This window comes from Roseateles sp. P1_C1_2 (assembly GCF_056406535.1).
Window position 1 is genome coordinate 1 of record NZ_JBFUAB010000003.1, and the last position, 111,568, is coordinate 111,568.

The following is a 111,568-nucleotide window of genomic DNA, read 5'->3' on the forward strand; positions in this document are numbered from 1 at the left end:
CCCGTCCCTGCGCCCGTCCCTGCGCCCGTCCCTGCGCCCGTCCCTGCGCCGACGCTGGCCCAGGTCGGCGACCGACTGTTCGAGGAGACCAGTCTGTCGGCCAGCGGCAAGCTCGCTTGCGCCAGTTGCCACGTCGAAGCCCGCGGCCATGCCGACGCCGCTGGCACTTTCCTGCCAATGGGCGGCGCCGATGGCAGCCACCAGGGCCTGCGCAGTTCCCCCAGCGCGCGTTATCTCGACCAGGCCGGCGCCTTTGGCTTCGACGCCCAGGGCCGGCCGCGCGGCGGCCTGTTCTGGGACGGCCGCGCCAACAGCCGCGTCGAACAGGCCCGCGGCCCGCTCTTCAATGCGGACGAGATGGCCAACGCCGACGTCGCCACGCTGGCGAGCAAGTTGCGCGCCCTGCCCTATGCCGCCGACCTGCGCGCCGCGGCCAACCTGCCGGCGGCGGCCACCGACGACCAGCTCGTCGACGCCGCCGTCACGGCCATCGCCCGCCACCAGGCCGACGACGCCAGCTTCCACCCCTTCACCAGCAAGTTCGACGCCGTACAGGACGGCCGCGCCAGCTTCACCGCCCAGGAGCAGCGCGGCCTCAACCTCTTCAACGACCCACAGCGCGGCAACTGCGCCAGCTGCCATGACAGCCGCCCCGCTCAAATCCAGCCAGGCCTGAACCGCGCCCTCTTCACCAACTTCAGCTATCACGCCCTCGGCGTGCCACGCAACCAGAGCCAGGCCACGGCCGACCCGGCTTTCTTCGACCTTGGCCTGTGCGGCCCGCAGCGCGGCGACCTCACCGGCCGGCGCGACCTCTGCGGCATGTTCCGCACGCCGACGCTGCGCAACGTCGCTTTGACGGGACCGTACTTCCACAACGCCCGCTTCGCCACGCTCGAAGACGTCGTCGCCTTCTACGCCACCCGCGACATCGATCCCGCGCGCTGGTACCCCACCATCAACGGCCAGGTCCAGCTCTACAACGACCTGCCGGCCGTCTACCGCACCAATGTGCAGCAAGGCGCACCGTTCCGCCGCGCGGGCCAGCCGCCGGCGCTCACGGCCCAGGATGTGAGCGACGTCGTCGCCTTCCTGCGCACGCTCAGCGACGGCTTCACGACAGCACCGGCCGCGCAGTAGCGGGGCTCCGTTCCGCAGAAGAAACTGCTAGAGTTAAGGAGAAGTAACTTGGTTACTTCTCCTATAGCAATTTCTTCTCGGACGACCCGCCATGCCTCCACGAGCCGCCTCCGCCCGCACCGAAGCCGACAAGAACGAACCCCTGGTGGCCGACATCCGGCTGCTCGGGCGCATCCTCGGCGACGTCATCCGCGAGCAGGAGGGCCGCGAGGCCTATGAGCTGGTCGAGCGTATCCGCCAGCTGGCCGTGGCCTATCGTCACAAGCACGACAAGGAGGCTGGCAAGCGCTTCGACAAGCTGCTCAAGGGCCTGTCGGGCGAGCAGGCCGTCAGCGTCATCCGCGCCTTCAGCTATTTCTCGCACTTGGCCAACATCGCCGAGGACCGCCACCACATCCGCCGCCGCGACGTGCATGAGCGCGCCGGCAGCCTGCAGCCCGGCTCGCTGGCCTACTGCCTGGAGCATCTGCACGAGGCCGGCATCCGCCCGACCGAGATCGCCGAGGTGCTCAAGCGCGGCTTCATCTCGCCGGTGCTGACGGCCCACCCGACCGAAGTGCAGCGCAAGAGCATCCTGGATGCCGAGCGCGCCGTAGCCGGCCTGCTGGAAGCGCGCGACCGTGCAGGCACGGAGCGCGAGCTGCGCGACACCGAGAGCCTGCTGCGCGCCCGCATCACCCAGCTCTGGCAGACGCGCATGCTGCGCTACTCCAAGCTGACGGTGGCCGACGAGATCGAGAACGCGCTGTCCTACTACCAGTCGACCTTCCTGCGCCAGATTCCCAAGCTCTATGCCGAGCTCGAGGAGCATCTGCCCGGCGAACAGCTGCCGAGCTTCCTGCGCATGGGCCACTGGATAGGCGGCGACCGCGATGGCAACCCCAATGTCGGCGCCGCGACGCTGAAGCGCGCCATGCAGCGCCAGGGCGAGGTGGCCCTGCGCCACTACCTGACCGAACTGCATGAGCTGGGTGCCGAGCTGTCCATCTCGCTGCGCCTGACCGGCGTGTCGCCGCAGATGCAGGCCCTGGCCGAGCGCAGCCCCGACCAGAACGCCCACCGCATGGACGAGCCCTACCGGCGTGCGCTGACCGGCATGTATGCCCGCCTGGCGGCCACCCTGCACACGCTGACCGGCACCGAGGCGCTGCGCCATGCCGTCGCGCCCCAGGACCCCTACCGTTCGCCCGAAGAGCTGCTGGCCGACCTGCGCACCATCGAGGCCTCGCTGAAGACCCACCATGCCGAGGCGCTGATCGCGCCGCGCCTGGCACCGCTGATGCGCGCCGTGCAGGTTTTCGGCTTCCACCTCGCGACGATGGACCTGCGCCAGAGCAGCGACCAGCACGAGGCGGTGCTGGCCGAGCTGCTGGCCACGGCCCGCATCGAGAACGACTACTCAGCTCTCGACGAGGCCGCCAAGCGCGAGCTGCTGCTGAAGCTGCTGAACGACGCCCGTCCGCTGCGCGTCATCGGCGCCAGCTACACCGACAAGGCCCAGTTCGAGCTCGCCACCTTCGAGGCCGCCCGCGAGGCCCTGGCCCGCTTCGGCCGCGAGGCGCTGCGCCACTACATCATTTCGCACACCGAGTCGGTCAGCGACCTGCTGGAAGTGGCCCTGCTGCTGAAGGAGACCGGCCTGCTGCGCGGCACGCTGGACGGCTATGCGAGCAGCGACCTCATCATCGTGCCGCTGTTCGAGACCATCGGCGACCTGCGCGTGGCGCCGGACATCATGCGCGAGTTCTACGCCCTGCCCGGCGTGCGCGGCCTGGTGGACCGCTCGGGCGGCGAGCAGGACATCATGCTGGGCTACTCGGACAGCAACAAGGACGGCGGCATGTTCACCTCGTCCTGGGAGCTCTACCGCGCCGAGATCGCGCTGGTCGAGCTGTTCGACGAATTGAAGCGCGTCGGCCCCATCACGCTGCGCCTCTTCCACGGCCGCGGCGGCACCGTCGGCCGTGGCGGCGGCCCGAGCTACCAGGCCATCCTGGCCCAGCCCCCCGGCACCGTGAACGGCCAGATCCGCCTGACCGAACAGGGCGAAGTCATCGCCTCCAAATACGCCCACCCGGAGATCGGCCGGCGCAACCTGGAGACGCTGGTGGCGGCCACGCTGGAGGCCACGCTGCTGCACCCGACGCAGAGCGCCCCCAAGGGCTTTCTGCAGGCGGCCCAGGCGCTGTCTGACGCGAGCTTCGCGGCCTACCGCGGCCTGGTCTACGGCACGCCCGGCTTTGCCGACTACTTCTTCGCCTCCACGCCCATCCGCGAGATCGCCGAGCTCAACATCGGCTCGCGCCCGGCCTCGCGCAAGGCCACGCGCGCCATCGAGGACCTGCGCGCCATCCCCTGGGGCTTCTCCTGGGGCCAGGCCCGCGTGGCCCTGCCGGGCTGGTGTGGCTTCGGCTCCGGCGTCGAGGCCTTCCTCGGCGAAGAGCCGGGCCAGCGCGCCAAGAACCTGGCCCTGCTCAAGCGCATGCTGAAGGGCTGGCCCTTCTTCCGCGCCGTGCTGTCCAACCTCGACATGGTGCTGGCCAAGGCCGACCTGGCACTGGCCGAGCGCTATGTCGAGCTGGTGGAGGACAAGAAGCTGGGCAAGCGCATCTTCGCGGCCATCCGCGAGGAGTTCGAGCGCACCCAGGCGGCACTCAGCCTCATCACCGGCGACGACAAGCGGCTGGCGGCCAACCCGTCGCTGGCGCGCTCCATCGAGCACCGCTTCCCCTACATCGACCCGCTCAACCACCTGCAGGTCGAGCTGATGCGCCGCTACCGCCGCACGCTGGCGGACGACCCGGCCATGGAGCGCGTGCAGCGCGGCATCCACCTGTCCATCAACGGCATCGCCGCGGGCCTGCGCAATACCGGTTAAAGCGCACGCCCTGACCCCATCGCCCGGGTTCCCCCGGCTGCCGCAGCGGCTGCGGTAGCGCAAACAATTGCAGCATGGGGTTCAAGTGGCGTTCCGAGTACAGCCTGCTGCTGCTGTTGCTGCTCAGCGTGGCGGCGATCCGGTTCTCAGACGCGCTGCTGCAGCAGGTGAGGGTCATCACGCCGGACGCGCCCGTGCGCGTGGAGCCGATGTCCGACCAGCGCAATGGCGGCAACACGGAGGTCAGCCGTGGCCCTGGCAAGGGCGGCTTCGAGCTGCTGTGCACGCTGCATGAGCGCTTCCGCTATCCCTATTGCGGCCTGGCGCTGCGCTTCGACCCCCAGCTCGTCAAGGGCGTCGACCTCAGCGAGGTGCGCCGCATGCGCCTGTGGCTGGACTACGAAGGCCCCGCCAGCACGGTCAAGATCCAGTTGCGCAATGCCAGCCCGGCCTATGGCATCCCGCAGAACCTGGAAGACGCCGCCAAGTACAACCACATCGAGGTCAACGCCGCTTCCATCCAGGGCGGCGTGGTCGAGCTGGACCTGCGCAACTTCGTCGTCGCCAACTGGTGGATGCAGCAGTACCACATCGCACCGCATCTGGGCCGGCCCGAGTTCGACAACGTCATCACGCTGGAGGTGACGACCGGCACCGAAGCACCGATGGGCGACTACCGCTTCGTGCTCAGACGCGTCGAGTACGACGTGCAATCCCTGTCCACCGAGCACTGGTACCTCGTCATCATGAGCATCTGGCTGGGCCTGGCCCTGCTCTATCTGCTGATACGGCTGGTGCGCCTGCAGACGCGCAGCGAAGAGCTGGTGCAGATCGCCACGACCGACGCGCTGACCGGCGCCTTCAACCGCAAGGGGCTGGAGGAGGTGCTGCAGCAGGCCGTGGCCGACTGGCGGGAGCATCACCACCCGCTGGGCCTGGTGCTCATCGACATCGACCACTTCAAGGCCGTCAATGACACCCGTGGCCATCAGGCCGGCGACCGTGTGCTCAGCCGCCTGGCCGAACTCGTGCGCACCCATGTGCGCGGCCAGGACCTGCTGGGCCGCTGGGGCGGCGAGGAATTCCTGCTGGTCTGCCGCGACACCGGCCTGAACCAGGCCCTGGCCATCGCCGAGAAGCTGCGCGCGCTGGTGGCCGAGCAGGACTTCGGGGACGGCCTGAACATCACCGCCAGCTTCGGCGTCGCGGCCATGAACAGCGAGCGCCCGCTGGACCAGCTCTTCGCCGCCGCGGACGCCGCCCTCTACCGCGCCAAGGCCGAGGGCCGCAACCGCGTCATCGCGGAGGGACCCTCGCCCGACTGAGGCGCTAGCGCTGGTAGGCCGCCAGCGTGTCGCCTACGACGCGCACCGTGTCACCGGCGCGGAAGGGCGGCGGGTCGGCATAGACCACCGTGCGCTGCTGGCCGTCGTTCATGCGCACCAGCACCTCGTACTGCGTGCGCTCGTTGTGGCGCTTCTGGATCTCGCGGCCCAGCAAGGCACCGCCCACAGCGCCGGCCACGCCAGCCGCGGTGCGGCCATCGCCCTTGCCGAACTGGCTGCCCACGACCGCGCCCAGCACGCCGCCGGCCACGGTGCCGAGCACGCGGCCGTCACCGTCGACCTGCACGGCATTCACGGACTGCACGGTGGCGCAGTCATAGCAGGCCACGTCGGCGCGGCGGGACGGCACATTCAGGCCCGCATAGGCATTGGGCACGCTGCTGCGCACGGTGCGGTCACCCAGGCGCAACTGGGCGGTCAGGGGGCGCTCGGTATCCACCCAGGCGCCACGCGGCAGCACATAGGTCCCGGCATATTCACCGGGGCGCACTTCCTCGAGGATGATGTTGCGCACCTCGCTGCCCTGCAGCAGCACCGAGGCCTGGCCGCCGGGCGTGCCGCGCACCGTGTAGCGCAGCGCCTCGACGCGGCCGCGCTCGCGCACGACGCCGGCCGACTGGATCTCCGGCAGCACGGCCGCCTGCCCGGGCGCTGCCCAACCAACCTGCAGGGCCTCGCCCAGCAGGGCCGTCGCGACACGGTTGTCGCGGCGCAGATTGGCATGCACGCGGGCGTCCGGCCCGATGCGGTCCGAGCGGCTGATGATGTAGCTGCCCTGGTAGCGGCCCGCGCTGGTCTCGTCCAGCCGCACCGTGCGCCGGCTGCCGTCGATCTGCAGCAGTACCGCCGCCCCCGGCGTGCCCCAGACGGTGAAGTTCAGCTCCGCACCCGGCTCCAGGCGATCCACCTGTTCGACGTCGAAACTGGTGACACGCAGCGGTGCGTAGGCCGTGCGGTTGCTGCGCTGCTGCGCCTCGGCGGGTGCGGCCCAGAACGGCGAACCGGCCACCAGCGCACAGGCCAGAGCCGTGGCCGAGATTTGCATCGAGTGCTTCATGCGGCGCTCCTGAATATGAATGAATCCTCAGCCTAGGGGGGCGGAGCATGTTGAAGCGTCGGTTTGCGGCCCGGTCGCTGGTAGGTCGCGGCCTACAGGTCACCCTCATCTGGGTGGCCGCGTGAATCTTCCCCGCCTCGCAGTTGCCCGCACCGCAATGATCCGGCCCGACAGACCGCAGCCCAGCCTGAAACGATTGAAACAAACAGGAGGTGCGCTGCAGTCCGCTTGAAACGCAGGCCCCGGAGGATGGCCGGCACACACCCGAAAGACGCCCATGCCCCACACCGCCACCCCCGTCGTCTGCCTGCACTCCAGCGCCGCCAGCGGCCGCCAATGGCGCCGCCTGGCGGCCGACGGTGGCGACAGCTGGCAATGGCACACCCCCGACCTCTATGGCCACGGCGGCCGTCCCGACTGGCCCGAGCTGATGCCCAGCCAGCTGTCCGTTGAAGCCAACGGCGTGCTGGCCGGCCTGCCCTTCAACGCCTCAGAAGGCTTCCACCTCGTCGGCCACAGCTACGGCGGTGCCGTCGCGCTGCAGATGGCTTTGCAACAACCGCAGCGCGTGCTGTCGCTGACGCTGTACGAACCCGTCGCCTTCGGCGTGCTTCCGGCGCTGGGGCCCAACGAGCCGGAATGGGAAGAGATCCGCGAAGTCGCTGCGGCACTGGGCGACGCCCTGGATCACGGCAACGACTTCGGCGCCGCGCGCGGCTTCTGCGCCTACTGGCAGGGCCGGGACGTCTGGCCGGAGATGGATTTCGCGCAGCACATGCGCCTGGCCGAGGCCATGCCCACCGTGCGCCGCCACTTCGAGGCCCTGTTCGCCGCGCAATGGAGCGACAGCCTGCTGGACCTGCTGCGCATGCCGGTGCAGTTGATCTGCGGCACGGCCACCCGCGCCAGTGCCCGCCGCGTCGCCCAGAGCCTGTCGGTGCGGCTGCCGCTGGTGAAGCTGCAGATGCTGGAAGGCGCGGGGCACATGGCGCCGATCGCGGAGGCAGGGCGGGTCAATGCGCTGGTGCTGGACAGCCTGGCCGCGATGCAGCAGGTGCCTTCGGCCTGACTCAGCGCGGCGCGACGGCCCGAAGGGCCTGCTGGAGCTCATTGCCCTGCATCTGCTTCACCGACCAGTCCGCCGTGCGCGCCAGGCCGGCGCAGTCGAGGCTGGCGACATGCAGGGCGTCGTCGGCCAAGCGCCGCAGACCGTCGTTCAACTGCTGCCGGGTGTAGGGCCGTTGCTCCGCGGGCAGGCCGACGCGGTCCGCCACGGCGACAGCCATCATGCCGTCCAACACACTGTCGGCGTGCTTGAACTGCCACAGCGCCAGACTCTCGCAGCGCGCCCGACGCGCCGGTTCCTTGACGGCTTCGACGCTGCAGTAGCGAAAGCTCGGGCCGGACATGTCCAGGAACGCCGCCTCGCGGCCGATGACCTCCACGGTGGCCAGGCCCAGGCCGACCGCATCATCGACGCTGGCATGAGCGCCCACCACCACCGGCGCCAGGGTGCGGGTCGAGCTGCGCTTGTGCCGCTGCAGCACCTGCTCCAGCGCCTGCGCCGCCGCCGCGTCATCGCGCCGGTTCGCTGCCTCGGCCATCAACTGCAACCAGGGCCTGGCGTCTTCCGGATCGAGACGCGCCCAGGCCTGGACCGTCAGACCGCGGCAACTGGGCGCCTCGGACGTCTTGCCGCAGCCCTGCAGCGCCAGGCGATAGGCCGCCGCGTCCGTGGTGCGTTGGGCGATCAGCGCACCGCCCTCCGGATCGTCCATCAGCAGCCGGGCCGCCACCTGCTCCCTGTCCGACCCCGCGGCCAGCCGCGCGGACAGCTGGCTCTTGGCCGCGTCCTTGCGGCGATCCAGCAGGTAGAGCTTTGCCATCAACTGGCCCCGCTCGATCAGGTTCGGGTTTTCGACCTGCTGCCGGGTCACCCGCCCGACGCCGCAGATGTCGATCGCCTCGTCCGCCCGCCCGGCCTGCAGCGCACCTGACGCAGCAGCCGATGCAGCCTGGGCCAACACGAGTTTTTCCGTGCCACTGGCCGCCTGCGAAGCCGCACTGGCCTGCGGCGCGGAGACCGGCACCGCCGCCGGCTGTTCCGGCTGATCTCCCGGCGCGCGCAGCACAAACGCGCCCACGGCCACCAGCAGCAAACTCAAGCCCACCCAGCGCCAGCCTTTGCTCAAGGCGGCGTCCTCATCGCAGCGGCTCGCGACCGCAGATCCAGCTCCCAGAAGCGCAGATCGGCGGTCTCCTCCAGCATGCGCACGCGCTCGGCGTCGCTGAGCGCTGCGCTTTCGCCCGAACGGGTCAGCGCGATGGCCTCGCAGAGGCGCGCCCGCGTTGGCCGCGCCTTCACCCCGGCCCGCAGCACCGGCTGCAGCTCCTGCAACCGCGGTCCCCAGACGGCGCGGCGCTGCGGCAGCAAATCACGAGCGGGTCGGGCAAGGACCAGGGCGACCAGCCTTTCGGTGGCGCCACCGTCGGCCCAGAGCAGTTCCGCCACGGCCTCGCAGCGCTCGGCCGTGGTGGTGTCAGTCACACCACGGCAACTGCCGGCCAGCGCACGGAGATTGAGCACACCCCAGGGCTGGCGCAGCTCCAGCCCGCTCGGCGGCAATTCGCTCAGCAGCGCCGCGGCCTCCTGCTGGTAGTTGCGCGAATAGCGCACATGCCTGGCGATTTCATCCAGCAGATAGCGCCCGTCCGCCACTCCCTTGGCCGGCAGGGTCAGCCAGGCCAGCAGGTTTTCCGGCTCCAGCCGCGACCACTGCGAGGCTTCGATATTGCGGCAGCCCGGCTGCAGGCAGGGCATGTGCAGGGCCATCACCGTCAGCATCGGGTCGGTGGAGGAGCGGGCGCGGTCCTGCAGGCGGGCACGCGCCGCGCTGGCCTGTGCGGTCCCCGCGGCAGCGAGCAGATAGTCGGCCAGGGCCAGGGAGCGCTCGTCGCGGCGCGCCTGCAAGAGGGCGACTGCGGCCGGCGCGGGCTTGGCCTGCGCCTGGGCGGGCAGCTGCGCGCAGCGTTCAGCCAGCTGGGCGCCGCTGCTGGCCGCCGCCAGCACCACGCCCAGTGGCCACCAGCGCAGCAGCCGCAGCGCGCCTCGCATCAACTCTTCTGCCCCGCCAAGGCTTCCCGCACGGCCGCCACCTGGCGGCGCGACACGGCCAGCCATTCGTCGACATGGACGATGCGCACCGCCCAGCTGTCGGCCACCTCGGCGGACTCGGCCCCGTCCAGCTCGCCGAAGGAGGTCGGYGCGTGGCGTTCGAGTTCGCGCACGGCCCAGCGGGCCACCAGCGCATTGCGGTGCACGCGCAGGAAGCGCTCGCCGAAGCGTTGTTCAAGGTCGGACAGGGCCCCGTCCATCACATGGCTATCGCTCGCGGTGCGAAGCGTCAGGTATTTCAGCTCGGCCTTGAAATACAGCACCTCCGCGATCGGCACGCGCAGCAGGCGGCCCCGGTCGGTCAGCGTGACGAAGTCGGCCGTGTCGGGCGCGCTGGGTGTCTCCAGGGGTTGCTGGGCCTGGGCCGCACCGCGCTCGGCCATGCGCTGGGCGGCACGGGCCAGGGCCGCCTGCAGGCGCTCGCGGCGCACGGGCTTGGTCAGGTAGTCGAGGGCGTCGAGTTCGAAGGCGCGCAGCGCATGCACAGCGTGTGCCGTCACGAAGATGATCAGTGGCGCCGGCAGGCCGGGCTGGTCGGCCTGGCGCTGGGCCAGGCTGTCGGCGAGCTGCAGGCCGTCGGCGCCGGGCATCTGCACGTCCAGCAGCACGATGTCGCAGCCGTGATCGCGCAGCCAGGTCGCCGCCTGGGAGCCGGTGGCGGCCTCGGCGACGACCTCGCAGCGCGGCTCCGGGATGGCATCGACCAGGCCACGCAGACGCAGCCGGGCCAGGGGTTCGTCGTCGACGAGAAGGACGCGCAGGGCTGTGGTCATAGGGGCACGAGGATATGCAGCGCGAACCGCTTCTCGCTGGATTCGATGTCGAAGCGCGCCGCGACGTCGTGCATCAGCTTCAGACGCTGGCGCACATTGCGCAGGGCCAGACCATGGCCGGCGACGCGGGCCGGCGCACCGACGGTGTTGACGATGCGGATCTCCACCTCGGCGCCGCGGCGCAGCGTGCTGACCTCCAGCTCGCCGCCCTCGTCATTGGGCTCGACGCCATGGCGCACGGCGTTCTCGACCAGCGGCTGCAGCAGCAGCGGCGGCACGCGGACATCGTTCGCCTCGGGGTCCAGATGCCAGACGATGCGCAGGCGCTTGCCGAAGCGGATCTGCTCGATGGCCAGATAGCGGCGCGCCAGCTCGACCTCCTCGGCCAGCGTGACCGAGGCGCTGGCATCGGCCAGGGCGACGCGAAAGAGCTCGGCCAGGTCCTCCAGCACGCTTTCGGCGCGCGCCGGGTCGATCTGCACCAGGGCGATGGCACTGTTCAGGGTGTTGAACAGGAAGTGGGGGCGGATGCGCGACTGCAGTTCGACGAGCTGGGCCAGGGCGTCCGCCGGGCGCTGGGTGTGCTCGCGCAGCTTGAGCCAGGCCAGCAGCAGGGCCGCACCGCTGGCACCGCAGGCGGCAACGCTGGCAATGCGCCAGGTGGTGGCCGGTTCCTCGCTCGTCAGGCTCAGCAGGCCAAAGCCCGCCAGCGCGCTGACAACACCCAGCAGCATCAGCGACACCCACTGCACCGGCTCGGGCAGGCGCGGCCACAGGCGCTTGGCCGCGCAGACGATGAGCAGCCAGGACAGCACGGCGAACATGGTCACCACCGTCCCGTTGGCCGTCAGCGTCAGCCACTGCGTGGCGTCGCGCGCGACGACGGCCACGCCAAGGGCCAGCAGCAGCTGCACGCCGAGCACGGCGCGCAGCACGAGGCCGACATGACAGACGTCAAAGGCGCGCGTCGGGTCCAGCAGCGGCGCCTTGTTGAGTTCGGGCAGTTCCGGCAGTTCAGTGGCCGCGAAGCCCAGCCACTGGCTGAGCTGCATGGACTCGTGCCAGACGCTGTGGTGCGCTGGTGCGCGGCGCTTGAAGAAGGGCATGGCGTTATGAATTAGACGCTTCAAACTGCGGGCCGAGCGCCGGGCCGCTCCCTAGCCGGCCCGCCTTGGGCGATGTGCTTGCGGCTCAATGCCGCAAGCATCGTCGTCCCCTCGGGGGACCGGCCAAGGTACTCCTTGGACGAGGGGCTCGATAATCCCGGGCTGCGCGTGCATTTTGCGCGCTGATTTCCACCGCCGGCCCCATGTCAGACAACCAACTCGCCAACAAATCCCAAGCCTGGTCCGCTCTCTTCTCCGAACCGATGAGCGACCTGGTCAAGCGCTACACGGCCAGCGTCGGCTTCGACCAGCGCCTGTGGCGCGCCGACATCACGGGCAGCCTGGCCCATGCCGAGATGCTGACCGCCCAGGGCATCCTGAGCACCGAGGACCACGGCGCCATCGAACGCGGCCTGAACGAGATCGCCGCCGAGATCGAGGCCGGCCAGTTCGAATGGAAGCTGGACCTGGAGGATGTGCACCTCAACATCGAGGCCCGCCTGACCGAGCGCGTCGGCATCGCCGGCAAGCGCCTGCACACCGGCCGCAGCCGCAACGACCAGGTCGCCACCGACGTGCGCCTGTGGCTGCGCGGCGAGATCGACGAGATCGTCGGGCTGCTGGTCGCCCTGCAGCGCGTCATGGTCGAGAAGGCCGGCGCGCATGCCGACGTCATCCTGCCGGGCTTCACCCACCTGCAGGTGGCCCAGCCGGTCAGCTTCGGCCACCACCTGCTGGCCTATGTCGAGATGTTCGCCCGCGATGCCGAGCGCATGGCCGACACCCGCAGCCGCGTCAACCGCCTGCCGCTGGGCGCCGCGGCCCTGGCCGGCACCAGCTACCCGCTGGACCGCGAACGCGTGGCCAGGACCCTGGGCATGGAAGGCGTATGCCAGAACAGCCTGGACGCCGTCAGCGACCGCGATTTCGCCATCGAGTTCACGGCGGCGGCTTCGCTGGTGATGCTGCACATCTCGCGGCTGTCCGAGGAACTGATCCTGTGGATGAGCCAGAACTTCGGCTTCATCGCCCTGCCCGATGCCTTCTGCACCGGCTCGTCGATCATGCCGCAGAAGAAGAACCCCGACGTGCCCGAACTGGCGCGCGGTAAGACCGGCCGTGTCGTCGGCCATCTCGTCGGCCTCGTCACGCTGATGAAGGGCCAGCCGCTGGCCTACAACAAGGACAACCAGGAGGACAAGGAGCCCTTGTTCGACACGGTCGACACCTTGAAGGACACGCTGCGCATCTTTGCCGACATGCTGGCCGGCCTGACGGCCAAGCCCGAAGCCATGCGCGCCGCGGCGCTGAAGGGCCATGCCACGGCGACCGACCTGGCCGACTACCTCGTCAAGAAGGGCGTGGCTTTCCGCGATGCCCACGAGGTCGTGGCCCATGCGGTGAAGACGGCAACGGCCAAGGGCGTGGACCTGGCCGCGCTGACGCTCGACGAGCTGAAGGCCTTCGATGCCCGCATCGAGGCCGATGTGTTCGACGTGCTGTCGCTGGAAGGCTCGCTGAACGCGCGCAATGTGCTGGGTGGCACGGCGCCGGCCCAGGTGCGCGCCCAGGTCGCCCGCCATCGGACGCGCTTGGCATGAGCACGCTGGCATGGAGCGACAAGCTGGTGCTGAACCAGCCGACGCTGGACACGACCCACGAAGAGTTCGTCGGACTGCTGAATGACTTCGGCGCGGCCTTGGACGGCGGCGTGGACGCCCTGCCCGCCTACCAGGCGCTGCTCGCCCACACCGAAGCCCATTTCGCGATGGAAGAGGACTGGATGGCGCGCTGCGGCTTCGAGGCGCAGAACTGCCACGCCAGCCAGCACGCCATGGTGCTGAACGTGATGCGCGAAGCGCTACGCTACGCCAACGAGCTCAACGACCGCGAGCCGCTGAACATCCTGCGCACCGAGCTGGCGGGCTGGTTCCCCCAGCACGCCGAGATGATGGACGCGGCCCTGGTCTTCACGATGGAGCAGCGCGGCTTCGACCCGGTGACGGGTGAATGCCGTGAGACGGCGACTGAAGCCGCCGCGAGCCACAGCTGTGGCTCGGGCGGTGGCTGCGCCTGATTACTTCTTCAGGTAGTCGAAGAAAGCCTGCGAGTTGGACTCGCGGCCCAGGAAGTCCTTGACCAGCTCAGGCGCGGGCTTCTGCGCGCCCTGGCCCAGCACGAGGTCGCGATAGCGCTTGCCGACGTCCGGGCTCAGCTTGTCGGCCGAAAACGCGGTGCGCAGGTCCATGGCGACGACGAGGCTCCACAGATAGCCGTAGTAGCCCGCGCCATAGCCGCCGGCGATGTGGGCGAAGCCAGCCGGGAACATCGTGCCGGGCACATGGCCCAGCGGCGTGGCGCCTTCCATCTTGGCCCACAGCGGCATCGGCTCGGGCCTAGGCTGCTGGTGCAGCGTGATGTCATAGCTGGCATACAGATGCTGGCGGCCGAACTGGCCACCCTTGCCGTAATGCTTGGCGGCCTGGGCCTGGTCCACCATCGCGTCCGGCACCGGCTTGCACGTCGGGCAGACCTCCTGCATCAGCTTGAGCACCTTCTTGTCATAGACCCAGTCCTCCAGCATCTGCGACGGTGCCTCGACGAAGTCGTGCATGACCGACGTACCGGCGGTGGCCGCATAGCGGGTGTTGGACAGGTCCACGTGCACCGCATGGCCCAACTCGTGCAGCAGGGTCTCGACCTCGTCCAGCGTCAGGCCGTTGCGGTCGAAGTTGACGACCAGGGCCGCCACCGGCGTGCGGTGAATGCGCGTGGCGCTTCCGCGCAGCGGCCAGACCGCGGCGTGGTTGTACTTGCCGTCGCGCGGATAGAGGTCCACATACAGCTGCGAGATGGGCTTGCCGCTGGCGGCATCGCTGACGACATAGGTCTGGGCTTCGTCATGCCAGAGCTTGTTGGCGATGCGCGTGTACTTCACGCCCATCAACTTCTCGATGATGTGCATCGAGAATTCCAGGCTGGCCTGGGGCGGGAAGTAGGGGCGGAAGGCGTTCTGGTCGACGCTGAACTTCTGCAGCTTGACGCRCTCGCTGTAGAAGGTGGCGTCCCAGCGCTCGACCTTGGTCTGCTCCAGCGGCGTGCCGAGATGCTTGGCCTTGTCGGCGCGCAGCTCCTGCAACTCGGTGGCCTCGCGCGCATTGACGGCACCGGTCACCGAGTCAAGGAAGCGGGTCGCGGTCGCACCGTCCTTGGCCATCTGGCGGCGCAGGTTGAAGTCGACATAGTTGTCGAAGCCGAAAAGCTTGGCGTATTCGCCTCGCAGCGTGACGATCTGGGCCAGCAGGTCGAGGTTGGACTGGCCGCCCTCGTTGGTCTTGGCCAGCCACATGCGCTGGCGCGCCTCGCCGCTCTCGGCGCTGCGCATGACGGGCACATAGCTCGGGTAGTCCACGCCGAGCAGGATGCGGCCCTGGTCGTCGCGCTTGGCCTTTTCCCACACGCTGGCGGGCACGCCCTTGAGCTCGGCCTCGGTGAAGGCCACGCGGGTACCGGCGTCGCGGATGGTCTTGTTGAACTGCTGGTCGAGCTCGGTCAGCTTGTCCAGGATCTGCTTGGCACGCTCACGCTTGGCCGCGGGCAGTGCCACGCCGCTGTCCTCGAACTGGCCCGAGGCCAGGCGCACCAGCTCGGCGTCGATGCCGTCCTTCTTGGGCGCCTTCTGCAAAGCGCGGTAGACCTTCTCGTTCTGGCCCAGGCTGGAGCCGAAATCGGCCCAGCGCAGCGAGCAGGCCTGGGCGGCGTCGCGCACGGCCTTGGTTGGGTGCACGTTGAGGACGAAGTCATTGGGGCCCTGATTGTCCTCGAGGTAGACGGTCAGGTCGTCATAGGCCGCCAGCCAGCCGGCATCGACCTTGCGCTTCTCAAGCTGCGCCACGCGCTGCTTGGCGCCCTTGAGGCCGGTGTCGCAGCGGTTCTGCACGTCGGCAACGCTGCCAAAGGTCGGGAAATTAGGGGCCGGCAGCTTGGGTTGAGCGTGCGCGGTGGCGATCAGCGCCAATGCGGCGAGCGTGGTCAGGACGGGTTTCATCGCGTCTCCTTGTGGGAAGGGCGCGATTCTCTTTGCCTGCGCGGCCTCAGCCGTTGGGCACTCCCCTATTTCTGGAGCAGGGTTTTTACCTGTGCGAGCGCCGTGGGGTCGTCCAAGGTCGTCAGGTCGCCCGGGTCCCGCCCTTCGGCGACAGCCTGCAGCGCGCGGCGCAGCAGCTTGCCGGAGCGGGTCTTGGGCAACAGCGTCACGAAGTGCACGCGCGCCGGCCGCGCCACCGCACCCAGTTGGCTGTCGACATGCTTCATGACCTCGCCTTCCAGGGCCAGCGTTGCCTGGCCCGGGTCGCGCAGCACGGCAAAGGCGATGGCGACCTGGCCCTTGAGCTGATCGGCCACGCCGACGACGGCGACCTCGGCGATCGCCGCATGGCCGGAGATGCATTCCTCTATTTCTCGAGTGCCCAGCCTGTGGCCAGCGACGTTGATGACGTCGTCGGTGCGGCCGAGGATGAAGGTGTAGCCGTCGGCGTCGCGTGTGGCCCAGTCGAAGGTCGAATAGACCTGCTGATCCGGCACGCTGCCCCAGTAGGTGTTGACGAAGCGTTCGTCATCGCGCCAGACCGTCTGCAAAGTACCCGGCGGCAGCGGGTGCGCGATGGCGAGAACACCCTTCTGGTCAGGGCCCTCCAACGTCGCGCCCGTGGCCTCGTCCAGCAGCTTGACGTCATAGCCATACATGGCCACGCCGGGCGATCCCAGCCGCGTCGGCACGGCCTCGACACCCGGGATGTGGTGGGCCACGGTCAGCAGCGGCCAGCCGGTCTCGGTCTGCCAGTAGTTGTCGATGATGGGCACGCCCAAGGCCTCGGCAATCCAACTTGCGGTGGGTTCGTCCAGCGGTTCGCCGGCGAGGAAGAGCGCGCGCAAGGACGACAGGTCGTGGCGCTTCAACAGCGCAGCGTCATGTTTCTTCAGCACGCGCACCGCCGTGGGGGCGCTGAACATCACCGTCACCTGGTACTTCTCGACCAGGCTCCACAGCACGGCGGCGTCCGGGTTGACCGGCGTGCCCTCGTACATCAGCGTCGCCATGCCGTGGATGAGCGGGCCATAGACGATATAGCTGTGACCCACGACCCAACCGATGTCGCTGGTGGAGAAATAGGTCTCGCCGGGCTTGCCGCCGAAGATCCAGTCCATGCTGGCCGCCAGCGCCACCGCATAGCCGCCGACGTCGCGCTGCACGCCCTTCGGTCTTCCCGTCGTACCGCTGGTGTACAGCGTGTAGCTCGGCGTGTTGGACTCCAGCCAGGCGCAGGGCACGCGCTCGCCCCAGTGCTGACGGCGCAGTTCGGCGTAGTCCAGGTCACGCCCCGCCATGCGCTCGAAGGGCACGAGGCCGCGGTCCACCATCAGCACGCTGGCTGGCTTGTGCGCGGACAACTGGATCGCTTCGTCCAGCAGCGGCTTGTAGGCGATGCGCTTGCCGGCGCGGCTGCCGGCATCGGCGCTGACGATGAGCTTCGGCGTCGCGTCCTCGATGCGGCTGGCCAGGCTCACCGACGCAAAGCCACCGAAGACGACCGAGTGGATGGCACCGATGCGCGCGCAGGCCAGCATCGCGAACGCGGCCTCGGGAATCATGGGCATATAGATCAGCACGCGGTCGCCCTGCCCCACGCCTTGCGCCACCAGCATCGCGGCCATCGCCTCTACTTCCACCTGCAACTCGGCAAAGCTGAAGACCAGTTCCTGCCCCACCTCGGTGGACACCCAGATTAGCGCGCGGTCCTCGGGCCGCGTGGCCGCGTGGCGGTCCACCGCGTTGTGGCAGAGGTTGGTCGTGCCACCGACGAACCAGCGAGCGAAAGGCGGCTTGCTCGCATCGCAGATCTGCTGCGGCGGCGTCTGCCAATCGATGCGCTTGGCCTGCTCGCCCCAGAAAGCGTCTCTCTCGGTCAGCGAGCGTTGGTGGAATTCGGCATAGGACTTGGTCATGGGCTGAGTGTGAATCCGCAGCACTGACGACAATCTGACCTTTCGCAACACCTTGGCGTGACGAATTTCAGGGTTTTTACGGGGTTCGTCGTCGGCCAAGCCGGGGTTTGCCCTGAAAATCGCCCGCTTTACGTCCGCTTCGATTGACGGTGCCGGGGTGCCCCCCTAACCTCCGCGCCGCTGTCCCACTCCGCTATCGCGACCGCCTGCGGTCCGCCCCGGTTTCTCTCTCGCGAATGCCCCTGGTTTTCTCCACCGCTCTGCTGAGTCGCATTGCTGCCGCTGGCCTGCTGGTCATCGGTTGCGCTGCCGCGCATGCGCAGGGCGTGGCCCAGGCCGCGACGTTGACGCCGCCGCCGGGCACCATGACGGGCGCCTATGGCCAGAGTCTGCAACAGCAGCAGGCCGCGGCGGACAAGGCCACCGCACAACCGGCAGCCGCCACCAAGCCCGCCACGGCCCAAGACGCCGTCAGCCGCTTCCTCAGCGAACGCGGCCTGCTGGCCAGCGCCGAACATGGCGGGTCATCTCGCTTGCTGGCCAGCGTGCGCGACACCGCGTCGGACCTCGTGCTGTCGGCAATGAACTTCCTCGGCGTGCGCTACACGCGGGGCGGCAATTCGGTCGAGAACGGTTTTGACTGCAGCGGCTTCACCCGCCACATCTTCGAGATGAGCGTGGGCCTGGTGCTGCCGCGGCGTGCCGACGAGCAGGCCAAGGACAGCAGCCTGCTGCCCATAGTCCAGAGCGAACTCAAGCCCGGCGACCTGGTGTTCTTCAACACGATGAAGCGCACCTTCAGCCACGTGGGCATCTACGTCGGCGAAGGCAAGTTCATCCATGCCCCCCGCACCGGCAGCGCCGTGCGCGTGGAGGACATGCGCGACTCCTACTGGGCCAAGCGCTTCACGGGCGCGCGCCGCGCGGACCTGAAGGCCGCGGCGGCCGAAGGACCGGTCACGCGCTGATTCAGGCGTTCTCGCGCCAGGACTGCGCGAGCAGCTCCTTGACCCAGGCCGGCCTGGCCTTCGCGAGCAGCAGCTTCACGCCACAGCGTTTGGCGCCCCAGAACAGCGGCGCGACGACACCGGCCTCGCGCGCAATCCACGCATCCCGCGCCGCCTCGTCCTTGATGAAGACGCGCAGCTCGGCACCGTCGGGCGCCATCGTCGCGAAGATCCTGCCCTTGGCGCCAGGCAGCCGGAAGGACGTCAGCTCGTGATGCGGCTTCTCGACCGCGCCTGGCAGGCCCAAGGCAAGTGCTCGGGCCTGATCAGCGTTCATCCGGCGATGCGTTTGGCAACCAGCGTCAGGATCTCGTAGCTCGCGCAAAGCTCGTCGCGCTGGTTGGTCACGGCCACGTCCCAGCCGATGACGCCCTGGGCGGGCTGGTCGTCACGCGGCGGACGGTCGATCTTGCGCTTGGCGGTCAGGCGCGCCTGGATGGTGTCGCCAATGGCCACCGGCGTGACGAAGCGCAGGTTCTCCAGGCCGTAGTTGGCCAGCACCGGGCCCGGTGCCGGGCTGACGAAGAGGCCCGCCGCCGCCGACAGCACGAAGTAGCCATGGGCGATGCGCTTGCCGAAGGGCGATTCCTTGGCCGCGACCTCGTCGAAGTGCATATAGAAGTAGTCGCCCGACAGGCCGCCAAAGGCCACGATGTCGGCCTCGCCCACCGTGCGGCGGTGCGTCAGCAGGCTCATGCCGACTTCGACGTCCTCGAAGTAGCGACGGAAGGGGTGGATGTCGCTCTCGGTGACGGTGCCACCGCGCTGGTACTCGCCGGTGACGGCGCTCATCATCGTCGGCGAGCCCTGCACCGCGCAGCGCTGCAGATAGTGCTTCACCGCGCGCAAGCCGCCCAGTTCCTCACCGCCGCCCGCGCGGCCGGGGCCGCCATGCTTGAGCTTCGGAAGAGGCGAGCCGTGGCCGGTGTTCTCCAGCGCGGCTTCGCGGTCCAGCACCAGCATGCGGCCATGCCAGGCTGCAAAGGTCGGCACGGCTTGCGCAGCAAGCGCGGGCGTCTTGGTGCAGATGGTGCCGACGAGACTGCCACGGCCCATCGTTGCCAGGTGCAGGGCCTCCTCGAAGTCACCATAGGGCAGCAGCGTCGTCACCGGGCCAAAGGCTTCGAGGTGATGGGCGTCGCTCGATGACGAGTCGCGCGCCAGCAGCAGTGTCGGCGCGAAGAAGGCGCCTTCGCCGACGCCCTCGCCCTTGGGCGCAAAGCCGTCACGCGCGCTCAGCAGCAGTTCGCAGTTCTGGGCCAGTTGGGCCACGCGTTCGCTGACGTCGGCCTGCTGGGCCTTGCTCGCCAGCGCCCCCATGCGCACGCCTTCGACGGCGGGGTCACCCACCACCGTCTTGGACAGGCGCGCCTTCAGCGCCGTCGCGACGGCATCGACGAGCTTCGCAGGCACGATGGTGCGGCGGATGGCCGTGCACTTCTGGCCGGCCTTGGCCGTCATCTCGCGCGCCACCTCCTTGATGAAGAGGTCGAACTCCGGGTCATCCGGTGTCACATCGGGCGCGAGGATGGCGCAGTTCAGGCTGTCGGCCTCGGCGTTGAAGGGGATGCTCTTCTTCAGCAGATTGGGGTGGGCCTTCAGCATCAGCGCTGTGTCGGCGCTGCCGGTGAAGGTGACCACGTCGGCTTCATCGAGGCGCTCGAACAGGTCGCCCGTGCCGCCAATGATGAGCTGCAGCGCGCCGACCGGAACCAGGCCCGACTCGACGATGAGGCGCACGCAGGCCTCGGCGACATAGCTGGTCGCCGTCGCGGGCTTCTGCAGGCAGGGCATGCCGGCCAGGAAGCTGGGCGCGAACTTCTCCAACATGCCCCACATCGGGAAGTTGAAGGCATTGATGTGCAGGGCCACACCTCGCTTCGGGACCATCACATGGCTGCCGATGAAGTGGTTGTTGGGGCCCAGGCGCATGGGCGGGCCCTCGTGCAGCACATTGCTGCTCGGCAGGTCCTTGCCGCCGATGGAGGCGTAGGCGAACAAGGTACCGATGCCGCCTTCGATGTCGATCCAGGAGTCGCTGCGCGTCGCGCCCGTGTGGGCGCTGATCGCGTAGAGCTCTTCCTTGCGCTCCATCAGATAGGCGGCCAGCGCCTTCAGCACGCGGGCGCGGTCCTGGAAGTGGGTGCGCAGCAGCGACGGCAGCGCCGTGCCGCGCGCGAAGGCCATGGCTTCGGCGAAGTCCAGGCCCTCTTCATGCGTGTGAGCGACGACGCGACCATTGATCGCGCTCGTCAGCGGCTTGGCGGCCTTGGCGCCGACCCAGCGCCCGGCGATGTAACTCTGCAGCGTGCTCACTTCAGCAGCACCCATTGGCCGTCCTTGATCTGGACCATCACGCGGGCGCGCTGGTCCAGGCCCAGGTGGTCACCCGAGGACATGTTATAGACGCCATGCGCGCCGGCCAGGTTCTTGACGTTCTCCAGCGCATCGCGCAGGGCTGCGCGGAAGGCGGGCGTGCCCGGCTGGGCCTTCTTCAGTGCCTCCGGGGCAGCGGCAGCGAGCAGCAGGCCGGCATCCCAGGCGTGGCCGCCGAAGGTCGACACCGAGCCCTTGCCGTTGGCTGCTTCGTACTTGGCGATGTAGTCCTGCGCGCTCTTCTTCACCGGGTGGTCGGCCGGTAGCTGGGCCGCGACCAGCACCGGGCCGGCCGGCAGCAGCGTGCCTTCCACGTCCTTGCCGCCGACGCGCAGGAAGTCGTTGTTGGCGATGCCGTGGGTCTGGTAGATCTTGCCGGCGTAGCCACGCTCCTTCAGCGCCTTCTGCGGCAGCGCGGCGGGCGTGCCCGAACCGGCGATGAGGATGGCGTCGGGCTTGGCCGCGACGAGCTTGAGCACCTGGCCGGTGACGGAGGTGTCCGTGCGGTTGTAGCGTTCGCTGGCGACGATGTTGAGCTTCTTGGTTGCGGCGATCTTGTTGAACTCGCCCCACCAGCCCTCGCCATAGGCGTCGGCAAAGCCGATGAAGCCGGCCGTCTTGATGCCGTTGTCCACCATGTGGGTCACGATGGCCAGGGCCATCATGATGTCGTTCTGCGGCGTCTTGAAGACCCAGCGCTTCTTGGCGTCCAGCGGCTCGACGATGCGGGCCGAGGCGGCCATGGAGATCATGGGCGTGCCGGCTTCCGACACCGCGTCGATCATTGCCAGCGAGTTGGGCGTGACGGTGGAGCCGATGACGATGTCGACCTTGCTGTCGGTGATGAGCTTGCGCGTGTTGGCGACGGCCGTCGTCGTGTCGGAGGCGTCGTCCAGCACGATGTAGTTGACCTTCTGGCGGCCAATCGTCTGCGGCATCAGCGCGAAGGTGTTCTTCTCCGGAATCCCGAGCGAAGCGGCCGGGCCGGTGGCCGACAGTGTGACGCCGACATTGATGTCGGCCTGGGCCGCCAGGCTCAGCGTGGCGGCCAGGGCCAGGGCGAGTTGCTTGAATGGCTTCATGGGGTCGTCTCCTCGGGATGTCATCGGGGTTATGGGATGAAAGCGGGCTGGCGCAGTTGCACGGCGCCCAGACCGCCAAAGAACAGATCGCTGACCAGGGCCGCGAGCGCCTCGTGCGACAACTCGCCGTCGGGACGCAGCCACGTGAAAGTCCAGTTGATCATGCCAAAAAGCAGCATGGTCAGCGGCTTGTGCAGATTGGCCTCGCGCAACTCCGGCCGCACCAGGCTGACAGCCGCCGCAAATTCGCTCACGACGCGGCGCTCCACGTCCAGCAGGCGCTCGCGCTCGGCATCGGCCAGGAACTTGATCTCGCTGGTCAGCACGCGATGCTGGGCCTGGGCATCGGCATAGGAGCGCGTGAAGCGCTCGATGAGGGCGCGCAGTTGCGCATCGGGCGGCAATTGCTGGGCCTTGATCTCCTCGACCAGGGCCAGCAGCGCATGCACATGGTTGTCGCAGATCTGCGCGAGCAGCTCCTGCTTGTCCTGGAAGTAGTGGTACAGCGTCGGCTTGGCCACGCCACAGGCCTCGGCGACCTGGTTCATGGACGTGGCGCTGAAGCCCTGCTCGGCAAACAGGCGGGCGGCGGCGGCGAGGATGTCCTCGCGCTGGGCTTCAAAACCGGGGGCTCTTTTTCTGGCCATCAGCGTTCGTCGAAAGAGATCACGACCCGCTCCGTCAAGGGATGGGCCTGGCAGCTGAGGATGAAGCCCGCGGCAACCTCGGCCTTGTCCAGCGCGAAGTTCTTGTCCATGCGCACCTCGCCCTCGATGAGCTTGCAGCGGCAGGTAGAGCAGACGCCACTCTTGCAGGAGAAGGGCACGTCCATGCCTTCGCGCGCGGCGGCGTCGAGCAGGCTGGGGTCGGTGGAGTGGAACTCTATTTCTCGAGACAGGCCGTCGCGGATGACGGTGACGCGGGCCTGGGGCGCATCGCCCGGCTTGACCTCGTGGGGCACGGGTTTGCCGGACAGCGTCTCCGGCGTGCCGAAGCGCTCGATGTGAATGCGCTCGGCCGGGATGCCCGAGCCGAGCAGCGCGGCCTCGGCCTGGTCATTCATCTCGAACGGGCCGCAGATGAAGACCTCGTCCACGCTGCCCGCCGGCACCGGGCCAGCCAGGAAGGCGCTGAGCTTGCCGGCATCGAGTCGACCGCCGTACAGCGGCGCGTCGACCACCTCGCGGCTGAAGACCAGGTGCAGCGACAGCCGCGTCATGAAGCGGTTCTTCAGGTCTTCGAGTTCTTCCTTGAACATCGTCGACGCGGTGCGGCGGTTCGAATAGATCAGCGTCGCGCGGGCCGTCGGCTCGCGCTCCAGCAGCGCGGTCAGGATGGCGATGATGGGCGTGATGCCCGAGCCGCCGGCGATGAAAAGCACATGGCGGCTTTCGCCGGCTTGGGACAGCACGAAGCGGCCCTGCGGCGGATAGGACTCGATGACGTCGCCGGCCTTGAGCTGCTCATGCACCCAGGTCGAGAAGGCGCCGCCATCGACGCGGCGGATGCCGACCTGCAGGCGGCGATCCGAGCAGATGGAATAGCTGCGACGCAGCTCCTGGCCGCCGACGCTGGCGCGCAGTGTCAGGTACTGGCCGGGCTCGAAACCGAAGCCGTCGGCGGGCGCCTCGAAGCCGACGACCATGGCGTCATCGGTGTCGCGCTCGACGGAGGTCACGCGCAGGGGGTGGAAGTGGAGTGCCATCTCAGATCGGCTTGAAGTATTCGAAAGGTTCCAGGCACTCGATGCAGCGCCACGTGGACTTGCAGGCGGTGGAGCCGAAGCGGGAGAGTTGTTCGGTGCGGCCGCTGTCGCAACGCGGGCAGCGCAGCCGCGGCACGATGCGGATCGCCTGCTCGCCACTGCACTGTGGGGGCACGATGCCGTACTGCTGCAGCTTCTCGCGGCCCTCGGGCGTGATCCAGTCGGTGCTCCAGGCCGGCGCACGCTGCATCGTCACGGTCACGTCGCCGAACTCGGCAAGCGCCGCACGCACGTCGTCGGCGATCAGCTCGGTGGCCGGGCAACCGCTGTAGGTCGGCGTCAGCACCACCTCGACGCCCGACGCCGTCTCGCGCAGCTCGCGCACGATGCCCAGCTCCACCAGGCTGACCGCCGGGATCTCCGGGTCGGGCACGGCATTGAGCTTGGCGCGCGCGGCGGTGAGATTCATCACCAGACTCCGCCGGGGTAGCTGCGCTGCAAGTGCTGCATCGTCCCCAGCATGTGGCCCATGTGCTCGCTGTGGATGCCGTCGATGCCGCGCGGCTGCATCGCGCTTTCGCGCGGCAGCGTCAGCGTGGCTTCCGCCATCAGCGTGGCCCAGCGGGCGCGCCATCCGGGCTCCAGCTCGTTCCATGCGGGGCCGACGCCATCGACGCCATCAGCCGCGAACAGCTCGTTGAAATAGGGCCACAGCACGTTGAGCGCGGCCTGCATGCGCGCCTGCGACTCGACCGTGCCGTCGCCCAGGCGCACGACCCAGTCGCCGGAGTGCTGGCGGTGGTAGCGCACTTCCTTGATCGACTTGGCAGCGATGCCCGCCAGCTCGGTGTCGAGGCTGGTCTGCAGGCGCTCGTACAGCAGCTCCAGCCAGATCGCCACGGCCGTGTTGCGCAGCACGGTCAGCGCGAAGTCGCGCCCGCCGCCGCCATCGCTCGGGCTGGCCGCCGCATTGGGCAGTTCGACGAGGATGATGTTGCGGTAGTCGCGCTCCTCGCGCAGGAAGGCGAGCTGGTCTTCATCGCGGCCGGCGCCTTCGAGCTGACCGGCGTAGGTCAGCAGCGCACGCGCCTGGCCCAGCAAGTCCAGCGCGATATTGGGCAGGGCCAGGTCTTCCTCCAGCACCGGCGCGTGGCCGGCCCATTCGGACAGGCGCTGGCTGTGGATGAGGCAGGTGTCCGCCAAGCGGAGCACGTAGGTGAGCTTGGCGTCCATCACATGTGGTTCAGTTCGTCCGGCAGTTCATAGAACGTCGGATGGCGGTAGACCTTGTCGTCGGCCGGGTCGAACAGGCTGCCCTTCTCGGTCGGGTCGCTGGCGACGATCTGCTCGGAGCGCACGACCCAGATGCTGGTGCCTTCCTGGCGGCGCGTGTAGACGTCGCGCGCCATCTGGATGGCCATGGCCGAGTCGGGCGCATGCAGGCTGCCGCAATGCTTGTGGTCCAGGCCCGCCTTGTTGCGGACAAACACTTCCCATAGCGGCCATTCGTTTTTCGGATTGCTCATCACGCTGCCTCTTGTTTAACGGCTTGCTTGCGGGCATGCGCCAGTGCGGCGTCGCGCACCCAGGCGCCGTCGTCCCAGGCCTTGTTGCGGGCGGCCAGGCGCTCGCGGTTGCAGGGGCCTTCGCCGCCGACGACGCGCCAGAACTCGGCCCAGTCGATCTCGCCGAAGTCATACGCGTCGCGTTCGGCATTCCACTTCAGCGCCGGGTCCGGCACGGTCACGCCGAGGATGTCGGCCTGCGGAATCGTCGCGTCGACGAACTTCTGGCGCAGCTGGTCGTTGGTGACGCGCTTGATGCCCCAGCGCATGCTCTGCTCGGAGTTGGGCGAGTCCTTGTCCGCCGGGCCGAACATCATCAGCGACGGCCACCACCAGCGGTTCACAGCGTCCTGCACCATGGCCTTCTGGGCCGCGGTGCCGTGGGTCATCATGGTGAGCAGGCTTTCATAGCCCTGGCGCTGATGGAAGCTCTCCTCGCGGCAGACACGGATCATGGCCCGCGCATAGGGCGCATAGGAGCAGCGGCAAAGCGGCACCTGGTTCATGATGGCCGCGCCGTCCACCAGCCAGCCGATGACGCCGATATCGGCCCAGGTCAGCGTGGGGTAGTTGAAGATGGAGCTGTACTTGGCCTTGCCGGACAGCAGGGCCTCGGTCATCTCGTCGCGGCTGGTGCCCAGGGTCTCGGCGGCGGCGTAGAGATAGAGGCCGTGGCCGCCCTCGTCCTGCACCTTGGCGAGCAGGATGGCCTTGCGCTTGAGAGTTGGTGCGCGCGTGATCCAGTTGCCCTCGGGCAGCATGCCGACGATCTCGCTGTGCGCATGCTGGCTGATCTGCCGCACCAACGTCTTGCGGTAGTGGTCGGGCATCCAGTCCTTGGCTTCGATGAAGTCACCGGCAGCTATGCGGGCTTCAAACGCTTCCTCGCGGGCCAGCTCCTCGGCGGACTTCACGACCTTGGGCTTGGCCTCGCGGGCCATCAGGTCCATGGCTTGGGTGTACATGATTCAGACTCCTTCAGGGCTGCTTCGGTCGAGCAGCGCCCGCTTGCAGGAACGGTGAAAACGAGCCGCCAAACGTCTTTTCGATGGCGGTCAGAACTTGGATTGAAGTCTTTGGAGAACCGGGATCCTCGTCGGGGCCATCTCGAAGACGACGGCCATCCGAATACTGCCGGTAAGCCCAGAACTGGTCGCCGCCGATTTCGTTGAGCAGTGATGCGTGCGCGCAAACATGGTCGCCTGCAGGCGTAGACACCTTCACGAATGCATACCGAACGCTTTTGACGTTGACGGCGACCTGCTTGGGGGTATCGCCGGCGATCACGTTGTTGCCAGCAACCAGGCAGATTGCGCGTTGCTGCAAACATGCCTGGAGGGGTTTGAAGAAACCGGGTTGTCGGGCGCCGGGCTCGTTGTTGTAGCCGGGCACGTTCAGCAGCAGCTCAGAGACATCGACGCCACAAGGCGGGAGCTGCTGCGCGGAAACGGCACAGCATGCCAATCCAAAAGCTGCAGATGCCGCCAGACGGCTCAAGTCCACGGAGTACTTCATGCCTTCGTTCTCTGGTCGACCACACGCCGGGCCTTGCCGACCAGGGTGCGTTCGATGGAATTGTTGGGCTCGACGCTGATGGTGGCCGTGACGCCGATCAGGTTCTTGATGCGTTCCGACAGCCTACGGCCAATGCCGTCATCGGTGGCACCCACGGCCAGCTCGCAGCGGATTAGCAGCTCGTCCAGGTGCCCATCGCGCGTGACGACGAGCTGGTATTGCCCGCCCAGGCCCTTCTCCTGCAGCACCAGCTCCTCGACCTGGGTCGGGAACAGGTTGACGCCGCGGATGATCAGCATGTCGTCGCTGCGGCCGACGATCTTGCCCATGCGGCGCATGCTGCGCGAGGTGGGCGGCAGCAGCCGCGTCAGGTCGCGCGTGCGGTAGCGGATGACGGGCATCGCTTCCTTGGACAGCGACGTGAACACCAGTTCGCCTTCGCTGCCGTCGGGCAGCACTTCGCCGGTGGCCGGGTCGATGATCTCGGGATAGAAATGGTCTTCCCAGATGACCGGGCCGTCCTTGCTTTCGATGCACTCGCTGGCCACGCCCGGGCCCATCACTTCGGACAGGCCGTAGATGTCGACGGCGTCGATGCCGGCGCCGGCCTCGATCTCCTTGCGCATGGCCTCGGTCCAGGGCTCGGCGCCAAAGATGCCGACCTTCAGCGACGAGGCCTTGGCATCCAGCCCCTGGCGGGCGAACTCCTCGATCAGCACCTGCATATAGCTGGGCGTGACCATGATGATGTCGGGCTTGAAGTCGGTGATGAGCTGCACCTGCTTCTCGGTCTGGCCGCCGCTCATCGGGATGACGGTGCAGCCCAGGCGCTCGGCGCCGTAGTGCGCGCCCAGGCCGCCGGTGAAGAGGCCGTAGCCGTAGGCCACGTGCACCAGGTCGCCCGCGCGACCACCCGCGGCGCGGATGGAGCGCGCGACGAGGTTGGCCCAGTTGTCGATGTCCTTCAGCGTGTAGCCCACCACCGTGGGCTTGCCCGTGGTGCCGGATGACGCATGGATGCGCGCCAGCTTCTCGCGCGGCATCGCGAACAGGCCGAAGGGGTATTGGGCGCGCAGGTCGTGCTTGGTCGTGAAGGGGAATTTGGCCAGGTCGGCCAGCGTCTTCAGGTCGGACGGATGCACGCCGGCTTCGCTGAACTTGGCCTTGTAGTGCGGCACGTTGTCATAGGCGTGCTGCAGGCTCCAGCGCAGGCGCTCGAGCTGCAGCGCGGCCAGTTCGTCGCGGCTGGCGGTCTCGATGGCTTCGAGCTCACCGGGGCGTGGGCTTTTGACAGTCATGCTTCGAACACCTTTCTGTCGCCCAGCCGGTAGGAGCGGCCACGGAACATGGCGATCAGGTCGCCGTTCTGGTTCTTCACTGCAATGTCGTACAGGCCGGTGCGAGCCGCCAGCGAGGTTTCCTCGGCCGTGGCGGTCAGCACGTCGCCGAGCTTGGCCGACTTCAGGATGTCGATGCCGAAACCCGACGCCACCGTCAGCGCATTGCGGGCGTTGCAGGCGAAAGCGAAGGCCGAATCCGCCAACGTCGCGATCAGGCCGCCATGGCAGATGGCAAAGCCGTTCAGCATGTCGGCGCGCACCGTCATCGTGGCGACGGCGCGGCCCGGCGCGACCTCGGTGATCTGCATGCCCAGCATCTTGCTCGCCGCATCGTCGGCCAGCATGACGTCACGCACTTTCTCGGCAACGGCTTGCGCATCCATCAGCGATCCTTGAACTCGGGCTTGCGCTTGTCCATGAAGGCCGCCACGCCTTCCTGGTAGTCGTAGGCAAAGCCGAGCTGGCTCTGCAGCGTGGCTTCGCGCTTGAGCGCCGGCTCGAAGTCGAGCTTCAGCGCCTCGTCCAGCGCCCGGCGCGTCTCGACCAGCGCACGGGTCGGCATGCCGGCCAGCTTCTGCGCGGTGGCCATGGCCGTGTCCGGCAACTCGGCATCGGGCACGACGCGCGAGATCAGGCCAAAGCGCTCGGCATCCACGGCCTTCAGCTTGTCGCCCAGCAGGGCCAGCTCCAGCGCCTTGGCACGGCCGACAAGGCGCGGCAGCAGCCAGGTGCCGCCGCAGTCCGGCAGCAGGCCGATCTTGGCAAACGCCTGGATGAAGCTGGCACTCTCGCCGGCCAGCACCAGGTCGCAGCCGAAGGCCATGTTGGCGCCGGCGCCGGCCGCCACGCCGTTGACGGCGGCAACCACCGGCACCGGCATGCTGCGCAGCCGCAGCGCCAGCGGGATGTAGTAGTGGTCCAGCATGTGGCCGATGTCCTTCGGAGCCGCACCGGCCTCGCGACTGGGCGCCACATGCGGGTCGGCCAGGTCCTGGCCGGCGCTGAAGGCGCGGCCGGCGCCCGTGATCAGCACGCAGCGCGTGCCGCCATCCTCGGCCACCGCTTCCAGCGCCTGGCGGAGCTGGCCCAGCATGGCGGCCGTGAACGCATTCAGCGCCTCGGGGCGGTTCAGGCGCAGCAGGCGCACGGCGCCATGCTGTTCAATCTGGATCAGGTGTTCGGACATGGAATTTCTCTACCGACCGGTCGGTTAATCGTAGAAGCGAGCTTGATCCGGATCAAGTCATGCGCGGGAAAACCCTAGTCTTTGATGATTTCGACGTCATCGGCCAGGGCTGCCACCAGGCCCGGCCGCGGCGGCGCGAAGCCGGGCGCGGTGCAGGCCGCGGCCCCGGCGGCCAGGGCCCAGCGCAGATGCACCTCGGCCGGCGCGCCGGCGTCTCGCATCAGGCTGTCCAGCAGGCCCGCGAGGGCGGTGTCGCCGGCACCCACGGTGTCGACCACGTCCACCCGCGGTGGCAGGCCGGTGGCTTCCTCCACCCCGTGATACAGCGTCGCCCCCTCCCCGCCGCGCGTCAGCAGCAGCCAGGCGCCGGGGTTCCAGGCGGCGATCTGGGCCAGGCCGGAGCGGTGGTCGGGCAGGCGGAACAGGCCGCGCAAGTCCTCGTCGGACACCTTGATGACGTCGGCCAGCCGGCACATCTGCTCCAGCGTGTCGTCATAGCTGGCGTCCATGGGCGGCGCGCGGAAGTTGGGGTCATAGCTGATCAGCCGCCCTTCGGCCTTCAGGGCTTCCGCCAGCGACAGCAGCCGCCCCGCCAGCGGCTGGCGCACCAGGCCCAGGCTGCCGAAATGGGCCCAGCGCAGCGAGCGCGTCCAGCCCATGGGCAGGCCCTCGGGGCGGAAATGAAGGTCCGCGCTGTCCTGGCCGATGAAGAAGTAGCGCGGCGGATCGACCTCGTGCACGACCGCCAGCAGCGGCGGCCGCGGCAGTTGCTGGATGAAGCGCAAGTCGAGATTGGCTTCCTGGCTGCACTGCCAGATCTCGGCGCCAAAGGGGTCCTGGCTGATGGCGCCGGCAAAGGCGCTCAACTGGCCCAGGGCCGACATCGCCACCGCCACATTCCAGGGCGAACCGCCACAGGCGCTGCGCCAGCGGTCCGGGCCCGTGCGGATCAAATCGGTCAGGGCCTCGCCAAAGGCGACGAAATGCGGCAGGTCGGGATGCATAACGGCGCTCATATGTTGATTCAACCGGGCCGCACGAGCGCTGGCAAGCCCCAGGGGGAAGAAGCGTCCCGACTGCTTAGGATGGACAAAACAGCCGAGGAGGTTCCATGAAGCTTCGTACCCGCATGATGATGCTGTGCGCCGTCACGCTGCTGGGCATGCTGATCCTCGCCGGCGTGGCCCTGTCGACGCTGCGCAGCTCGATGATGGCCGACCGCGTGGCGCAGCTGTCCACGCTGGTGACGCTGGCCCATGCGGCGGCCGAGAAGGGCCATGCGCTGGAGCAGGCCGGCAAGATGAGCCGGGAAGATGCGCAGGCCGAGGTCAAGCGCGCCATCGCCAGTTTCCACCGCGACGATCTCTACTTCTTCGTGCGCGGCTACACGGACGACGTCAACCTCGTGCATCCCAACCCCAAGCGCGTCGGCATCGTCGACGCCAAGGGCGGCAAGGAGGCTGGCGAGCGCTACCGCGCCGCCCTGCAGGGCAAGACCATCGGCACCGTCGTCGCCAAGGGCACGCGCCCGGGCAGCAAGGACGAGGTCGAGAAGCTCTACGCCGTCATCAAGTTCGCCCCCTGGGACTGGACCATCGGCTTCGGCGACTACATCGACGACATCGAGCAATCCTTCTGGCGCAATACCGCCATCCTGCTGGCCATCGCCGCGGTGCTGATGGCCATCGTGGCCGGCCTGGTCTGGACGACGGTGACGCAGCTGTTTCGCCAACTGGGCGGTGAGCCCCAGTACGCGGCCGAAGTGGTGGGCCGCATCGCCGAGGGCAACCTGGGCACCGAGGTGAACGTGCGGCCGGGCGACCAAGCCAGCGTGCTGCACGCCATCCGCGCCATGCGCGACAACCTGGCCTCGCTCGTCGGCCAGGTTCGCCAGGCCAGCGACTCCATCAGCACCGCGTCGGCGCAGATCGCCGCCGGCAACGGCGACCTGTCTGCCCGCACCGAGGCCCAGGCCGCCTCGCTGGAGGAAACCGCCGCATCCATGGAGGAGCTGACCTCGACGGTGCAGCAGAACGCCCAGAACGCCGCCCAGGCCGATCAGCTGGCGCGCAGCACCTCCGAGGTGGCCCGCAAGGGTGGCGCCGTCGTCGAGCAGGTGGTGGGCACCATGGGCAGCATCGAGGCCTCGTCGCGCAAGATCGTCGACATCATCGGCACCATCGACGGCATCGCCTTCCAGACCAACATCCTGGCCTTGAACGCCGCGGTGGAAGCGGCGCGGGCCGGAGAACAGGGCCGCGGCTTTGCCGTCGTGGCCGCCGAGGTGCGCTCCCTCGCCCAGCGCAGCGCCGCGGCGGCGCGGGAAATCAAGGGCCTGATCGACGACTCCGTCGCCAAGGTCAGCACCGGTTCCGCCCAGGTCGAGCAGGCCGGCATCACGATCCGCGAGGTGGTCAGCAGCGTGCAGCGCGTCAGCACCATGATCGGCGAGATCAGCACCGCCAGCAGCGAACAGGGCGCCGGCATCGCCCAGGTCAACCTGACCGTTGCGGAGATGGACCGCAGCACGCAGCAGAACTCGGCGCTGGTGGAAGAAGCGCTGGCGGCGGCGGAATCGCTGCGCCAGCAGGCGGAAAGCCTGTCCAAAACAGTCAGCCGTTTCCGGCTCTGAGCCCTTGCATGCCTGGGGGTGCTCATAACGGGCCAAAATCCGCCCATGAATGTGCGTGAAGCCCCCCTCGTCTTCAGCCCACCGCTGGCGCGGCTGAAGGTGCCGCATCCGCGGGCGGAGGGGCCGCTGGTGGACACGCTGGGCCGGCCCCTGCGCGATCTGCGCATCTCGGTGACCGATCGCTGCAATTTCCGCTGCAGCTACTGCATGCCCAAGCAGGTCTTCGACAAGCACCACGAATTCCTGCCCCATGCCCAGCTGCTCAGTTTTGAAGAGATCAAGCGTCTGGCCCGGGTCTTCGTCGGCCTGGGCGTCGAGAAGCTGCGCATCACCGGCGGCGAGCCGACGCTGCGCCGCGGGCTGGAAACCCTCATCGCCATGCTGGCCGAGCTGCGCACGCCCGATGGCCGCGAACTGGACCTGACGCTGACGACCAACGGCTCGACCTTGGTGAAAAAGGCGGCCACGCTGAAGGCCGCCGGGCTGAAGCGCCTGACGGTCAGCCTGGATGGCCTGGACGACGCCGTCTTCCAGCGCATGAACGACGTCGGCTTCCCGGTGGCGGATGTGCTGGACGGCATCCACGCCGCGCGGGCGGCGGGCCTGGGGCCGATCAAGGTCAATATGGTGGTGCAGCGCGGCGTCAACGACGACCAGATCCTGCCGATGGCCCGCCACTTCAAGGGCACGGGTGTCGTGCTCCGCTTCATCGAATACATGGATGTCGGCGCCACCAACGGCTGGCGCATGGACCAGGTGCTGCCGAGCAGCGAGGTGCAGCGCCGCATCGCCGCGGAGTTGCCGCTGACGCCRCTGTCGCACAGCGCAGCGGGCGAGACCGCCGAGCGCTGGGCCTATGCCGACGGCAGCGGCGAAGTCGGTTTCATCTCCTCGGTCACCCAGGCCTTCTGCGGCGACTGCAACCGCGCGCGGCTGTCGACCGAGGGGCGGCTCTACACCTGTTTGTTCGCCCACCGTGGGCATGACCTGCGTGGCCTGCTGCGCGGGGCCGAGCCGGTCGACGACGGCCAGCTCGCCAGCGCCGTCGCCGGCGTGTGGACGGGGCGCACGGACCGCTACTCACAGCTGCGCGGCAGCGGCCAGACCACGCCGACTGACGAGCGTCGCGTCGAAATGCACTACATCGGTGGCTGAGCTTCACGCCCTGGTGCTGGCTGGCGGCCGCGGCAGCCGCATGGGGGGCTTGGACAAAGGCTTGCAGATGCTGGACGGCCGGCCTCTCGTGGCCCACGTCCTCGAACGCCTGGCCCCGCAGGCCAGCGTCCTGCGCATCAGTGCCAACCGCAATCTCGACACCTATGCCGCCCTCGGCCACGAGGTGCTGGCCGACCCGCCCGGCCTCGAGTTCGCCGGTCCGCTGGCCGGCATGCTGGCCGGCCTCGACGCCATCCCCGACGACGCCTGGCTGCTGACCTCCCCCTGCGACTGCCCGCGACTGCCGCTGGACCTGGCCGAGCGCCTGCTTGCCGCCGCGGCGCCCCACGGCCTCGCCTTCGCCCGCGCCGCGCGCGAGCACCCCACCCACGCACTGCTGCACGCCCGCCTGCGCCAACCGTTGAGGGCCCATCTGGCCACCGCCGGTCGGGCCGTGCTCGGCTGGATGCGCAGCCAGCCCCACGGCGTCGCACACTTCGGCGACGAGACCGCCTTCGCCAACCTGAACCACCTCGCCGATCTGCATGATTGATGACACTGGCCCCCACGCTCGCGATGCGAGCTGCCCCCCGGGGGGGCGCGCCGGCGGCTACGGGCGGCCGGGCGCCGCCCATATCCGTCCCATGCTCGAGCCCGACCTGCTCGCCTACAAGGCGCTGCGCGACGCGATGCTGGCCGGCCACCCCGAAGCCTTCACGTCGGATGCCGAGACCGAGGGCCAACGCGACCTGTCGAGCTACCGCAACCGCCTGTCCGGTGGCAGCAACGGCGAAACCCTGTTCACCTTGGTGGCCCTGGACGACGCCCGCCTCGTCGGCGCCCTCACCTGCGAGCGCTCGCCGCGCCTGAAGGTGCAGCACATCGCCCACCTGATCGGCATGATGGTGGCTGACACGCATCGCGGCCGCGGCATCGGGCGAACCTTGCTTGTCGCGGCCATCGCCAAGCTCAAGGCCACGCCCGGCCTGGCCCAGGTCACGCTGAGCGTGACGTCCACCAACCGCGGTGCCATCGGCCTCTACGAGAGTCAGGGCTTCGTGCGGTACGGATGTTTGGCGGACGCGATACGCCTGCCCGACGGGCGCAGGCTGGCCAAGGACTTGATGGTTTTACGGCTCGACTAGCTCGAACTGCACCACCAGCGCGTCCTGCACCGCCAGCAGCCCGCCCAGCACCGTGAAGGGCTGGATGCCGAAGTCGCTCTGGCGGATGACGACCTCACCACGCGCCCGTTTGGCCGCCACCTCGGCCACAAACCACTGCCGCCGCGTGACGCCATGCAGCGTGATCTCGACCTCGACGGCGCGCCGGCTGCCCTCGCCCCACTGCTGCAGCGTGCGCACGACGACCTCGGGCCGAGCCGCGCCGTCCAGCGCCTTCAGCAGATTGGCCCGCGTGCCGGCCCGGGCCTCGTCGTCCACGGCGCTCAAGAACGCCGTGCCGAGGGCCGCGCGCAGGGCGGGCGGGTCGATGTCCAGCGCGTCGAGCCGGAAACTCAGCACCGGGCCGGCCGCCGGCCAGTCCACGCGCAGATCCGCGGCGCCCAGCACATGGTTGTGCCCGAGCCGCGCCGCCGTGCCGCCCCGAAAAACCAGGATGCGCAGCGCGCTGCCAGCCGCAGCCGCAGCCTCGGACCGCGCGGCTGGAGGCGGAGCGCTGGCGCAACTGGCCAGGCCGGCAAGTGCCAAGGCCAGCAACAGGCGTCGGCCAGACGTCGTAAGCACGCTCAATTCGGGGGTTTCCTGGAGTGTTTTGTCAACCTGGGCACAGCGCCCGGGCGCCATGCTGGACTAGCATAGCCACCATCCTCCTCAACGGAGCCCCCACATGGCCAGTCTGTTCCGCCCCGCCCTCGACCTGATGGCGCAGTACGCCGCCTACCACCGTGACCGTCGCAACATCGCGACCCACTTCGTCGGCATTCCCCTCATCGTCTTCGCCATCAGCGTGCTGCTGGCGCGCGCCGAGTTCAACGTGGGCAACGCGCCCATGAACGCCGCCATCGTGCTCTGGGCCATCAGCGCGCTCTGGTACCTCACCCGCGGCAACCTCGTGCTCGGCGCCGCGACGGCCATCGTCAACGGCGTGCTGACGGCGCTGGCCATGACGGCCGCCCAGGGCTCGACGGCGAGCTGGCTGCTCATCGGCGTCGGCAGTTTCGTCGTCGGCTGGGTCTTCCAGTTCATCGGCCACTACTACGAAGGCAAGAAGCCCGCCTTTGTCGATGATCTCGTCGGACTGCTCGTCGGCCCGATGTTCGTCGTCGGCGAGGGCATGTTCATGCTCGGCTGGGGCCGCCCGCTGCTGGCCGAGATCGAACGCCGCGTCGGTCCCACCCACCTGCGCGACCTCGCCCACCCCGTTTAGTGAGCCCCTCGTCCAAGGACTACCTTGGCCGGTCCCCCGAGGGGACGGCGATGCATGCGGCATCGAGCCGCACGCACATCGCCAACGGCGGGCCGGCTTGGGAGCGGACCGGCGCTCGGCCCGCAAAACCCACTCGCGGCGCGTTGACGCGATGACCGGCGTTCTCGTCATGGGCGCCGGCTCCGTCGGTTGCTTTGTCGGCGGCCTGACCCAGCTGGCCGGCGTGCCGGTGCACTTCGTCGGTCGCCCGCGCGTGCTGGCCAATCTGCGCAAGCAGGGCCTGCGCCTGACCGACCAGGACGGCATGGACCGTCACATCCGGCCGCTGGACCTGCGCCTGCACGAGGAGCCACCGACCGGCCTCAAGCCCGACCTGGTGCTGCTGTGCGTGAAGTCCGGCGCCACCGTCGAAGCCGCCACGGCGCTGGGCCTGACGCTGCCGCTGGGCACCCCCGTCGTCAGCCTGCAGAACGGCATCGCCAACGCCGACGCGGCCCGCCAGGCCGCACCGCAACTGCACTGGCATGCGGGCATGGTGCCCTACAACATCGCCGAGATTGCCCCCGGCCGCTACCACCGCGGCACCGGCGGCGCGCTCGCGGCGGAAGGGTCTTCGGAAGACCTGGCCCTGGCGGCCTGGCAGACCGCGCTGGCACGCGTGGGCATGCAGCTGGATCTGTACGCCGACCTCGCGCCGGTGCAATGGGGCAAGCTGCTGCTGAATCTGAACAACCCGGTCAACGCGCTGTCCGGCCAACCGCTGCGCGATGAGCTGCTGCAGCGCGGCTACCGGCGCGCGCTGGCGGCGCTGCAGGAAGAAGCCCTGAACCTGCTCGAGGCCGGCCACCGTCCCGTCGCCCAGCTCACGCCGCTGCCACCGCGCCGGCTGCTGATGCTGCTGCGCATGCCGACCTTTGTCTTCCGCCTCGCCGCCGCGCGCATGCTGCGCATCGACGCCAAGGCCCGCTCCAGCATGGCCGACGACCTGACCCAGGGCCGCACGACCGAGATCGACGCCCTCTGCGGCGAAGTGGTTCGCCTGGCCCGCGCCCAGGGCCGCGGTGCGCCGCTCAACCAGCGCATGCAAGGCCTGGTGAACGACTGGCCGCGGCGCCGGCACCCCTACTCGCCGACCGAATTGCTGCGCGCCCTCGGCTTGTCCTGAATTGATCCATCTCCGTCTGCCAGTGCGTGGCGACGGATGCATGATGGCGGAACACTGGAGGCCTCAACAACACCACGAGGCCCCGCATGACCACCGCCCTCATCGTCATCGACGTGCAGCACTCCTTCACCCAGCGTCCCAGCTTCGAAACCGACGGCCTGCCTGCCTATCTCGCCGCGCAGAACCGCCTCATCGAGGGCTTTGAAGCCGCGGGCCAGCCCATCGTGCGCGTCTTCCATGTGCAGCCCGACGCGACCGGCGCCGACCCCTTCAGCCTGGAGAGTGGCCATGTGCGCCCGCTGGCAGGTCTGCGTGACTTCAAGGCCGACCTGACCGTGCACAAGACCCGCCACAGCGCCCTCGTCGCCAGCGGCCTGGACGTCTGGCTGACCAGCCACGGCATCCGCCAGCTCGTCATCAGCGGCATCCGCACCGAGCAATGCTGCGAGACCACGACGCGCCACGCTTCGGACCTGGGCTGGGACGTCATCTACGTGCCCGAGGCGACACTCACCTTCACGATGCAGCACCCCGACGGCTCGCCCCTGACGCCCGCCCAGCTCCGCGCCCGCACGGCCGCCGTGCTGGACGGCCGCTTCGCCCGCGTGATGGATGCCGAAGCCGCGCTGCAGGCCGTCACCGACAAGGAAGCTGCGATTGCCTGAACCTCTACCGGTGCTGTTCGTCCTGCAGGACGACAGCCTCGTCCTCGACTGGGCCGGCCCAGCCGAGGCCCTGCGCCTGGCCAGCCTGGAGATCGTCGCGCTGCAACTGGACGTCGCACCCTTTGCGCTGCGCTTCGCCGGCACGCGCAGCGACTCCATCGGTTCGGTCGGCATCCAGCTGCAGGCCCTCGAGCCGCTGCCGGACGGCCTGCCCGACGGCAGCTGGATCGTGCTGGTGGGCCGCACCTCGGCGGCCGAGGCGAAGTCGCAGGCCTCACGGCGCGAGTTGATCGCCTGGCTGTCCCGTCTCGCGCCGGGCCGGCCGGGCCTGCGCCTGGTCACCGTCTGCTCCGGCGCCCTGCTCGCCGCCCGGGCTGGCCTGCTCGACGGCCGCCGCGCCACCACCCACCACCAGCACCTGGACGACCTGGCCCGCCTCGCGCCCAGCTGCACCGTGCAGCAGGACCGCGTCTTCGTGCAGGACGGCGAGGTTTTCACCAGCGCCGGCGTGACGGCCGGCATCGACCTGGCCCTGCACCTGATCGCCGCGCATGCCGGCGAGCTGGTCGCCGCCCGTGTCGCCGAGCAGATGGCCGTGGCACTGAGGCGCGGCCCGGCCGACCCCGAGCTGTCGCCGCTGCTGGCGCACCGCCAGCACCTGAACGCGCGCCTGCACCGCGTGCAGGATGCGCTGAGCGTCGCCCCCGCCGAGGACTGGCCGCTGGAGCGCATGGCCGACCTCGCCGCGACGACGCCGCGCACGCTGAGCCGCCTGTTCGCCCAGCATGCCGGCACCAGCCCCCAGGCCTATCTGCGCGGCGTGCGCCTGGCGGTGGCCAAGCGCTCGCTGGAGGCCGGCGCCAGCGTGGCCGCGGCCAGCGAGACCGCGGGCTTCAACTCCGAACTGCAGCTGCGCCGCGCCTGGACCGCGGTGGGCTGGCCCGGCACGCCGTCGGATACGCGTCGCGCGAGGCAGCCTGGCTAGAGTGCAGCATCGACATGCCCCTGGCAGGCCCCCGATTGAAAGTGGAACCAGTCTGATGCGCGCCAAACAGTGCTGCTACTTGTTGCTATGCACCCTGCTGTCGGCATGCACGCCCAGCAGCAGCGATTGGCTGGACTACAAAGACCTGCCTGATCGATATCTGTTTCTGGTGTTTCCCAAGGTGCCATGCGCAGCAGAGCTTCATTGCCCCGACAGAGTGTTGCTGGTGGACAAAAAGGAACTCGACACCGGACTCGTCGAGTACACAGACGCATCAGGGGCTTCACAGACCGTCAGCCTTGCGAACCTGAGCCTCACGCCTACCGAGCAGACGAAGTTGCTGCTGCATCGGCCAGAAACGACCTTGTCCATTTCCGGCTATTCACATCTGGAATGGGATCAGAAAGTCGACAAGAGCGGGCAGCGCGAAATCCGGCTTGAACTGAAGGACTCCAAGCACGGCCGGATCGAGGTCTTTTCATACCTGGTTTCTGGTGGAAAGGTAGTTCGAGCCGAGCAGGTGAAGGTCAAGTCTTGGGCGGACCTGTTGTTCCTCTTTACCGCATTCATTGCCGTCTTGATCGGATACCGACTGTTCAGGCCCGCAAGGAATTGATGCCCTGCGAAGCATCGATCGCTCCAGATCCTGGAATGCGTCTCAGGGGCGCCAGACGCTAACGCCGCGCCGCCACGGCCCCGGTTCGTCCCGCGCAATTGCAGTTCATCCGGCCGCGCCGGCAATCCATCGCCTGGTGCTCGCGGTGCCCAGGGTCCCTGACGAAACTGCAATCACTGACACAGCCAACCCCTCACTGGAGCCCACCATGAACACCGCAGCCAAGACCTTCATCGTCGCCATCGCTTCCGTCGCCGCCGCAGCCGCCACCGGCGTGGGCCTGGCCAACCGCACGGCAGCACCGGCCACCGAGATCGTGAAGCTGGAGCGCGTGGTCATCGTGGGCAAGCGTGCGGACACGGCGGTCATCGCCCAGCTGCCGCGCGTCGTCATCGAAGGCCGCCGCGACACCACGACGCTGGCCGCCGCCCAGGCGCCGGTCTTCATCGTCTAAGCCCCGCGCTGCGTCAGTCACCCCACCCGCCGCTGGCGGGTTTTCTTTTGCCAACAACACAGGGAGATCGTCGAATGCATCAATCAAGAACATGGCTGTGGAGCCTGGCCCTGGCCTTGCCGCTGGCGGCGCAGGCCCAGGTCGACCTGAAGCTGGACCACGGCATGACGGGGCCGCGTGCCCAGGTGCTGGTGCTGGGCACGGTGCACCTGAGCGAACTGCCGGACGGTTTTGATCCGGTCCGGCTGCAGGGCGTGATGGACAGGCTGGCCGCCTTCAAACCCGACCTCATCACCATCGAGGCGATGACGGGCGAGGAGTGCGATCTCGCCGCACGCCACCCCACGCGCTACGGCAGCGACTACTGCCCCAGCACCGAGGTGGCCCGCAAGTCCACCGGGCTGGATGTGCCGGCTGCCATCGCCGAAGCCGAGAAACTGCTGGCGGACTGGCCCGCTGCACCCACGGCCGCGCAACGCCGCCACCTGGCTTCGCGCCTGCTGGCGGCCAACGATCGCGCCTCGGCCTATGCCCAGTGGCTGCAACTGCCCGAGGCAGAACGCAAGGCCGGCGACGGCCTGGACGCCGCGCTGGTGGCGTTGCTGGCGCAGATCACCACGCGCCGCAACGAGAACTACATGATCGCCTCGCGCCTGGCCGCCAAGCTGGGCCTGCCGCGCGTCTACGCCACCGACAACCACACCGGCGACAACGTCAGGGTCAAGGACGAGGAAGCCTTCGGCCGCGAAGTGCAGGCCGCCTGGAAGGCTGGCACGGCGGGACTGGACGAACTCGAGAAGCAGACGGCCACGCTCAAGCAGGCCGCCGACCTGCTGCCGCTCTACCGCCATGTGAACGCGCCCGGCTACCAGCAGGCGATGGCGGACGTGAACGTCAAGGCAACGCTGCAGGCCAAGGCCAAGGACGGCTACCCGCAGATGTGGGTGGCCGGCTGGGAGGTCCGCAATCTGCGCATGGTCGCCAATATCCGCGAGACCTTCCGTGAGCGGCCCGGCGCGCGCGTGCTGTCCATCGTGGGCGCCTCCCACAAGTCCTGGTTCGACCACTGGCTGGGCCAGATGCAGGGCGTAGACATCGTCGACACCACCGCGATGCTCAAGTGAGAGCCTGGTCGCAACAGGCGTACAGCGCCTGCACGAGGACGGCCGCGTTCGGCCCGCCGACGACGCCTGGCGCCATGCGGTTCATCATGTAGGCGAGGCAGAGGCGCCGCTCCACGTCCACCAGCACCAGCGACCCGCCCCAGCCGCCCCAGAAGCAGATGCGCTGCTCGGGGATGAAGGGCAGCGTGGCCGGCTCGGGCAGGCCATAGCCCATGCCCATGCACAGCGGCACGCCGAGCACGAGGTCAATGCCGCGCGCCTGCACGTCGAAGATGCGATCCACCGTTTGCGGCTTGAGCCAGCGCCGACCCGCAAGCAAGCCCTCGCAGGCGACGATGGACTGCAAGCGCGCCACCGAGCGCGCGTTGCCATGGCCGTTGGCGGCGCCGATGTCGGCACGGCGCCAGTCCTCGCGGTGGCTGTAGGCCGCATCGGGCGCGGGGTTGCCCAGGGTGCGCAGCATCGGGCTGTCGGGCGGGATGGCCGAGAAGTCGACCGGCGCCGGCGGTGGCGGCACGACGCGGGCCACACGGGCATCGTGTTCGGGCGGCAGGCCGATATGAAAGTCCGCGCCCAGCGGCCCGGCCAGCTCGCTGGCCAGGAAGGCGCCGGTCTTCTGACCCGTGATGCGGCGGATCAACTCGCCGACGAGATGGCCGTAGTTCAGTGCGTGATAGCCCGAGGCGCTGCCCGGCGTCCACCAGGGCGACTGCGCCGCCAGCAAGGCCGTGCTGCGCTCCCAGTCGCACAGGTCGCCCATGCCCATGGGCTGCTCCCAGCCGCTGACACCCGAGGTGTGGCCCAGCACGTCGCGCACCAGGATGCCGCTCTTGCCGTTGGCGGCGAACTCGGGCCAATAGGCGGCCACCGGCGCGTCCAGGTCCAGCTCGCCGCGGTCGGCCAGCAGCAGAGCGCACAGCGAGGTCATGGTCTTGGTGGTGGACCAGACATGGGTCAGCGTGTTGCGGTCCCAAGGCTTGCTGCGCGCCTCGTCGCACCAGCCGCCCCAGTGGTCGAGCACGAGTTCGCCCTCGACGGTCAGGGCCAGCGAAGCACCCAGGTCGTCGCCGCGCTCGAACAGCGCGTCGAAGGCATGGGCGAGCGGTTCCCAGCGGGCCTGGTGATGGCCCAGCAGATGCTTCATGGTGGTCTCCTCAGAAGTCGTAACTGGCGCCGAGGGCGAACTGCCGCGGCGACGTGTAGGTGACCTGGCGCGCCGCGCCGAGCAGCGGCGAGGCGATGCTCATGCTGGTGAAGGCCGTCTTGTCGCTGGCGTTGCGGACGTTGGCCCACAGCTTCCAGGGGCCGGCCGCCGGGCGCAGCGTGGCGCTCAGGTTGAGCAGGCCATAGGCGCCCTGCATGGCATCCGGCGTGTTGAACTCCGTGAAATAGAAGCGGCCGCGCCAGCTGTAGTCGGCGCGCAGCGTCGTGCGCAGTTCGCCGACGCTACCGGCCCATTCGGCGCCGAGGGTGAGTTGCTGCTTGGACGCCTGGGCCAATTGGCGGCCGCGCACATTGACCGGCGTTGTCGGCGCATTGCGCAGGTCGACGTTGGTGAAGTCCGTGTACTTGGGATCCATCAGGCCGAGGCCGATGGACAGCGTCAGCGGCGCGACGGGCTTGACCGCGGCCTCGATCTCGGCGCCATCGATGCGCGCGGCCGACGCATTGGCGAGCAGCGTCGTGGCTTGGCCGACCTGGGACACCTGCATGTCCTTGTAGCGGCTGCTGAAGACGGCCGCGCTGAACACGCCGCGGCGATCCAGGAACTCGGTCTTGAAGCCCAGCTCGATGCTGCTGACCTTCTCGGGCTTGACGAGATCGGGCTGCAGCGCGCCGAGGTTGACCGCGCCCGACTTGAAGCCATGGGCCCAGCGCACATAGGCCAGCGTGCCAGTGGCGGGCTTGTACTCGACGCCGACGCTGCCCGGCGTGCTCGTCCAGCCGTCGCCCGGGTGGCCGGTGCCGGCCAGGCCGAAGGCGGCGATGTTCTGGTACTCGTCGACGCGCTTGCTGTCGTGGTTGACGCGTAGGCCGGCCAGCAGCGACCACTGCGGGTTCAGGGTGTAGCGCAGGTCGGCATAGGCGGCGCTCGAGCGCGTGTGCACGGTGCCACCGAGCAGGAAGCCGACGCCACCGGGCAGGGGCACAGTCATGGGCGCGCCCGGCACGATGAAGCCCAGCGGCACCTGGGTCAGGATGCTGACGTCCTGGCGCTGGTCGAACTGCAGGGCCGTCACGCCAACCAGCCATTGCAGGGGACTGGCTTCGTCGGAGGCGAGGTGAATGTCCAGGCTCTTGTCGGTGCTGCCGGTTGCGAAGCCCGAGGTCGTGACCGCCGCCTCGGTGGTGTCGCTGTCCCACAGCCGGTCCACCTTGCTGCGGCGCCAGTTCAGGCTGGCGCTCAGCGTGTTGCCTCCGAGGGGCAGCTCCAGCAAGGCCTGTGCCGTGTTGACCTCGACGCGGTTGCTCGAGCCCTGGCTCTTGACGAGGCGCGGGTCGCTGCTCTGCGTGACGCCGTAGAGCAGCACCGGGATGGACACGGGGTCGGGCAGCACCGGCACGCTCATGCCGGCATCGCGCTCGCGGTAGTGGCCGGCCACGAAGCGCAGCGTGCCGCTGCCGCCCAGGCCCGATTGCAGCTGAGCGCGGAAAGCACGGCTGGACTGGTCGTCCAGGCGCCGCGGCCCCTCGGCCAGCGGGTTGCGGGTGTAGCCGTCGGCTTCCTTGACCTGGTAGGACAGCCGGCCCTCCAAGCCTTGTGTCAGCGGCCCGGAGACGAAGCCCTCGCTCTCGCGCCGCCTGTCGCTGCCCAGCAGCAGGCCCAGGCGCGCCTGGAAGCTGGAGGTCGGCAGCGCCGAGATGACGTTGACGGCGCCGCCGGTGGCATTGCGGCCATAGAGGGCGCCCTGCGGCCCGCGCAGGATCTCGACGCGCTGGGTGTCGAACAGGGCCGTGTTGGAACTGGTCTGGTCGGACACATAGGCACCGTCCTGGTAGAGGGCCACGCCGGGGTCGCCGCCCGCCAGGATGAAGACATTGCCGATGCCGCGCACAAAGATCTGGCTGGCACCTTGCCCATTGGTGAACGAGGTGTTGGGGCTGAACATGACGAGGTCGGCCAGCCCGGTGTCGCCGCGCTCGGCGAGGCGGGCGCCGTTCAAGGCGGTGATGGCCGCGGGCGTCGTGTCCAGCACCGTCACACGGCGCTCGGCGGTAATGACGACGCGTTCGATCTGGGTGGTCTCGGGTGGGGTCTGGGCGGAGGCCAAGGTGGACGCCACGGCCAGCGCGATGGGGCTGAGTCTCATGCTCTGTCTCCGGTCGCCGCGTCTGGGTGGCGGCGTGGGAGCATGGTCGCGAGCCCGGCTTCAGCAGGCTATGGCGAATCGGCAGCCGGACGTGCCGAATCGGAACCTCAGCGGAACTTCTCAGCTTTTGAGCGTCTGGCTCGGAGACTCGCCAAAGCGCTCGCGGTAGCGTGCGGCAAAGCTGCCGAGTTGCCAGAAGCCCCATTGCGCGGCGACCGAGGTCACCGTGACGCCGGGGGCCGCCGAGCGCAGCTCCTCGCGCACGCGGTCCAGCCGGTACTGCTGCAGATAGCGCTGCGGCGACAGGCCGAAGTGGCGCTCGAAACCGCTGGCCAGGGCGCGCACGCCGACGCCGGCGGCCCGGGCGATGTCGGCCACCGAGGGCACCTCGGCCGCATGGGCGTGGATGTAGTCGCGGGCGCGCCGCGTGGAGGCTGGCAGCGCGGCCGGCGCGTCCAGGCCGCGGGTGTAGTTGTTGGGCCAGGCCAGCAGCAGCTCGAACAGGGCCGCGTCGCGCAGGCCGTCCTCCAGTCGCGCGGTGGCCGCGTGCGGGTAGGCCGGCGTGGCGGCCAGATGCCCCAGCACGCGCAGCAGCGCCGCTACAGGGGCGCCGCCGGCCTGGGCGCGGTCCTCGAAGCGCAGCGCATGGGCCATGTCCGAGCCCAGCAGCGCGCGGCAGGCACTGCCCATGTCGGCGTCGGCCACGCGCAGGTTCAGCAGCTCCATGTCGCCCGACATCTCCAGGCCCTGCACCTCGTCGGGCGCGATGACGCCGGCGTCGCCCGCGCCGTACAGGTCGCGCTGGCCGCCGCGCCACACCTCGCCCTGGCGCAGATAGGAGAACACCCAGTGACCGTGCGAATGGGGCATGGCCATGCGCGTGGAGGTGCCGTAGCGAACTTCGCCGAGATGCAGGCGCGCGAACTCGGCGCCGCGCAGCCGCAGAGCCAGGTTGTTTTCGTTGCCAACGCGCAGCGCATGCGGGCCGTAAAGACCGCTGAGCACGGCATGGGCTTCGTCAGGGTTGCTCGTCTCGCAGAGAGCCACCAGGCGGGAATTACCTAAAGCGGCCTCGACCTCGGCGCCCTGCAGCGGGTGCTCGGCACTGACGGCGGCGGCAGTTGTCATGGCCTCGTTGTAGGCCAATTCCGGCGCAACCGCCATCGGTGCACATGCGCGGACGCGACAGTCACCCCCGGGACAGGCGCCGGTGCTGAAATAACTTGATCGCGCTCCGAAACCCGCAGAAAAACCGAAGCTTCGTTCAACCTGAAGCTGTCCGTGATCCGTCGGGCGGTGGAGACAATCGCCGGCTGACCACGGACGCCTGCCATGCTCGAACTGCTTTCCGACCCGCAGACCTGGATCGCCCTCGCCACGCTGACCGCGCTGGAGTTGGTGCTGGGCATCGACAACATCATCTTCATCAGCATCCTGGTGGACAAGCTGCCCAAGGAACGCCAGGAAGTGGCGCGCCGCCTGGGCCTGTTCGCGGCGATGTTCATGCGCATCGGCCTGCTGATGGTGCTGGCCTGGATCGTCGGCATGGTGGAGCCGCTGTTCAACGTGCCCTTCCTGGAGCGGGGCATCTCGGGGCGTGACCTCATCCTGATCGGCGGCGGCCTGTTCCTGATCTGGAAGAGCACCGGCGAGATCCACGGCTCCCTCGAAGGCGAGGAAGAGGCCCATGGCGGCGGCAAGGCCAAGGCGGCCTTCGGCGCCGTCATCCTGCAGATCATGATCATCGACCTGGTGTTCTCGCTGGACTCCATCATCACGGCCGTCGGCATGGTCGACGACGTGCGCATCATGATCGGCGCCGTCATCGCGTCGGTCGGCCTGATGATGCTGTTCGCCGGCCCCATCGGCCGCTTCGTGTCCAACCACCCCACCATCAAGATGCTGGCCCTGAGCTTCCTCGTCGTCGTCGGCGTCGTGCTCGTCGCCGAAGGCTTCGGCCACCATGTGCCCAAGGGCTATATCTACTTCGCGATGGCCTTCTCGCTGGGTGTCGAAATGATGAACATCAAGATGCGCCGCAAGTCGGCCAGCAAGGTCAAGCTGCGCCAGCAGATTCCGGGCAGCTCGGGCGACTAGGTGATGATCGGCGGTCATGGAGAAACTGTTCCGTTTCCCAGCCGCCGTCCACCACGATGCCGGCGTCGCGGCCTGGATGGACGCACACGCCGGTGAGCTGGGCGACATCGCCCGCAAGTGGTTCGACGTCATGCGCGGCTGCGGCGCTGACGTGCGCGAGCTGCTGCACGACGGCCACCCCACCGCCTGCGCCGGCGACGCGGCCTTCGGCTATGTCAATGCCTTCACGTCCCACGTCAATGTCGGCTTCTTCAAGGGTGCCGAACTGCCCGACCCCGCCGGCCTGTTGCAAGGCACCGGCAAGGCCATGCGCCACGTCAAGCTGAAGCCCGGCGCGCCCGTCGACGCAGCGGCCCTGGCCGCATTGATAGCAGCAGCCTTTGCCGACATGCGCCGGCGCTCACTATGACGACACTGCGGCTGGAGCCCTTTGTCGCCTTCGACGACATCCCCTTCAGCCTCAGCGTCGAAGCGCTGCTCGCCCGCCTCGGGCCGCCAGCGCAGCAGTCGCGCAACGCGGCCGAGTTGAACGCCTACGACTACGGCCACAGCGTGCTGCGCTTCCAGCACAACGGCCGGCTGGAAGAGATCACCAAGCGCGCGCCGGTGCTGCAGCTGGACACCGTGGCCATCCCCTTCAGCGCCCTCGCCGGCTTTGTGCTCGCCCAGGACGCCGACGCCTTCGAGCGCGCCGGCTTCCTCGTTAGCCCCGCCTTCGGCATCGCCTTCGTGCCGGGCGGGCCCGATTGGGTTACGGCGCTGGCGCGTCACTGCATCCCGACATGGCGGGCGCTGTGACGCGCTGAGCCTGATTCAGGTGGCCCAGATGCGTGGATCACTGGCCGACAGCGCCCACAGCTGCTCGCGCCACAGGGCCCGCACCCGCCGCAGCGCCACCGTCACGGTCTCGACTTCGTCACCGACGACGCGGGTCAGCAGGACGCCGCCGCGCGGGCCGGCCAGATGGGTGACGCCGCTGCGCGCCACCCCGTCCAGCAGGGCGCGGCTGTGGGTCAGCAGCGCGTCCACATCCCCCAGCGCGCCGGTCTGCGCATAGACCAGCGTGCCCAGCACGCGATGGCCGGCCAAGCCGCAGGGGCCGTCGAGCAGGGCCTTGTCCGTCGCATCGAGCCAGCCGCGGTCCAGCCATTGGCCGGCGATCTCCAGGTGCTGCAGCAACCGGCCATGCTCAAAGGGTTGCGACGCGGCGGGCAAGCCCAGGCCCAGCACCTCGGTCGCGAACAGGCTCGCGCCAGGCGCCAGGCTCAACTTCACCTCGTTGCGGGCGAGGCAGCCGGGGTAGGCCAAAGTCTCCTGCGGCAGCCACTCCAGCCGCCCGCCCTCGCCCACCGCGGCCTGCACGACCTGGGCAGCCTCGCCCGCGTTGGAGCGGTAGAAGCGCGTCGCGGCCGGTGTCGTCACGAGCAGATGGGCACCGGCCTGCACGTCGATGTGGATGTCGAGGCGATCACCGCCGACGAGACCACCGGGCGGGTGCACGAGCACCGCATGTGCGATGGCGCTGCCCTCGGGGTAGAGCGTCTTCAGCAGGCGCAGCGGGCCGTCGTGGCGCGCATGCACGCGGGTGGCACCACCGCCATCGCGCGCCGCGCTCAGCGTCAGCCGCGCGGGCCAGCGGATGGGATCAGCCGACAAGCAGGCCCTTGGTCTCGATGAAGGCGACGACGTCGGCCAGGCCGTCCCGGGTCTTGAGGTTGGTCATGACCCAGGGCTTCACCGGCCGCATGCGCGCGGTGTCGCTGCGCATGACGTCCAGGTCGGCGCCCACATGCGGCGCGAGGTCGGTCTTGTTGATGACGAAGAGATCGCTCTTGGTGATGCCCGGGCCGCCCTTGCGCGGGATCTTCTCGCCGGCGGCCACGTCGATGACGTAGATGGTCAGGTCGGAGAGCTCGGGGCTGAAGGTGGCCGCGAGGTTGTCGCCACCGCTTTCGACAAACACGATGTCGGCCTCGGGGAACTTCTCCAGCATGCGGTCCACGGCCTCGAGGTTGATGGAGCAGTCCTCACGGATGGCGGTGTGCGGGCAGCCGCCTGTCTCCACGCCCATGATGCGTTCGGGCGCCAGCGCGCCGGCCACGGTCAGCAAGCGCTGGTCTTCCTTGGTGTAGATGTCGTTGGTGACGACGACGAGGTCCCAGCGCTCGCGCATGGTCTTGCACAGCATCTCGACAAGGGTGGTCTTGCCCGAGCCCACCGGGCCGCCGACGCCGACTCTCAGCGGCGGCAGCTTCTTGGTGCGATTGGGGATGGCGTGCAAGGGAGCTGAAGTCATGAGCGGAACAGTCGTGAGTACTGGGTTTCGTGGCGGGCGCCAAAGACGCCGAGCAGGGGCGCAAAGGCCATGGGCTCGGGCGCGGCCATGGCTGTCGCCACGGCCTGCGGAATGGCTTGCACGAGACGTGCCAGCAGCCGCTGGCCCGAGGTCTGGCCCAAGGGCACGCAGCGTACGGCAGCCTGCATCAGGTTCTCGGCCCAGCCGAAGGCGATGGCCTGCAGGGCCGGCTCCAGCGCGGCACCCCGCGACGCGGCAGCGGCGCCCATGACGACGGGCCAGCTGGGCGCCGGTTTCAGCGTACGCAGCAGCGGCAGGACGGGTGCGTCCGGCATCAGCCCTTGCATCCAGGCCAGCAGGCTGCGGCCCATCTGGCTGGCCTGTTGCAGGCTCTCGCTGGTCTCGCGGGTCTGCAGCACCCAGGCATTGAGTTCGGCCAGCCGCGCGCCGTCGAGCGCCAGCGTGGCCGCATGGGCCGCGGCCGCGACGGGCAGCTCGGCACGGGCCTGCACGAGTTCGAGCTGGTTCAGCAGCCAGTCACCGACGCTGGCCTCGTCATGCCCGACGCCGGCATCGACCACCGCCTCCAGGCCTTCGGAATAGCTGAAGCCGCCGACCGGCAGCGCGGGGCTGGCCAGCCAGAGCAGATGCAGCAGCGCAGGATCAGTGCTTGTGGTCATGGCCGTGGTCATGCCCGCAGCCGGGGCCGTGCACGTGGCCGTCGTCATGCGCCTTGACGGGGATGGCCAGCGGCTTGCGAGCCGGCGCGGGCGCAGCTGCGTGCTCATGCGCATGGCCATGGTCGTGACCATGTGCATCGTGGTCATGCCCATGGTGATGATGACCATGACCGGCGCCTTCGCCGTAAGCCCCACCCTCGGGCTCGAAGGCCGCCTGGGCCTCGGTGACGATCAGGTGCTGGCGGCGCAGCATGTCGGCCAGCACGGCGTCAGGCTCGAACTGCAACAGCTCGGGCTGCAGCTCCAGCGGCACATGGCGGTTGCCCAGGTGGTAGGCGGCGCGCAGCAGATCGAAGGGCGAGCCATGCTCGGCGCAATGGCGCACCTGCAGTACGGGCTGGGGGGCGGCGATGACGCGCACCAGCGTGCCGTCCTCCGCGACCAGCACGTCACCGCCACGCAGGCTGGTGCCACGGGGCAGCACGACGCCGATCTCGCGGCCGGTGGAGTCGGTGGCCGAGAAGCGGCTCTTGCTGCGTGTGTCCCAGTCGAGTTCGAGGGTGGCGGCGCGCTTGACGAGCACAGCGGCCAGGCCGGCACCGCCGGCAATGCGTTTGGAGGCGTGGATCATGGGCTTGTAAAAGGGCAGAGGCGTCGGATAGTATTACAAACGTTATAACCAAAGGGGTCGCAATGAGTGCGCTCAAGGTAACTCAAATCGGCAATTCGCTCGGCGTGATCTTGCCCAAGGAAGTGTTGGCGCGCTTGAAAGTGGAGAAGGGTGACGTGCTCTACCTCTCCGACGCCGTCAACGGCGTGCTGATCTCTCCCTACAGCCCCGAGTTCGAGCAGCAGATGGACGCGGCGCGCAGCATCATGAAGAAGCGGCGTGCCGTGCTGAGGGAACTGGCCAAGTGACCGCAAGCGCCTGGCGTTGGCTGAACGCCGACGTGCTCAGGGCCATCCACCACGAGCAACTGGCCGAGCACGGCGGCGCCACAGGGGTGCGTGACGAGGGCCTGTTCGAATCCGCCGTGATGCGGCCGCAGAACCTGGCGGCCTACGAACAGCCCGACGTATTCGAGCTGGCGGCCGCCTACGCCGTGGGCCTGGCCAAGAACCACCCCTTCATCGACGGCAACAAGCGCACGGCCTATGTGGCGATGGAGCTGTTCCTCTGGCTCAACGGACTGGAGCTGCTGGCCACCGATGCCGACTGCGTCATCACCATGCTCGGCGTTGCCGCCAGCCAGATCAGCGAAGCCGAGCTGGCCGACTGGCTGCGCCAGCAAACCGAACCGATTGCCTGACCTCACGAGACCGCATATGACTGCCCCTCAACTCGAAACCCTCACCATCTCCCTGCAAGACCACATCGCCACCGTCCGCCTGAACCGCCCCGACAAGGCCAATGCGATGAACGCGGCCATGTGGCAGGACATCCGCCGCGCTTTCGATTGGGTCGACGCCCAGCCCGAAGCCCGCGTGGCGGTGCTGGAAGGCGAAGGCAGGCATTTCACCGCCGGCATCGACCTGCAGATGATGATGGGCATCGCCCCACAGATCCAGGACCCCTGCGACGGCCGCATGCGCGAGAGCCTGCGCCGCGTCATCCTGGACATGCAGGACACCCTTACCAGCCTGGAGCGCTGCCGCAAGCCTGTGCTGGCGGCCATCCATGGCGCCTGCGTGGGCGGCGGCATCGACCTGGTCTGCGCCGCCGACATGCGCTATTGCAGCACCGACGCCTACTTCTCCATCAAGGAGATCGACATCGGCATGGTGGCCGACGTCGGCACGCTGCAGCGCCTGCCCAAGATCGTCGGCTCGCAAGGCCTGGTGCGCGAACTGGCCTACACGGGCCGGCGCGTTGAAGCGGCCGAGGCGCGCGAGATCGGCCTCGTCAACCGCGTGTTCGACAGCCGCGAGGCATTGCAAGCCGGCGTGCGCGAGATCGCCGCGGCGATCGCCTCCAAGTCACCGCTGTCCATCCGTGGCACCAAGGAGCAGCTGAACTACGCGCGTGACCACTCGGTGGCCGATGGCCTCAACTACATCGCGACATGGAACGCGGCGATGTTGATGAGCGAGGACCTGACCACGGCCATGATGGCCGGCAAGGGCACGCCAACCTTCCGCGACTGAGCACCGGGCCAGTTCCTGGTGCTGACTGGCCGCGCTACTCGATCTGGTCGATGGCCCAGTCGAAGGACGGATCACCCACATCGTTGTGCGCGATGTTGAAGTCCTTGCGCTGGATCTGCAGGTCCACATAGCCCCGGCCCTTGTAGCGCGCCTCATAGGCGACCACATCGTTCACGTTGCCGGGCGCGTTGGCGCTCGTCAGGATCAGGTGCACGGGCAGGCGGTTGCTGGCCGTGAAGCGGGCTTGCTCGTCCTKGATGTTCTGGGCCGTCAGCGCCCAGAAGGAGCCATCGAACAGCAGATAGTTCCTGAAGAAGGGCGTCGCCACGGCTTCATTGCTCAGCATCAGGGAACCCAGCAGCCCGCCATAGGACGTGCCCGTGAAGCTGCGGACCGCCGTCGTGCGGTAGCTGGCCTCGATCAGCGGCGTCAGCTCCTCCTTCAGGAAGCGGGCATAGGCCGGCGCACCGTTGACGGTGTAGTCGATGGCCCGCCGGTCACCGGGGCCCTGCTCGATGCTCACCAGGATCATCGGCTTGCGGCGCTTGTCCAGCATCTGCGAGAACGAGTTGAAACTCCACTGCCCGTCGGTCGCGTACATCACGGCGTAGCTATTGCCTGACGCTGCGTAGTTCTGCGGCAGGTAGACGTGAAAGGGGTAGGTGATGCCGGTGATCTTGGACGTGATGGACTTGTTGCGCTCCACCATGCCCACGTAGACATAGTCGGGCGTGATCACCACCGGCGGCGTCGGCGTCGGCGTCGGTTCGCTGGCCCCGCCGCCACCGCCGCAGGCCGACAGCAGACAGACGAGACTCAGAAGCAGCAGAGGCAAGCGCATGGACATGAGAGGCCTTCTGGTTCTCGTCCGCTGCCCGCTTCAGTATCAGGACTGCTGGCTGGCCAGGCGGCGCGGTGACGGGTCGCGGCAGCATACGCAGACAGGACCCGGATGGCGCGCTGGAGAACCCGGGTGGGCGCCAGCTATGAAACGCCACGCCCATTTGCGACGATGCCCCCGTGCTCGCCCGCGCCCTTGTCTGCGCCGCGCCGGCCCATCCGAGGTCCACGCCATGAAGAACTCCACCACCACCACGCAGCGCCTTTCAGCCTTGGAGGACAGGCCCATGCTGCCGTGGGCGCGGGCAGCCGCCATCGCCGCGCTGCTGGCATCGCTCTTCCAGCCAGCGCAGTCTGCGGACACCAGCGCTGCGCCAGCGGCCGCCGCCACGGCCCCTGCACCTGCCGGCAGCAGCGTGTTGTTCTGGACTTTCGAGCAGCAGAAGGCCGGCTACCCCCACATGGAGGACCAGTTCCCCACCCGGCTCGTCAAGCGCGGCACGACAGTGGCGCCGTTGCCGGTGGCGGAAAAGCCGCTGGACGTGACGTTCAAGGTCGCGGGCCAGACCTGGACCGTCGACGACTACATGACGCGCAACCGTGCCGCAGGCCTGCTGGTGCTGAAGGACGGCGAGGTGGTGCTGGAGCGTTACGGCCTGGGCCAGACCCCGCAGATGCGCTGGACCAGCTTCTCCGTCGCCAAGTCCTTCTCATCGACGCTCGTCGGCGCCGCCATCCGGGACGGGCGGATCAAGAGTCTCGACGACCCCATCACCACCTACCTGGCCGGCCTCAAGGGCTCAGCCTACGAGGGCGTCACCGTCCGGCAGATCCTCAACATGACGTCCGGCGTCCGCTGGAACGAAGACTATGGCGACCCCAACTCCGACGTCGCCCGCTTCGCCAACGAGCCCAGCGTCAAAGGCTCAGATCCCGTCGTGACCTATATGGCCCGGCTGCCGCGCGAAGCCGCGCCGGGCAGCAAGTGGGTCTACAAGACGGGCGAGACCAACCTGGTCGGTTCGCTGGTGCGAGCGGCGACGGACAGGACCCTGTCCGACTACCTGTCCGAGAAGCTGTGGCAGCCGCTGGGCATGGAAGGCGACGCCTACTGGATGCTCGACAGGTCCGGCGCAGAGATCGCAGGCTGCTGTCTGTCGGCCACGCTGCGCGACTATGGCCGCTTCGCGCTGTTTTTCATGCGCGGGGCCCGCCTGGCCAATGGGCAACAGGTGGTGCCGGACGGCTGGGTGGAGCAGGCCACCACCACGACGCACGAAGCCACCGAGGGCCTGCAGGGCCGCGGCGGCTACGGGCTCCAGTGGTGGACGACGCGCGGCAGGGCTTACCGGGCTTCGGGCATCTTCGGCCAGGGCATCTGGATCGATCCCGAGCTCCATCTCGTCGTGGTCACGCACAGCGCCTGGCCCGGTGCCACCGACCCCCAGTCGGCCATGACCCGACAGGCTCTGATCGACGCCATCACGGCGCAATATCGGAAGAACTGAGCGAGGCTTAGCCGGCTGTCACACGATTCTTTCTAGCCTGGCGGTCTTCGAGGTCAAGCCAAGTTGCCAGAGGGAGGGCGATTTGCCTTCAGGCGCAGCAAGCCAGCCTGCTGCTTATGGCTCGCGGGGCTCAGGTGGAGAAGGCGGAAACAACCTTCCAAGCGCTACCCTGGCTAATGCTCGCAGTAGCACCAGACATAGTACGGCTGGAATACACAGCAATACCGTTGCGCCAAATAGGCGCCATGAACTCCCGCCGTAAAAGCCCGTCCATGCGAGCCATACACCGATGACCGAGGAAGCGAGCAGCCCGAGGATGCCGAAAAATATCCAGCTTACAAGGCCTTCTGTTGATCCAGACATATTTCCTCCAGAGCGGGCGATGGGGTAGATTTCGGATGCCGCGGAAGCAAATCGGACGTAACCCTGTATCTAATTAAGCCAAACAACTCTCGCGAATAGACAAGCAAAAAGATGCGATGGTCTCGGTCTGCTTGCAAGTCAAGCGCAGCTACAGCGACGGAGAACTTCAATTTCTCGTTCCCTACTTGGGCGTTGTCAATGTAGAAAAACGGCAGCGGGACCAGATGCGATTCTTTTTCAGGGAGCGACAGTATTGTGTGGCTACGAAGTTTGTGCAACGAGAGAATATTGTTTGCAGTGCTTGGGGACCGGGTTGTTATACCTTTGGAAAGGGCCAGGGTCAGATCGGGGAGAGGTTGAGTTGCAGGACCAATCAAAAGCGCCGCGTACGTTATTCTTTTCGGAGTTATTGCCTGATTTTCAATTGTCACGCTGACAGTGGCGTTTCTTGGACTATCGAGCGGCAGATCGTTGACGGGTGCGACGGAAAGATCTAGCTTGACATGGGAAATCAACGCATCCCACACACGCCAGACGAAGGCAATTGCTCCGAGGACGCCGCCAGTGATTGTTAGTAGATCTTTGATTTCGCTTTGGCTTGGCACTATTGGTTCTTCTCTACTACCGATCGGGGAAGTAGGCTCGTGTTCCAGGAAGGGTTCGAAAAAGTAGCAATGTGGCGTCGATTCTGAGCTTCCGCAATATGTGCAGCAAGGCCTCTGTACCTGTTTACTAGTCTCAATTGAGGATCTGAGTTCACCGCACGTTGGCATCCTGCTCTTGTGAAGTTGACACGACGGGGAGGTTCCGCCCTCAGCAGGGTGCGGGTTGCGAAGCCCAGCGCTTCAGCCCCCCACGTCCTCGCCACGTCGCTCACGCTTGCCCACAAGGCATCGATGACGGCTTCAAATGATCGGGCAGCGCGCAGCGCGTCCACAAAGAACGAGCGTGCCTCGCGTACGGTGCGGAAGCTGTCCGCAGTGCGTCAACGTGCTCGGTCAGCAGATCTTCGGCCAGGGCATCTGGATCGATCCCGAGCTCAATCTGTCGTGGTCACGCACACCGCCTGGGTCGGTGCGACCGACCAACCGTCGGCCATGGTCCGACAGGCCTTGATCGATGCCATTACCGCGCAATATCGGAAGAACTGGCAAGGCTTGRGAACTGAACTGCCGGCAGGCGGTCGCTCTACCTCTGGATGGCGAGGGTCAAGCGTTCGCAAGCTCGCGTCCAAGCAGACTCTCGAGAATGCGCAGCGGCGCCCTGGTCGGGTCCTGCATGGCGTTGATCGGCAGGTGATAGGTCTGTTCCAGCGCGTATTGCCCGCTGGTTGCTGCATGCGACACGACGTCGGTGAAGACCATCCACGTGCTCCCGGCCGGAAAGGCGTAGGTGCGCTGAGCGGCATGCGCCTGGTAGGCCAGGTCCGCCTTCATCCGGTCATGCAGTTGCAGCATGTAGTGGTCATAGGCAGAGCGTCGGCTTTTCGTGATGCCGAGCAGGTGCAGCATGCGGCTGGAGCCCCATACCGGGCCCGGCAGCGAAGGCAGGTAGTGGCGCGCCACGTTTTCAAACGAATCCCCGAGGCGCCAATTGCGGCTCCCACCCTGCGGATTGATATTGGTGAAGACGCGCAGCACTCGCCTTCCCTGGGTGGGCGAGGACGGGAAGCTGTCGACGTGCAGACGCGTATCGTCCTTTCGCCATGAGGTCTGCCGCCCAGCGATCTCCATGGGCCGATAGCTGGTGCGGGCCTGCTGCAAGCCGGTTTCGTAACCGGGCAACAAATTGCGGACCAAGCTTCTGCTCGAGGTGGCAAAGCGCGCCATCACGTTCTTCAGCCGCTGCAGATCGGCGTCGACGGCGCTGCTGCCGCGAAGCGATCCCGTGATGGGATCCAGACTCACATTCTTGCCATCCCCGGCGACTGCCGGTGACAGAAGCTGCTTTTCGTCGTCTTGCAACGCGAAGCTGAGCTGAGGGAAGAACAGCACGCCGCCTCGTTCGAGCGCATCGACTGCAAGTTCCTGCTCGCTTGCTGCGATGTCTTGATCCCAGACGGTGATTGACGAAGTGATGATGTCTGTCATAGACCTCAATGATGTTCAGGCAAGGGCGACTCAAACCGGCAGCGACCTTACCTGAAAGACGCCCTCGATGCTCGCACCCGGGCATGGCACCGCATCTGGGCCGCGGCGCCTTGGGCGGCCGGCTGTCACCTGTCGCCAGCACCCGTCGGGCACACCACGCCATCCCAGGAAAGTACGGAGCTCGGCGAGGCGCGCCGGGCCCAAGAATCCCGCCGCGCGTGGATGCGCAACGGAGATTCTCATGACGACGACGCGAATTCCTTCCGCTGCCGCCCTGCGCGCCACGCTGGCCCTGGCACTGGCGCTGCAACTGTTGAGCGGCTGCGGCGGTGGTGGCGACATCAACGACTCGCCCGACATGGCCGGCCGGCTGGAGGCCGAGCACGGCGGCGCCGATGGGCTGAGGCAGTTCTTCGACAGCCACAGCGAGCCCGAGATCACCGCCGAGCTGGCGCGCTACGGCATCGGCTACGAGGTGCACGGGCCCGAGCTGGCCAAGATCCAGCAAGCCCACCCGCAGGCCATCACCGACTGCGCCAAGTTCTTCCCCACCGCCGACCGCACCAAGTGGCACAACTTCAACGGGGAGTACTACTACATCGACAGCTCCGGCCGCCCCAACAAGGCCTACGCCGACCTGCCGCCCATCAAGGCCGAGGCCCGCCAGGACAGCTGCCAGACCAGCATCGGGCAGTGGGGCGACGCCGAGAACCCCAGCAACGACTACGACGGCGGCCATCTGATCGGCTCGCAGCTCGGCGGCTGGGGCGGCCGCGCCAACATCGTGCCGCAGGACGCCAACTTCAACCGCGGCAACTGGGCCCAGCTCGAGAACAAGATGGCCAAGTGCGGTGTGCTGGCCACCGGCGCCATGCGCTACAGCATCGACGTCGGCTACCCCAGCAGCTCCACCCTCATCCCATCGTCCTTCACGATGACGATCACCCGCCAGAGCAACGGCGCCAAGGTCACGCTGCACTTCACCAACGTGGACGGCGGCGGCACGAGCGGCACCAGCGAACGCCTGCGCGGTACGGATTTCCTGACGGCCAACGGCTGCAACTGAGGAGCAACCCCGGCGGTCGCAAAGCGCATGGGGCCATCGGCATGGGATGCCCCAGGCGCCCTCAGCGGCGCAGCAGCGTCAACCCGATCAGCCGCGACACCACGGCCGCCAGGTAGCCCACGCCGACGAACATCTCCAGGCTGGTCAGCGCGCGCGCCAGCGGCCGCACCGGGATGACGTCGCCGATGCCCGTGCTGGACAGCAGCGCAAAGCTCAGGAACATCAGCTCCGACCAGGTGCGCGGCTGCTCGGCGTTGACGGCAGCCGAGAAGCTGCCCGGCTGCACGGCCTGCAGCACCACGAAGGTGTAGGCGAAGCCCCAGGCCAGCAGCGTGAAGGTGGCACCGGCCGCGAACAACTCGTCGCTCGTCGCATGCATGTCGCTCATCATGTAGGCGACCAGGCTGCCTGCGGCGTAGAAATAGAACAGCGCTTCCAGCGCGGCGGACCAGGGCTGCAGCCAGTGCAGCTCCCACACTGCCTGCAGCACCAGCATGGCAATGGCCGGCAGGGCCAGGCAGACGCTCAGCCAGGTCAGGCCAGGCGTGCGGCGCACCATGCCGGTCGTGAAGATCAGCACCGTGATGCCGAAGGCACTCAGCGCCACCGGACCGGCGCGTGACGCCTCGAGGACGGGATAGAGCAGCAGGCCGACCAGCTGCACGACCAGCAGGATGGCGGAAGGGTGGCGCCGCGTGAGGGCGAGAAGTCTGAGTTGGCGGACTTGCATGGCGCGATTCTGGCCGCGCCCGACGCCGACGCTGCTCCGGCGGAGGTGCTGGCCCCTCAGGGTTTCGCCAGCAGCGCCTCCATCTCGTCCATGATGCTGTCCATGCGCTTGACCACGGCCTGGTAGGGCGCCGGGGTCGCCATGTCGAGGCCCGCGTTCTTCAGCGCCTGGTAAGGCGCCACCGAGCCGCCGCCGGCAAGCAGCTTCAGGTAGTTGTCGCGGGCGCCCGGCTTGGCCGCCAGGATGTCCTCGGCGAAGTGCAGGGCCGCAGTGACCGACGTCGCGTACTGGTACACATAGAACGGCCGGTAGAAGTGCGGGATGAAGGCCCACTCCTGGCAATACGCCGGGTCGATCTTCATCACGCCGGCGGCGTCGCCGTGATAGTCCTTCAGCAGCTTGCAGTAGATCTCCGTCATGCGCTTGCCGTTGAGCGCCTCGCCCTTGGCAGCGGCGTCGTGGGTGTTGAGCTCGAACTCGCCGAACATGGCCTGGCGGAAGAAGGTGCCACGCAGACGTTCCAGCGCGTAGCCCAGTTGGTAGAGCTTCTCTTCCTTGCTGGCGGCCTGGCCGCGCATGTAGTTGCTGAGCAGCACCTCGTTGGCAGTGGACGCGATCTCGGCGATGAAGAGCGAATAGTTCGCCGTCTCGTAGGGCTGAGCGCGGTTGGCCATGGCCGTGTGCATGGCGTGGCCCCACTCGTGCGCGAAGGTGCTGACCGACTCGAACTCACCCTGGTGGTTCAGGAACACAAAGGGCGGCGCGCCGTAGACGCCATCCTGGTAGGCGCCGCCGCGCTTGCCGGGCGCCGGCAGGGCATGCATGGTGTTGGCCTTGAAGCCGGTCTTCAGCAGGGCCTGGTAGTCGTCGCCAAGCGGCTTTGTCGCCGCGAGCGTCAGCGCGGCGGCATCATCCAGGCTGTACTGCTTGTTCTGCGTGACCAGGGCCGGGTAGATGTCGTAGTAGTGCAGGTCCGGCAGACCCAGCATCTTCTGGCGCAGCTTGAAGTAGCGGTGCAGCGTGGGCAGGCCCTTGTGCACCTCGGCCACCAGCGTGCGGTAGACGGCTTCGGGGACTTCCTCAGCGCCCAGGCTCATGGCCACGGCGCTGGGGTGGTGGCGCAGCTTGGCCATGGTGGTGTCGTCCTGCACCACATTGCCCAGCGTCACGCCGTAGGTGTCCTCATACTGGCCGATGGCACCGAAGAAGGTGTCGAACACCTGCTTGCGCACCGCGCGGTCCGGGTGCTGGCGCAGCAGCCCGTATCGGGTGTCGGTCACCTTCTCGGTCTTGCCGTCGACCATCAGCTCGGGCCACTTGGTGTTGGCGTTGAACAGCAGCGTGCGCACCTCGCCCGTGGCGCTGCGCACAGGCCCCAGCGCCGCGATGACGGCTTCGCTTTCGGCGCTCAACGTGTGCCTGGCCTGGCGCAGGCTGTTGCGCAGGTGTTCGGCATGCTTCTTCAGCCCCGGCTCGGCCTTCAGGAAGGCCTTGACCTTGGCCTCGCCCAGCGACTGGATCTCGGGCTCCAGCCAGGCAATGGTGCTGCCGTACTCGCCGTCCAGTTGCGCCGTCAGGCCGCTGCGCTCCTGGTTCTTGGAATCGCGGTTGTCCGTGGACTGCTTCATGCTGGCGTAGACGCGCAAGCGGTCCATGCGCAGGTTGGCGGCGCTGATGGTGTCGAGCCCGGCGCGCAGGCTCTTGGCGCTCTTGCCCAGCGTGCCCTTCAGGGCCGCCAGCTTGGGCAGGTCGGCCTGTACCGCCTTGCGGGCGGCTTCCCAGTCGCTGTCGCTGGCGAAGAGAGGACTCAGGTCCCAGACGGCGGGCAGGGGCTCGGCATGCAGAGCCTGGCCGCCCAGGGCCAGGCCGAGGCCGAGGCAGAGGACGAGGGCGCGGGGAAGGGGCAGACGCTTCATGGGAGCAAGGGTTGGGGTGTACGGAATCGCGCAGTGTCGTTCCGGATGGGCGTACTGACCGAAGTGACGTCGGGCAAACCCGGAGCGCGGATGGGTGGCGAACGCTTGCACGCCTCAGGGCACCGCCTCGGCCTCGCACGTCCAGCCGCGGATTCCCTCCAGCCCTTTGGCCGAGCTCACCGTCGTGTACTCGGCTCAAGTTCCGCGCCTTAGCGCCGACAAGCCAGGGTCAAGCATCGCCAGCGTTCGGCCGTTCGCCTAATTGCTCGATGAAGTGGAGGGTGACGTGATCACAACAGTCTCGCAGGCGCCCCTGGCGCTCACAACAGGGCAGCGCCCAACGATCGACTCAGAGGAAGTCCTCGCGACCCGCCTGGCGAAAGCCCGTGAGAACGGCGGCACGTACGAAGACCCGGCCTTGGGTGCCGCGACGATCGTCCAGATTCCTGAGCCGCTGACAAGCCAGCGTGCCTTCAGGGAAACGCAGATTGCTCACAACGATGCCGCTGGGCGCAGCATGAACGTCATCGAGAAGGAGCTGGACAAGGTTGGCGCCATGCTTGCCAGGCGTCGACCCGAAATTGCCGCTGCCCATTGGGACTTCAAGCTGGTCGACGGCCGGTTTGAAGTCTCGGGCCTCGACGAAGACGATGCCAAGTGGCTGGAGAGCAAGTTGAACGCAAACCACAAGCTCGTTGATGCGGCCAAGTCGTTCATTTCGACGGCCGTCGCCGCGCTGGAAACAACCGAGTTGACGCCGGCGCATGTCGACTACAACTACCTGTCACGACGCATGGAGACCTACGATTTCTCCAACGTCGCCGAGCAGCTTTCGGACAAGCTCTCCTTTCGCGCGCTGCTGCAAGACTCGGATCTCATCTTTGATTCCAAGCGCATCACTTTGGACGACAACAGCCGAGGCATGAGCGGTCTCAACGTCGTGGCGAACCGACTGACCGTCAACAACCCGCCCATCGAGCGCATGGGGGCGTTTTTCGCGAACCGCTACCAGACGGCGACCAGTTGATCCGAACCCTGCCCGAGAGGCCTGAACCGATCCGATCAACGAGCAGAACAACGACCGGTCGCGCGCCGTCAGCAGCGCCGACGCAGTGCCAGCGCGAGCAGGCCGCCACCCAGCAGCAATGCCACCGAGGGCTCGGGCACCGGTGCATAGGGGGTGTTCCAGTCGATACCGCTCTGGCTGCTGAGCGTGTAGGCAATCGCATTGCCGGCCACGCTGACGCCGCTGACGCCTTGCCAGGTCAGCGTGCTGGCGAAGTCGCTGCTGGCCTCGCTGAACCAGTTCGGCCCGGCGCCGGCCGTGCCCGCGGACGCGCGCGAGAAGATGCCCAGCTCGAAAGGCGTGCCCAGCTTGACCGTGACGCTGAAGCTGACGTCCTGGTCGATCACCTGGTGGAAGGGAAAGCCGCCCTGGCCTTGCCCCTGGCGGCGAAAACTCTGCCCCGCAACCGCCGCGTTGTTGAGCCAGACCTGGTTGCCGATCCGGGTATAGCTGTTGCCGATGGGCAGGCCGTCGAGCACGCCGTCGAGATGGATGCTGAAGCTCAGCACGGCGTTCTGGCCGATCTGGGCCGAGTTGGCCGGCATCAGTGTCCAGGTGTCGGTCCATCCGACCGTGCTCTCGGCCGCCGCGAAGCCGGCACTGGCATTGGCGCGGAAATGTGCGTACATCCCGACCGAACCGTAGGTGGCACTGCCATGCGAGTCCGCCTGAATGGCAGGCGTCGCCTGGTCGTAGGTGGCGCTGGTTGCCAGCTGCTGACCCGGTGTGGTGGTCGAGGCAGCGTTGCAACTGGACAGGCCCGGCCGCCAATCGAACAGATTGCCCTCGGTCGGGAAGGCGCCGGTGGCCAGGCCGGCGCAACTGGACACGAGAACGCCTGTGGCACCGAGATTCTGTTGGCTCAGTTCGGCGGCGAAGGCAGGCAGGCAAGCCAGGGCGAGGGGCAGCAGGGCGGCGAGGCGATGGCGCATGTCGGGCTCCTTGTGCGGTGACCCAACGCTACGCGCCCACCCCGCGGACGTCAGCCCCTAAAACCGGCTGATCCCTGGCGGGTTCGAAATACGTCAGTACGACGAAGGCGTCGCATTTGCGGCGTACGGCCAATCGGCCAATCGGCCGCCCGAACGCTTCTATGCCTCAGGACTCTTTCCCGGCGTCGYGTGTCCAGCCGCGGATTCCCGCAATCACCAGGCCCACCAGGGCAAAGTTGGGCAGGATCAGGTATTCGATATGGTCGCCGGCGTTGACAAAGAAGGCCAGCGGCAGCGTGCTGAGGATGGCCACCAGTGCCCCGAGGATGCCGATCAGCGTACCGAGGGCGAAATCGCCGCCCTCGCTGATGACGCTGCTCGGCAGAGCCCGAAAGCCCATGACCACCAGCGTCAGCGCCACGCCCACGCCCAGCGCGACCAGCCAGGTAAGGAGCGCCCGCTCCAATGAGAACCTCAATGGGCCAGGCGGCGCCTGCTGACCTTGCCGTGCATTGCGCGGTGGCGGCGATTCAGTCCTTGGCTGCGGCACCCTGGTCTCCCTGAACTGTTGGCAGGGAATGTAACGCCACAAGTCCATGGACTGCAGCGGAGCCAGGTGCAGCTTTTCACGGCCTGAACCGACGTCCGCGAGAAACAGGGACTGCCCCCTTCAACCCCAGGTGGGGACACCGTCAATCGACAGCCGCAGACTCGTTCTCCGTGTGCCGGTCAGGCTCGGTGGTGCGGAGGATTTCGTTCAGAACGGAAGTGGCGTAATTCCCGGCGGGCAAAGAGAACGTGAGCACCAGTTGATGGGCTTGCGGCCATTCCCATGCCATGTCCGCCGGGCTCGCCACCAGGGTGCGGCGCTCCTGCTCCAGACCGGCATGTTCCATGCCGTCGCACAAGGTGGCGTGACGTTCAGCCACGCCGTTTTCGAGGGTCTGCGCTTGATCGGTGGTGAGCACGCGGCCCCGTCCCCAGAGCGGCCCGGTGGGCCGGCCCGCCTCGTCCATCACGTCACCGGGCAGGGTCTTGCCCCAGAGCCCCTGCTGAATTCGCAGCGCCAGCACTTCATTGAAGACGAAGGAGCGCACCGCCGACAGGTAGATGCCCTTCTTCTTCGGGTTGCGAACGCGGATTTCGCGCGCCAGCATGGCGCGGCCCTGTTCGACGTTGCCGCCCTCAAAGCCAAAACGCTGAGCACCGAAGTAGTTGGGCGCGCCATATGACGCCACGGCCTTGAGATTGGCCTCGATGGCGTCGCGGTCGCCGGTCACGTCACGCAGCACGATGCGGAATCGGTTGCCCTGCAGATCACCGCGGCGCAGCTTTTTCACGTGGCGGCTCTGGCTCAGCACCTTGAATTCCGGGTGCTGAAGCCCGGTCAGGTCGGGCGTCTCTCCCTTGGGCAGGTAGATGCTGAACCACTGACGGGTGATGGCGTAGCGGTCCTTGAGGCCGGCATAGCCCACGTCCCTTTCCTGCACGCCGGCGGCCTCGGCCAGCTGCTGGGCGACGAAGACGGTGTTGGCGCCGTTCTTTTCGATGTCCAGCCAGATGTGTTCGCCCTCACCGGAGGGCAGCTGCAGCGGCAGCTCGGTCACGATGAAGTCTTCGTTGAGGAATTTCAGCGTGGCGTTGGCGCCGCTGGCCGGACAAGCGTTGGGCCACTGCGGCAAGTTCGTGTATTGAGCGTCGGTCATGAGCGGTCTGACGGCACCAGCTGTAGAGAGGGACAGGCTGCCCAGCCGACCAGGGGCAGTCCAGACAGCGATTCTCTCCCGACCTGTATGCCTGCTGTCAGCGGTGCTCGCCGGGACGTCAATGACCGATCGCTGTGGTCCTGAAGCAGAAGATGAGCACTCGCCTGGCAAACAGCGCAAACCAGCGTCAATGCCTCTTTTCCAATGCCTTGCCTGGCCTCTCGAGACGTGGCGTTTCTAGAACAGGAAATACCGCTGCGCCATCGGCAACTCCTTGGCCGGCTCGCAGGTCAGCAGCACGCCGTCCGCCCTCACCTCATAGGTCTGCGCATCGATCTCCATCGTCGGCAGGTAGTTGTTCAGCAGCATGTCGGCCTTCTTGACCGAGCGGCAGCCCTTCACGGGCACCAGGGTCTTGGCCAGGCCCAGCTTCTCGACGTTGCCCTGCCCTGCCTGGCTGACGAAGGTCAGCGAGCCCTGGGCCAGCGCAGCGCCGAAGGAACCGAACATCGGCCGGTAGTGCACCGGCTGCGGCGTCGGGATGGAGGCATTGGGGTCGCCCATCGCAGCGGCAGCGATGAAGCCGCCCTTCAGGATCAGCGCGGGCTTCACGCCAAAGAAGGCGGGCTTCCACAGCACCAGGTCGGCCCATTTGCCGACCTCGATCGACCCCACCTCGTGGCTGATGCCGTGGGCCAGCGCAGGGTTGATGGCGAGCTTGGCGAGGTAGCGCTTCACGCGGGCGTTGTCGTTGCCGGCGCCGTCCCCAGGCAGCGCACCACGCTGCACCTTCATCTTGTGCGCCGTCTGCCAGCAGCGTAAGGAAACCTCGCCCACGCGGCCCATGGCCTGGGAGTCGGACGAGAACATGCTGATGGCGCCGAGGTCGTGCAGGATGTCTTCGGCGGCGATGGTCTCGCGGCGGATGCGACTCTCGGCAAAGGCGAGGTCCTCGGCGATGCCGGCGTCCAGGTGATGGCAGACCATCAGCATGTCGAGGTGCTCGTCCAGCGTGTTGACGGTGAACGGCCGCGTCGGGTTGGTGGAACTGGGCAGCACATTGGCCTCGCCCACCACCTTCATGATGTCCGGCGCATGGCCGCCGCCCGCGCCCTCGGTGTGGAAGCTGTGGATGGTGCGGCCCTTGAAAGCGGCAATCGTGTCTTCGACGAAGCCGCTTTCGTTGAGCGTGTCCGTGTGGATGGCGACCTGGGTGTCGGTCAGCTCGGCCACGTTCAGGCAGTTGCCGATGGCCGCGGGCGTGGTGCCCCAGTCCTCGTGCAGCTTCAGGCCGATGGCGCCGGCGTCGATCTGCTGCATCAGGCCTTCGGGGCGCGAGGCATTGCCCTTGCCCATGAAGCCGAGGTTCATCGGAAAGGCCTCGGCGGCCTTCAGCATCGTCGCGATGTGGTGGGGGCCGGGCGTGCAGGTGGTGGCCAACGTGCCGGTGGCGGGGCCGGTGCCGCCGCCGATCATGGTGGTCACGCCGCTCATCAGCGCCTCTTCGATCTGCTGAGGGCAGATGAAGTGGATGTGGGTGTCGATGGCGCCAGGCGTGACGATGAAGCCCTCGCCGGCGATGATTTCGGTGCCGGGGCCGATGACGATGTCCACGCCCGGCTGCACGTCGGGGTTGCCGGCCTTGCCGATGGCGGCGATGCGGCAGCCGCGCAAGCCGATGTCGGCCTTGACGATGCCCCAGTGGTCGAGGATGACGACGTTGGTGATGACGGTGTCGACCGCGTCACCCGGGCCGGGGCCGTTGATGCGCTGGGACTGGCCCATGCCGTCGCGCACGGTCTTGCCGCCGCCGAATTTCACTTCCTCGCCGTAGCCGCCGGAGCGCAGCGTCAGGTCCTGCTCGATCTCGATGACGAGGGCGGTGTCGGCCAGGCGCAGCCTGTCGCCGACGGTGGGGCCGAGCATCTCGGCATAGGCGCGTCGACTGATCTTCATAGCTTGCCCTGCACCAGGCCACGAAAGCCCCAGACGGTGCGGTCACCGGCGAGATCCACCAGCTCGACGGTGCGCGTCTGTCCCGGCTCGAAGCGCACGGCCGTGCCGCTGCAGATGTTGAGCCGCATGCCGCGCGCGGCCTCGCGGTCGAAACCGAGGGCCGCATTGGTCTCGGCGAAGTGGTAGTGCGAGCCGACCTGGATGGGCCGGGTGCCGGTGTTGGCGACCTTCAGCGTCAGCGTGCGGCGGCCGGGGTTGAGTTCGTGTTCGCCGTCAGCGGTGATCAGTTCGCCGGGCACCATCACTTGCGGCCCTTGGTCAACCACCAGACCGCGACGCCGGCCGCGGCGATGAGGGCCGTCATGCCGACGCCGTCCCAACCGTGCAGATGGGCGGACGGCGCGCCATGGCCGTCGTGGGCAAGCGCCGGGGCGCTCAGCAGGGCAAGCAGGAGTGCGCGCATGGGGTTCAGACGATGGGTTGGTGAACGGTGACGAGCTTGGTGCCGTCCGGGAAGGTGGCCTCGACCTGGATCTCGGGAATCATCTCGGCGATGCCGTCCATGACATCGTCCCGGGTCAGGATCTCGCGGCCCTCGCTCATCAGCTGGGCGACCGTCTTGCCGTCGCGTGCACCTTCGAGGATGGCGGCGCTGATGAAGGCGACGGCCTCCGGGTAGTTGAGCTTGAGCCCGCGCGCGCGGCGCCGCTCGGCCAGCAGCGCCGCGGTGAAGAGCAATAACTTGTCTTTCTCACGTGGAGTCAATTCCATCTTGCTTCGCTCGATCCTTGTCAGTCAGCACGTGCGGCCGCAGATGCCGGCCGAACTCGGGGAGTGAGCTCCATCTCTCTTCACTTGTTGGTCAGCTTGGTCGCCAAGCATGGGAAGTCAGCTCCATGTTGGCCTGCCGACAGCTTCAGGGCAATGGGCGCTACCTAACCCCTAGCTTGAAGCATGCCAGAGGTGATTTTTCCGCAAGCCTGGGGATTCACCTGCGCTGCCACAGGTCCACGATGCCTTTCCGCTTGGCGCATTCAGGAGACTGCCATGACTACCCCCAACAACGGCCACGGCCTGCTCGGCACGCGCGAACAGAAGTTCACCCGCCTGCTGCCCGAGAACCACAAGCCCTTCAGCGACGCCAGCCTCGACGCCCTGGCCGCGCTGATGATCGTCCCGGACGACGAGCTCAACGACGGGGCCGACGCCGAGGAGAACCTGAAGGTCCCTGCCGGCTACACCTACTTCGGCCAGTTCATCGACCATGACCTGACGCTGGACACGACTTCGTCCTTCTCCAGGCCCACGGACGCCGCCTCCAACCTGCGCACGCCGGCCATGGACCTGGACTGCGTCTACGGCGCCGGGCCCCAGGACCAGCCCTATATGTACGCCGCCGACGGCGCCACGCTGCTGATCGACGCCAGCGGCAAGGACCTGATGCGCCAGCCGGTGAACGGCCGCGCCATCATTGGCGACAAGCGCAACGACGAGAACTCCATCGTCTGCCAGATCCAGCTGGCGATGATCAAGTTCCACAACGCCGTCGTGGCCAAGCTGACCGCCAGCGGCGATACCGGCAACCTCTTCGAGCGCGCCCGCGCCGAGGTCACCTGGACCTACCAACGCGTCGTGCTGGAAGACTATCTGCTGCGCATCGTCAACACCCACACCTACGACTTCTTCACCCAGCGCCGCGCGGCCCTCGGCGATGCCGCCTACGACCTCTACGTGCCGACGCTGCGCACCCAGCTGCCCAAGGAATTCGTTGGTGCGGCCTACCGCTACGGCCATTCGATGGTGAGGCGCGGCTACCGCCTCAACACCGCGACCAAGAAGCTCATCTTCGACGGCGGCGACCTGACCGCCGACAGCCTGATCGGCTTCCAGCCACTGCCGGAAAACCATGTCATCGACGACTGGGGCCGCTTCTTCACGCCGAGCTTCGGCATCCCCGTCAAAAACGGCCCCGAGCCGGTGGAGAACAACCCGGCCGTGCGCCTGCAATGGGCCTACAAGATCGACCCCTCGCTGGTGGACCCGCTCGCCAAGTTGCCGCCCAGCGTGGGCAACGGCGCCTCGCTGGCGAGCCTGAACCTCAAGCGCGGCAACCTGCCCAGCTATGCCATCGCCACCGGCCAGGCCTTTGCCGCCAAGCTGCGCGAAAAGCCGCTGGGCGAGGACGAGCTGATGGTGCGTGCCGAAGGCGCCAACGGCTTCACCTTCAAGAGCATCGCCAGCGCCGATCAGCGCTTCCTGACCGAAACGCCGCTGTGGTTCTACATCCTGGCCGAAGCTCAGGTGCCGGTGCTGACCTATTGGCGCGAGGCGGGCAAGCGTGATTTGAACGATGACGACTTTGCCACCGGCCCCTGCTCGGTCTCGCAGCTCGGCCCGGTGGGCGGGCGCATCCTGATGGAGGTATTCAACGGCATCGTCGACGCCGACCCACGCTCCTTCCGCAATGCCGCGCCGGCGGGCTGGGTGCCGATGATCGGCAAGGAGATCAGCTTCTGGAACGTGTTGAAGTTCACCGGTCTGGTGTGAGCGGCTGCCACTCCACGAGCACCTGATCGGCGGCCGGCTTGCGCGCCGGCCCCGCAGGGCGGCGCGCGGGCGTGCCCAGCGCGATCCAGCCGACCAGCGTCTCGCCCGGCTCGCAGAAGGCCGCAGCGATGGCCGGGTTGCGCACCTTGGCGCCGCTGAGCATCTTGCCGCCAAAGCCCAGGGCGTGGGCCGCCGTCAGGAAGTTGGCGATGGCGCCGCCCACGGCCGCCCACTGCTCGTGCGCGGGCACCTGCGGGTGGCCGAGGTCGATGCGGGCGACGACGGCGACCGTCAGCGGCGGCTTCAGCGCGCGCTCGGCGTCCAGCGCCGCGCCCTCCTCACCCTTGCCGGCAGCCAGGGCCGCGTCGGCAAACAGGGCGGCCATGCTCTCTTTTGCGGCGCCACGCACCAGCCTGAAGCGATAAGGCACCAATTCGGCGTGATCGGGTGCGCGCAGCGCGGCCTGCACCATCAGCACGAGTTGCGCGTCGCTCGGCCCGGGCTCGACGAGGTGCTTGGGGCCGACCGAATAGCGGGTCAGCAGGGCCTGCAGCAGGGTCTCTTCCATCATTGCGTCAACATCCTTCGGGCGGCCCAGGACAGCGCGTCCACCAAGCCCACCAACGCGATCATCGCCATCAGCACCGTGCAGGTCTCGTGCATCTGGAAGAGTCCCAGGTGGTAGCTCAGCATCTGGCCCAGGCCGCCGGCGCCGACGACACCCAGCACGCTGGCCGCGCGGATATTGTTCTCCCAACGGTAGAGGGTGTAGCTGACGAGCTGGGGCAGGGTCTGCGGCAAGGTGGCGAACAGCCACACGCGACCTGCGCCCACGCCGCGCTGGCGCAGTGCCAGGGCCACCTCGGGCGAAGCGTTCTCGAAGCTCTCGGCAAACAACCGGCCCAGCACGCCGCTGGTGTGCAAGGCCAGGGCCAGCGTGCCCGGCAGCGGCCCGAGGCCCGCTAGGATGAGCAGCAGCGAGGCCCAGACCAGCTCCGGCACGCTGCGCAATGCGTTCAGCACCAACCGGGCCGCCACACGCGCCGCGCCCGAACCGGCCGCCGGCAAGGCCAGCAGCAGGCCGCCGACCACGGCCAGAGCCGTGCCGATGGCCGACATCGCCAGCGTCTCCAGCAGCGCCCAGCCGGTCCTGGCCAGGAAGGCCGGCGCGGTCTCGGGCGGGAAGAAGCTCAGCCCGAAGCGGCCCATGCTGGCCAGGGCCTCGGGCCCGAGGAAGGCGGCCCATTGCAGGTCCAGCGACCAGAAGCTGGCGATGACGAGAGCCAGCAGCCCGGCGACCACGGCGGCGGTGGACAACCTCATGCGAGTCTGCTCCTCAGCCAGCGGCTGAACGCATCGCTGGCCATCACCAGCGCGATGAACACCAGCAGGATGGCGCTGACCTCGTTGCCGGCAAACATCTTGGAGGCGTTGTCCAGCTGCTGGCCCAGGCCGCCGGCGCCGACGAAGCCGAGCACGACGGACGAGCGCACCGCGCATTCCCAGCGGTAGACCGTGTAGCTGAGCAGCTCGGGCAGGCAGCTCGGCAGCGCGCCGAACAGCAGGGCCTGCAGCCGGCCGCTGCCCGAGCGCAGCAGGGCCTGGGTGGGCGCGGCGTCGGCGCTCTCCAGGATCTCCGCATAGACCTTGCCCAGCATGCCGCCGTAGGCAATCGCAATGGCCAGCACGCCGGCCGTGGCACCGAGGCCGACGACGCGGACAAAGACCAGGGCCCAGACCAGCTCCGGGATGGAGCGCAGCAGCACCAGCAGCGCACGCACCGCGCGGCGCAGCCAGCGCGCCGGGCCGGGGCGGCCCTCCAGCGTGCTGGCCGACAGCCGCGCCGTCGACACCAGGGCCAGCGGCAAGGCCAGCAGCAGCGCCAGGCTCATGCCCGCCGTCGCGATGGCCACCGTGCGCCAGGTGTCGCGCCCCAGCAGGCCCAGGAACTCGGCATCGGCGCGCGGCGTGATGAACTGGGCCAGGAAACGCCCGGTCGCGCGCAGGCTGCGCTCATCGAACAGCGCCCAGGGCTTGAACTCGGCCAGCACCAGCAGCGGCCAGGCCAGCACCAGGGCGATCAGCAGCGTGGCCCAGCGCTGGCCGACGGCGGGGTCACGCAGCGTCATCGGCACATGGCCTGCGGCAACGGTACGGCCTGAGGCAGCGGCGCGATCTCGGGCGGTGCCTCGTTCTGGCTGCGGTAGAGCTCGTCCAGCAGCTCTTCATCGAGGCCGCCCGGCGCGCCGTCGTAGACGACCCGGCCGGCGCGCAGCGCGACGACGCGGGGGAAGTGCTTCAGCGCCAGATCGACCTGGTGCAGGCTGCAGACCAGGGCCGCGCCGCGCTCGCTGGCGTTGCGCTGCAGCGTTGCGAGGGCCAGCCCGGCACGGGTCGGGTCCAGCGCGGCCAGGGGCTCGTCGGCCAGCCACAGGCGGGCATCGGACACCAGCAAGCGCGCCAGGCCAACGCGTTGGCGCTCGCCGCCGGAGAGCCGGTCCACACGCAGCCAGAGCTTGTCGGCCAGATCCAGCTGCGCCAGCGCGGCCTGGGCCAGTGGCGCATCCGGCGGGCTCCACAGCGTGCGCAGGCTGCGCGCCAGCGACATGCGCGGCAGGCGCGCGGCCAGCACGGCCACCGCTACGCGCTGGCGTGGCGGCAAAGGCGGCTGCTGCGGCGCCAGCGCGATGTCCGCCCGCAAGCGCTGACGCTCTGCGCGGCCCAGCGCCCAGGGGTCAGCGCTGTTCAACGTGAAGCGCCCACTCAGCGGGCATTGCATCAGCGCCAGCAGGTTCAGCAGCGTCGTCTTGCCCGCGCCCGAGGCACCGATGACAGCGACCTGCTCGCCCGCGGCCAGCGCGAAGCTGACGCCGCGCAGCACGGGCGTTGTTCCACCGAGCGCCGCGGCGTCGATGCCGCTGATTGCAATCACTTCAGCAGGCCAGCGTTCTCGGCTGCAGCCTTGATGCCGACATAGTTCTCCGGCTTGGTCGCCACGAACTTCGTCGCGCGCTGCAGGCCGAGGATCTCCTTGCCTTGCGGCGTGTTCGGGTCCAGCGCGAGGAAGGCGGCCTTGATCTTGTCCTGCAGGGCCTGCGGCATGTCGGCGTGGACCGACCAGTTGTAGTCGTAGTAGGCCGGCGTCGTGTAGAAGACCTTGACCTGCATCGGGTCGACCTTCTTGTCGGCGACGAACTTCTCCCAGACCGAGATGTTCAGCGCACCGGCGTCCACCTTGCCGCTCGCGACGGCGGCGATGGTCGCGTCATGCGCGCCGCTGAAGGCCACACGCTTCAAGTCCACGTCGGGGTTGATCTTGGCGGCCAGCAGATAGCTGCGCGGCATCAGGTGGCCGGAGGTGCTGCTCTGCGAACCGAAGCTCAGCGTCTTGCCCTTCAGGTCTTCCAGCTTGGCGATGCCGCTCTTGGCATCGGTGATGAAGACAGAGCGGAACTTCTCGTCCTCCTCGCGTTGCACCAGCGGGACGATCTTGCCGTTGCTGCGCACATTGGCCTGCACGAAGGTGAAGCCGCCGAACCAGGCCAGGTCGATCTTCTTGTTGACCACCGTCTCGACGGCCGCGGCGTAGTCGGTCACCGGCGTCCACTCGACCTTCATGCCGAGCTTGCTCTCCAGGTAGGCCCCCAGCGGCGCGAACTTGCGCGCCAGTTCGGTGGGTGACTCGTCGGGGATGGCGGTCACGCGCAGTACCTGCTGGGCCTGGGCGGCCACGCCGGCCAGCGCCAAGGACATCACCACACCGCGCGCCAGACTGGCGACGACACGAGAGAGGGCCATATTGAATCTCCTGAGAGGGTTAGAACACGAGGGTGGCCCACGCGGAGTGGGCGGCGCGGGAGGCGTATTGGACAGCACCGCCGTGATGGCGGCCGGCGGGGATCAGGTCGGCATGCGTCAGGCCATGGGCCGCGAGGGCGTCGGAGCAGGCGTAGAAGCGCGCGCCGTGGTCCAGCGCGTCCTTCATCCAGTCGGCGATGGTCTTGTCGAAACGCTCCGAGGCGCGCAGCTGCTCGGCCACGCCGGTCTTGAGCAGCAACACGGCTCGCGCCGAGAAATAGACCTCGACCTGCAGCTCCAGCGCGGCGGCAGCGGCGGCGTGGGCGAAGGGCGTGGCGAGCCGCACCGGATCGTCGGGGTCCGCGGCCCAGAGCAGGATGGCCAGGCCGGCGCGCTTCATGGGCCAGTCTCCAGCTGGTTGAGCCACGCCCAGTGCTGCAGGGCCGCGCGGATGGCGTCCGCGCCGATGGCGAGGCTGCCCTTCTCCTCGGCGAGCCGAGAGGGCGCCAGCTCGACCAGCCAGCCCTGGTCGTAGGGCGATTGGTGGATGAGCTCGGGGCGCTCATCCAGTGCCTCGTTCACACGGGTGACGACACCGGACAGCGGCGACTTCACCGACAAAATGGACTTGGCCAGTTCGACGACGGCGATGGAGCGACCCTGCTCGATCTCGCTGCCAGCCGGCTTGGGCCGGCACATATAGATCTCGCCCGAGGCCTTGAGGCCCAGCGCCGTGATGCCGATGCGGACATGGCCGCCGGGCAGCGGCTCGGCCCAGGTCTGGTCTGCCGCCCAGTACCAGAACGCCTCGGGCATCTCGGTGCCGGCGATCAGCATGGCCAGGCCCAATGGCGGAAAGAGGAGGGAGTCGAACCCACCCGGCGGCGCGTGGCGCCACCCACCGGGTTTGAAGCCCGGCCGACACACCGGTGTCGTTCTCTTTCCATGTTCATGTGTGCGTCGCCTCGGCGAACAGCCCGCTGTCCGCCCGGAGCCGATGCTCGTCACCCACGCGGCGCAGCAGGCCGACGCGATCGAAATGTTCCAGATGCTGGATGGCCCGCTTGCGGCCCAGGCCGGTCGCGTCGCGGAAGGCCGCGGCGGTGACCGTGCCCTGCCCGGCGCCGAGGGTGCGCGCAATGCCGGCGAGCTGTGTCATCGTCGCGGTGTCGCAGTAGAGGTCCTTCACCACCTGATGCAACTCGCCCTGCTGGGCAAGGCGGGCAAGGGTGGCGCGCATCAGCGGCTCGGGCTCGGCGCAGTCCTTGGCCAGGTCGCGGGCCCAGGCGCCTTCCGCGCCGGCGGCGGCCAGGCGAGGCGCGATCTTCTGCGCGATGCGCTCCTCGATAGCGGATAGCTGCACGCCGTGCTCGGGCAAATGCACAAAGGCGCCCCGCAGGGCGATGCGGCCGCCGGCGCGCAGCTCGGCCAGCAGCTGGCGCCACAGGGGCTCGGCGAGGCGCGGCGCGACGAGGCGGCGCAGGCGGGCTGCGTCGGGGCCGAGTTCGTCGGGCGACTTCAAATGGAAGTCGGCCAGCGTGGTGAGCAGCCTGCTCGTCAGCGCCGCGCTGGCCTCGCTGCCCAGGGCCCAGCCGTCCAGCGGCTCGGCCAGGCCTTCAGCCTGCGCAAAGCGGGCCAGGTCCAGCCCGAGGGACGACAACGCCAGCAGCCGTTCGCGGCGTTGCCCGGCGGTAGGCAGCTCGCAGGCCCCGAGTTCGGCAAGCCGCTCGGGCGTGCGGCGGTAGCGCACGGGCGCAAAAGGATCGAGCACGATGCCACCGGCGATGGTGCGGCTGGCGCCGGCGTCGCGCAGCACCAGGCGGTCGCCGCGCCAGGCGCCGACGGGCGCATGGCAGATGAGTTGCACGCGGGCCGAGCCGCCCGGCGCCATGGCTTCACCGTCCAGCACAGCCACGCTGGCCATGACGGCCTGAGCGCCGAGGTGCAGGTGGACGCGCGTGCCCGAGCGCAACGGCTTGGCCTCGCCGGGCCACAGCGTCAGCCGCGCGTCGAGGCGTTCGGTGGCCAGCGCCACGGCCGGCGCGGTCAGCCACTGGCCACGCGGCGCATCTTCCTTGGCCAGTCCGGCAAGGGCGACGGCGCAGCGCTGGCCGGCCTGGGCGCGCTCGACGGCCTGGTTCTGCGCATGCAGGCTGCGCACGCGGGCGCGGTGACCCTGGATGACGAGCTCGTCGCCGACAGCGATCTCGCCGGCGTGCAGCATGCCGGTGACGACGGTGCCGACGCCGTCGAGGCTGAAGGCGCGGTCCACGGCGAGGCGGGAAGCGAGGTGTTGCGAGGCGCGCGCCGGCAGTTGGCGGGCGGCGCTGAACAGCAGCTCGCGCAGTTCAGCCAGGCCCTGGCCCGTGGGCGCGGACAGGGCCAGGATGGGCGCGGCGTCCAGGCCCGTGCCGGCAAGCAACGTCCTCACCTCCTCCTGCAGCACCGCGATGCGGGCAGGCTCGGCGCGGTCGGCCTTGGTGATGACGACGGCGCCGCGGGTCAGGCCGAGCAGGCTCAACACGGCCAGGTGCTCACGCGTCTGCGGCATGACACCGTCATCGGCCGCGACCAGCAGCAAAGCGAAGTCGATGCCGCTGGCGCCGGCCAGCATGGTGTGCACCAGCTTCTCGTGTCCGGGCACGTCGATGAAGCCAATCCGTTCATCGTGGTTCGGCACATCGAGATAGGCATAACCCAGCTCGATGCTGATGCCACGCGCCTTTTCCTCGGGCAGGCGGTCCGTGTCCACGCCCGTCAGCGCACGCACGAGCGTGGTCTTGCCGTGGTCGATATGGCCGGCGGTTCCGACAATCAAGCCAAGGCCTCCTTCAACACGGCCAGCTGCGAGGTCAGCAGCGCGGGTTCTTCGAGGCAGCGCAGGTCCAGCACCAAGCGGTTGTCTTGCACGCGGCCGATGACCGGGCGGGGCAGCTCGCGCAGCGCGGTGGCCAGCGCTTCAAGCGTGCGGCCGCGGCCGTCGACCGCGCTGATTGCCAGGCCGGCCGAGGGCAGACGCTCGACAGGGAGTGAGCCGGAGCCGATCTGGCTTTGCAGCGCCATGGTCTCGACAGTGAAGCGCGGCGCCACGGCGGCGGCGACCTCGGGCAGCAGGCGTTGGGCCAGCATGGCAATCTGTTCCCGGGACCTCGTCAACAGGCGCAGTGTGGGCAGGTCCTGCGCCAGCCTTTCGGGCCGCAGATAGAGCCGCAGCGTGGCCTCCAGCGCCGCGAAGGGCAGCTTGGACAGGCGCAGCGCGCGCTTCATCGGGAACTTGCGGATCCTGCCGACCGCCGCGCGGCTGCCGACGATGAGGCCGGCCTGCGGGCCGCCCAGCAGCTTGTCGCCGCTGAAGGTCACGACATCGCAGCCGGCCGCGAGCATGGCCTGGGGCAGCGGCTCGGCGGGCAGGCCGTAGGCGGCCAGGTCCACCAGCGCGCCGCTGCCGAGGTCGGTCATCAGCGGCAGGCCGGCCGCGTGCGCAATGGGTGCCAGCGTCGCCTCATCCACCGACGCCGTGAAACCCTGCACCTGGTAGTTGCTGGTGTGCACCTTGACGATGAGACCGGTGCGCGGCGTGATGGCCTGCTCGTAGTCGCGTGGATGGGTGCGGTTGGTGGTGCCCACTTCCACGAGCGTCACGCCGGCCGCACTCATGACGTCGGGCATGCGGAAGGCGCCGCCAATCTCGACCAGTTCGCCGCGCGACACGATGGCCTCCTTGCCGCCAGCCAGCGCCGCAATGCCCAGCAGCACTGCGGCCGCGTTGTTGTTGACGACGGTGGCGGCCTCGGCGCCGGTCAACTCGCACAGCAGGCCTTCGATCAGCTCGTCGCGGTCACCGCGGGCACCCGCGGCGAGGTCGAATTCGAGGTTGTTGGGCGAACCCATCAGCGCCAGCACCTGCTGCAGCGCAGCGTCGGCCAGCAGGGAGCGGCCGAGGTTGGTGTGGATGACGGTGCCGGTCAGGTTGAGCACGGCGCGCATGGCGGGCTGCATGCGCGCCTGCACGCGGGCGGCGAGTGCGGCGGGCAGGCCGTCCAGGTCTGAGCGGGTCAACGCGCCGGCCAGGGCCTGGGTGCRCAGCGCGTCAAGCAGCGCCCTCGCCTCCTTGGCCACCAGCGTGTGGCCATGCTCGGCCACCAGCGGCGCGGCTTCGCGCAGCAATCTGTCCAGGGCCGGGAGGTCTTTGGGACTTGCCTTGGAACCGTGGACCACGGATTCGTCGGGCGCAGTCATCAGTGGCTTCTTCCGGGAGGTGGTGGCGCTTCTTCCGGCTCGCCGAACAGCAGCAGCAGGTTGACACCGTGAGGGTGCAGGCCTGCCTCGCCGACCAGCAGATCCAGCGTCAGCGTGGCGAGATCGTCGGCCACGCATTCGACGCCGTTGTCGCGCGCCGGGTGCATCAGCTTGAGGTAGTGGCCGCACTCGCTGCAGCACTCGGCCTGCACGACGGCGTCGGCGGTGGTCGAGGCGTCGTCGGCCGCGACCAGGCTTTGCAGCGAGATGCCCTTGGTGCTCTGGCAGTGCGTGCACTTGATGCGCACGTAATGCCATTGCGTCGCGCACAGGCCGCAGGCGAGGTAGCGGGCACCCTCGGCGCCCAGGCGCTCCAGCGACGCGACCGGGTGGGAGCCGCAGCAGGGGCAGAGCGTGGGGTCGTCGGTGCGGCCGAAGGGCGGCACCGGCGCATCGGCGTGCTCGGCATAGGTCTGCCGCACCAGACGCGTGAAGTGCAATTGCAGTCCGGCGGCGATCAGCGGTGCGCTGGCCAGATCCAGCCCCAGCATGACACCGGACAGCAGCCGCCCGGCCTGGGTCTCCAGGTGTTCATCGCTGGCGGCGGCGAGTTGCAGTGCGGTGGCCTTGGCGGGGCCCTCAGGCAGGCGGCGGGCCAGATCGTTCAGCAGGGCGCGCAGCGATTCGCGCCAGATGGCGGCACGTGGCCAGGTTTCAGCCGGCAGCAGCGGCGCGCCGGCGCGGGCGGCAGCGTCGATGTCGTCCGGCGTGGGCAGGGGCACGGCGACCTTGGCCGACAGCGCGCGGTGCTGGGCGTCGGCCAGCTCGGCGACGAAGCGCAGGAAGTCGCCCATCGCATGCCCGTCGGCCAGCGCACGCAGGCGCAGCGCACGCTCGGCGAACACGCCAGGCTCGGGCAGGTGCAGAAAGCTCAGTTGCTCGCCGGCGCGAACGGCGATCTCTTCCGGGCTGAGGATCTTCTGGGTGCTACTGACGGTCATTGGTCATTTCGCGGTGCCACAGCGGGTGATTCTGACGCGCCCAGCCCTCGGTGACCGTGCCGCGCGTCATCGCCCGCAGCGTGCCCCTGACCCAGATGGCCGCGTAGACGTGCACGATGACGGTCAGGATCAGCACGGTAGCCGACAGCGCATGCAGCACGACGGCGATGCGCCGCGCAATGATGGGGAAGCTGTCGGCGAACCACGGCTGCCAGAAGATGAAGCCGGTCAGCACCAGCACGAACAGGCTGGTGGCCATGACCCAGAACACCGCCTTCTGGCCCGCGTTGTACCGGCCCACCGGGGGCATGCGGCTCTTGTCGCCGCGCAGCATGTCGCCGCTGTGCCTCATCCATTCCCTGTCCAGGTCCGTCATGCGGTTGTGACGCCACAGCTTCATGAACATGACGACGAAGCACAGCGCCATCACCAGGCCCATGAAGGGGTGCAGGATGCGCGCCCAGGTGCCGCCACCGAACAGCGCGGTCAGGAAGTAGAAGGCCGGGTGAAAGAAGGCCAGGCCCGACAGGCCGGCACCGAGGAAGAACAGCACGATCAACCAGTGGTTGGTGCGCTCGCCAGCGTTGTAGCGCTGCAGAAGGCGGGTTCCCATGGTGCGCTCCTGTCAGGCGGTGGGGTGGTCCGCATCGTCGCGAGCGGCGTTGCGGTCGGCGTTGATGTCCGATTCAGGATCGTCCGGGTCCTCGATGGGCCCGACCCGCGTGTAGTGGAAGAAGCCGGCCACCGCCGCGCCGATCATGGCCGCCACAGCCAGCGGCTTGGCCACGCCCTTCCACAGCGACACCAGCGGGCTGATCTTGGGGTCGGCCGGCAGGCCGTGATACAGCTCGGGCTTGTCGGCATGCTGCAGCACGTAGACGACATGGGTGCCGCCCACGCCCGGCGGGTCGTAGACGCCCGCGTTCGCGTAGCCGCGCTCCTTGAGGTCGACGATTCGCTCGGCGCCGTAGTCCAGCATGTCTTCCTTGGTGCCGAAGCGGATGGCGCCGGTCGGGCAGGCCTTGGCGCAGGCCGGTTCCAGGCCCACGCCGACGCGGTCGGAGCACAAGCTGCACTTGTAGGCCTTGCTGTCGACCTGGCTGATGCGCGGCACGTCGAAGGGGCAGCCGGTCACGCAGTTGCCGCAGCCGATGCAGTGCTCGGAGATGAAGTCGACGATGCCATTGGTGTACTTGACGATGGCGCCGGGCGCCGGGCAGCTCTTCAGGCAGCCCGGGTCCTCGCAGTGCATGCAGCCGTCCTTGCGGATCAGCCATTCCAGCTTGTCTTTCTCGACCTCCACCTCGGAGAAACGCATGACCGTCCAGCTCTGGGGCGTCAGGTCGCGCGGGTTGTCGTAGGTGCCGTGGTTGTCGCCGACGTCGTCGCGCAGGTCGTTCCACTGCATGCAGGCCACCTGGCAGGCCTTGCAGCCTATGCAGGAGGAGACGTCGATGAGCTTGGCGACCTCGGCGACGTGCTTGCGGGCCTGGGTCGACGGCGTCGTCGTCGCGGAGCGCTTGGCGATGTCGAGGGATTGCAATGAAGACATTGTTCAGGCCCTCTCGATGTTGACCGTGAAGCTCTTGAACTCCGGCGTCTGCGTGTTCGCATCGCCCACGAAGGGGGTCAGCGTGTTGACGAGATAGCCGGGCTTGGCCACGCCGACAAAGCCCCAGTGGTTGGGCAGGCCCACGGTGTGGATGCGCTTGCCGTCCACGTCCAGAGACGCGATGCGCTTGGTGACGACGGCCACGGCCTTGATGAAGCCGCGGTTGCTGCTCACCTTGACCCAGTCGCCGTTGGCGATGCCCTTCTCCTTGCCGAGTTCCTCGCCGATCTCGACGAACTGCTGCGGCTGCAGCACGGCCGAGGTCAGCACGTTCTTGGTCCAGTAGTGGAAGTGCTCGGTCAGTCGGTAGCTGGTGGCCACGTACGGGAAGTCCTTGGGCGTGCCGAAGGCCTCCATGTCGCCCTTGAAGACACGCGCGGCCGGGTTGGACTTGGCCTTGGCGTTGCCCGGGTGCATGGGGTTGGCGGCCAGCGGCGTCTCGAAGGGCTCGTAGTGCTCGGGCAGCGGCCCGTCCACCATGCCGGTGGGCGCGAAGAGGCGGGCCACGCCCTCGGAGGTCATGATGAAAGGCCGCACCGCGTCGGCGTCCGTCGGGTTGGCGTCGGGCCGGATGTCGGGCACATCGGAGCCACCCCAACGCTCGCCGTTCCACGCGACAAGGCGGCGCTTGGGGTTCCACGGCTTGCCCGTTGGGTCACAGGAGGCCGCGTTGTAGAGCACGCGCCGGTTGGCGGGCCAGGCCCAGGCCCAGTTCAGCGTCTGGCCGATGCCGTAGGGGTCGGCGTTGTCGCGCCGGGCCATCTGGTTGCCGGCCTGCGTCCAGGCGCCGGCGTAGATCCAGCAGCCGCTGGACGTGCTGCCGTCATCGCGCAGCAGGCCGAAGCCGCTGAGCTGCTCGCCCGCCTTGGCCAACACCTTGGTCGCGTCCTTGGCGTCGGTGACGTCGGCCAGGGCCTTGCCGTTGTACTCCTTGGCCAGTTCCTCGGCTGAGGGGTTGGTGGGCTGCAGATAGGGCCAGGTCAGATTGACGATGGCGTCAGGGAAGGCGCCGCCCTCCTTCACATACGCCGCCTTCATGCGCGTGTAGAGCTGGGCAATGATCTCGGGGTCGCCCTTGGCCTCGCCCGGGGGCTCGGCGCCCTTCCAGTGCCATTGCAGCCAGCGGCCGGAGTTGGTCAGCGACCCGTCCTCCTCGGCGAAGCAGGTGCTGGGGAAGCGGAACACCGTTGTCTGGATGTCCTCGCTCTTCACGTCGTTGTGCTCGCCGTAGTTCTTCCAGAACTCGGCCGTCTCGGTGTTGAGCGGGTCGATGACGACGAGGTACTTCAGCTTGGACAGGCCACCGACGATCTTCTTCTTGTTCGGGAAGGAGCCGACCGGGTTGAAGCCCTGGCAGATATAGCCATTGAGCTTGCCCTGGGCCATCAGCTCGAAGGCCTGCAGCACGTCATAGGCCTTGTCCCACTTGGGCAGGTAGTGGAAGGCCCATTCGTTGTCGGCCGTGGCGGCCTTGCCCCACCAGGCCTTTTGCTGGCTGACGAAGAACTTGGGGTAGTTCTGCCAGAAGCTCATCTGGCCTGGCCGCAGGGGCTTCAGCGCCCGGGTCTTGTAGTAGGTCTCGAGGTCCTGCTCGCTGTCGCGGGCCAGGCTCATATAGCCGGTCAGCGAGGTGGAGAGCAGGCCCAGGTCGGTCAGGCCCTGGATGTTGGAGTGGCCGCGCAGCGCATTCATGCCGCCGCCCGGCAGGCCGATATTGCCCAGCAGCAGCTGCACGAGGGCGCCGGTGCGGATCATCTGCGAGCCCTGGCTGTGCTGTGTCCAGCCCAGGGCGTACATGATGGTCATGACCTTGTTGGGCTTGGAGGTCTCCGCGATCATTTCGCAGACCTTGAGGAACTTGTCCTTGGGCGTGCCGGTGATCTTGCTGACCTGCTCGGGCGAATAGCGCGAGTAATGCGCCTTCATCACGTTGAGCACGCAGCGCGGATGTTCCAGTGTCGGGTCGACCTTGGCAAAGCCCTTGTCGTCGAGCTCGTAGCCCCAGCTCTTGTTGTCGTAGCGGCGCTTGGCCTCGTCGTAGCCGCTGAAGATGCCGGCCTCGAACTTGTAGTCCTCGCCGACGATGAAGCTGGCGTTGGTGTAGGCCTTGACGTACTCGGTCTGGATCTTGTTGTTGGTCAGCAAATAGTTGATGACGCCGCCCAGGAAGGCGATGTCAGCGCCGGCGCGGATGGGCGCGTAGTAGTCGCTCATGGCGGCCGAGCGCGTGAAGCGCGGATCCACGACGATGAGCTTGGCCTTGTTGTGGTGCTTGGCCTCGATGACCCATTTGAAGCCGCAGGGGTGGGCCTCGGCGGCATTGCCGCCCATGATGAGCACGAGGTCGGCGTTCTTGATGTCCACCCAGTGGTTGGTCATCGCACCGCGCCCAAACGTCGGGGCCAGACTGGCCACCGTCGGGGCGTGTCAAACGCGCGCCTGGTTGTCGAAGACCAGCATCCCCATCGAGCGCATCGCCTTGTGGGTGATGTAGCCCGATTCGTTGGAGGAGGCTGATGCACACAGCATGCCGGTGGTCAGCCAGCGGTTCACCGTCTTGCCGTCGGCGTTCTGGGCGACGAAGTTGGCATCGCGGTCGGCCTTCATCAACTTGACGAGGCGGTCCATGGCCTCGTCCCAGCCGACGCGCTTCCATTCCTTGCTGCCGGGCTCGCGGATCTCGKGGTGCTTGAGCCGGTTGGGGCTGTGCACGAAGTCCAGCAGGCCGGCGCCCTTGGGGCACAGCGTGCCGCGGTTGACCGGGTGGTCGGGGTCGCCCTCGATGTGGATGATGGACGACGTGACGTTCTTCGCCTTATCGCCCAGGGAATACATGATGACGCCGCAGCCCACCGAGCAGTAGGGGCAGGTGTTGCGGGTCTCGGTTGCCCGGGCGAGCTTGAAGTTGCGCGCCTCGGCCAGGGCGGCCGTCGGCGAGAACCCCAGGGCCACCAGGCTGGACGCTGCCAGCCCCGCGCCGCTCACCCGGAAGAACTGCCTCCGGTTCATGTCCATTCGGCTGTCTCCTGCGGGCACCGCCCGCTCTTGTGCAGGAACGAATCACACGGGCAGCCATCGTTGGCCACCGCACTGTGATTTCTTCACAAAGGAGAGCCCTTGTCCAGGGAGGGCAACCCTGGGGGACTGGATCAGTCGGGTATCAGGTTGTCTTGGAAATGGAGATGCTCGGGAACTTGGCCGAGTAGTCCTTGCCCTGGGCGGYGATCTTGGCCGCGACCTTGCGGGCCAGCGCCTTGTAAAGCCCGGCCACTTCGCCGTCCGGCTCGGCGGCGACGGTCGGCGTGCCGGAGTCAGCCTGGGCGCGGATGCTCATGGCCAGCGGCAGCGCGGCGAGCAGCTCGGTGCCGTACTGCGCCGCCATCTTCTGGCCACCGTCGACCCCGAAGATATGTTCGGCATGGCCGCAGTTCGAGCAGATATGCACGGCCATGTTCTCGACGATGCCGAGGATGGGAATGCCCACCTTCTCGAACATCTTCAGGCCCTTCTTGGCGTCGATCAGCGCGATGTCCTGGGGCGTCGTGACGATGACGGCGCCGGTGACGGGCACGCGCTGCGACAGCGTCAGCTGGATGTCGCCGGTGCCGGGCGGCAGGTCGATGACGAGGTAGTCCAGCTCCTGCCAGCGGGTCTGGCGCAGCAGCTGCTCCAGCGCCTGCGTGGCCATGGGGCCGCGCCAGATCATGGCCTGATCGTCCTCGACAAGGAAGCCGATGGAGTTGACCTGCAGGCCGTGGGCGATATGCGGCTCCATGTTCTTGCCGTCGAGCGTCTCGGGGCGGCCGCTGACGCCCAGCATCAGCGGCTGGCTGGGGCCGTAGACGTCGGCATCCAGCACGCCGACGCGGGCGCCTTCGGCATGCAGGGCCAGGGCCAGGTTGGCGGCCGTCGTGCTCTTGCCCACCCCGCCCTTGCCGGAGGCGACGGCAATGATGTTCTTGACGCCCGGCAGCAGCTGCACGCCGCGCTGCACCGCATGGGCAACGACCTGGGTCGTGATGGCGACGCTGACATTGCCGACGCCTGGCAGGCTCTTGGCCGCTGCCACCAGGGCCGCACGTAACGCCGGGTGCTGGCTGGCCGCCGGATAGCCCAGTTCGACTTCGACGGCGACGTCGCTGCCCTGTACCTGAACGGCCCTGAKGGCTTTGGCCGCGCCCAGGTCGCGGCCGGTTCCGGGGTCGACGACGGCTTGCAACAGGGGTCGCAGCGTGGCTTCGGAGATCGCGGTCATGGGCGGCAGGAGTTCACTGAAACAGGGCGCGCAGTCTAGCTGCCGGCGCTTTTGCATCCAGTTGGCGGGGTTTGTGCGTAGAGTGAAGCGGCCTCGCACTGCCGTTGGAGATTTCATGCGCCGTCCCGTTCTTTTGCTTGCCACTGTCCTGCTCAGCGCCCCTGCCCTGGCCCAGTCCAATGGCAAGCTGCTGCTGACCGGCGGCGTGTCCAGCATCGACGGCGCGGCCGGCGGTGGCCTGACGCCCTGGGCGGTGACCGGCAGCTACGCCACGGCGGGCGAGGTCGGCGCCACCGCCTTCATCACCCGCGCCAAGACCGGCAACTACGGCCTGCTGACCTATGGCGCGGCCGTCGCCTTCCATGACCGCGTCGAGATCTCGCTGGCCAAGCAGGACTTCGACACCGAGAGCAACCTCGCCCCCCTGGGGCTGGACGGCCTGCACCTGAAACAGGACATCCTGGGCGTCAAGGTCCGCATCGCCGGCGACGCCGTGCTGGACAGCGACACGCTGATGCCTCAGATCGCCATTGGCCTGGAACACAAGAAGACCCATGCCGGCAACCTCGGCCCCACCCTCTTCGGCCCGCTGGGCGCCAAAGACTCGGGCACCGATTTCTACGCCAGCGCCACCAAGCTGTTCCTGGCGGACGGCGTGCTCGTCAACCTGACGCTGCGCGCCACCAAGGCCAACCAGAATGGCCTGCTCGGCTTTGGCGGCGCCCAGGGCAAGGGCTTGCGGCTGCAGCCGGAGTTCTCGATTGCCAAGCTGCTGCGCAAGGACCTCGCCATCGGGGTCGAGTTCCGCGCCAAGCCCGACAACCTGAACAACTCCATCCTCGGCGCCGGCGCGCTGAAGGAGGACGACTGGAAGGACGTCTTCATCGCCTGGGCACCGAGCAAGCACTTCTCGCTGACCGCGGCCTGGGTGGACCTGGGCCGCATCGCGCCGGCCGTGCAGCCCAGGCGCCAGACGGGCAGCTATCTGTCGGCGCAATTTGCGCTCTGAAGGAATCACCATGCGCCCTGTCGCCCTTGCCTTCCTGCTGCTTGCCAGCGTTTGCGCCTTTGCGCAGACGCCGCCAGCCAACGACAGCATCTACCAGGCCTGGGGCGGCAAGGCCGGCATCCGCGCCGTCATGGACGACTTCGTGCCGCGACTGGTCGCCGACCCGCGCACGGCCCCCTTCTTCAAGACCACCAACCGCGAGAACCTGGCCACGCAACTCACCGAGCAGCTCTGCCAGGAAGCCGGTGGCCCCTGTGTCTACAAGGGCGCACCGATGAAGCTGGTGCACCAGGACCTGGACATCGCCCGGCGCGACTTCAATGCGCTGGTGGAAATCCTGCAGCAGGCCATGGACGCCAAGGGCATTCCCTTCAGCGCGCAGAACGGCATGCTGGCGCGCCTGGCGCCCATGCACCGCGAAATCGTCACGTCGGTGAGTGATTCGCAGCAGTCTCGGTAAAGAAAGCTTTCGTTAACGACTCGGCCACAAGCCAGCCCGGGTGGCGCGGCAAACTGCCGGCCATGCAACTCACCCGTGTTTCCGCGGCCGCCATGCTGGTGGCCTGCGGCAGCTTCGCCGCCGTCGCCCAGACTCGCCCCGCCCCGCCCGAAGCAGCAGCCTCCGCGCCTGCGACCAAACCTGCCGCCAAGTCCGAGCAGCTCAAGCGCGTCGAGATCAGCGGCACCGCCAGTGATGAATCCATCCGCAAGGCCTCGACGGCCAGCAAGATCGTCATCACGCGCGAGGAGATCGAAAAATACGGTGACTCGACGCTGGGCGAGATGATCAAGCGCCTGCCCGGCGTGACGACCGGCGGCCGCCCCGGCCGCGGTGGCGACATCCGCATGCGCGGCATGGGCGGCGGCTACACGCAGATCCTCGTCAACGGCGAGCGCATGCCGCCCGGCTTCTCGCTGGACCAGCTTCCGCCCGAGCAGGTCGAGCGCATCGAGGTGCTGCGCGCACCCACCGCCGAATACGGCACGCGCGCCGTGGCCGGCACCATCAACGTCGTGCTGCGCGAGGCGCTCAAAAAACGCCTCAACGAGTTCCGCGCCGGCTTCGCGACCGAGCGCGGCAAGATCAGCCCCGGCATCAGCTGGACGCGCAACGACAACTTCGGCGAGGGTCACGCCTACAACCTGACCGTCAATGCCCTGCATGGCGAGCGCATCGACAACATCATCAACGACACGCTGACGCACACGGTCGCCACCAACAGCGACAGCCTGCTGACCTCGCGCGGGCGTACTTCAGATGAGCGCACGGCGCTGAACCTGACCGGCCGAGTGCAGTTCAAGCTCAACGCGACCGACAGCCTGGCCATCCAGCCCTTCATCGTGTCGACCAAGTCCAGCAGCAACTCCCAGCTGCTGCAGACGACGACGCCCACGCCCGCCGTCAAGCCGCCCGGCTTTTTCGATCAGGCCGACACCGACGGCGACAACCGCTTCACGATGGCGCGGCTGAACGCCCAGTGGCAGAGCAAGCTCAGCGCCGACACCCGCGTCGAAGCGCGCGGTGGCCTCGGCCGTGCCCGTGGCGAGAGCCACAGCCTGCGCCAGGAAAGTCTGGCCGGCGCGGCCTCGCGGCTGCAGCAGGACGACAACACCAGCCGCGACAGCAGCTGGAGCGCACTGGCCAAGCTGTCGCACAACCTCGGCGGCGACCACAGCCTGGTCTCCGGCATCGAGGGCGAAGGCACGACGCGGCACACCAACCGCGTCACGCTGGTCAACGGCTTGCCTCAACCTGGGCTGGACGATTTCGGCGACGACCTCGATGCCTCGTCCACGCGCGTCGCCGCCTATGCCCAGGACGAGTGGAATGTCGGCAAGCAATGGGACTTCTACGCCGGCCTGCGCTGGGAAGGCATCACCACCAAGTCCAGCGCGGCGAGCTATGACGCGCGCAACAAGTCCAGCGTCTTCACGCCGCTGGCGCATGCCCGCTACAAGCTCGACGACAAGGGCCGCGACATGATCCGCGCGAGTCTCACGCGCAGCTATCGCAGCCCGCAGCTGCAGGACCTGATCGCGCGGCCGACGATCAACAGCCAGGTGYCCCACCAGGCCAACACGCCCGACCGCGCCGGCAACCCCGACCTCAAGCCCGAACTGGCGACCGGCTTCGAGATTGGCTATGAGCACTACCTGGTCAAGGGCGGCCTGCTCAGCGCCAATTTCTTCGCCCGTCGCATCAGCAACCTGATGCGCACCGTGACGGCGCTGGAGACCGTGCCCTGGGCCGCCACCCAACGCTGGGTGGCGCGGCCGCAGAACATCGGCAAGGCCTCCACCGCCGGCGTCGAGCTGGAAGCGCGCTTCCGCCTGGATGAGTATTTCGAGGACGCGCTGCCCATCAATGTGCGCAGCAACTTCAGCGTCTTCACGTCGAAGGTGGAAGGCATTCCGGGGCCGAACAACCACATCGACGGCCAGCCCAAAGGGACGGCCAACCTGGGGGCTGACTACCGGCTGCGGTCTTTGCCACTGACGCTGGGCGCCTCGTTGAACTGGACGCCATCGACCACCATCCAGCAGACGCTGATCACCGAGACCACGGCCAGCCGCAAGGCGGTGGTGGACGCCTTCGCACTGTGGGCCATCAACACCGAGCAGTCACTGCGACTGTCGGCGACGAATCTGTCGGCGATGGACTACTTCAATGGCACGGTCATCGCGACTGGGGATCAGGTGATCACGTCGCGCAGTGGGGGGCCGAGCTATACGCAGTGGCAACTGCGGTGGGAGATGAAGATTTGAGGCTGGGTTGCTTTTGCCGCGGTCCTCATGACTCGCGTGCAGTGCCGCGGGAATCCGCCCCGCGAGGGCGGGTAACTTTTCTCTGACGCGCCAGAGAAAAGTCACCAAAAGAGGAGCGCTAATGCAATCCGCACTCGAGCGGGATCAGGCGCTCGCAAGCTCGGAGTAGCCGCGGGCCTACAAGCGAACCGCTGCGCTCTCGCACACGACTTGTGAAGAACGCCAGCGATCGGACCTTCAGGCCAGTTAACGCCGGCTGCACGCCGGGCTCATCAGAACAGCCCAATGCAGCGTCGCCCGAGCGACGCGGCTGTTCGGTATTTCCTGATGAGCCCGGCGTGCAGCCGCGCGTCGAACGGGGTGCTGGTGCGATACATCGGGCTCGTCACAAGTCGTGTGCGAGAGCGCAGCGGTTCGCTTCTTGTCGCAATGCCGCTGGCTGTTTTCGCGAGCCGCTCTTCGCGGCGTCGCGGTCGTGTGCGGTTCAGGGCCTCTTCTTTGGTGACTTTCTTCTGGCCCCGCAGAAGAAAGTTACCCGGCCGCCGGGACGGACTCCCGGCAATGCATCGAGCAGACACGCTCTACGCAAAGGCAACCAACCCAATCACCAATCAGCCCAAACTCGAAGTCACCCACGGCCCCGTCAGCCCATCCAGCTCACAGTCCCACAACGCCTGCGCATCCATCTCGTCGACCACGCCCTCGCCGTAGACCTTCAGCGCCAGGCTCCTCAGCATGATCACCATGCCCCGCACAAACGCCGCCCGCCCCGCCTCGCCGGCCACGCCCAGCAGCACCGAGGCGTCCAGCTTCACGTAGTCCAGCCCGGCCTGATAGAGCTTCTCGACCTGCGCCAACCCAGCCCCGGCATGCTCCAGCCCCAGCTTGACGCCGAGCGGCCTCAGCTGACGCCCAAACTCCAGCAGCCGCTCGAAATGCTCGGTCGCCGCCGCCTCGGCCAGGTCCAGCAGCAGGGCACGCGCAGGCTGCGGCCATTGCGCCAGCAGCTCACGCAACTGCGGCAGAAACGCAGCATCGGCCAGCGACACGGGCGCCACATTGATGCAGCGCGCCTGGCCATCGGCCGCGATCGCCCGCAGGGCCAGATCCACGGCGAGCAAGTCGACCTGGGCCGTCATGCGTGCACGCACCGCGAAAGGCAGCCAGGCCGCGGCCGGCTGGAAGTCTTCATCGAGCTTAAGCTGCAACGGACATTCCAGATGCAGCACACGGCCGCCCCGGTCGCGCACCGGGAATTCGATCAAGCGACCACGCTGCTGGCTGACAGCCTCCTGCAGCTGGGCCCGCCACAGGCCTTCGCCCTGCTCGCGACCGACGCCAGGGTCGGCCACGATCTCGACGACGAAGCCGCCACGCGCCTCGCTCTGGTGTTCGGCGCGGGCCAGGGCCGCATCGGCCTCGCCCAGCCAGACGCTGCTCGGCCGTTCGCGCGGCAGCTCGATGGCACCCAGGGCCACCTGCACGCCGGGCCCGAAGGCCGGCAGGCTGGCGCGCAGCGCGTCAGCCAAGGCGTGGGCCGTCTCGGCGGCCACGCCCTCGGCCGGCAGCCACAAGGCGAAGTCGCCACCGTTCATTCGGCCAACGCGGCAGCCAGCGACAGACTCCGGATAGGCCTGCAAGGCCGACACAACGGTCAACAGCACGTCGTCGACGGCGCCACGGCCCAGGCGGGCGTTCAGGCCGGACAGATCACGCAGGCGCACGAGCACAAGCCCGGCCACGGCCGGGCCATCGTCGCGGCGCAGCGCCGCGTCCAGCTCGGCCAGGAAATGCTTGCGGGTGGACACGCCCGTCAGCGGGTCGTGGTGGACCTGCTCGCGCAGCACCAGCAACTGGCCGGCCTGGGCTTCGAAGAGATCGCGCACGCGCTGCACCATCGCGTTCATGGCGCGGGTGAGGCGCTGCAGCTCGGGCACGCGCGGCTCGACGACCTGGCCATAGCTGCCCGACAGCACGCCCTCGGCCTGGGCCACGGCGGCGTCCAGCGGGCGACGGATGCGCCTGAGGCCCGCCCAGGCCAGCACGGCCGCCACGATGCCGACGATGAGCAACCACGCCAGCAGCCGACGCGAGGTGATCCACAGCGTGTCATGGGCATAGCTGGAATGGCTCTTCAGCTCGACGGCGCCGATGGCATTCCAGCCGTTGGACAGCTGGGCCACGCCGGCCGCGGCCTCGATGGGCAGCATGGCGCGGAACCAGGCCGGCGCCTGGCCGGGGCGCGGCGCCTCGGCGCGCTCGAACAGGGTCTCGCCTGTGGCACTGCGCCAGCGCACGAACTCGTAGGCGCCGGTGTCGAACTGGGCCGACACCAGCAGCTTGATGAGCTCACGGTCACCCCGCTGTTGAGACAGCGCCAGAGCCAGCGCCTGCGCGTTGTCGGCGTTCTTCAGCTCCAGCTGGGTGAGCATCAGCTGGCGCGCCGAGACCGCGGACAGGCCGACCGCGCCCACCAGCGCGGCCAGCACCACGCCCAGCACCAGCCAGGCGATCTGCCGCATCAACGACATGTCTCACTCCCCATTACAGAAACCCTTCTGCCCTGACCTTGGCCACCAGTTCACGCCACAGCGACAGCCGTGCCAGCGGGTCGCCCGCCGTCACCTGGCCCACGCCCTGCCACAAGCCCTCGGTATTGAAACTGAACACTGGCGTCAGGTCGGTCCGCTGCGACGCGGGCAGCACCTCGGGCCGCAGGTTGTCCAGGATCAGCGGCTCGGCGCCCGGCTGGGCATAGTAGGCCAGCACCATGTGCGCCAGCGACTGGCCCTGCAGCCGCGCCCGCACATAGACCATGCGCAGCTTGGCCGTCGGCACGCCCGTGGCCGCCAGGCCGAAGTATTTGGCGATGGCGTAGTCCTCGCAGTCGCCGGCGCGCTTTTCCAGGCTTTCCAGCGGCGAAGCCCAATAGTCCGGCAGGTTCCAGACGACAGCATCGTCCTTGAAGGCCAGGCGCCGGTTGAAGAAATCGTTGATGTCCTTGAGCCGCTGCAGCTCCTCGGCCGTGCCGCTGCGCTCGATCTGCTGCACCAGGGCCTGGGCCTGCTCGACGACGCGGGGGCCACGCGTGGCGGCGGCTTCCAGCACGCGGGACGCGTCATAGGCCGCCAAGGCCAGCACCGGGCCCGCCACCAGGGCGGCCAGCCACCACCGGCGCGGGCGGGGGGCAAAAGCGACACGGGGCGGGGAAGTGGGCAAGATTGACGGCGGGCTGCGATTGAATTCACTGTACCCGGCCGGCACGCGCCCGAAGCGCCTCTAAGATTTTTGGCTATGCAGAACCCGGCACCTTCCCACGCCCCGCGCGCCCCCGTCGCACGGGCGCAGCAGATCCGCGACGACCTCGACCAGTCGCGCTGCCGTGGTCCCCTGCAGCAGATCCAGATCCCGCCCTGCCCCGAACTGCTGGCCCAGCTCCAGCAGGCCATGAGCCAGCCCGAGCCCGACCTCAACCTCGTCGGCCGCATCGCCTCCAGCGACGTGGCCATGGCTGCCACGCTGCTGCGCATCGCCAACGGCCCCTTGTTCAAGCCCGTCGGCCTGCCCTGCACCACCGTCGGCCAGGCCATGACACGCATCGGCCTGCGCGAGAGCGTGGCCGTCATGACGGGCTTCCTGGCCCAGCACGCCATCCCCGTCAACGCGCCGCAGCTGGCGCGCTTCTGGGAACGCAGCACCAAGCGCGCCACCGCCATGGCCATCATTGCCCAGCAGTTGCCTGGGCTGTCGCCCGACCTGGCCCACAGCTTCGGCCTCTTCCTGCACGTCGGCATGCCGGTGCTGATGCAAAGCGTGCGCGGCTATGCGGCCACCATGGTGGAGGCCGGCGCGCGCATCGACCGACCCTATATCGCCACCGAGAACGCCAATCACAAGACCGACCATGCCGTCGTCGGCGCCCTGGTCGTGCGGGTCTGGAACCTGCCGGCGCCGCTGATGGCCGCCATCCGCCTGCACCACGACTTCACGGCCCTGGGCCACGACGGCATCGAGCCCGAGATCCACACACTGATGGCGGCTGGTCTCATTGCCGAGCACTTGATGCGCCGCCACGAGGGCCTGCCCGAGGACGCCGACTGGGCCGGCCACCACCAGGCCGCGATGGCTTGGCTGCACATCGGCTGGGACGAGCTGGCCCAGTGGGAAGAGGCCATCACCGCGCAGTTCGACGCCGCGTGAAAGCCCTCCGCCTGCGCGTCGTCGTCCTCGCCATCATGGTGGTGGGGACGGCGCTGACGCTGGCCTGGTGGGTGTTCGGCCCCTCCGGCGTCGCCGTCGAGCTGACCAAGCGCAGCTGGCGCATGGAAATCATCGTCGAGCGGCTGCGCTCCGAGAGCGGCTCCGACTGGTGCGACGAGCTGCCCGAGGGCGCCTTCGACATCAGCCGCCGCACCATCGCCGACCCGACCGGCAAGCGCGCAGAGCCCAGCGAGCATTGCCGCTACAACCTGCTCGCCTGGCGCCGCAGCTGGATCATCAAGAACGAGGGCGGCCCGGACGACCGCCCCGACTGGCCGCGGCCGCCGCTGCGCATGGCCCCACCCGGCCAGCCCGGCAGCGAGCGCCTGGGCCAGCGCGAGGCCTACTTCGAGATCGAACTGCGCGACCGCGAGGACCACGCCTGGGTCTGCCGCCTCGACCCCGAGCACTGGAAGCAGTTGCGCGTGGGCATGCGTTTTCGCATGCCGGTGGACCGCTTCGGCACGGCCAACTGCCCGGGCATGTATCCGTCGCGCTTCTGACGGGCCGCGACTGCGGGCGTCAGTGGAACAGCTGCCAGGCCGCGACGACGACGTGGCCCCAGAGCATCAGGTTGAAGCCCAGCAGCGTGAAGAGGCGCAGGAAGGTCCAGAACTTGCGCGCGCGATGCAGGGCCTCGTCGGCCCCGGTAAAGACGTAGATGCCCATGTAGAGGGCCGAAGGGAACAGGGTGGCAGCCATCACGAGCGCCATGAACCAGTAGAAAAAGGTCATGCCGCCATTGTCGCGACAGCCTCCACCCGCAAGGATTGACGTTAGCCCGCAGGCCGTCAGCCGGCCTTGGCCGCCTTCCAGCGCTTCAGCATCTCGGCTTCCTGCTCGGGCGTGAAGGCCATGCGGGTGCGGCCCTTCTCCTCCTTCAACTGGCCCTGGTACCAGGCCAGGGTCTCTGCCACCGTCTGCTCGACGGGCCGGAAGCGCAGGCCGGCCTTCACGGCGCGGCCGTTCTGCCAGGTGTGGAAGCCCTTGGTGTCACCCGCATAGGGCGCCCAGATCGGGAAATCGATGCCCTCCTGCTTGGCGACGAACTCACCCGGGATCCAGGTGATGGTGCTGGGATTGGGCGTGGCCTTCTGGCAAGCGGCGATGACCCGCCCCCAGGTCATCGCCTTCTCGGGCCCGAGGCCGTTGAAGCTGCCGATGGTGCGGTTCTCCACCATCAGCACCAGCCACTCGGCCAGGTCGCGCACGTCGATGAGCTGCAGCGGGTCGGTCGGCGCGCCGGGCACGGCGACCTCGCCGCCCTTGTCGAAGCGCGCTGGCCAGTAGGTGAAGCGGCCCGTCGGGTCGTCGGGGCCGACGATGAAGCCCGGGCGCACGACCGTCGTACGCCCGGGCAGCGCGGCTTCGGCGGCGGCTTCGCAGGCGGCCTTGAGCCCGCCGTAGTTCTCGAAGTTCTTGCCCATCTCCTCGACCTTGGGGTCGGCCAGAACGGCCAGCGGCGCGCTCTCGTCGCCGTTGATCGGGCTGGGTTCCTTGTAGGCGCTGATGCTGGAGATGTAGATGTACTGCTTGACCCGCGGCGCCAGCAGCTGGGCCGAGGCGCCGACCATGCGCGGGTAGTAGCCCGAGTCGTCGATGACGGCGTCCCATTCGCCGGTCTCCAGCGACTTGATGCCTTCACCCTTCAGCGGGTCGCGGTCGCCCTGGCGCTTCTCGATGTGCGGGAAGAGGCCGGGCCGCGTCTTGCCGCGGTTGAACAGCGTCAGCGTGTGGCCGCGCTTCTCGGCCGCCTCGACGATGGCCGGGCCGAGGAAGCCGGTGCCGCCGAGGATGAGGATGCGCTTGGGCGCGGGCGCGGCCGCCGCGAAGGCGGCGCCGGGAAGCAGGGTGGTGCTCATCTGCAGGACCTGTCGGCGTGAGACGGTGATCTTCATGTGAGAGTCTCCTTGTGATGGAAGGGCAGCGGCGCGGCTTCGGCGTGCTCGCGATGACGACGGTTGACGAGCCGGCCCAGCCAGCCCGCGATGGCGACCCAGGCGCCGGCACAGCCCAGCGCCGCGAGCGAGACCGGCACCAGCAGCGCGGCAAACAGCGTCGGCGCCCAGACGCCGAGGAAGTCGCCGCCGCGGAAGACGAAGGTGTCGATGAAGGCCTTGGACTTGTAGCGTTCCTCCGGCCCCAGCGGGATGTAGAGGATCTCGCGCGCCGGCCGGTCCACGGCGTAGTGGATGCCGCGGCGCAGCACCTGCACCAGGGCCAGCGCCAGGAAGCTGGGCCACAGCGCCAGCGCGCCGAAGCCCACGGTCGTCAGCAGCGGCAGCACCAGCAGCACGCCGGACACGCCGATGCCGCGCAGCAGCCGGCTCGTCAGCAGCAGCTGCACGGTCAGTGTCAGCACATTGGTCCAGAAGTCCAGCTTGGCAAAGGCTGCCGTGCGCTCGGCTGGGCTCGCAAAGCTCTTGGCCACGATGTCGCCTTGCATCAGATAGAGGAAGGTCGAGGCGATGGTGAACAGCAGCATGTAGGCGCAGATCAGCTGCAGATAGCGTGAACCGGCAATGGCGCTCAGCCCGGCCTTGAAGTCCGGGCCCGGTTCACGCGCCTGCTGGCCTTCGCCCGACGACAGCTTGAAGTGCCGGGCCAGGCGCAGCATGAAGAACACCGCCAGCTCCAGGCCCAGCACGGCCAGCAGCATCAGGCCGGCGACCGGCAGCTTGAAACCCCAGCTGCCACTGCTGGCCACCTCGGTCACCGCAGCACCGACGACCGCTCCCAGCGTGCCGCCCATGGAGATCATGCCGAACAGGCGCTTGCCCTGGTCCTCGGTGAACACGTCGGCCATCAGGCTCCAGAACACCGACACCACAAAGAGGTTGAACACGCTCAGCCACACGTAGAACGCGTATCCCAGCAGGCTGCCCCCATGCGCTGGCAGCGCCTGGAAGAGCGCGGCGAACACCAGCAGGTTGACCGCGAAGAAATGCGCCACCAAGGGGATGAAGCGTCTGCGCGGCAGGCGCGACACCAGGGCCGCATAGATCGGGTTGACGACGAGCATGACGACCAGCGTCGTCGTCATCAGCCAGGGCAGCCAGTCGGCGCCGCGCGCAATGCCCATGGCCTCGCGCACCGGCCGCAGCAGATACAGGCTCAGCAGCAGGAAGAAGAAGTAGCCGGCCGCCCACAGCAGCGCGCGGCCCTCGCCAGGGCGCAGCAGCACCAGTCGTTGCAGTCTCGAGGTCAGCGCCGTCATGGCGCGATTGGCGCACCGCTGGACTCCCGCGGCGATTCGTCACGGCGGGAAAACCCATGCAGGCAAAACCCGTCCGTGACACACGGCATGGGTGGCGTCAGCCAGGTTGCGGGTTGCGCCCCTCGATCAACGGCACCAGGGCGCGCGTGCCTTGGTAAAGATGCTCGAACAGCTGCTTGACGCGCGGCACCTGGCGCAGCTCGACGCGAGTCAGCAGCCACAGCTCGCTGCGCCAGTCGCGCGGGGGGGCGAACAGGCGCTTCAGCTCGGGGTCGGCATCGCCGAGATAGCAGGGCAAGGCGCCCAGGCCCATGCCGGCGCGCACCAGCTGGCGCACCTGGGCCAGGCTGTTGGTGCGCACCGCCACCTGGCGGCCCAGGCCCTGGCTTTCCAGCCAGCGCGCCGAGGCCAGGTGGGCCAGCTCATCGTCGACGCCCACCCAGGGCTGCAGGTCCAGCGTGTCGGCGCTGACCCCGCCCAGCCTGCGGGACGCATAGACCGTCGCCTCGACCTTCGCCAGGCGCCGCCCCACCAGCGACTCCGGCGGCGGCCCACCGGAGCGCAGCGCGACATCGGTCTCGCCCTGCTGCACGTCCAGCAGCGCATTGCCGCTGCGCACCTGCAGCTGGACCTGATGCCGGGCCTGGTAGCTGGCCAGCAGCGGCGGCAGCAGGTCCTGCATCCAGGTGTCGGCCGCGCTCACCCTCAAGAGCCCGCCCGGCCAGGCCTGGCGCCCGCGCAGGCTCTCGGTCACGACATGCAGCTCACGCCCCATGCGGCGCGACAGCTCGACCAGCTCGGCGCCGGCCCGCGTGGCCACATAGCCACCGCGCAGGCGCTCGAACAGCCGCAGGTCCAGCTTCTGCTCTAGCGCGCGCAGCCGCCGGAACAGCGTGGCATGGCTCAAGCCGCCGGCGCCGGCCGCCTTGGCCAGGCCGCCGTGCTGGGCAATCAGCTGCAACAGGCGCAGGTCGTCCCAGTTCAGGTCGTTGATGGCGGAGGCTGTCATGGCCAGCAATTTTGCAATGAAGATTTGCAAATTCGCTCATTTTCACGGCTCGGCCACTTCCTAGACTGAAGGCCTTCCCAGCACCACAAGAAAACCCGCCATGTCGATGTACGAACAGCTGCCCTTCCAGCCCGCCAACCCGGGCGAGATCGACCGCGTGGTGGCCGACTTTCCGCTGGCCACCCTGGTCAGCGCCGATGAAGGCCGCATGCTGGCCACGCCGCTGCCGCTGATCCTGCAGCGCGATGCGGCCAGCGGCGAAGCCCATCTGATCGGCCATCTGTCCCGCCGCAACCCGCAGTTCGCCATGCTGCAGCGCCAGCCGCGCGCACTCGCCAGCTTCACCGGCGCCCAGGGCTACATCTCCAGCAGTTGGATGCGCAATCGTCGCTATGCGCCGACCTGGAACTACGAATTCGTCCAGTTCGAACTCGACGTCCAGATCGAGGACAGCCCGGAGCAACTGCTGCGGGCGCTGGACCTGTTGAGCGCCCATGTCGAAGCGCCCTTCCCCAAGCCCTGGCAACCCGGCGAGATGGGCCCGCGGCTGGCGCAGCTGGCCCAGTACATCGTTCCCTTCAGCGCCCGCGTCCTGGAAACCCGCGCTCAGTTCAAGCTCGGCCAGGGCGACCCGGCCGACGCGAGGGCCGATGCCTATGCCGGCCTGTCCCGCTACTGCAACCACGAGCTGGCCGCGGCGATGCGGCGACACGAGGAGTTGCTGCGAGAGGCCAGCTGAGCGCAAGCCGGAGATCGCAACCATCCGCTGCTAATCGATCGCCGTATCGAGCGCCACTTTCGTGTCCAGCGCGCTTCGCCTAGGCCGCCTGCAGCCTCTCCGTCGCCACGGCCACGACAAGGACTTCGGCCTGCGCGCAGACCTGGCCTGCGCTCTCGACCGTGCAGACGACGGCGTACTTGCGGCCTGAGGCCTCGCGCACCGAGGCGCGCAGCTCAAGCGCCTGACTGCTGCGCGCCGGCTTCAGGAAGCTGACGGACAGCGAGGCCGTGACAAAGGTCTGGGTCGGCGGGCCCGCAGCGAGGTCATGGCCGTTGTCGCGGCAATACCGGGCCAATGCCGCCCAGACGGCATGGCAATCGACGACGGAGGCGATGGTGCCGCCAAAGACATAGCCCGGATAGCCGATGTGCTGGGGCCCGGGCTGCCAACGGCAGACCAGTTCGTCCCCCAGCCAGCGGCTCTTGATCTGCAGGCCACGCGCATTTAGCGCGCCGCAGCCATAGCAATGCACCTGCAGCACATCCTGCAGCGCGGGACCGTCGTCGAGATCGGCTTCCATCGTGGGCTCCCCAAAAAGCGATGGCCCAGTCTGGCCCGCCAGGCCGCGCGGCGCATCTCGGCCAACTACGGCCCGGGGCAGCGGCGAACACGGTAGTGGGACCGTGCCGTCTCAGTGCAACAGCCGCTGCTGGCCTGCGTGATGCACGGCCTCGGCCCGCGTCTTGCAGCCCAGGGCGCGCAGCGCGCCCGACACATGCATCTCGACGGTGCGCGGACTCAGCTGTAGGGCCTGGGCGATCTGCTTGTCGGTCTGGCCACCGGCCACGGCACGCAGCACGGTGAGCTGGCGGGGCGTCAGCGTCGGCCGCGGCAGCGGCGTGCCGATGAAGCCCTGGATGCGGTCCACCATCTGCGTGAAGGCAGGCTCGGAGGCGAAGGGCACGTGGTTGTCGCTGTCCAGCGGCGCGAAAACCGCACCGGGAATCAAGGCCGCCAGCCGGCGCCCCTGCTCGAAGCGGACCATCTGGTCACCACGGGCATGCAGCACCAGCGTCGGGCAGCGCACGCGCGCCGCGGCGGCCTTGACGTTGAGCCAATACATCGCCCTCAGGTAGCGCGCCGCGACTTCCGGCGTGGCCGAATCGCGCTGCAACTGGCCGAAAACGCGCTGCTGCTCGGGCGTTGCGCCGGGCATGAATTTGGAAACGAAGACCTGACGGAACACCGGGCTCGCCGCACCCCAGCCGACCTCGGCGACCTGCGCGAGCATGTCCCCCTCGCGGCGCACGCCCGGGTCGGGGTGGCTGGTGCTGTAGTAGGAGGTCGCGTAGCCGCCGTAGAGAATCAGGTGGCTGACGCGCTCGGGATGGCGAGCGGCGTATTCCACGGCGACGCCGGCTGCGCAGGTGAAGGCCAGCAGCACGAAGCGTTCGAGCCCGTGGGCGTCCGCGACGGCCTCCAGATCACTCACCCAGGCGTCGAAGGAGATGTCGTCGACGCGGCGCTGCGACAGGCCGCTGCCGCGGGTGTCGTATTCGATGTAGCGATGGCTGGCCGAGAAGACCTCGGTCAACGCCGGATACAACATGCCGGCGGGAGCACGATCCAAATGCGACAACCAGGTGGCCGCACGCAGCAGTGGAGGCCCGTCACCCTGGGCGGCCGTGGCGATCTGGACGCCATCGGCGCTGGTGCAAAAACGGATCTCGCGGCTGGGCGGCACGACGCACTCCCGGCGGATGGGAAGGGGCCAGTCTAGGCTTTGTCCCTCATCGCCATGAAAAAGGGCCGGCAATGCCGGCCCATCTGCTGGTCGCGCTGCGCTTACTTCTTGCGCACCGGCGGCACGTCCGTGCAGGAGCCGTGCGCCACTTCCGCAGCCATGCCCAGGGACTCGCCAAGCGTCGGGTGCGGGTGGATGGTCTTGCCGATGTCCACCGCGTCCGCGCCCATCTCGATGGCCAGCGCGATCTCGCCGATCATGTCGCCAGCATGCGTGCCGACGATGCCGCCGCCGATGATGCGGTGGCTCTCGTCGTCGAAGATGAGCTTGGTGAAGCCCTCGTCGCGGCCATTGGCGATGGCGCGGCCCGAAGCCGTCCAAGGGAACAGCCCCTTGGTGAACTTGATGCCCTTGGCCTTGGCCTCGTCTTCGGTGATGCCCACCCAGGCCACCTCGGGGTCGGTGTAGGCCACGCTCGGGATCACGCGGGCGTCGAACTGGCTCTTCTTGAGCTTGTCGTCGCCCAGCAGTTCGCCGGCAATGACTTCCGCCGCCACATGGCCTTCATGCACCGCCTTGTGGGCCAGCATGGGCTGGCCGACGATGTCGCCGATGGCGAACACGCTGGGCACATTGGTGCGCATCTGCACGTCGACCGGGATGAAGCCGCGGTCGCCGACGATGACGCCCGCGTTCTCGGCGCCGATCTTCTTGCCGTTGGGCGTGCGGCCCACGGCCTGCAGCACCAGGTCGTAGCGCTGCGGCTCCTTCGGCGCGCCCTCGCCTTCGAAGGTGACCCAGATGCCATCGGGCTTGGCCTCGGCACCGACCGTCTTCGTGTTCAACATGATGTTGTCGAAGCGGTGGGCGTTGAACTTCTGCCAGACCTTGACGAGGTCGCGGTCGGCGCCTGTCATCAGCGTGGGCAGCATTTCGACGACGTCCAGGCGTGAGCCCAGCGTGGAGTACACCGTGCCCATTTCCAGGCCGATGATGCCGCCGCCAACGATGAGCATCTTCTCGGCCTCGACCTGCATCTCCAGCGCGCCGGTCGAGTCGACGATGCGCGGGTCTTCGGGCAGGAAGGGCAGGCGCACAGCCTGCGAGCCGGCCGCGATGATGAGGCGCTTGAAGGCGACGGTTTGCGACGAACCCGTCTTGGCCTGGCCGACAGCGCCCTCGGTGGCTTCAACCTTCAGGTTCTGCGCATCCAGCAGCGTGCCGACGCCACGCAGCACGGTCACCTTGCGCATCTTGGCCATGGCCGCGAGGCCGCCGGTCAGCTTGCCGGTGACCTTGTTCTTGTGGGCGCGCAGCTTGTCGATGTCGACCTCCGGCTCGCCGAAGGCCACACCCAGGTCGGCCATGTGGCTGACCTCGTCCATGACGGCCGCGACGTGCAGCAGCGCCTTGGAAGGGATGCAGCCCACGTTCAGGCAGACGCCGCCCAGCGTTGCGTAACGCTCGACGATGGCAACCTTCAGACCCAGGTCAGCGGCGCGGAAGGCAGCCGAATAGCCACCGGGGCCGCCGCCGAGAACGACGAGGTCGAAGGCCTGGTCGGCGCTACCCGAGTAGGTCGCGGCGGCAGGGGCCGGCGCGGCGGCGACCACAGGTGCCGGTGCAGGCGCTGCGGCAGCCGGCGCGGGGGCCGCAGCTTCAGCGGACTCCAGCGTCAGCACGACCGAGCCCTTGGCGACCTTGTCGCCGATCTTGACGCGCAGCTCCTTGACCACGCCAGCGGCGGACGAAGGGATCTCCATCGACGCCTTGTCGCTCTCGACGGTGATGAGGCTCTGCTCAACCTTGACTGCGTCGCCGGCCTTGACCAGCACCTCGATGACGCCGACTTCGTCGAAGTCGCCAATATCCGGAACTTGAACTTCCACGATTGCCATTGCAATTTTCCAGTTTGATCAGTTGGGGACAGAGCTCGCTATGCGAGGTCTGTCCCGCAAGGTCTTACAGGGCAATCCGACGGAAGTCGGACAGCAGTGACGCGAAGTAGACGTTGAAGCGCGCAGCCGACGCGCCGTCGATGACGCGGTGGTCCCACGACAGCGACAGCGGCAGGATCAGGCGCGGCTGGAAGGCCTTGCCGTCCCACACCGGCTCGATCGAGCTCTTGCAGACGCCCATGATGGCCACTTCCGGTGCGTTGATGATGGGCGTGAAGTACTTGCCGCCGATACCGCCCAGGGACGAGATCGAGAAGCAGCCGCCGCTCATGTCGGCCGGGCCCAGCTTGCCGTCGCGGGCCTTCTTGGCCAGTTCGCCCATCTCGGCGCCGATCTGGAAGATGCCCTTCTTGTCGGCGTCCTTGATGACGGGCACGACCAAGCCGTTGGGCGTGTCGGCCGCGAAGCCGATGTGGAAGTAGTTCTTCAGCACCAGCGTGTCACCGTCCAGCGACGCGTTGAACTCGGGGAACTTCTTCAGCGCCGCGACGGCCGCCTTGATCATGAAGGCGAGCATCGTGACCTTGATGCCGGCCTTCTCGTTTTCCTTGTTCAGCTGGACGCGGAAGGCTTCGAGCTCGGTGATGTCGGCATCGTCGTGGTTGGTGACGTGCGGGATGACGACCCAGTTGCGATGCAGGTTGGCGCCCGAGATCTTCTTGATGCGGGACAGCTCCTTGCGCTCCACGGGGCCGAACTTCTCGAAGTCGACCTTGGGCCAGGCCAGCAGGTTCAGACCCGTACCGCCGCCAGCGGCAGCAGCAGGCGCAACGGCCTTTTGCGCGGCGGTCTGCACCGTGCCACTCATGACGGCCTTGACGAAGCCCTGCACGTCGCTCTCGACGATGCGGCCCTTGGCGCCACTGCCCTTCACTTCTGCCAGCGGCACACCGAGCTCGCGGGCGAGCTTACGGATGCTGGGCGAGGCGTGCGGCAGTTGGCCTGTCGGGGCGGTCGGCTGGTGGGCCGGCAGCGCGGCAGCGGGTGCCGCGGCMTTGGCTTCGGCGGGTGCGGCTGCAGGTGCGGCCGCGGCAGGCGCCGGCGCCTGAGCGGGCGCCGCGGCGGGCGCGGGTGCACCACCGGTGGCGGCCACGCGGGCCAGCGGCGAACCCTTGGCGACCTTGTCGCCGACCTTGACCAGCAGCTCCTGGACGACGCCGGCATGCGACGACGGGATTTCCATCGAGGCCTTGTCGCTCTCGACGGTGACCAGGCTCTGCTCGACCTTGACGGTGTCGCCGACCTTCACGAGCAGCTCGATGACGGCCACCTCGTCGAAGTCGCCAATGTCCGGGACTTCGATGGTGACCGGGCCGCTGCTCTGGGCCGGGGCCGGAGCAGCCTGAGCAGGCGCTGCTGGTGCCGGCGCAGCGGCAACGGGCGCGGGGGCGGCGGCCGCAGGCGCCGGCGCAGCAGCGCCCTCGCCCTCGACGATCACCAGCACGCTGCCTTCCTTGACCTTGTCGCCGACGGCGACCTTGATCTCCTTGACGACGCCGGCCTGCGACGACGGAATCTCCATCGATGCCTTGTCGCTCTCGACGGTGATCAGGCTTTGCTCCACCTTGACGGTGTCGCCGACCTTGACCAGCACCTCGATGACGCCGACCTCGTCGAAATCGCCAATGTCGGGAACCTTGACTTCAACCAATGCCATGTTTGTGTCTCCCCCGGGGCTCAGGCGTAGAGCGGGTTGATCTTGTTGACGTCGATGCCGTATTTGGCAATCGCCTCGGCCACGCGCTCGATCGGCACCGCGCCGTCATCGGCCAGCGCCTTCAGCGCGGCCACGACGATGTAGTGGCGGTTGATCTCGAAGTGCTGGCGCAGCTTGGAGCGGAAGTCACTGCGGCCGAAGCCGTCGGTGCCCAGCACCTTGTAGGAACGGCCCTTGGGGATGAAGGCGCGGATCTGCTCCGCGTAGTTCTTCATGTAGTCGGTGGACGCGATGACCGGGCCCTTGGTGTGGCCGAGCTGCTGCGTGACGAAGGGCACGCAGGCGAGTTCGGTCGGGTGCAGCAGGTTCCAGCGCTCGGCGTTCTGGCCGTCGCGGGCCAGCTCGTTGAAGCTCGGGCAGCTCCACACATTGGCGCCCACGCCCCAGTCCTCCTCCAGCAGCATCTTGGCGACCTGGCTTTCGCGCAGGATGGTGCCCGAGCCCAGCAGGTTGACGCTGATGGGCTTGGACGCATCCGCCTCTTCCAGCAGATACATGCCCTTGAGGATCTGCTCCTCGGTGCCGGCCTTGAGCCCGGGCATCGGGTAGTTCTCGTTCAGCAGGGTGATGTAGTAGAAGACGTTTTCCTGGTCTTCGACCATGCGCTTGAGGCCGCGCTGCATGATGACCGCCACTTCGTGGGCGAAGGTCGGGTCGTAGCTGATGCAGTTGGGGATGGTGCCGGCCAGGATGTGGCTGTGGCCGTCCTCGTGCTGCAGGCCTTCGCCGTTCAGCGTCGTGCGGCCGGATGTGCCGCCCAGCAGGAAGCCACGGGCCTGCATGTCACCCGCCGCCCAGGCCAGGTCGCCGATGCGCTGGAAGCCGAACATCGAGTAGTAGACGTAGAACGGAATCATGACGCGGTTGTTCGTCGAGTACGACGTCGCCGCGGCGATCCAGCTGGCCATGCCGCCCGCTTCGTTGATGCCTTCCTGCAGGATCTGCCCGGCCTTGTCCTCGCGGTAGTACATGACCTGGTCCTTGTCGACCGGCGTGTACAGCTGACCCTTGGGGTTGTAGATGCCGATCTGGCGGAACAGGCCTTCCATGCCGAAGGTGCGGGCCTCGTCGACGAGGATGGGCACGACGCGCGGGCCGATTTCCTTGTCACGCAGCAGCTGCGTCAGGAAGCGCACATAGGCCTGGGTCGTCGAGATCTCGCGGCCTTCGGCGGTCGGGTCCAGCACGGCCTGGAAGGTGGCCAGCTCGGGCGCCTTGAACTGCTCGTCGGCCTTGGGGCGGCGGCTGGGCAGATAGCCGCCCAGCGCCTGGCGACGCTCGTGCAGATAGCGCATCTCCGGCGTGTCGTCGGCCGGCTTGTAGTAGGGGATCTTGGCCAGCTCGCTGTCGGGAATGGGGATGTTGAAGCGGTCGCGGATGTACTTGATGTCCTCGTCCGTCAGCTTCTTGGTCTGGTGGACGGTGTTCTTGCCTTCGCCGGCCTTGCCCATGCCATAGCCCTTGACGGTCTTGACCAGCAGCACGGTGGGCTGGCCCGTCTTGTTGTTGTGGGCCTTCTCAAACGCGGCGTAGACCTTCTCGGGTTCGTGGCCGCCGCGGCGCAACTCGAAGATCTCCTCGTCGCTCATGTGGGCGACGAGCTTGGCCGTCTCGGGGTATTTGCCGAAGAAGTTCTTGCGGACGAAGGCGCCGTCGTTGGCCTTCATGGCCTGGTAGTCGCCGTCCAGCGTCTCCATCATCAGCTGCTTCAACTTGCCGCTCTTGTCGCGCGCCAGCAGCTCGTCCCAGCCCTTGCCCCAGATCAGCTTGATGACGTTCCAGCCCGCGCCGCGGAACTCGCCTTCCAGCTCCTGGATGATCTTGCCGTTGCCGCGCACCGGACCGTCCAGACGCTGCAGATTGCAGTTGACGACGAAGACGAGGTTGTCGAGGTTCTCGCGCACGGCCAGGCCGATGGCGCCCAGGCTTTCCGGCTCGTCCATCTCGCCGTCGCCCATGAAGGCCCAGACCTTGCGGTTCTCGGTGTTGGCGATGCCGCGGGCGTGCAGATACTTCAGGAAGCGCGCCTGGTAGATCGCCATCAGCGGGCCGAGGCCCATGCTGACGGTCGGGAACTGCCAGAAGTTGGGCATCAGCTTCGGGTGGGGGTAGCTCGACAGGCCCTTGCCGTCGACTTCCTGGCGGAAGTTGTCCAGCTGCTCCTCGCTGAGCCGGCCTTCCAGGTAGGCGCGGGCATAGATGCCGGGCGCGCTGTGGCCCTGGATGTAGAGGCAGTCGCCGCCGTGGTCTTCGCTGGCGGCATGCCAGAAGTGGTTGAAGCCGGCACCGAACATGCTGGCCACCGACGCGAAGGAGCCGATGTGGCCACCCAGGTCGCCGCCATCGGCGGGGTGCAGGCGGTTGGCCCGCACCACCATGGCCATCGCGTTCCAGCGCATATAGGCGCGCAGGCGCTTCTCGATCTGGATGTTGCCGGGGCAACGGGCTTCGGCGTCAGACTCGATGGTGTTGACGTAGCCCGTCGTGGCCGAGAACGGCAGATCGATGCTGTGGTGGCGGGCGTGCTCCAGCATCTCCTCGATCAGGAAGTGCGCGCGTTCGGCACCTTCGCGATCGATGACGGCCGAGAGGGCATCCAGCCACTCACGGGTTTCCTGCGGGTCTTGGTCGTTCGCGGCGGCGCCGAGAAACTCTTGCGGCTGGGCTGACATGGCCGTGTCTCCTGGTAAATCCGCCTCTGGCGGGCGGAAGTGGCTGTTCTAACAGGTGCAAAGCGCAGGCGCTGGCCCGCGAGCGGCGGCAGTGTCTCACAAGCCCAGTCAATTCCCAAATGGTGCGAATCGATTTCTTAATATGAAATATTCGACTTCCGTCCGACCCGGATAATTTGCCGATGTCCGCCGATTCCCCTGCTCCCGAGATCCGCTCCCGCGGCCAACGCATGCTGGCGCCGCTGCGCCGCCTGGTCGCGACCTGGTGGTTCCGGCAATCGCCGTCGCGCCAGGACCGCCTGGCCACGCTGGGGCCGCTGATCTCGGTGCTGCTCTTCCTGGCGGCCATCATTTCGGCCTTCTGGTACCTGCGCAACGAAGAAATCGAGCGCGAGACCGAGTCCGTCAAGCGCGACACCGAGATCGCCCAGCAGCAGATCCGCCTGCGCCTGATCGAGAACCAGGAGCAGCTGGTGCGCATCGCGCGAGAGGTCGTCACGCGGCAGATCGACGCCCACGAGTTCTCCGCCCAGGCCCAGGCCTTCGCCCGCGAGCGGCCCGAGCTGACGCATGTGACCTGGCTCAGCGCCAAGCGCGAGCGCCGCAGCAGCGTGGGCGCCGCCGGCTTCCAGGCCGACGGCCTGATGTCGGCCGACGGTGACGATCCGTCCATGCCCATGGTCAACCAGTCCAACGCGGCGGCCATCGCCTTCGAGGCCGCCAAGGAAAGGCGCCAGCCGGTCTACTCGCCGCCCTTCTCCGACGCCAACGGCGTCACCGTCTTCCAGCTGCACATCCCGCTGATCGACCGCGGCGGCTTTGCCGGCGTGCTGATCGCCGAATACACCGTCGAGTCGCTGCTGCGCTATTACGTGCCCAGCGAGGTCGCCACCCGCCACAGCATCGCCGTGCTGGATGCGCGCGACCAGATCGTCAGCAGCACCGTCACGCCCATGCCGGGCCAGGTGCTGCGCCGCGCCTCCCTGCTGCACGACGTGCCGCTGGCGCCGGCCCTGAACGGCCTGGTGCTGCGCGGCCAGGGCTGGCGCACCTCCATCGGCCTCATCAACAACGCGCTGTTCTGGCTGGTGCTGGCCCTGGCCGGCATGACAGTCTGGATGCTGCTGGGCACCTGGCGCCATATGCGCCGGCGCACCCAGATCCAGAACGCGCTGACGCTGGAGACCAATTTCCGCCGTGCCATGGAGAACTCCATGCTGACCGGCATGCGCGCCATGGACATGGACACGCGCATCACCTATGTGAACCCGGCGTTCTGCGCGATGACGGGCTTCTCGGAAGCCGACCTCATCGGCCGCACGCCGCCCTACCCCTTCTGGCCCGCCGACCGGCGCGAGGAAAACGCCCGCCTGCTGCAGCAGGAGCTGCAGGGCCGCAGCCCCTCGGGTGGCGTCGAAGTGAAGATCCAGCGCAAGGACGCCAGCCAGTTCGACGCCCGCGTCTATGTGTCGCCGCTGGTGGACACCAAGGGCAAGCAGACCGGCTGGATGACCTCGATGACCAACATCACCGAGGCCAAGCGGGTGCGCGACCAGCTCTCGGCCTCGCACGAGCGCTTCACCACCGTGCTGGAAGGCCTGGACGCGGCGGTGTCGGTGCTGTCCGTGCAGCCACCGGAGCTGCTGTTCGCCAACCGCAGCTACCGCCTCTGGTTCGGTGCCGACCCGGCCGGCCACGCGCTGCTGGCCGGTGGCCATCTGCTGGGCACGACCAGCCGCCGCGGTGGCCTGGACGATAGCGTCGACGAGGTCGACGACTACTCCGGCCTGCCCGCCGAGGCGCTGACCGAGACCGGCTCCGACCCGCGCGAGGTCTATGTCGAGTCCCTGGCCATGTGGTTCGACGTGCGCGCCCGCTATCTGCAGTGGACCGACGGCCGCCTGGCGCAGATGCTGATCGCCACCGACATCACCATGCGCCGCCACGCCGAGGCCCAGGCCGCCCTGCAGGCCGACAAGGCCCAGGTCACGAGCCGGCTGATGACCATGGGCGAGATGGCCTCCAGCGTCGCCCACGAGCTGAACCAGCCGCTGACCGCCATCACCAATTACTGCAACGGCATGGTCAGCCGCGTGCGCAACGACAGCATCGACAAGGATGCGCTGATGGCCGCGCTGACCAAGACGGCCAAGCAGGCCGAACGCGCCGGCCAGATCATTCACCGCATCCGCAACTTCGTGAAGCGCAGCGAGCCGCAGCGCCAGCCCGCCAACGCGGCGGACATCGTCGAGGACGCGGTGGAACTGGCCGGCATCGAGCTGCGCCGCCGCAACGTGGCCATCCACACCTATGTGGCCCAGCGCCTGCCGCAGCTGATGGTGGACCCCATCCTGATCGAGCAGGTGCTGATGAACCTGCTGAAGAACGCCGCCGAGGCCATCGACAACGCCTCCCTGCCGACCTCGCGCCGCCACATCGAGCTGCGCGTCATCCCCAAGCACAGCGCCGAGCTGGGCGGCCAGATCGAGTTCTCCGTCACCGACATGGGGCCGGGTTTGCCCGATGAAGTGCTGGCCCGCATGTATGAGGCGTTTTTCTCGACAAAAGCCGACGGATTGGGCATCGGATTAGGGTTATGCCGGTCTATCGTCGAGTCCCACCAGGGCCGGATAAAAGCCGAGAACCTCTACAATGGCTCCTTGGTCGTCGGCTGCCGATTTGCATTCACGATTCCGGTCACCATCACCTCAGAACTCCTGCGTCAGGAAGCCTCCCAGGGCATTCTCGGCAGCGCTCAGAGAACAGAACCCACAGCACCATGAGCTTGATCCCTAAGAAGGGCAACGTCTACGTTGTCGATGACGACGAAGCGGTCCGCGACTCCCTGCAGTGGCTTCTCGAAGGCAAGGACTACCGAGTCAAGTGTTTTGACTCGGCCGAATCCTTCCTGGCCCGCTACGACCCTCGCGAGGTCGCCTGCCTGATTGCCGACATCCGCATGGATGGCATGACCGGCCTGGAACTCCAGGACCGCCTCATCGAGCGCAAGAGCCCCCTGCCCATCGTCTTCATCACCGGCCACGGCGACGTGCCGATGGCCGTGCAGACGATGAAGAAGGGCGCGATGGACTTCATCGAGAAGCCCTTCAAGGAAGAAGAGCTGCTGGCCCTGGTGGAGCGCATGCTCGACCAGGCCCGCGATGCCTTCTCCAGCCACCAGGAAGCCGCCAGCCGCGACGCCCTGCTGGCCCGCCTGACGACGCGCGAAGCGCAAGTGCTGGAGCGCATCGTCGCCGGCCGCCTGAACAAGCAGATCGCCGACGACCTCGGCATCAGCATCAAGACGGTCGAGGCGCACCGCGCCAACATCATGGAAAAGCTCAACGCCAACACGGTGGCGGACCTGCTCAAGATTGCCTTGGGCGCGACCGCCAAGGCCTGATCCCCGACTCCCTTTCAAAGGCCGCTGCACTCCAGCGGCCTTTTGCATTTCCAGCATTGCAGAAAGCAGCCTTGTCATGACCGCCCAACTGATCGACGGCCTCGCCCTCTCCAAGCAACTGCGCGGCGAAGCCGCTTCTCGCGCCGCCGCTCTGACCGCCCAGGGCCACCAACCCGGCCTCGCCGTCGTGCTGGTGGGCGACAACCCGGCCAGCCAGGTCTATGTGCGCAACAAGGTCAAGGCCTGCGAGGAAGCGGGCATCCATTCGCGGCTCGAAAAGTACGACGCCACGATGACCGAAGCCGAGCTGCTGGCCCGTGTCGACGCGCTGAACAACGACCCCAGCATCCACGGCATCCTGGTCCAGCTGCCCCTGCCCAAGCACATCGACGACCACAAGGTCATCGAGTCCATCTCGCCGGCCAAGGACGTGGACGGCTTCCACGTCGCCAGCGCCGGCGCATTGATGGTCGGCGAGCCCGGCTTCAAGGCCTGCACGCCCTATGGCTGCATGAAGATGCTGGAGAGCATCGGCATGAAGGACTTGCGCGGCAAGCACGCCGTCGTCATCGGCCGCAGCAACATCGTCGGCAAGCCCATGGCCATGATGCTGCTGGCTGCCAACGCCACGGTCACCATCTGCCACAGCGGCACGGCCAATCTGGGCGAGATGACCCGCCAGGCCGACGTCATCGTCGCTGCCGTGGGCAAGCGCAATGTGCTGACGGCCGATATGGTCAAGCCGGGCGCCGTCGTCATCGACGTGGGCATGAACCGCAACGACGAGGGCAAGCTCTGCGGCGACGTGGACTTCGACGGCGTCAAGGACGTGGCGGGTTGGATCACTCCGGTTCCCGGCGGCGTGGGTCCTATGACCATTGCCATGTTGCTGGTGAACACGCTTGAATCTGCCGAACGCAGCAGAAACTGACCACCCCGTTCCGGCTTCGCCGGCCCCCTCAAAGGGGCGCTGCCAGTGGCCCGGCAAAGCCGGTTCCACGGCAGCCGCGCGATGACCGGCCACGCTCACGCGGGCCAGCTTGAAATTCACCATAGGCGCAACACATGGCTGAAATGACGAATCCTTTGCTCTCCACCGCCGCCCTGCCCGACTTCGCGGCCATCCAGCCCGAGCATGTGCAGCCCGCCATCGAGCAGTTGCTCGCTGCGGCCCAGGTGGCGCTCGACGAAGCCACCAAGCCCGAGACGCCGGCCGACTACGACGTCCTCTCGCGCATCCTCGACACCAGCACCGAGCACCTGGGCGCCGCCTGGGGTGCCGTGGGCCACCTGAACGCCGTGGCCGACACGCCCGCGCTGCGCGAGGCCTACAACGCCATGCTGCCGGCCGTGACCGAGTTCAGCACCGCCATGGGCGCCAACGAGGCGCTGTTTGCCAAGTACAAGGCCGTGGTCGCCGCTCAAGGCGCCAGCTTGAGCGCCCCACGCCAGCAGGTGCTCAAGCACGCCATCCGCAACTTCGTGCTGTCCGGCGCCGAGCTGCAGGGTGCGGCCCGCGAGCGCTACGCCGCCATCCAGGAGCGCAGTGCCGAGCTGCAGCAGCAGTTCAGCGAGCATGTGCTGGATGCCACCGACGGCTGGAGCTATATCGCCACGGCCGAAGAGCTGGCCGGCGTGCCTCAGGACGTGCTGGACGCCACCCGCCTCGACGACGGCGGCCACAAGCTGAGCCTGCATTTCCCGGTCTATCTGCCCGTCATGCAGTACGCCGACAACCGCGAGCTGCGCGAGAAGCTCTACCGCGCCTATGTGACCCGCGCCAGCGAGTCGGGCAAGCCCGAGTGGGACAACACCGCCGCCATGCGCGAGATCGTCGCGCTGCGCCAGGAAGAGGCCCAGCTGCTCGGCTACAAGAGCTTCGCCGAGGTGTCGCTGGCGCCCAAGATGGCCTCGACGCCGGATGAGGTGAAGACCTTCCTGCGCGACCTCGCCAAGCGCGCACGCCCCTTCGCCGAGAAGGATCTGGCCGAGTTGCGTGACTTCGCCAAGGGCGCTCCGCTGGAATCCTGGGACGTCTCCTACTGGAGCGAGAAACTCAAGGAAGCCCGCTACGCCTTCAGCGACCAGACGGTGAAGCAGTACTTCACGGCGACGAAAGTCGTCCCCGGCCTGTTCTCCATCATCGAGCGCCTGTTCGACGTGTCCATCAGCGAGGCCAAGGCCTCGGTCTGGCACGAAACCGTCAAGTTCTACGAGATGCGCCGTGGCGGCCAGTTGATCGCCCAGTTCTACCTCGACCTCTATGCACGCACCGGCAAGCGCCCGGGTGCCTGGATGGACGAGGTGCGCAGCCGCTGGCTCAAGCCCACGGGCGAGCAGCAGACGCCCGTCGCGCTGCTGACCTGCAACTTCGCGTCGCCGGTTGGCGACAAGCCCGCGCTGCTGACGCATGACGACGTCATCACCCTCTTCCACGAGTTCGGCCACGGCCTGCACCACATGCTGACCCAGGTCAACGACCTCGGCGTGTCCGGCATCTCCGGCGTCGAATGGGATGCCGTCGAACTGCCCAGCCAGTTCATGGAGAACTTCTGCTGGGAATGGGACGTGCTGCAGCAGTTGAGCGGCCATGTCGACAGTGGTGAGCCGCTGCCGCGCGAACTCTTCGACAAGATGACGGCCGCCAAGAACTTCCAGAGCGGCCTGATGACGCTGCGCCAGATCGAGTTCGCGCTGTTCGACATGCGCATCCACGGCGAGCCCGGCTCGGACATCGCCGGCGTGCTCGCCGAGGTGCGCGCCGAAGTGGCCGTGCTGATCCCGCCCGCCTTCAACCGCTTCCAGCACAGCTTCTCCCACGTCTTCGCGGGCGGCTATGCGGCCGGCTACTACAGCTACAAATGGGCCGAACTGCTGAGCGCCGACGCCTGGAGCGCCTTCGAGGAGGAAGGCGTGTTCAACGCCGCCACCGGCAAGCGCTTTCTGAACGAAGTGCTGGAACAAGGCGGCGCGCGCGATGCCATCGACAACTTCAAGGCCTTCCGCGGCCGCGAGCCCAAGATCGACGCGCTGCTGCGTCATCAAGGCATGAGCTGAGAACAACGCGAAAAAAGTCGCACGCTCGCGTGGCGGCGATGGGATTCCACCCGCTTGAGGGTGGCTGGGGCCGCGCGCCGCCCGAGACAATTCGAGGCTCAGGGACGACCACTGAACCATGAGCTTTCGAATCCTTCCGGCGCTGTTCGCGCTTCTCTGTGTCACGCCTGCCGCCTTCGCGGCGACCTACCGTTGCGAAGTGGGCGGCAGCGTCGTGCTGACCGACAAGCCCTGCGTCGGCGCCAGCCCCCCGCCGATGGGCTCCATCGGGCCGGCCCGCACGACATCGGCGTCCTACCAGCCGCGCACGCCCACGATGGAGCAGGCGCCCGAACACCACCGCTACCTCAGCCAGCGCTGCGCCGAAATCAGCGATGCCATCCGCACCGCGCCCTCGCGCGGCGTCGGCTACGCCACGGTCAACGACCTGCGCCGCGAGTACGAGCAGAAGTGCAGCGAGGACGACCAGTACGCCCGCCGCCAGGCCAGCGATGCCCGGCGCAAGGAGCGTGAAGGCCAGCAGGCCGTGCGCAACGAGGCCGAGCGCGCGCGCCAGGATGCCGATCGCTTGCGCGAGAAGTGCGTCGCGATTCGCGATTCGCTGCGCAACCGCCGCGTCGAGAACGAGACCGAGCGCCTCAACAAGGCCGCTGCCGAAGAGGCCTACAACGCCAGCTGCCTCGGCAAGTGAGCCCGCCGCGGCTCCGGGCATGAACTGATGCCCGACACCCCCTGGTCGCCGAGACTGCGGGCATGCGACTTCACTCTCTCTTTGCCGCCGCCCTGCTCTCGCTTGGCGGCGGCGCCGTTTGCGCCCAGGCTCTTCTCGTCCACAACGCCCGCGGCCTGACCCTGGATGAGCAGGGCCGCGTCATCCGCTTCGATGCGATGCAGATCGGCGCCGATGGCCGCGTGGTGGCGATCGGCAAGCTCAATGAGCTGCCGAGCGGCGACGGTGCGCGCCTGGATGCCGGCGGCCGCGTGCTGATGCCCGGACTCATCGATGCCCACGGCCATGTGTTGGCACTGGGCGCGGCGCGGCGCAGCCTGCAGTTGCGCGCCACGGCCGACCTCGACGCCGCGCTGGCCGCCGTCCGGGCTCATGCCGAGGCCCGCCCCGAGGCCGCCTGGATCACCGGCGGCGGCTGGAACCAGGCCGCGTGGAAGCTGGGCCGCTTTCCGACCGCCGCCGAATTGGACACGGCCGAAAGCCAACGCCCCGTTTTCCTCTCCCGCGTCGACGGCCACGCCGGCTGGGCCAACAGCCGCGCCCTGCAACTGGCCGGCATCACGCGCGACACGCCCGACCCGGCCCGTGGCCGTATTGAGCGCGATGCCCACGGCGAGGCCACCGGCGTGCTCGTCGATGCCGCCATGGGCCTGGTCGAGCGCCAGGTGCCGGCCGAGGATGCAACCGAACTTGCGGCCAACCTTGACAGC

The 111,568-nt window shown here is 68.0% G+C and carries 106 protein-coding genes and 1 tRNA gene (1 of these 107 cut by a window edge); 40 read left to right on the forward strand and 67 right to left on the reverse strand.

Going from position 1 to position 111,568, the window contains the following annotated elements; translation table 11 throughout:
- From AC1D2H_RS03190 to AC1D2H_RS03200, 3 genes are all read left to right on the forward strand, one after another.
- Positions 1–1,140, forward strand: a 1,140-nt coding sequence (locus tag AC1D2H_RS03190; RefSeq protein WP_478009847.1) for a cytochrome-c peroxidase, incomplete at its 5' end; no start/stop codon positions are given.
- A 91-nt stretch (positions 1,141–1,231) separates the two neighbouring features.
- On the forward strand, positions 1,232–4,018 hold the full coding sequence (gene ppc / locus AC1D2H_RS03195; protein WP_478009848.1) for a phosphoenolpyruvate carboxylase: 2,787 nt from the start codon (positions 1,232–1,234) through the stop codon (positions 4,016–4,018).
- 74 nt (positions 4,019–4,092) lie between these two features.
- On the forward strand, positions 4,093–5,343 hold the full coding sequence (locus AC1D2H_RS03200) for a GGDEF domain-containing protein (protein ID WP_478009849.1): 1,251 nt from the start codon (positions 4,093–4,095) through the stop codon (positions 5,341–5,343).
- A 4-nt stretch (positions 5,344–5,347) separates the two neighbouring features.
- Here the strand turns inward: AC1D2H_RS03200 and AC1D2H_RS03205 are convergent, their stop codons facing one another.
- A complete protein-coding gene (locus tag AC1D2H_RS03205) occupies positions 5,348–6,421 on the reverse strand; it encodes an outer membrane lipoprotein (protein WP_477932824.1) in 1,074 nt (357 codons plus the stop codon).
- Positions 6,422–6,698: 277 nt separating this feature from the next.
- Between AC1D2H_RS03205 and AC1D2H_RS03210 the strand changes: the two genes are divergently transcribed.
- Positions 6,699–7,490, forward strand: a complete 792-nt coding sequence (locus AC1D2H_RS03210; RefSeq protein WP_478009850.1) for an alpha/beta fold hydrolase — start codon at positions 6,699–6,701, stop codon at positions 7,488–7,490.
- Between the two features lies 1 nt (position 7,491).
- Here AC1D2H_RS03210 and AC1D2H_RS03215 read toward each other — a convergent pair whose 3' ends face one another.
- Genes AC1D2H_RS03215 through AC1D2H_RS03230 form a run of 4 tightly spaced genes read right to left on the reverse strand, consistent with a single transcriptional unit; the run spans position 7,492 to position 11,475 of the window.
- Complete coding sequence (locus tag AC1D2H_RS03215) at positions 7,492–8,613, reverse strand: hypothetical protein (protein ID WP_478009851.1); 1,122 nt, start codon at positions 8,611–8,613, stop codon at positions 7,492–7,494.
- Entirely contained in the window at positions 8,610–9,536 is a 927-nt protein-coding gene (locus AC1D2H_RS03220) for a hypothetical protein (RefSeq protein WP_478009852.1), read from the reverse strand. The genes AC1D2H_RS03215 and AC1D2H_RS03220 overlap by 4 nt, the downstream gene beginning before the upstream one ends.
- Positions 9,536–10,369, reverse strand: a complete 834-nt coding sequence (locus tag AC1D2H_RS03225) for a LytR/AlgR family response regulator transcription factor (protein WP_477932832.1) — start codon at positions 10,367–10,369, stop codon at positions 9,536–9,538. The genes AC1D2H_RS03220 and AC1D2H_RS03225 overlap by 1 nt, the downstream gene beginning before the upstream one ends.
- Positions 10,366–11,475, reverse strand: a complete 1,110-nt coding sequence (locus tag AC1D2H_RS03230; protein ID WP_477932834.1) for a sensor histidine kinase — start codon at positions 11,473–11,475, stop codon at positions 10,366–10,368. Before AC1D2H_RS03230 ends, AC1D2H_RS03225 begins: the two co-directional genes overlap by 4 nt.
- A gap of 203 nt (positions 11,476–11,678) precedes the next feature.
- Here AC1D2H_RS03230 and argH point away from each other — a divergent pair, with 203 nt between their 5' ends.
- A complete protein-coding gene (gene argH, locus AC1D2H_RS03235; RefSeq protein WP_478009853.1) occupies positions 11,679–13,076 on the forward strand; it encodes an argininosuccinate lyase in 1,398 nt (465 codons plus the stop codon).
- Complete coding sequence (locus AC1D2H_RS03240) at positions 13,073–13,552, forward strand: hemerythrin domain-containing protein (RefSeq protein ID WP_477932838.1); 480 nt, start codon at positions 13,073–13,075, stop codon at positions 13,550–13,552. Before argH ends, AC1D2H_RS03240 begins: the two co-directional genes overlap by 4 nt.
- On the opposite strand, the gene AC1D2H_RS03245 is transcribed toward AC1D2H_RS03240, so the two are convergent.
- The gene (locus AC1D2H_RS03245) at positions 13,553–15,523 is read right to left on the reverse strand and encodes a M3 family metallopeptidase (protein ID WP_478009854.1); all 1,971 of its coding nucleotides are present in this window, start codon (positions 15,521–15,523) and stop codon (positions 13,553–13,555) included.
- Between the two features lie 65 nt (positions 15,524–15,588).
- Entirely contained in the window at positions 15,589–17,481 is a 1,893-nt protein-coding gene (locus AC1D2H_RS03250; protein WP_478009855.1) for a propionate--CoA ligase, read from the reverse strand.
- Positions 17,482–17,717: 236 nt separating this feature from the next.
- On the opposite strand from AC1D2H_RS03250, the gene AC1D2H_RS03255 reads away from it, so the two are divergent.
- Positions 17,718–18,449, forward strand: a complete 732-nt coding sequence (locus AC1D2H_RS03255) for a C40 family peptidase (RefSeq protein ID WP_477932844.1) — start codon at positions 17,718–17,720, stop codon at positions 18,447–18,449.
- A 1-nt stretch (position 18,450) separates the two neighbouring features.
- Here the strand turns inward: AC1D2H_RS03255 and AC1D2H_RS03260 are convergent, their stop codons facing one another.
- The 14 genes from AC1D2H_RS03260 to AC1D2H_RS03325 all read right to left on the reverse strand — a co-directional run bounded on the left by AC1D2H_RS03260 (position 18,451) and on the right by AC1D2H_RS03325 (position 30,273).
- On the reverse strand, positions 18,451–18,765 hold the full coding sequence (locus AC1D2H_RS03260) for an MmcQ/YjbR family DNA-binding protein (protein ID WP_478009856.1): 315 nt from the start codon (positions 18,763–18,765) through the stop codon (positions 18,451–18,453).
- A complete protein-coding gene (gene paaZ, locus AC1D2H_RS03265) occupies positions 18,762–20,819 on the reverse strand; it encodes a phenylacetic acid degradation bifunctional protein PaaZ (RefSeq protein ID WP_477932848.1) in 2,058 nt (685 codons plus the stop codon). The genes AC1D2H_RS03260 and paaZ overlap by 4 nt, the downstream gene beginning before the upstream one ends.
- Positions 20,801–21,946 (reverse strand): ABC transporter substrate-binding protein, encoded by a 1,146-nt coding sequence (locus AC1D2H_RS03270; RefSeq protein ID WP_478009857.1) that lies wholly within the window; start codon positions 21,944–21,946, stop codon positions 20,801–20,803. The genes paaZ and AC1D2H_RS03270 overlap by 19 nt, the downstream gene beginning before the upstream one ends.
- 29 nt (positions 21,947–21,975) lie before the next feature.
- A complete protein-coding gene (locus AC1D2H_RS03275) occupies positions 21,976–22,593 on the reverse strand; it encodes a TetR/AcrR family transcriptional regulator (protein WP_477932852.1) in 618 nt (205 codons plus the stop codon).
- Positions 22,593–23,651, reverse strand: a complete 1,059-nt coding sequence (gene paaE / locus AC1D2H_RS03280; RefSeq protein WP_478009858.1) for a 1,2-phenylacetyl-CoA epoxidase subunit PaaE — start codon at positions 23,649–23,651, stop codon at positions 22,593–22,595. The genes AC1D2H_RS03275 and paaE overlap by 1 nt, the downstream gene beginning before the upstream one ends.
- A gap of 1 nt (position 23,652) precedes the next feature.
- Positions 23,653–24,120 carry a 1,2-phenylacetyl-CoA epoxidase subunit PaaD gene (gene paaD / locus AC1D2H_RS03285; RefSeq protein WP_477932856.1) on the reverse strand — a complete coding sequence of 156 codons (468 nt, stop codon included), beginning with the start codon at positions 24,118–24,120 and terminating at the stop codon, positions 23,653–23,655.
- The gene (paaC, locus tag AC1D2H_RS03290; protein ID WP_478009859.1) at positions 24,120–24,884 is read right to left on the reverse strand and encodes a 1,2-phenylacetyl-CoA epoxidase subunit PaaC; all 765 of its coding nucleotides are present in this window, start codon (positions 24,882–24,884) and stop codon (positions 24,120–24,122) included. The genes paaD and paaC overlap by 1 nt, the downstream gene beginning before the upstream one ends.
- Entirely contained in the window at positions 24,884–25,177 is a 294-nt protein-coding gene (gene paaB / locus AC1D2H_RS03295) for a 1,2-phenylacetyl-CoA epoxidase subunit PaaB (RefSeq protein ID WP_119042409.1), read from the reverse strand. The genes paaC and paaB overlap by 1 nt, the downstream gene beginning before the upstream one ends.
- The gene (gene paaA / locus AC1D2H_RS03300; protein WP_478009860.1) at positions 25,177–26,181 is read right to left on the reverse strand and encodes a 1,2-phenylacetyl-CoA epoxidase subunit PaaA; all 1,005 of its coding nucleotides are present in this window, start codon (positions 26,179–26,181) and stop codon (positions 25,177–25,179) included. The genes paaB and paaA overlap by 1 nt, the downstream gene beginning before the upstream one ends.
- 13 nt (positions 26,182–26,194) lie before the next feature.
- On the reverse strand, positions 26,195–26,731 hold the full coding sequence (locus AC1D2H_RS03305) for a hypothetical protein (protein WP_478009861.1): 537 nt from the start codon (positions 26,729–26,731) through the stop codon (positions 26,195–26,197).
- Positions 26,728–28,029, reverse strand: coding sequence for a phenylacetate--CoA ligase PaaK (gene paaK, locus AC1D2H_RS03310; RefSeq protein ID WP_478009862.1), 1,302 nt, complete (start codon positions 28,027–28,029; stop codon positions 26,728–26,730). Before paaK ends, AC1D2H_RS03305 begins: the two co-directional genes overlap by 4 nt.
- A complete protein-coding gene (gene paaI / locus AC1D2H_RS03315; protein WP_478009863.1) occupies positions 28,026–28,454 on the reverse strand; it encodes a hydroxyphenylacetyl-CoA thioesterase PaaI in 429 nt (142 codons plus the stop codon). The genes paaK and paaI overlap by 4 nt, the downstream gene beginning before the upstream one ends.
- A complete protein-coding gene (locus AC1D2H_RS03320; RefSeq protein WP_477932866.1) occupies positions 28,454–29,257 on the reverse strand; it encodes an enoyl-CoA hydratase-related protein in 804 nt (267 codons plus the stop codon). The genes paaI and AC1D2H_RS03320 overlap by 1 nt, the downstream gene beginning before the upstream one ends.
- A 74-nt stretch (positions 29,258–29,331) precedes the next feature.
- The gene (locus AC1D2H_RS03325) at positions 29,332–30,273 is read right to left on the reverse strand and encodes a carbohydrate kinase family protein (RefSeq protein ID WP_478009864.1); all 942 of its coding nucleotides are present in this window, start codon (positions 30,271–30,273) and stop codon (positions 29,332–29,334) included.
- Positions 30,274–30,368: 95 nt separating this feature from the next.
- Here AC1D2H_RS03325 and AC1D2H_RS03330 point away from each other — a divergent pair, with 95 nt between their 5' ends.
- The 4 genes from AC1D2H_RS03330 to AC1D2H_RS03345 all read left to right on the forward strand — a co-directional run bounded on the left by AC1D2H_RS03330 (position 30,369) and on the right by AC1D2H_RS03345 (position 34,189).
- Positions 30,369–31,889, forward strand: coding sequence for a methyl-accepting chemotaxis protein (locus AC1D2H_RS03330; protein ID WP_478009865.1), 1,521 nt, complete (start codon positions 30,369–30,371; stop codon positions 31,887–31,889).
- Between the two features lie 45 nt (positions 31,890–31,934).
- Positions 31,935–33,044: a GTP 3',8-cyclase MoaA gene (gene moaA, locus AC1D2H_RS03335; protein ID WP_478009866.1), complete on the forward strand. Its 1,110-nt coding sequence runs from the start codon at positions 31,935–31,937 to the stop codon at positions 33,042–33,044.
- Entirely contained in the window at positions 33,037–33,597 is a 561-nt protein-coding gene (mobA, locus tag AC1D2H_RS03340) for a molybdenum cofactor guanylyltransferase MobA (RefSeq protein WP_478009867.1), read from the forward strand. Before moaA ends, mobA begins: the two co-directional genes overlap by 8 nt.
- A gap of 91 nt (positions 33,598–33,688) precedes the next feature.
- Positions 33,689–34,189 (forward strand): N-acetyltransferase family protein, encoded by a 501-nt coding sequence (locus tag AC1D2H_RS03345; RefSeq protein WP_477932876.1) that lies wholly within the window; start codon positions 33,689–33,691, stop codon positions 34,187–34,189.
- Here AC1D2H_RS03345 and AC1D2H_RS03350 read toward each other — a convergent pair.
- Complete coding sequence (locus AC1D2H_RS03350; protein ID WP_478009868.1) at positions 34,175–34,795, reverse strand: YceI family protein; 621 nt, start codon at positions 34,793–34,795, stop codon at positions 34,175–34,177. The two genes, AC1D2H_RS03345 and AC1D2H_RS03350, sit on opposite strands and share 15 nt — an antisense overlap.
- 97 nt (positions 34,796–34,892) lie before the next feature.
- On the opposite strand from AC1D2H_RS03350, the gene AC1D2H_RS03355 reads away from it, so the two are divergent.
- The 7 genes from AC1D2H_RS03355 (at position 34,893) to AC1D2H_RS03385 (ending at position 40,441) form a co-directional block, all read left to right on the forward strand.
- Positions 34,893–35,432 (forward strand): Mpo1 family 2-hydroxy fatty acid dioxygenase, encoded by a 540-nt coding sequence (locus AC1D2H_RS03355; RefSeq protein WP_477932880.1) that lies wholly within the window; start codon positions 34,893–34,895, stop codon positions 35,430–35,432.
- A gap of 151 nt (positions 35,433–35,583) precedes the next feature.
- On the forward strand, positions 35,584–36,597 hold the full coding sequence (locus AC1D2H_RS03360) for a 2-dehydropantoate 2-reductase (protein WP_477932881.1): 1,014 nt from the start codon (positions 35,584–35,586) through the stop codon (positions 36,595–36,597).
- Positions 36,598–36,683: 86 nt separating this feature from the next.
- The gene (locus AC1D2H_RS03365; RefSeq protein WP_478009869.1) at positions 36,684–37,262 is read left to right on the forward strand and encodes a cysteine hydrolase family protein; all 579 of its coding nucleotides are present in this window, start codon (positions 36,684–36,686) and stop codon (positions 37,260–37,262) included.
- On the forward strand, positions 37,255–38,247 hold the full coding sequence (locus AC1D2H_RS03370; RefSeq protein WP_478009870.1) for a GlxA family transcriptional regulator: 993 nt from the start codon (positions 37,255–37,257) through the stop codon (positions 38,245–38,247). Before AC1D2H_RS03365 ends, AC1D2H_RS03370 begins: the two co-directional genes overlap by 8 nt.
- A gap of 55 nt (positions 38,248–38,302) precedes the next feature.
- Positions 38,303–38,863 carry a hypothetical protein gene (locus tag AC1D2H_RS03375; protein WP_478009871.1) on the forward strand — a complete coding sequence of 187 codons (561 nt, stop codon included), beginning with the start codon at positions 38,303–38,305 and terminating at the stop codon, positions 38,861–38,863.
- Between the two features lie 208 nt (positions 38,864–39,071).
- Positions 39,072–39,317 carry a hypothetical protein gene (locus AC1D2H_RS03380; RefSeq protein ID WP_478009872.1) on the forward strand — a complete coding sequence of 82 codons (246 nt, stop codon included), beginning with the start codon at positions 39,072–39,074 and terminating at the stop codon, positions 39,315–39,317.
- 74 nt (positions 39,318–39,391) lie between these two features.
- Positions 39,392–40,441 carry a DUF5694 domain-containing protein gene (locus AC1D2H_RS03385; RefSeq protein WP_478009873.1) on the forward strand — a complete coding sequence of 350 codons (1,050 nt, stop codon included), beginning with the start codon at positions 39,392–39,394 and terminating at the stop codon, positions 40,439–40,441.
- On the opposite strand, the gene AC1D2H_RS03390 is transcribed toward AC1D2H_RS03385, so the two are convergent.
- The 3 genes from AC1D2H_RS03390 to AC1D2H_RS03400 all read right to left on the reverse strand — a co-directional run bounded on the left by AC1D2H_RS03390 (position 40,434) and on the right by AC1D2H_RS03400 (position 44,880).
- Positions 40,434–41,585 carry a serine hydrolase domain-containing protein gene (locus tag AC1D2H_RS03390; RefSeq protein WP_478009874.1) on the reverse strand — a complete coding sequence of 384 codons (1,152 nt, stop codon included), beginning with the start codon at positions 41,583–41,585 and terminating at the stop codon, positions 40,434–40,436. The two genes, AC1D2H_RS03385 and AC1D2H_RS03390, sit on opposite strands and share 8 nt — an antisense overlap.
- 10 nt (positions 41,586–41,595) lie before the next feature.
- On the reverse strand, positions 41,596–43,752 hold the full coding sequence (locus tag AC1D2H_RS03395) for a TonB-dependent receptor (protein WP_478009875.1): 2,157 nt from the start codon (positions 43,750–43,752) through the stop codon (positions 41,596–41,598).
- Between the two features lie 120 nt (positions 43,753–43,872).
- Positions 43,873–44,880 carry a helix-turn-helix transcriptional regulator gene (locus tag AC1D2H_RS03400; protein ID WP_478009876.1) on the reverse strand — a complete coding sequence of 336 codons (1,008 nt, stop codon included), beginning with the start codon at positions 44,878–44,880 and terminating at the stop codon, positions 43,873–43,875.
- A 204-nt stretch (positions 44,881–45,084) separates the two neighbouring features.
- Between AC1D2H_RS03400 and AC1D2H_RS03405 the strand changes: the two genes are divergently transcribed.
- From AC1D2H_RS03405 to AC1D2H_RS03415, 3 genes are read left to right on the forward strand one after another with little or no spacing between them, the layout of a single operon-like run.
- A complete protein-coding gene (locus tag AC1D2H_RS03405) occupies positions 45,085–45,849 on the forward strand; it encodes a TerC family protein (RefSeq protein WP_478009877.1) in 765 nt (254 codons plus the stop codon).
- A gap of 16 nt (positions 45,850–45,865) precedes the next feature.
- The gene (locus AC1D2H_RS03410; RefSeq protein ID WP_478009878.1) at positions 45,866–46,258 is read left to right on the forward strand and encodes a DUF1801 domain-containing protein; all 393 of its coding nucleotides are present in this window, start codon (positions 45,866–45,868) and stop codon (positions 46,256–46,258) included.
- Positions 46,255–46,647 (forward strand): hypothetical protein, encoded by a 393-nt coding sequence (locus AC1D2H_RS03415; RefSeq protein WP_478009879.1) that lies wholly within the window; start codon positions 46,255–46,257, stop codon positions 46,645–46,647. The genes AC1D2H_RS03410 and AC1D2H_RS03415 overlap by 4 nt, the downstream gene beginning before the upstream one ends.
- Positions 46,648–46,662: 15 nt before the next feature.
- Here the strand turns inward: AC1D2H_RS03415 and AC1D2H_RS03420 are convergent, their stop codons facing one another.
- From AC1D2H_RS03420 to ureE, 4 genes are read right to left on the reverse strand one after another with little or no spacing between them, the layout of a single operon-like run.
- Entirely contained in the window at positions 46,663–47,505 is an 843-nt protein-coding gene (locus AC1D2H_RS03420) for an urease accessory protein UreD (RefSeq protein ID WP_478009880.1), read from the reverse strand.
- Complete coding sequence (gene ureG / locus AC1D2H_RS03425; RefSeq protein WP_478009881.1) at positions 47,495–48,145, reverse strand: urease accessory protein UreG; 651 nt, start codon at positions 48,143–48,145, stop codon at positions 47,495–47,497. The genes AC1D2H_RS03420 and ureG overlap by 11 nt, the downstream gene beginning before the upstream one ends.
- On the reverse strand, positions 48,142–48,825 hold the full coding sequence (locus tag AC1D2H_RS03430) for an urease accessory protein UreF (RefSeq protein ID WP_478009882.1): 684 nt from the start codon (positions 48,823–48,825) through the stop codon (positions 48,142–48,144). The genes ureG and AC1D2H_RS03430 overlap by 4 nt, the downstream gene beginning before the upstream one ends.
- Positions 48,809–49,456, reverse strand: coding sequence for an urease accessory protein UreE (gene ureE / locus AC1D2H_RS03435; protein WP_478009883.1), 648 nt, complete (start codon positions 49,454–49,456; stop codon positions 48,809–48,811). Before ureE ends, AC1D2H_RS03430 begins: the two co-directional genes overlap by 17 nt.
- 62 nt (positions 49,457–49,518) lie before the next feature.
- On the opposite strand from ureE, the gene AC1D2H_RS03440 reads away from it, so the two are divergent.
- From AC1D2H_RS03440 to AC1D2H_RS03450, 3 genes are read left to right on the forward strand one after another with little or no spacing between them, the layout of a single operon-like run.
- Positions 49,519–49,743 carry an AbrB/MazE/SpoVT family DNA-binding domain-containing protein gene (locus tag AC1D2H_RS03440; protein WP_057300201.1) on the forward strand — a complete coding sequence of 75 codons (225 nt, stop codon included), beginning with the start codon at positions 49,519–49,521 and terminating at the stop codon, positions 49,741–49,743.
- Positions 49,740–50,135: a type II toxin-antitoxin system death-on-curing family toxin gene (locus AC1D2H_RS03445; RefSeq protein WP_478009884.1), complete on the forward strand. Its 396-nt coding sequence runs from the start codon at positions 49,740–49,742 to the stop codon at positions 50,133–50,135. The genes AC1D2H_RS03440 and AC1D2H_RS03445 overlap by 4 nt, the downstream gene beginning before the upstream one ends.
- Positions 50,136–50,151: 16 nt before the next feature.
- Positions 50,152–50,970 (forward strand): crotonase/enoyl-CoA hydratase family protein, encoded by an 819-nt coding sequence (locus AC1D2H_RS03450; RefSeq protein ID WP_478009885.1) that lies wholly within the window; start codon positions 50,152–50,154, stop codon positions 50,968–50,970.
- Between the two features lie 34 nt (positions 50,971–51,004).
- Here the strand turns inward: AC1D2H_RS03450 and AC1D2H_RS03455 are convergent, their stop codons facing one another.
- The gene (locus AC1D2H_RS03455) at positions 51,005–51,817 is read right to left on the reverse strand and encodes an alpha/beta hydrolase (protein ID WP_478009886.1); all 813 of its coding nucleotides are present in this window, start codon (positions 51,815–51,817) and stop codon (positions 51,005–51,007) included.
- 226 nt (positions 51,818–52,043) lie between these two features.
- Between AC1D2H_RS03455 and AC1D2H_RS03460 the strand changes: the two genes are divergently transcribed.
- Positions 52,044–53,318, forward strand: a complete 1,275-nt coding sequence (locus AC1D2H_RS03460; RefSeq protein WP_478009887.1) for a serine hydrolase domain-containing protein — start codon at positions 52,044–52,046, stop codon at positions 53,316–53,318.
- 335 nt (positions 53,319–53,653) lie between these two features.
- Here AC1D2H_RS03460 and AC1D2H_RS03465 read toward each other — a convergent pair whose 3' ends face one another.
- Both AC1D2H_RS03465 and AC1D2H_RS03470 read right to left on the reverse strand, forming a co-directional pair.
- Positions 53,654–54,286 (reverse strand): hypothetical protein, encoded by a 633-nt coding sequence (locus AC1D2H_RS03465; RefSeq protein ID WP_478009888.1) that lies wholly within the window; start codon positions 54,284–54,286, stop codon positions 53,654–53,656.
- Between the two features lie 603 nt (positions 54,287–54,889).
- Complete coding sequence (locus tag AC1D2H_RS03470; protein ID WP_478009889.1) at positions 54,890–55,771, reverse strand: Kdo hydroxylase family protein; 882 nt, start codon at positions 55,769–55,771, stop codon at positions 54,890–54,892.
- Positions 55,772–56,012: 241 nt separating this feature from the next.
- Between AC1D2H_RS03470 and AC1D2H_RS03475 the strand changes: the two genes are divergently transcribed.
- Positions 56,013–56,837, forward strand: coding sequence for a DNA/RNA non-specific endonuclease (locus AC1D2H_RS03475; RefSeq protein WP_477932921.1), 825 nt, complete (start codon positions 56,013–56,015; stop codon positions 56,835–56,837).
- A 61-nt stretch (positions 56,838–56,898) separates the two neighbouring features.
- On the opposite strand, the gene AC1D2H_RS03480 is transcribed toward AC1D2H_RS03475, so the two are convergent.
- Positions 56,899–57,567 (reverse strand): ion channel, encoded by a 669-nt coding sequence (locus tag AC1D2H_RS03480; protein WP_477932923.1) that lies wholly within the window; start codon positions 57,565–57,567, stop codon positions 56,899–56,901.
- A gap of 56 nt (positions 57,568–57,623) precedes the next feature.
- Positions 57,624–59,483, reverse strand: a complete 1,860-nt coding sequence (gene pepF / locus AC1D2H_RS03485) for an oligoendopeptidase F (protein WP_478009890.1) — start codon at positions 59,481–59,483, stop codon at positions 57,624–57,626.
- A 286-nt stretch (positions 59,484–59,769) separates the two neighbouring features.
- Between pepF and AC1D2H_RS03490 the strand changes: the two genes are divergently transcribed.
- Positions 59,770–60,510 carry a hypothetical protein gene (locus AC1D2H_RS03490; RefSeq protein ID WP_477932927.1) on the forward strand — a complete coding sequence of 247 codons (741 nt, stop codon included), beginning with the start codon at positions 59,770–59,772 and terminating at the stop codon, positions 60,508–60,510.
- A gap of 68 nt (positions 60,511–60,578) precedes the next feature.
- Here the strand turns inward: AC1D2H_RS03490 and AC1D2H_RS03495 are convergent, their stop codons facing one another.
- The 7 genes from AC1D2H_RS03495 to AC1D2H_RS03525 all read right to left on the reverse strand — a co-directional run bounded on the left by AC1D2H_RS03495 (position 60,579) and on the right by AC1D2H_RS03525 (position 65,914).
- Positions 60,579–61,481, reverse strand: a complete 903-nt coding sequence (locus AC1D2H_RS03495) for a PEP-CTERM sorting domain-containing protein (RefSeq protein WP_478009891.1) — start codon at positions 61,479–61,481, stop codon at positions 60,579–60,581.
- A 166-nt stretch (positions 61,482–61,647) separates the two neighbouring features.
- Positions 61,648–61,947: a hypothetical protein gene (locus AC1D2H_RS03500; RefSeq protein WP_478009892.1), complete on the reverse strand. Its 300-nt coding sequence runs from the start codon at positions 61,945–61,947 to the stop codon at positions 61,648–61,650.
- Between the two features lie 226 nt (positions 61,948–62,173).
- Positions 62,174–63,163 (reverse strand): tRNA pseudouridine(13) synthase TruD, encoded by a 990-nt coding sequence (truD, locus tag AC1D2H_RS03505; protein ID WP_478009893.1) that lies wholly within the window; start codon positions 63,161–63,163, stop codon positions 62,174–62,176.
- Positions 63,164–63,424: 261 nt separating this feature from the next.
- Complete coding sequence (gene ureC / locus AC1D2H_RS03510) at positions 63,425–65,143, reverse strand: urease subunit alpha (RefSeq protein WP_478009894.1); 1,719 nt, start codon at positions 65,141–65,143, stop codon at positions 63,425–63,427.
- On the reverse strand, positions 65,140–65,445 hold the full coding sequence (locus AC1D2H_RS03515) for an urease subunit beta (RefSeq protein WP_478009895.1): 306 nt from the start codon (positions 65,443–65,445) through the stop codon (positions 65,140–65,142). The genes ureC and AC1D2H_RS03515 overlap by 4 nt, the downstream gene beginning before the upstream one ends.
- Entirely contained in the window at positions 65,445–65,606 is a 162-nt protein-coding gene (locus AC1D2H_RS03520) for a hypothetical protein (protein ID WP_477932939.1), read from the reverse strand. The genes AC1D2H_RS03515 and AC1D2H_RS03520 overlap by 1 nt, the downstream gene beginning before the upstream one ends.
- A 5-nt stretch (positions 65,607–65,611) precedes the next feature.
- Positions 65,612–65,914 carry an urease subunit gamma gene (locus AC1D2H_RS03525; RefSeq protein ID WP_477932941.1) on the reverse strand — a complete coding sequence of 101 codons (303 nt, stop codon included), beginning with the start codon at positions 65,912–65,914 and terminating at the stop codon, positions 65,612–65,614.
- Between the two features lie 276 nt (positions 65,915–66,190).
- Between AC1D2H_RS03525 and AC1D2H_RS03530 the strand changes: the two genes are divergently transcribed.
- Positions 66,191–67,690 carry a peroxidase family protein gene (locus AC1D2H_RS03530; RefSeq protein ID WP_478009896.1) on the forward strand — a complete coding sequence of 500 codons (1,500 nt, stop codon included), beginning with the start codon at positions 66,191–66,193 and terminating at the stop codon, positions 67,688–67,690.
- On the opposite strand, the gene AC1D2H_RS03535 is transcribed toward AC1D2H_RS03530, so the two are convergent.
- The 15 genes from AC1D2H_RS03535 to apbC all read right to left on the reverse strand — a co-directional run bounded on the left by AC1D2H_RS03535 (position 67,674) and on the right by apbC (position 82,595).
- Positions 67,674–68,261 carry a nitroreductase family protein gene (locus AC1D2H_RS03535; RefSeq protein WP_478009897.1) on the reverse strand — a complete coding sequence of 196 codons (588 nt, stop codon included), beginning with the start codon at positions 68,259–68,261 and terminating at the stop codon, positions 67,674–67,676. The two genes, AC1D2H_RS03530 and AC1D2H_RS03535, sit on opposite strands and share 17 nt — an antisense overlap.
- Positions 68,258–69,013: a phosphonate ABC transporter, permease protein PhnE gene (phnE, locus tag AC1D2H_RS03540; protein ID WP_478009898.1), complete on the reverse strand. Its 756-nt coding sequence runs from the start codon at positions 69,011–69,013 to the stop codon at positions 68,258–68,260. Before phnE (AC1D2H_RS03540) ends, AC1D2H_RS03535 begins: the two co-directional genes overlap by 4 nt.
- On the reverse strand, positions 69,010–69,819 hold the full coding sequence (gene phnE / locus AC1D2H_RS03545; RefSeq protein ID WP_478009899.1) for a phosphonate ABC transporter, permease protein PhnE: 810 nt from the start codon (positions 69,817–69,819) through the stop codon (positions 69,010–69,012). Before phnE (AC1D2H_RS03545) ends, phnE (AC1D2H_RS03540) begins: the two co-directional genes overlap by 4 nt.
- Positions 69,816–70,622, reverse strand: coding sequence for a phosphonate ABC transporter ATP-binding protein (locus tag AC1D2H_RS03550; RefSeq protein WP_478009900.1), 807 nt, complete (start codon positions 70,620–70,622; stop codon positions 69,816–69,818). The genes phnE (AC1D2H_RS03545) and AC1D2H_RS03550 overlap by 4 nt, the downstream gene beginning before the upstream one ends.
- Complete coding sequence (locus AC1D2H_RS03555; protein ID WP_478009901.1) at positions 70,619–71,488, reverse strand: putative selenate ABC transporter substrate-binding protein; 870 nt, start codon at positions 71,486–71,488, stop codon at positions 70,619–70,621. Before AC1D2H_RS03555 ends, AC1D2H_RS03550 begins: the two co-directional genes overlap by 4 nt.
- Before the next feature lie 19 nt (positions 71,489–71,507).
- Complete coding sequence (locus AC1D2H_RS03560) at positions 71,508–71,888, reverse strand: DsrE family protein (protein WP_477932955.1); 381 nt, start codon at positions 71,886–71,888, stop codon at positions 71,508–71,510.
- A complete protein-coding gene (locus AC1D2H_RS03565; RefSeq protein WP_478009902.1) occupies positions 71,885–72,325 on the reverse strand; it encodes a glycine cleavage system protein H in 441 nt (146 codons plus the stop codon). Before AC1D2H_RS03565 ends, AC1D2H_RS03560 begins: the two co-directional genes overlap by 4 nt.
- A 12-nt stretch (positions 72,326–72,337) precedes the next feature.
- Positions 72,338–72,433, reverse strand: a tRNA-Sec gene (locus AC1D2H_RS03570).
- A gap of 4 nt (positions 72,434–72,437) precedes the next feature.
- Positions 72,438–74,306: a selenocysteine-specific translation elongation factor gene (gene selB, locus AC1D2H_RS03575; protein ID WP_478009903.1), complete on the reverse strand. Its 1,869-nt coding sequence runs from the start codon at positions 74,304–74,306 to the stop codon at positions 72,438–72,440.
- Positions 74,303–75,727, reverse strand: a complete 1,425-nt coding sequence (gene selA, locus AC1D2H_RS03580) for an L-seryl-tRNA(Sec) selenium transferase (protein WP_478009904.1) — start codon at positions 75,725–75,727, stop codon at positions 74,303–74,305. The genes selB and selA overlap by 4 nt, the downstream gene beginning before the upstream one ends.
- Positions 75,727–76,728 (reverse strand): formate dehydrogenase accessory protein FdhE, encoded by a 1,002-nt coding sequence (gene fdhE, locus AC1D2H_RS03585; protein WP_478009905.1) that lies wholly within the window; start codon positions 76,726–76,728, stop codon positions 75,727–75,729. The genes selA and fdhE overlap by 1 nt, the downstream gene beginning before the upstream one ends.
- On the reverse strand, positions 76,715–77,341 hold the full coding sequence (locus AC1D2H_RS03590; protein ID WP_478009906.1) for a formate dehydrogenase subunit gamma: 627 nt from the start codon (positions 77,339–77,341) through the stop codon (positions 76,715–76,717). The genes fdhE and AC1D2H_RS03590 overlap by 14 nt, the downstream gene beginning before the upstream one ends.
- Positions 77,342–77,353: 12 nt before the next feature.
- Positions 77,354–78,280 carry a formate dehydrogenase subunit beta gene (gene fdxH, locus AC1D2H_RS03595; protein ID WP_478009907.1) on the reverse strand — a complete coding sequence of 309 codons (927 nt, stop codon included), beginning with the start codon at positions 78,278–78,280 and terminating at the stop codon, positions 77,354–77,356.
- Positions 78,281–78,283: 3 nt separating this feature from the next.
- Entirely contained in the window at positions 78,284–81,355 is a 3,072-nt protein-coding gene (gene fdnG / locus AC1D2H_RS03600; protein ID WP_478009908.1) for a formate dehydrogenase-N subunit alpha, read from the reverse strand.
- A gap of 145 nt (positions 81,356–81,500) precedes the next feature.
- Positions 81,501–82,595 (reverse strand): iron-sulfur cluster carrier protein ApbC, encoded by a 1,095-nt coding sequence (gene apbC, locus AC1D2H_RS03605; protein WP_478009909.1) that lies wholly within the window; start codon positions 82,593–82,595, stop codon positions 81,501–81,503.
- 115 nt (positions 82,596–82,710) lie between these two features.
- On the opposite strand from apbC, the gene AC1D2H_RS03610 reads away from it, so the two are divergent.
- From AC1D2H_RS03610 to AC1D2H_RS03620, 3 genes are all read left to right on the forward strand, one after another.
- Complete coding sequence (locus AC1D2H_RS03610; RefSeq protein WP_478009910.1) at positions 82,711–83,604, forward strand: DUF3034 family protein; 894 nt, start codon at positions 82,711–82,713, stop codon at positions 83,602–83,604.
- 10 nt (positions 83,605–83,614) lie between these two features.
- On the forward strand, positions 83,615–84,064 hold the full coding sequence (locus tag AC1D2H_RS03615; RefSeq protein WP_477932974.1) for a group I truncated hemoglobin: 450 nt from the start codon (positions 83,615–83,617) through the stop codon (positions 84,062–84,064).
- Between the two features lie 62 nt (positions 84,065–84,126).
- On the forward strand, positions 84,127–86,370 hold the full coding sequence (locus AC1D2H_RS03620; protein ID WP_478009911.1) for a TonB-dependent receptor plug domain-containing protein: 2,244 nt from the start codon (positions 84,127–84,129) through the stop codon (positions 86,368–86,370).
- Positions 86,371–86,981: 611 nt separating this feature from the next.
- Here AC1D2H_RS03620 and AC1D2H_RS03625 read toward each other — a convergent pair.
- Positions 86,982–88,901, reverse strand: coding sequence for an EAL domain-containing protein (locus AC1D2H_RS03625; protein WP_478009912.1), 1,920 nt, complete (start codon positions 88,899–88,901; stop codon positions 86,982–86,984).
- 13 nt (positions 88,902–88,914) lie between these two features.
- On the reverse strand, positions 88,915–89,589 hold the full coding sequence (locus AC1D2H_RS03630) for a transglutaminase-like cysteine peptidase (RefSeq protein WP_478009913.1): 675 nt from the start codon (positions 89,587–89,589) through the stop codon (positions 88,915–88,917).
- 75 nt (positions 89,590–89,664) lie between these two features.
- Between AC1D2H_RS03630 and AC1D2H_RS03635 the strand changes: the two genes are divergently transcribed.
- Both AC1D2H_RS03635 and AC1D2H_RS03640 read left to right on the forward strand, forming a co-directional pair.
- Entirely contained in the window at positions 89,665–90,570 is a 906-nt protein-coding gene (locus AC1D2H_RS03635; protein ID WP_478009914.1) for an HDOD domain-containing protein, read from the forward strand.
- A complete protein-coding gene (locus AC1D2H_RS03640) occupies positions 90,567–91,133 on the forward strand; it encodes a hypothetical protein (RefSeq protein ID WP_477932984.1) in 567 nt (188 codons plus the stop codon). Before AC1D2H_RS03635 ends, AC1D2H_RS03640 begins: the two co-directional genes overlap by 4 nt.
- 19 nt (positions 91,134–91,152) lie before the next feature.
- On the opposite strand, the gene AC1D2H_RS03645 is transcribed toward AC1D2H_RS03640, so the two are convergent.
- The 4 genes from AC1D2H_RS03645 to AC1D2H_RS03660 all read right to left on the reverse strand — a co-directional run bounded on the left by AC1D2H_RS03645 (position 91,153) and on the right by AC1D2H_RS03660 (position 94,856).
- Positions 91,153–91,365 (reverse strand): hypothetical protein, encoded by a 213-nt coding sequence (locus AC1D2H_RS03645; RefSeq protein WP_477932986.1) that lies wholly within the window; start codon positions 91,363–91,365, stop codon positions 91,153–91,155.
- Between the two features lie 56 nt (positions 91,366–91,421).
- A complete protein-coding gene (locus tag AC1D2H_RS03650) occupies positions 91,422–92,528 on the reverse strand; it encodes an NAD-dependent epimerase/dehydratase family protein (RefSeq protein ID WP_477932988.1) in 1,107 nt (368 codons plus the stop codon).
- Positions 92,525–93,847, reverse strand: a complete 1,323-nt coding sequence (locus AC1D2H_RS03655) for an NTP/NDP exchange transporter (protein ID WP_477932989.1) — start codon at positions 93,845–93,847, stop codon at positions 92,525–92,527. The genes AC1D2H_RS03650 and AC1D2H_RS03655 overlap by 4 nt, the downstream gene beginning before the upstream one ends.
- A gap of 97 nt (positions 93,848–93,944) precedes the next feature.
- Positions 93,945–94,856, reverse strand: a complete 912-nt coding sequence (locus tag AC1D2H_RS03660; protein ID WP_478009915.1) for a LysR family transcriptional regulator — start codon at positions 94,854–94,856, stop codon at positions 93,945–93,947.
- Positions 94,857–94,956: 100 nt separating this feature from the next.
- Here AC1D2H_RS03660 and AC1D2H_RS03665 point away from each other — a divergent pair, with 100 nt between their 5' ends.
- The gene (locus tag AC1D2H_RS03665; protein WP_478009916.1) at positions 94,957–95,595 is read left to right on the forward strand and encodes an FMN-binding negative transcriptional regulator; all 639 of its coding nucleotides are present in this window, start codon (positions 94,957–94,959) and stop codon (positions 95,593–95,595) included.
- Positions 95,596–95,674: 79 nt separating this feature from the next.
- Here the strand turns inward: AC1D2H_RS03665 and AC1D2H_RS03670 are convergent, their stop codons facing one another.
- The 5 genes from AC1D2H_RS03670 to aceE form a co-directional block, all read right to left on the reverse strand.
- A complete protein-coding gene (locus tag AC1D2H_RS03670; protein WP_478009917.1) occupies positions 95,675–96,157 on the reverse strand; it encodes a PaaI family thioesterase in 483 nt (160 codons plus the stop codon).
- 111 nt (positions 96,158–96,268) lie between these two features.
- Positions 96,269–97,321, reverse strand: coding sequence for an alpha/beta fold hydrolase (locus tag AC1D2H_RS03675; RefSeq protein ID WP_478009918.1), 1,053 nt, complete (start codon positions 97,319–97,321; stop codon positions 96,269–96,271).
- Positions 97,322–97,422: 101 nt separating this feature from the next.
- Positions 97,423–99,219, reverse strand: a complete 1,797-nt coding sequence (lpdA, locus tag AC1D2H_RS03680; protein WP_477933000.1) for a dihydrolipoyl dehydrogenase — start codon at positions 99,217–99,219, stop codon at positions 97,423–97,425.
- Between the two features lie 64 nt (positions 99,220–99,283).
- Complete coding sequence (aceF, locus tag AC1D2H_RS03685) at positions 99,284–100,936, reverse strand: dihydrolipoyllysine-residue acetyltransferase (protein ID WP_478009919.1); 1,653 nt, start codon at positions 100,934–100,936, stop codon at positions 99,284–99,286.
- A 20-nt stretch (positions 100,937–100,956) separates the two neighbouring features.
- On the reverse strand, positions 100,957–103,668 hold the full coding sequence (aceE, locus tag AC1D2H_RS03690) for a pyruvate dehydrogenase (acetyl-transferring), homodimeric type (protein WP_477933004.1): 2,712 nt from the start codon (positions 103,666–103,668) through the stop codon (positions 100,957–100,959).
- Positions 103,669–103,850: 182 nt separating this feature from the next.
- On the opposite strand from aceE, the gene AC1D2H_RS03695 reads away from it, so the two are divergent.
- The 6 genes from AC1D2H_RS03695 to AC1D2H_RS03720 form a co-directional block, all read left to right on the forward strand.
- Positions 103,851–106,451 carry a PAS domain S-box protein gene (locus AC1D2H_RS03695; protein ID WP_477933006.1) on the forward strand — a complete coding sequence of 867 codons (2,601 nt, stop codon included), beginning with the start codon at positions 103,851–103,853 and terminating at the stop codon, positions 106,449–106,451.
- The gene (locus tag AC1D2H_RS03700; protein ID WP_088483486.1) at positions 106,448–107,071 is read left to right on the forward strand and encodes a response regulator transcription factor; all 624 of its coding nucleotides are present in this window, start codon (positions 106,448–106,450) and stop codon (positions 107,069–107,071) included. Before AC1D2H_RS03695 ends, AC1D2H_RS03700 begins: the two co-directional genes overlap by 4 nt.
- Positions 107,072–107,147: 76 nt before the next feature.
- Positions 107,148–108,002: a bifunctional methylenetetrahydrofolate dehydrogenase/methenyltetrahydrofolate cyclohydrolase FolD gene (gene folD, locus AC1D2H_RS03705; RefSeq protein ID WP_478009920.1), complete on the forward strand. Its 855-nt coding sequence runs from the start codon at positions 107,148–107,150 to the stop codon at positions 108,000–108,002.
- A 143-nt stretch (positions 108,003–108,145) separates the two neighbouring features.
- Positions 108,146–110,128: a M3 family metallopeptidase gene (locus AC1D2H_RS03710; RefSeq protein ID WP_478009921.1), complete on the forward strand. Its 1,983-nt coding sequence runs from the start codon at positions 108,146–108,148 to the stop codon at positions 110,126–110,128.
- A gap of 118 nt (positions 110,129–110,246) precedes the next feature.
- Positions 110,247–110,819: a BAR domain-containing protein gene (locus AC1D2H_RS03715; RefSeq protein ID WP_477933012.1), complete on the forward strand. Its 573-nt coding sequence runs from the start codon at positions 110,247–110,249 to the stop codon at positions 110,817–110,819.
- A 62-nt stretch (positions 110,820–110,881) separates the two neighbouring features.
- Positions 110,882–111,568 carry the 5' end (the start) of an amidohydrolase gene (locus AC1D2H_RS03720; RefSeq protein WP_478009922.1) on the forward strand. Its footprint extends 984 nt past the window's final position, so 687 of the gene's 1,671 nt are visible here — the first part of the coding sequence; its start codon is at positions 110,882–110,884; its stop codon lies off the right edge, out of view.

What these genes read in the sequence shown, in the direction of transcription:
- AC1D2H_RS03275 (WP_477932852.1), bottom strand. Translation starts at nt 22,593, where the DNA reads ATGGCCAGAAAAAGAGCCCCCGGTTTTGAAGCCCAGCGCGAGGACATC.
- AC1D2H_RS03495 (WP_478009891.1), bottom strand. Translation starts at nt 61,481, where the DNA reads ATGCGCCATCGCCTCGCCGCCCTGCTGCCCCTCGCCCTGGCTTGCCTG.
- AC1D2H_RS03470 (WP_478009889.1), bottom strand. Translation starts at nt 55,771, where the DNA reads ATGACAGACATCATCACTTCGTCAATCACCGTCTGGGATCAAGACATC.
- AC1D2H_RS03590 (WP_478009906.1), bottom strand. Translation starts at nt 77,341, where the DNA reads ATGGGAACCCGCCTTCTGCAGCGCTACAACGCTGGCGAGCGCACCAAC.
- folD (WP_478009920.1), top strand. Translation starts at nt 107,148, where the DNA reads ATGACCGCCCAACTGATCGACGGCCTCGCCCTCTCCAAGCAACTGCGC.
- AC1D2H_RS03520 (WP_477932939.1), bottom strand. Translation starts at nt 65,606, where the DNA reads ATGCGCGCACTCCTGCTTGCCCTGCTGAGCGCCCCGGCGCTTGCCCAC.
- AC1D2H_RS03695 (WP_477933006.1), top strand. Translation starts at nt 103,851, where the DNA reads ATGTCCGCCGATTCCCCTGCTCCCGAGATCCGCTCCCGCGGCCAACGC.
- AC1D2H_RS03515 (WP_478009895.1), bottom strand. Translation starts at nt 65,445, where the DNA reads ATGGTGCCCGGCGAACTGATCACCGCTGACGGCGAACACGAACTCAAC.
- AC1D2H_RS03210 (WP_478009850.1), top strand. Translation starts at nt 6,699, where the DNA reads ATGCCCCACACCGCCACCCCCGTCGTCTGCCTGCACTCCAGCGCCGCC.
- paaK (WP_478009862.1), bottom strand. Translation starts at nt 28,029, where the DNA reads ATGACTGTCAAAAGCCCACGCCCCGGTGAGCTCGAAGCCATCGAGACC.
- AC1D2H_RS03645 (WP_477932986.1), bottom strand. Translation starts at nt 91,365, where the DNA reads ATGACCTTTTTCTACTGGTTCATGGCGCTCGTGATGGCTGCCACCCTG.
- ureG (WP_478009881.1), bottom strand. Translation starts at nt 48,145, where the DNA reads ATGACTTCAGCTCCCTTGCACGCCATCCCCAATCGCACCAAGAAGCTG.
- AC1D2H_RS03475 (WP_477932921.1), top strand. Translation starts at nt 56,013, where the DNA reads ATGACGACGACGCGAATTCCTTCCGCTGCCGCCCTGCGCGCCACGCTG.
- phnE (WP_478009898.1), bottom strand. Translation starts at nt 69,013, where the DNA reads ATGAGGTTGTCCACCGCCGCCGTGGTCGCCGGGCTGCTGGCTCTCGTC.
- paaC (WP_478009859.1), bottom strand. Translation starts at nt 24,884, where the DNA reads ATGGACGCCAAGCTCACCTACGTGCTCCGCTTGGCGGACACCTGCCTC.
- AC1D2H_RS03535 (WP_478009897.1), bottom strand. Translation starts at nt 68,261, where the DNA reads ATGATGGAAGAGACCCTGCTGCAGGCCCTGCTGACCCGCTATTCGGTC.
- fdxH (WP_478009907.1), bottom strand. Translation starts at nt 78,280, where the DNA reads ATGTCTTCATTGCAATCCCTCGACATCGCCAAGCGCTCCGCGACGACG.
- AC1D2H_RS03305 (WP_478009861.1), bottom strand. Translation starts at nt 26,731, where the DNA reads ATGAAGTACTCCGTGGACTTGAGCCGTCTGGCGGCATCTGCAGCTTTT.
- AC1D2H_RS03260 (WP_478009856.1), bottom strand. Translation starts at nt 18,765, where the DNA reads ATGAACGCTGATCAGGCCCGAGCACTTGCCTTGGGCCTGCCAGGCGCG.
- AC1D2H_RS03365 (WP_478009869.1), top strand. Translation starts at nt 36,684, where the DNA reads ATGACCACCGCCCTCATCGTCATCGACGTGCAGCACTCCTTCACCCAG.
- AC1D2H_RS03430 (WP_478009882.1), bottom strand. Translation starts at nt 48,825, where the DNA reads ATGACCACAAGCACTGATCCTGCGCTGCTGCATCTGCTCTGGCTGGCC.
- paaI (WP_478009863.1), bottom strand. Translation starts at nt 28,454, where the DNA reads ATGGATGCGCAAGCCGTTGCCGAGAAAGTGCGTGACGTCATGCTGGCC.
- ppc (WP_478009848.1), top strand. Translation starts at nt 1,232, where the DNA reads ATGCCTCCACGAGCCGCCTCCGCCCGCACCGAAGCCGACAAGAACGAA.
- AC1D2H_RS03390 (WP_478009874.1), bottom strand. Translation starts at nt 41,585, where the DNA reads ATGAAGCATCTGCTGGGCCATCACCAGGCCCGCTGGGAACCGCTCGCC.
- AC1D2H_RS03220 (WP_478009852.1), bottom strand. Translation starts at nt 9,536, where the DNA reads ATGCGAGGCGCGCTGCGGCTGCTGCGCTGGTGGCCACTGGGCGTGGTG.
- AC1D2H_RS03400 (WP_478009876.1), bottom strand. Translation starts at nt 44,880, where the DNA reads ATGACAACTGCCGCCGCCGTCAGTGCCGAGCACCCGCTGCAGGGCGCC.
- AC1D2H_RS03665 (WP_478009916.1), top strand. Translation starts at nt 94,957, where the DNA reads ATGTCGATGTACGAACAGCTGCCCTTCCAGCCCGCCAACCCGGGCGAG.
- AC1D2H_RS03320 (WP_477932866.1), bottom strand. Translation starts at nt 29,257, where the DNA reads ATGTCCGAACACCTGATCCAGATTGAACAGCATGGCGCCGTGCGCCTG.
- AC1D2H_RS03670 (WP_478009917.1), bottom strand. Translation starts at nt 96,157, where the DNA reads ATGGAAGCCGATCTCGACGACGGTCCCGCGCTGCAGGATGTGCTGCAG.
- paaE (WP_478009858.1), bottom strand. Translation starts at nt 23,651, where the DNA reads ATGGCACTCCACTTCCACCCCCTGCGCGTGACCTCCGTCGAGCGCGAC.
- AC1D2H_RS03650 (WP_477932988.1), bottom strand. Translation starts at nt 92,528, where the DNA reads ATGAAGATCACCGTCTCACGCCGACAGGTCCTGCAGATGAGCACCACC.
- AC1D2H_RS03700 (WP_088483486.1), top strand. Translation starts at nt 106,448, where the DNA reads ATGAGCTTGATCCCTAAGAAGGGCAACGTCTACGTTGTCGATGACGAC.
- paaZ (WP_477932848.1), bottom strand. Translation starts at nt 20,819, where the DNA reads ATGGGTGCTGCTGAAGTGAGCACGCTGCAGAGTTACATCGCCGGGCGC.
- AC1D2H_RS03270 (WP_478009857.1), bottom strand. Translation starts at nt 21,946, where the DNA reads ATGAAGCCATTCAAGCAACTCGCCCTGGCCCTGGCCGCCACGCTGAGC.
- paaA (WP_478009860.1), bottom strand. Translation starts at nt 26,181, where the DNA reads ATGTACACCCAAGCCATGGACCTGATGGCCCGCGAGGCCAAGCCCAAG.
- AC1D2H_RS03565 (WP_478009902.1), bottom strand. Translation starts at nt 72,325, where the DNA reads ATGCTGATCGCCGGCACCGAGATGCCCGAGGCGTTCTGGTACTGGGCG.
- AC1D2H_RS03375 (WP_478009871.1), top strand. Translation starts at nt 38,303, where the DNA reads ATGCGCGCCAAACAGTGCTGCTACTTGTTGCTATGCACCCTGCTGTCG.
- AC1D2H_RS03410 (WP_478009878.1), top strand. Translation starts at nt 45,866, where the DNA reads ATGGAGAAACTGTTCCGTTTCCCAGCCGCCGTCCACCACGATGCCGGC.
- AC1D2H_RS03450 (WP_478009885.1), top strand. Translation starts at nt 50,152, where the DNA reads ATGACTGCCCCTCAACTCGAAACCCTCACCATCTCCCTGCAAGACCAC.
- aceE (WP_477933004.1), bottom strand. Translation starts at nt 103,668, where the DNA reads ATGTCAGCCCAGCCGCAAGAGTTTCTCGGCGCCGCCGCGAACGACCAA.
- AC1D2H_RS03415 (WP_478009879.1), top strand. Translation starts at nt 46,255, where the DNA reads ATGACGACACTGCGGCTGGAGCCCTTTGTCGCCTTCGACGACATCCCC.
- AC1D2H_RS03355 (WP_477932880.1), top strand. Translation starts at nt 34,893, where the DNA reads ATGGCCAGTCTGTTCCGCCCCGCCCTCGACCTGATGGCGCAGTACGCC.
- AC1D2H_RS03715 (WP_477933012.1), top strand. Translation starts at nt 110,247, where the DNA reads ATGAGCTTTCGAATCCTTCCGGCGCTGTTCGCGCTTCTCTGTGTCACG.
- paaD (WP_477932856.1), bottom strand. Translation starts at nt 24,120, where the DNA reads ATGAATCTCACCGCCGCGCGCGCCAAGCTCAATGCCGTGCCCGACCCG.
- AC1D2H_RS03555 (WP_478009901.1), bottom strand. Translation starts at nt 71,488, where the DNA reads ATGGCCCTCTCTCGTGTCGTCGCCAGTCTGGCGCGCGGTGTGGTGATG.
- ureE (WP_478009883.1), bottom strand. Translation starts at nt 49,456, where the DNA reads ATGATCCACGCCTCCAAACGCATTGCCGGCGGTGCCGGCCTGGCCGCT.
- AC1D2H_RS03530 (WP_478009896.1), top strand. Translation starts at nt 66,191, where the DNA reads ATGACTACCCCCAACAACGGCCACGGCCTGCTCGGCACGCGCGAACAG.
- AC1D2H_RS03380 (WP_478009872.1), top strand. Translation starts at nt 39,072, where the DNA reads ATGAACACCGCAGCCAAGACCTTCATCGTCGCCATCGCTTCCGTCGCC.
- AC1D2H_RS03615 (WP_477932974.1), top strand. Translation starts at nt 83,615, where the DNA reads ATGCGCCCTGTCGCCCTTGCCTTCCTGCTGCTTGCCAGCGTTTGCGCC.
- AC1D2H_RS03440 (WP_057300201.1), top strand. Translation starts at nt 49,519, where the DNA reads ATGAGTGCGCTCAAGGTAACTCAAATCGGCAATTCGCTCGGCGTGATC.
- AC1D2H_RS03625 (WP_478009912.1), bottom strand. Translation starts at nt 88,901, where the DNA reads ATGTCGTTGATGCGGCAGATCGCCTGGCTGGTGCTGGGCGTGGTGCTG.
- AC1D2H_RS03480 (WP_477932923.1), bottom strand. Translation starts at nt 57,567, where the DNA reads ATGCAAGTCCGCCAACTCAGACTTCTCGCCCTCACGCGGCGCCACCCT.
- AC1D2H_RS03345 (WP_477932876.1), top strand. Translation starts at nt 33,689, where the DNA reads ATGCTCGAGCCCGACCTGCTCGCCTACAAGGCGCTGCGCGACGCGATG.
- ureC (WP_478009894.1), bottom strand. Translation starts at nt 65,143, where the DNA reads ATGAAGATCAGTCGACGCGCCTATGCCGAGATGCTCGGCCCCACCGTC.
- fdhE (WP_478009905.1), bottom strand. Translation starts at nt 76,728, where the DNA reads ATGACCGTCAGTAGCACCCAGAAGATCCTCAGCCCGGAAGAGATCGCC.
- AC1D2H_RS03360 (WP_477932881.1), top strand. Translation starts at nt 35,584, where the DNA reads ATGACCGGCGTTCTCGTCATGGGCGCCGGCTCCGTCGGTTGCTTTGTC.
- AC1D2H_RS03200 (WP_478009849.1), top strand. Translation starts at nt 4,093, where the DNA reads ATGGGGTTCAAGTGGCGTTCCGAGTACAGCCTGCTGCTGCTGTTGCTG.
- AC1D2H_RS03255 (WP_477932844.1), top strand. Translation starts at nt 17,718, where the DNA reads ATGCCCCTGGTTTTCTCCACCGCTCTGCTGAGTCGCATTGCTGCCGCT.
- lpdA (WP_477933000.1), bottom strand. Translation starts at nt 99,219, where the DNA reads ATGGCAATCGTGGAAGTTCAAGTTCCGGATATTGGCGACTTCGACGAA.
- AC1D2H_RS03330 (WP_478009865.1), top strand. Translation starts at nt 30,369, where the DNA reads ATGAAGCTTCGTACCCGCATGATGATGCTGTGCGCCGTCACGCTGCTG.
- AC1D2H_RS03460 (WP_478009887.1), top strand. Translation starts at nt 52,044, where the DNA reads ATGAAGAACTCCACCACCACCACGCAGCGCCTTTCAGCCTTGGAGGAC.
- AC1D2H_RS03385 (WP_478009873.1), top strand. Translation starts at nt 39,392, where the DNA reads ATGCATCAATCAAGAACATGGCTGTGGAGCCTGGCCCTGGCCTTGCCG.
- pepF (WP_478009890.1), bottom strand. Translation starts at nt 59,483, where the DNA reads ATGAAGCGTCTGCCCCTTCCCCGCGCCCTCGTCCTCTGCCTCGGCCTC.
- AC1D2H_RS03405 (WP_478009877.1), top strand. Translation starts at nt 45,085, where the DNA reads ATGCTCGAACTGCTTTCCGACCCGCAGACCTGGATCGCCCTCGCCACG.
- AC1D2H_RS03710 (WP_478009921.1), top strand. Translation starts at nt 108,146, where the DNA reads ATGACGAATCCTTTGCTCTCCACCGCCGCCCTGCCCGACTTCGCGGCC.
- phnE (WP_478009899.1), bottom strand. Translation starts at nt 69,819, where the DNA reads ATGACGCTGCGTGACCCCGCCGTCGGCCAGCGCTGGGCCACGCTGCTG.
- AC1D2H_RS03240 (WP_477932838.1), top strand. Translation starts at nt 13,073, where the DNA reads ATGAGCACGCTGGCATGGAGCGACAAGCTGGTGCTGAACCAGCCGACG.
- argH (WP_478009853.1), top strand. Translation starts at nt 11,679, where the DNA reads ATGTCAGACAACCAACTCGCCAACAAATCCCAAGCCTGGTCCGCTCTC.
- AC1D2H_RS03525 (WP_477932941.1), bottom strand. Translation starts at nt 65,914, where the DNA reads ATGGAATTGACTCCACGTGAGAAAGACAAGTTATTGCTCTTCACCGCG.
- AC1D2H_RS03610 (WP_478009910.1), top strand. Translation starts at nt 82,711, where the DNA reads ATGCGCCGTCCCGTTCTTTTGCTTGCCACTGTCCTGCTCAGCGCCCCT.
- AC1D2H_RS03205 (WP_477932824.1), bottom strand. Translation starts at nt 6,421, where the DNA reads ATGAAGCACTCGATGCAAATCTCGGCCACGGCTCTGGCCTGTGCGCTG.
- paaB (WP_119042409.1), bottom strand. Translation starts at nt 25,177, where the DNA reads ATGAGCAATCCGAAAAACGAATGGCCGCTATGGGAAGTGTTTGTCCGC.
- AC1D2H_RS03655 (WP_477932989.1), bottom strand. Translation starts at nt 93,847, where the DNA reads ATGACGGCGCTGACCTCGAGACTGCAACGACTGGTGCTGCTGCGCCCT.
- AC1D2H_RS03560 (WP_477932955.1), bottom strand. Translation starts at nt 71,888, where the DNA reads ATGAAGCGCGCCGGCCTGGCCATCCTGCTCTGGGCCGCGGACCCCGAC.
- AC1D2H_RS03395 (WP_478009875.1), bottom strand. Translation starts at nt 43,752, where the DNA reads ATGAGACTCAGCCCCATCGCGCTGGCCGTGGCGTCCACCTTGGCCTCC.
- AC1D2H_RS03250 (WP_478009855.1), bottom strand. Translation starts at nt 17,481, where the DNA reads ATGACCAAGTCCTATGCCGAATTCCACCAACGCTCGCTGACCGAGAGA.
- AC1D2H_RS03635 (WP_478009914.1), top strand. Translation starts at nt 89,665, where the DNA reads ATGCAGAACCCGGCACCTTCCCACGCCCCGCGCGCCCCCGTCGCACGG.
- AC1D2H_RS03325 (WP_478009864.1), bottom strand. Translation starts at nt 30,273, where the DNA reads ATGAGCGCCGTTATGCATCCCGACCTGCCGCATTTCGTCGCCTTTGGC.
- AC1D2H_RS03230 (WP_477932834.1), bottom strand. Translation starts at nt 11,475, where the DNA reads ATGCCCTTCTTCAAGCGCCGCGCACCAGCGCACCACAGCGTCTGGCAC.
- AC1D2H_RS03660 (WP_478009915.1), bottom strand. Translation starts at nt 94,856, where the DNA reads ATGACAGCCTCCGCCATCAACGACCTGAACTGGGACGACCTGCGCCTG.